The following is a 114,866-nucleotide window of genomic DNA, read 5'->3' on the forward strand; positions in this document are numbered from 1 at the left end:
CCTAGGATGAAGCTCGTGCCTGCGAACGCTTCTGCGAAGAACCCGCCCGAGGAGCGGCTGGTGAACCTCGTGGTCGCACTCGTGGCCACCGAGCAGGGGCTCACGAAAGACACGATCCTTCGATCGGTCTCCGGCTATCGGGAGCAGTCCGACGCGGGTGCGTCCAAGGACGCGCTCGAGAAGATGTTCGAGCGCGACAAGGAGAACCTGCGTCGCCTCGGCGTGCCGATCGAGACGATCGGAGATTGGGCCGATCCCGACGATCTGCGCGAGGCGCGCTACCGCATCCCCACGGCCGAGTACGAACTGCCCGAGGACATCGCCTTCACCCCCGCAGAGCTCGCGCTGCTCAATCTCGCCGGGGGAGTGTGGAGCGAGGGCTCGATGTCGGCGGACGCGCGCAGCGGGCTGCGCAAGATCCGCGCGCTCGGCATCTCGGTCGACGAACCGATCATCGGATACTCGCCGCGCATCAGCCTTCGCGAGCCGGCCTTCGCGCCCCTGCAGCAGGCGATCGAGTCCGGTCGGATCGTGACGTTCTCCTATCTGAAGCCCGGGGAGGATGCGCCGCGCACGCGCCGCGTGCAGCCGCTCGCGCTGGTGGAGTACGAGGGCCGCTGGCACGTCTTCGGCAACGATCTGGGTGTCGGTGCGGAGCGGACGTTCCTGCTCACGCGCATCGTGGACGGCGTCACGATCACCCGCGAGACCTTCGATCCCGCCCTGCGTGACGGGGCAGGCGATCGCGCTCTCGCGGGTCTGGCCGAGGTCGCAGCCCGCAACATCGCCCTGCTGGAGGTGAATCCCGGAACCGAGGCGGCGCTGCGCCTGAGCCGACGGGCCGAGACCGCCGAGCAGGGCATCCGCGTACCGTACGTCGACGCGCATGTGTTCGCGGACGAGCTCGCCTCCTACGGTCCCGAGGTGCGTGTGGTCGGGCCCGACGACCTGCGTGACCAGGTGATCGCGCGGCTGCGCGCGACGCGCGACCTGCACGAGGGGGCAGCGTGAGCGCGCGGAAGCCGTTGGTGGCCACCGACCGCGCCGCCCTCATGCTGCAGCTCGTGCCGTACCTGATCGGCAAGGGCGAGGTGTCGATCGCCGAGGCCGCAGACGAATTCGACGTCACCGCGGACCAGATGCGCGCGATGGTGGAGAGCCTGACCGTCATCGGACTGCCGGGGGAGGCGGGCTACTGGCAGATGGCGAACGATCTGTTCGACATCGACTGGGACCTGCTGGATCAGCGGGACATCATCGTGATCACGAATTCCGTCGCTCTGGAGCGGGCACCCCGCCTCACCGCGCGGGAAGCGGCAGCGCTTCTGACCGGACTCCAGCTGGCCAGGGCGATCCCCGGCGTCGGCGACACTGAGCTGTACGCGGGGCTCATGGCCAAACTCGCCCGCGGCGCCTCCAGCGCACCCGCCGACGTCATCCTCGCCCCCGGGCCGGTGGACGCCGTCCGTGACGCGGTCGCGGCTGCCCTCACGCAGGGCGTCGCGGTGTCGTTCACCTACAAGGCTCCGGACGCGGCTCCGACCCCGCGCACGGTCGACCCGGTCAAGGTGCTGATCGCGACCGGAGAGTGGTACCTGCAGGGCTGGTGCCACCTGCGTCAGGCGATGCGCACGTTCCACCTCGATCGGGTGAGCGAGCTCAGCCTGACGGACATCCCCATCGCTCACGGGCAGGATGCCGTGCCGGACTGGTTCGAGACGGGAACGGGTGACATCCTCGCCCGTATCCGCTTCCCCTCCTCCCTCGCCCCACTGCTCGGGGAGTACCTCGACCGCGCGCAGGTGGAGGTGCACGGCGACACGTCGATCGCGACGATGCGCATCGCCGACGAGAACAGCCTGCGCCGCCTCGCGGCTCGCCGGGCGGGTGCGCTGGAGATCCTCGAACCGGAGGCGGCACGCAGCGCGGCGGCCGAGTGGGCCGACGCGGGTCTTGTGCAGTACCGTTGAGGTGACTTGACGATCGCGGGCCGGGCGGCTATGTCGCCGTTCGCGGGATACACTTGACGGACGAACCCGGAAGGACCCGACATGTTCCAAGGTCTCACAGGATGGCATTTCCTGATCATCCTCGCGGTCATCCTCCTGCTGTTCGGCGCCGCGAAGCTCCCTGCGCTCGCCAAGAGCATGGGCCAGTCGGCTCGCGTCTTCAAGGGCGAGATGAAGGCCATGAAGGAAGAGGACTCGACCGAGGGCAAGACGGACTCGGTGGTGGCACCCGCGAGCGAGGCATCGGTCACTCAGACCAGCGCCGACGCGAGCAGGGCCCCCGACACCAAGTCCTGACGCGCGCGTGGCCACAGCAGAGTCGCCACGCGTCGCCGATCCCGGCGAGCCTCAGCGCGACAAGCGCATGTCGCTCGGCCAGCACCTGGTCGAGCTCCGCAAGAGGCTCATGTTCGCCGCGCTCGCGCTCGTCGTGGGCATGGTCGTCGCGTTCTTCATCACCGACTGGGTCATCTACCTGATCACCGAACCGCTCCGCCAGATCGCGGCGACGGAAGGCGAGACGGCCAAGGTCGAGCTGATGTTCAGCACGGTCACGGGCGCCTTCGACCTGCGCTTGCGCATGTCCTTCGCGATCGGCATCCTGATCTCCGCGCCCATCTGGCTGTGGCAGATCTGGGCGTTCATCATGCCGGGACTCACGCGCAAGGAGATCAAGTACACCGTCGGCTTCATCGGAGCCGCCGTACCGCTGTTCTTCGCCGGATGCTGGGTCGGCCTGCTCGTCATGCCCCATATCGTCGAGCTGATGGCCGGCTTCGTCCCCGACGGGGGCGCATCCTTCTTCGAGGCCGGCTACTACTACGACTTCGTCTTCAAACTGCTGATCGTCGTCGGCATCTCGTTCGTCCTGCCGGTGTTCCTGGTCGCGTTGAACCTCGCCGGAGTCATGAGCGGCAAGGCGATCCTGAAGGGCTGGCGGGTCGCGGTCCTGATCGCCGTCGTCTTCTCCGCTCTGGCGACGCCGGCCGCCGACGTCGTCAGCATGCTCATGCTCGCCGGCATGCTCGTGGTTCTGTTCTTCGCCGCGGCTGCCCTGTCGATGCTGTTCGACCGTCGCCGTGCCAAGCAGAGCGCGGCGATCCTCGCCTCCGAGGGCATCCAGTGACGGAACCTCGGTGACGGTGACGGTGCCGAGTCCGGCCGAGCGTTACGCACGGGCGGAGCAGAGCCGCAGTCATCCGCTTACGGCCGCGTTCGCCGCCGCGCAGCGCTTCGAACTCGACGACTTCCAGATCGCCGGCTGTCACGCGCTCGAAGACGGGCGCAGCGTCCTGGTGGCCGCGCCGACCGGAGCGGGCAAGACGATCGTGGGGGAGTTCGCGATCCACCTCGCGATGAACGCGCCACGTGACGCCGATCGGGATGCCGCGCCCCGGCATCCGGACAAGGCGTTCTACACGACCCCCATCAAGGCGCTCTCGAACCAGAAGTTCCGCGAGCTGCAGGAGGTGTACGGCGCAGACCAGGTCGGCCTCCTCACCGGCGACACGAACATCAACGGCTCCGCACGCATCGTCGTGATGACCACCGAGGTCCTGCGCAACATGCTGTACGCCGACTCGGCGGCGCTGCGGGGGCTCCGGTACGTCGTGATGGACGAGGTCCACTACCTCGCCGACCGCTTCCGCGGTGCGGTGTGGGAGGAGATCATCATCCACCTGCCGCCGGCGGTCCGGCTCGTCTCGCTCAGCGCCACGGTGTCCAACGCCGAGGAGTTCGGCGACTGGCTCGACACCGTTCGCGGCGACACCGAGGTGATCGTCTCTGAGGTGCGCCCCGTGCCGCTCGAACAGCACGTGCTGGTTCGCGGCGATCTGCTGCCGCTGTTCGACGACCGTGCCGGGGTGGCCACCGCACAGGTCAACCAAGAGCTCATGCGCATCCGCTCGTTCAAGGGCGCGACGTTCGAGAACAACAGGCGGGTGCAGGCTCTGCGCAGCGATGCCGGGCGCGGCGGAGGTCGACAGCAGGGATCGGGTCGACGGCCCCACAAGGGCGGTCAGCGACCGGTGCGCTCGGCGAACGTCCAGCGCATCGAGCGGCTCGACCGACCCGAGGTCGTCACCCTGCTGCAGCGGGCCAATCTGCTGCCGGCGATCTTCTTCATCTTCAGTCGCGTCGGCTGCGATGCCGCCGTGCAGCAGGTCCGCCGCTCCGGCGTGCGCCTCACGACTCCGCAAGAGCGCGCCGAGATCCGCGCGCTGGTCACGGAGCGGACGCAGGCGCTCCGCGACGAGGACCTCGCGGTCCTCGGGTACTACGAGTGGCTCGACAACCTCGAGCGCGGTGTGGCGTCGCACCACGCCGGCCTTCTGCCGGCTTTCAAGGAGGTCGTCGAAGACCTCTTCAAGCGCAAGCTGGTGAAGGTGGTCTTCGCGACCGAGACCCTCGCGCTCGGCATCAACATGCCCGCGCGCACGGTCGTGCTCGAGAAGCTCGAGAAGTTCAACGGCGAGGCGCGCGTGGCGATCACCTCGGGGGAGTACACCCAGCTGACCGGGCGGGCAGGCCGCCGCGGCATCGACGTCGAGGGTCATGCGGTCATCCAGTGGACGGAGGGCGTGGACCCGCAGCAGGTCGCGGCGCTCGCTTCGCGGCGCACGTATCCGCTCAATTCGAGCTTCCGCCCGACCTACAACATGGCGGTGAACCTCATCGACCAGTTCGGCAGGTCGCGCGCCCGCGAGATCCTCGAGTCCTCGTTCGCGCAATTCCAGGCCGACCGTGCTGTCGTAGGGCTCGCCCGCCAGGTGAAAGAGCAGGAAGTCTCGCTCGCCGGATATGCGAAGGCCATGACCTGCGATCGCGGGGACTTCGCCGAGTACTCGGGCATCCGTCGGGAGCTGAGCGACCTGGAGCGCCAGAACCGCAAAGACGCCGGCGCCTCGCGGTCGACGCGCGACGCGCGCCAGAAGCAGATCGCGCGTCTGCGCACGCGGATGCTCCGCCACGCGTGCCACGGGTGCCCCGACCGCGAAGATCACGCGCGGTGGGCCGAGCGCTACTGGAAGCTCAAGCGGACGGTCGACAAGACCCGTCGGGAGATCGACAGCCGCACCGGCACCGTGGCCCGCATCTTCGACCGGGTCGTGGACGTGCTCCGCGATCTCGACTACGTCTCCGTCTCCCCGGACGGTCGCGCCGAACTGACGCCCGCCGGCCGCACCATGAAGCGGATCTACGGCGACCGGGACCTGCTCGTGAGCGAGTCGTTGCGCACCGGGATCTGGAACGATCTGGATGCGCCGTCGCTCGCCACACTCGCGTGCTGTCTCGTTTACGAACCGCGGCGCGACGAGGCCGGAGTGGGTGAGCGCGGACTGCCCCGCGGCGCGTTCCGGGGCGCCCTGTCGGCGACGGAGGCCCTCTGGCAGCGGCTCGACGACCTGGAGCAGGAGCATCGCCTGCCGGGGACCGAGGCTGTCTCCACGGGCCTCGCTCAGGCGATGTACTCGTGGGCGCGCGGCCTTCCTCTGGACCGTGTGCTGATCGAGGCCGACATGGCCGCGGGTGACTTCGTCCGGTGGTCCAAGCAGACGATCGACCTGCTCGACCAGCTCTCGATCGTCGCCGACGCGTCGCTGGGCGCCACCGCGCGGATGGCGCTGGACGCCGTCCGTCGCGGCATCGTCGCGTACAGCTCGGTCTGAGCGCGCGCGTCTAGGCTTCTCCCGTGTCCCTCGCCGCGCCCGTGCGCCCCGTCCTGCCACTGTGGGCCGCCGGTCCGGTTGCGGCGACCGGCGGGCTCGTGCTCACCCTGGCCTTCCCGGCGCTCAGCTGGTGGCCGATGGCGTTCGTCGGCGTCACGCTGGCACTGATCGCCCTCATCGGCCGGCGATTCTGGTCGTCGGCTCTGGTCGGCTTCGCGTTCGGCGCCGCGTTCTTCTTCGTGAACCTCCTGTTCACGGCGCGCTATCTGGGACCGGTCCCGTGGATCGCGCTGTCGATGCTCGAGTCGGTGCTCACGGCGGCGGGCGCGACGCTCATCGCGCTCGCGTATCGCTGGCTCCCGCGGGTCGCCGCAGGCCCGTGGGCCCGCCTCGTCGCGCTCCCGGCACTCGTCGCAGGATTGTGGACGCTGCAGGAGCAGGTCGTGGGCTCCTGGCCGTACGGCGGCTTCCCCTGGGGCCGGATCGGCGTCAGCCAGGTCGCGGGCCCGTTCGCCGACCTCGCGTCCTGGGTGGGGATGTCGGGACTGACGTTCCTCGTCGTCCTGTTCTGCGCAGCGGCGATCGAATACGTCCGCTGGGGGCGCCTGCGTCGCCCCCCGACCGCGGCGCCGGCGGTCGTGACGCTTCTCATCCTCGTGCTCGTCCCGCAGTTCCCGACGACGGATGCCGGGACCTTGCGGGTCGGCGCGGTACAGGGCAACGGTCCCGCCGGGTACTTCGACCAGCGCGCGGCCGGTGACGTCACGCGTGCGCAGCTCGAGGCCACGGCTCCGCTGTTCGGCGAGGACATGGACGTGCTGCTGTGGCCGGAGGGCGGGGTGGATTCCGACCCGACGCAGGTGGCATCGACCGCCGAGCTGTTGGATGCGCTGTCGGATCGGGTCGCGGCGCCCCTGATCGTGGCGGCGGTCACCCAGCGCGGCGACGAGTACTTCAACTCCTCGCTCCTGTGGGAGGCCGGGAGCGGTGCCGTGCAGACTTATGACAAGCGGCATCCCGTGCCCTTCGGCGAGTACGTCCCCGACCGGGCCTTCTTCGAGCCGTTCGCTCCGGATCTCATCGGTCTGATCCAGCGCGAGTACACACCGGGCACGGCCGCCCCGATCTTCGACCTCGACGGGATCGGTGTCGGACTCGCGATCTGCTTCGACGTGATCTACGACGACGTGGTGTGGGACGGCGCACGCGACGGCGCCGAGATCTACATGTTCCAGACCAACAACGCCGATTTCCGGGGGACGGACGAGAACCTCCAACAGCTCGCGTTCGCGCGGATGCGCGCGATCGAGACCGGTCGGTCGGTCGTGAACCTGTCCACGGTCGGCACGAGCCAGGTCATCGCCGCCGACGGATCGACGATCGACGGACTCCCGGCGGATGTCGCCGGACACCTGATCACCGACGTGCCGCTGCACACCGGACTCACTCCCGCAGTGGTCGCCGGCGAGGTGGTGAAGGCGATCATCGGCTGGGGGAGCCTGACCGCCCTGGGCGTGGTCGGCCTGATCCTGTCGGCCCGCAGCCGGTCCGCACGCGAAAAGAAAGCGCCGGCCCACGACGGGGCCGGCGCTCTCGAGAGATGAGACTCAGGCGCTGAGCTTGCTCGCGGTGACGTCCTCGCCGGCGCCGCGACGGGCGCGCACGTACGCGAGGCGCTCCTCCAGGAGCTCTTCCAGCTCGGGGAGCGTACGCCGCTCGAGCAGCATGTCCCAGTGCGTGCGCGCGACCTTGTCGTCGCTGTGATCGACGGTCGCCGTTCCCTCACCGATGCGCAGGAGCGCCTCGGCGCCGCACGTGCGGCATTCCCAGGCCTCGGGAACCTCCGCGTCGGCGGCGAACGTCATCGTCGTGTCACGTCCGCAGGACGTGCAGTTGTAGGTGTGCTGTGCGCGTTCATGGAACACGACGCCCTCTTCGCTCTGTAGGCTCTGGGCGCCGAGTCGAATGCCGCGCAGGCTGCGGTCTGCCATTGTGTGGTCCTCTCGTCGCTGTACAGGTATAACGCGACGACCTGGACGGATCATCCGAACGACAGCTGTGGGGGAGTCATTCACAGACGATGCTCAGGGCGAGATCGACGCGATCGGTGACGATCCCGTCGACCCCCATCGCGAGCAGGCGCCGGATGTCGTCGGCCTCGTTCACCGTCCACACGTGCACCTCGACTCCATTCCGCTGAGCGGCAGCGATCAGGCGCGGGGTGACGACGCGGACGCGGCCGTTGCGCTCGGGAACCTGCAGGGCGTCGATGCCCGAGAGCGCTCGGCTGAGGCGTCGATCCGACCGCAGAGCAAGCGCCGCCAGAACACGGACGAGCGTGCCGCGACCGGCGGAAGTGGCGGGACGCATGCCGGTGTCCCCGGCATCCGCCGCGGCGAGCGCCGCGCGCCGGCGCTCGTCCGAGAAGCTCGTGACCAGGACCCGGTCCGCGTGCGTCCTCACGATCCGGCCGACCGGGGCGGCGGCATCCGCTGCCTTGACGTCGAGATTGAACCGCAGCGTCGGGAAGGACTCGAGCGCCTGCGCGAGGGTGATGAGCCCGCCCCGCGGCGCCATGAGCGACTCGAGTTCGCGGACCGTCACGTCGGCGATCTTCCGCGGGTCGCCGGTCACGCGGGAAAGGTCGTCGTCGTGGAACAGCACGACGGTTCCGTCGGCGGTGAGATGACAATCCGACTCGACGTACACGGCGCCGGCGGAGTGCGCCGCTGCGACGGCGGCGAAGGAGTTCTCGACCACTCCGGCCGCGGCATCCCCCGGCAGGACGAGGCCACGGTGAGCGAGCACGCGCGGGCGCGTCGCACCCTCGAACCACGGGTGGCTCATGTCGCGCTGACCGTCAGGGAAGGGGAGGTGCGGCCGGCTTGTCCACCGTGCCTCCGGTGCGCTGCGCCACGTCGACGACGGAGCCCGCGAACGCGGTGCTCATGCCCTTGAGCGCCTCGGTGAACTCGCTCGGGATGATCCAGAGCTTGCTCGAGGCGCTGTCGGCGATCTTCGGCAGGGTCTGCAGGTACTGGTACGCCAGGAGCTTGTCATCCGGGTTGCCGACGTGGATGGCGTCGAACACCGTCTGGATGGCTTCCGCCTCGCCCTGCGCGCGCAGCACGGCAGCCGCCTTGTCACCTTCGGCGCGGAGGATCTCGGCCTGCCGAGCACCTTCGGCCGTGAGGATCGCGGACTGCTTCGTACCCTCCGCGGTCAGGATGAGGGCACGGCGATCGCGCTCGGCGCGCATCTGCTTCTCCATCGAGTCCTGGATGCTCACCGGCGGGTCGATCGCCTTGAGCTCCACGCGTCCGACGCGGATTCCCCACTTGCCGGTCGCTTCGTCCAGAACGATCCGCAGCTGGCCGTTGATCTCGTCGCGGCTCGTGAGCGCCTCTTCCAGGTTGAGCCCGCCGACGACGTTGCGGAGCGTCGTCGTCGTCAGCTGCTCGACCGCGCCGAGGTAGTTGGCGATCTCGTAGGTGGCGGCACGGGCGTCGGTCACCTGGAAGTAGACGACGGTGTCGATGGAGACCACCAGGTTGTCCTCGGTGATCACGGGCTGCGGCGGGAAGGACACGACCTGCTCGCGCATGTCGATGAGGGGTCGCACCCGATCGATGAACGGGACGAGGATGTTCAGTCCGGGCATGAGCGTCTTGTGGTACCGGCCGAGACGCTCGACGACCCCGGCAGTGGCCTGCGGGATGATCCGGATCGACCGGATGATCACCACCAGGACGAAGATGAAGACCGCTGCGGCGAGCAGCCAGCCGATGGCCGTCGGGATGAAGCTCTCGGGGGTCATGCGGTCGATTCCTCTTCTTCGCGGTGGACGTAGGCGGTCGCCCCGTCGATCCGCCCCACGCGGATGACGGTGCCGGGTTCGAGTTCGCCGCGCTGTTCGGGTCGCGCCGTCCACGTGTCGCCGTTGGACAGCTTCACCTGGCCGCCGTGCGCGCTCACGGTGGACAGGACGCGGCCGGACAGTCCGACGAGGGCGGCGACGTTCGTCGGCGTCGGGTCCTCGCCACGGCGCAGCCGCGCCAGCAGCGGGGGGCGCAGAACCAGCAGGAGCACGGCGGCGACCGCGGCGGCGATGATCACTTGCAGCCAGACCGGGGCGCCGAGCAGATCCGAGCCGAGTCCGGCGACCCCGCCGATGCTCAGCATCAGGAAGGTGAAATCGAGCGTGAGCATCTCGATCACCAGGAAGGCGAGGATCAGGACCAACCACCCGATCCACGCGAATTGTTCGATGGTCTGGATGAGATCCACGATGTTCCTCCCCTTTGACCCAACCTAACACGGGCGTTTTCGCAGGGCTCGGGACCCGATGCGTGCGGGGTGCCGGTTGGTAGGGTCGTGGGGTGACCGAGCCCACTCCCACCGCAGAGCAGAATTCCCCGTCCCCCCTCGCGCCCGGATCCCTCCGCGGCAAGACCGCACTCGTGACCGGGTCCTCGCGCGGCATCGGCGCGGACACGGTCCGCTACTTCGCCGAGGCCGGAGCGAACGTCGTCATCAACTTCCGCAACAAGGCGCCGCGGGCCGAGAAGCTCGCGGCCCAGTTGCGCGAGCTCGGCGTGCAGGTGCTCGTCGTCGGCGCCGACCTGACCGATCCGGAGTCCGTGCAGGCGATGTTCGCCGAGGTGCAGCGCACGTTCGGATCGCTGGATGTGCTCGTGCTCAATGCCTCGGGCGGCATGGAATCCGGCATGGGCGAGGAATACGCCCTGAAGCTCAACCGCGATGCGCAGGTGAACGTCCTGGAGAGCGCCCTGCCGCTCCTCGGTGACCGATCCCGCGTCGTGTTCGTGACCAGCCACCAGGCGCACTTCATCCGGACGACCCCGACGATGCCCGAGTACGTCCCGGTCGCGCTGTCAAAGCGCGCCGGCGAGGACGCGCTGCGTGAGCAGATCCCCGCGCTCGCGGAGCGTGGCGTCGGCTTCGTGGTCGTCTCCGGCGACATGATCGAGGGCACGATCACCGCGACGCTCCTCGAGCGCGCGAACCCCGGCGCGATCGCCTCACGACGCGAGTCGGCCGGCAAGCTGTACAACGTGAGCGAGTTCGCCGCCGAGGTCGCCCGCGCGGCTGTGGATCCCGTCCCTGCGGACAACACGCGTCTCATCGGCGACACGAGTTCGTTCGCGGGGGAGTGACGGTGCGCCCCACCGATATCGAGCGCCTCGTCTCGGTCGGCCGGCCCGACATCGCCCCCGACGGCTCGTTCGCGGTCTTCGCCACCTCGCGTCCGGACCTGGCGGCGAATCGCGCGGTGGGACAGCTCTGGCGCGTCGACCTGCCGACCGGCATCCCGCGTCGCCTCACGCGGGGGACCGCCGACGCCAGTCCTCGACTCTCTCCCGACGGAACCGTGCTGGCATTCCTGCGCGGCGACACGAAGGGCCGCGCGCAGCTCCACGTCGTCGCCCCCGGGGGCGGCGAACCGGTACAGATCACAGACGCTCCCCTCGGAGTGGGAGAGTTCGCCTGGGCGCCCGACGGCGCGACGATCGCCTTCACCGCCCGTGTGCCGGAGCGCGGTCGTTACGGACAGGTCGAGGGCTTGGATGCCGCCGCCGAAGCGCCTCGGCACATCACCGGCATCCGCTGGCAGTCCAACGGCGTGGGCTATATCGCCGATCGTCCCGCGCAGCTCTTCGTCGTCGATGTCCCCGCCACCGACCTGGAGCCGTACTACGAGCCGGCGCCGGCCGTCGTCGCGGAGGGGACGACTCCCGCAGAGAAGACTGTCGTGCCCGCTCCGGCACGACAGCTGACCGACGGGCCGCACTCCATCTCGGGCGTGGCATTCCGCGGCGCCGAGATCCTCACGGTCGTCGACGTGATCGAGCACGAGCGCCGCGACCTCAGCTCGCGCCTCGTGGCGATCCGTGCCGACGGTCAGGGCCGACGCGACGTGATCACCCCGGAGGCTCGCCTCTCGATCGGCGAGATCGCGGTCGCCGGCGACGAAGCCGTGGCCGTCCTCGCGTCCGAGACCGGGTCGACCGGCGTCGACTTCGTGGCACCCGGGGTCGCGCTCTGGATCATCGAAGACGACGGCCCGCGGCGACTCACCGACGCTGAGACGATCGATCTCGGCGAAGTGGGCAGCCACGTCACCGCTCAGGGCGACCGCTTCCTCGTGCAGGACCGCACGCGTGGTCGGGTGCGGCTGCTGCGGGTGGCGCGCGACGGTGCCGTGGAGGACGTGGTCGGCGGCGATCTCGAGGTCGGCGGCCACGCGGCGGCCGGAGACCGCATCGTCGTCTCGGTGGCGACACCGGAGTCCTTCGGCGAGCTCCTCCTGGTCGATGTGGACGGAAGCCGCGCTCTGACCTCATTCGGCGCGGACGTCGGTGCGGTTATCCCGGAAGAGATCACGATCGCGGGCCGCGACGGCTACCCCGTCCACGGTTGGGTTGCCAAACCCGCGGGGGAGGGGCGGCATCCGGTCATCCTCCAGATCCACGGCGGCCCGTATGCCTCGTACGGCATACACCTTTTCGATGAGACGCAGGTGCTCGTGGACGCCGGGTACGCCGTTGTCTACTGCAACCCCCGCGGCTCCGCAGGCTACGGACGCGCGCACGGTCGCAGCATCCGTGGCGCGATGGGCACGCTCGACTTCGATGACGTGATCGACTTCCTCGACGGCGTGCTCGCGCGAGACGGCGCCCTCGACGCGACGCGGGTCGGCATCATGGGCGGGTCCTACGGCGGCTACCTCACCGCGTGGATCATCGCCCACGATCACCGGTTCGCCGGCGCGATCGTCGAGCGGGGATTCCTGGACCCGGTCTCCTTCCAGGGGACGAGCGACATCGGATCGTTCTTCGGCGATGAGTACGTCGGAACCGACCCCGCGCAGATCGCGCGGCAGAGTCCGATGGCGGTCGTCCACGAGGTGCGCACGCCGACGTTGGTGATCCACTCCGAGCTCGACTTCCGGTGCCCGCTCGAACAGGCCACGCGGTACTACTCGGCGCTCAAGCGGCAGGGGACCGAGGCGGAGATGCTCATCTTCCCCGGCGAGAACCACGAGCTCACGCGGTCCGGTTCGCCCCGCCATCGGGTGCAGCGCTTCGACGCGATCCTGGACTGGTGGAGCCGGAGGCTGCCGGTGCAGGACTGAGGCTCGCACGACGAAGCGCCCCGGACGGATCCGGGGCGCTTCGTCGTGCGAGCGAGGTATCAGACGAGATCCTTCTTGCCGAACGTGAACGCGCGGACGATCTGGATGATGCCGAGGACCACGAGCGCGATGCCCAGCAGCCACCACAGTGCCGCGATGTACAGCGGCGAGAACAGCAGGACGATTCCCGCCACGATGCTGATGATCGCGAAGAAGACCGTCCAGCCCTTCGACGAGGCGTCGCCCAGCGTCGACAGCGCCACGACGCCCTCGATGATCCAGAGGATACCGACGAGGATGCCGATGAAGATCGCGAGCCACGCGGTCGCGGCGCCGAGGTTCACGAACGCGACGATGCCGGCGATGATGAACAGGATGCCGAGCACGATGTGCCCGATGCGCGACCAGCCGCCGCGCGTCTTGGAGAAGATGCCGAGACCGGCGTAGACCAGACCGGCGGCGATGACGTAGATCGCGATGATCGCGGTGACGACCATCGCCGTCTTGCCGGGCCAGGCCAGGATCAGGATGCCGACGATGACGGACAGGACGCCGCCGATGCCCAGTGCGGTGCGGATGCCGTTGACGGCTGATTTCTCCGCTGCGGATTCGGTAGTCATGAGTATTTCCCTTCCTGGGAGTTACCTGCGAGGTGCGCTCACAGCATAGACCCAGCTGTGACGGGCCCGAGTGACGAAGGTCCCGTGTGTCGTGGCATGACGGGAGCGCTCCCGTCTTGCCGTCGAGTCGTCAGCCGAGGAGGAGGGTTGCGGCGAGCAGCACCGGCACGCACCCGATCGTGGTGAGGAACACCGTGTCGCGCGAGATCGTCTCGCCCACGCCGTACCGCTGCGAGTAGTTGAAGACGTTCTGCGCCGTGGGGAGCGCCGCGAGGACGACGACGATCAGGACATCGGCGGGGGAGAGGGCGAAGACGAATCGGGCCACGACCCACGCGACCACGGGCATGATGACGAGCTTCAGGCCGGTGGCCAGGACGATGTCGCGACGCCGCCCCGACGGTCCGAGCACGCGCTGGCCGTGCAGCGAGATCCCGTAGCTGATCAGCAGCACGGGAACGCAGGCGTTCGCGAGCAGGGTCGCCGGTTCGAAGATGATAGGCGGCAGGTCGATTCCGCTCACCGACACGATCGTTCCCAGCGCCGAGCCGATCACGATCGGATTCGTCAGCGCGCGACCGATCGAGCGGCGCAGCGAACCGCCGCCGGAGGTCGCGGCCTCGAGGATCGCCATCGAGATCGGGGTGAAGACGAGCAGCTGCAGGAGGATCACGGGCGCGGGGAAGGCGGCGCTGCCGAGCAGATACAGCGAGAGCGGAATGCCGATGTTGTTCGAGTTGACCTGCCCCGCCGACAGTGCACCGATCACCACTTCGCCTGCCGAGCGCCGCCAGGCGAACCGGGCGATGAGTGCGTACACGGCGATCACGGTCACGGCGGCGATCGCCGAAACGGGCAGCAGTGCGGAGAAGAGTGTGCGGACGTCTGCTTCGGCGAGCACGACGAACAGGAGGAACGGCGAGAGGACGAAGAACGTGAGTCGGGCCAGCACCGGGCGGGCATGCTCGCCGAGGAGGTCGATGCGTCCGATCACATAGCCCACCGCGATCGCGAGGCCGACGACGACGAATCCCGTCAGGCTCTCGATCATGCCTTCGAGCCTATGGGCTCTCACCCTGCCCGAATGATGCGGCCGCATCCGGCGGCCTCATACGATCCGAGCACGGGGGAGAGGGGAGCGGATGTCCGTTCTGACTGCAATCGTGCCGGCGTGGATGCGGCAGTACAAGCCGTCCTGGCTCGGGGTGGATGTCCTGGCGGGCGTGACGCTCGCCGCCGTGGCGATCCCGGAGGTGATGGGCTACACGTCGATCGCACAGACGCCGGTGATCACCGGCCTCTACACGATCATCCTTCCGACGCTCGTCTTCGCGCTGCTCGGGTCTTCACGATTGCTCGTCGTCGGTGCCGACTCGGCCACGGCGGCGATCCTCGCCGCGGGCCTGGCCGGGCTCGGCATCTCGGGGCTGTCGCCGAATTCGACCGAATGGGTCGCGTGGACGAGCCTCGTCGCCCTCGTGTGCGGCGCGCTCCTCGTCCTCGCCCGGCTGCTCCGGCTCGGGTTCCTCGGCGACTTCCTCAGTGCGTCGGTGCTCATCGGCTTCCTCACCGGCGTCGGGATCTCGGTGCTGACCGGTCAGCTGCCGGACATGCTCGGCATCCCGAAAGGCACGGGGAACTGGTTCGAGCAGCAGTGGAGCACGCTCACCCATCTGGGCGATGCGAACGGCTGGACGATGGCGTTCGCGGGCGGGACGCTCGTGATCATCGTCGGCTGCAAGCTCATCAACCGGAAGATCCCGGGCGCCGTGATCGCGGTCATCCTGTCGATCGTGCTCTCCAACGTGCTGGACGCGTCCAGCCAGGGCGTCGCGGTCATCGGGCCGGTCCAGGGGGGACTTCCGCCGTTCGGGCTGCCGCAGGGGCTCGATCTCTCCGACATCCCCGCCGTGATGGGTGTCGCGCTGTCGTGCTTCTTCCTGATCATCGCCCAGAGCGCGGCGACCTCGCGGAGCTTCGCGATGAAGCACAGTGAGCGGGTCGACATCAACCGCGACATCCTCGGGCTCGCCGGGGCGAACGTCGCGGCGGGACTCACCGGCACTTTCGTCGTGAACGGCAGCCCGACGAAGACGGAGATCCTCGACGAGCAGCGCGGACGCAGTCAGATGGCGAACATCACGATGGTCGCCGTCGTGATCGTCGTGGTCCTGTTCCTGACGCGGTACCTCACGAACATGCCGGTCGCGGTGTTGGCTGCCATCGTCTTCATGATCGGGCTCGGGCTCGTGGACTTCCGGGGCCTGCGTCGGATCCGTGCCGCACGGGTGAGCGAGTTCGTCATCGCGCTGCTCACCGCGATCGTCGTGTTCGCGTGGGGCGTGGAAGAGGGCATCATCCTTGCGATCGTCCTCTCTGTCCTGGAGCTGGTTCGTCGCGCCTACACGCCCCGGGACTTCCTCGTCGGTGTCTCGAAGGACGGCGAGCCGACCTACACGGCCGCGGAGCCGGGAACGGAGAGCCTTCCGGGCCTCGTGGTCTTCCGGTTCGACTCGCGACTCTTCTATGCGAACGCCAGTCTGTTCGTGGACCGCATCCAGCAGCTCATCGCCGCGGCGCCGTCGCGTGTGCGCTGGCTCATCCTGGACTGCTCGTCGATCGGCGACATCGACTACTCGGCGAGTCTGAACCTCGAAGGACTCATCGCCTCGCTGCACGCCGAAGGCCGGGTGTTCGCGATCGCCCAGGCCGATCCACGGCTGCTCGAAGTCCTCGCGAAGCTCGACACGCTCAAGAAGTTCGACAACGCGCACATCTACGCCACCGTCGAAGACGCCGTGGCGGCGTTCAGGGCGGATGCCGCGGCGCCGGCATCCTGAACGTCGTCGGCATCCGGTCTCCGCGCGTACATCCTGGAGTTTGCAGGTTATTGCCGATAATGCACATTATGTCAACTCGTTTTGACGAGCGCTCTCCCGCGAAGCGTGAGCGCGCCTCTTGACATGACACTTGCATTTTGCAAGTGTGTGACCCATGAGCCTCTTCATCACCTGCCCGGTCGAGAGCGTCGACCGCGCGACCACGTTCTACACCGCGCTCGGCTGGACGCTGAACGCCGACATGTCCGACCACAACGTCTCCTGCTTCGCGATCGCCCCCGATCAGTACGTCATGCTCGGCAGTCGTGAGATGTACGCCGCCGTCGGTGGTGTCGAGGACCTGGTGGGTGGGCCGGACACACCGTCCAAGGTGACGGTGTCGTTCGACCTCGGGAGCCGCGAGGCGGTCGATGATCTCGTGGCGCGCGCCGGGGCTGCGGGCGGCAGGATCGGCGACACCGATGACTACCCGTTCATGTATCAGCGGCAGTTCGACGACCCGGACGGGTATCACTACTCCCCGTTCTGGATGAAGCCGGACGCCGAATCGGACGTGTGAGCGATCTCTCCGCCGCACTCGAGATCGTCGGATCCCGGTGGGCCCTGCTGATCGTCGCGCGGCTGATGGACGGCCCCCAGCGATACGGCGACCTCCAGCGGGATCTCGGGGTGCCGACGAACATGCTCGCCACGCGCCTGCGTGAGCTGGAGTCCGCGGGCGTACTCCGTCGGCTCCCCCTCCGTCACAACACGCGCGCCTACGCCCTGACCGAGCGGGGGCAGGGCCTGCGCCCGGCGATCGACGCCCTCGGGCGGTGGGGTGCGGCGAACGGAGCGGGCACGAACGAGCGCCCGGAGCCGTGAGGGCCCCGGGCGCTGGTCGTCCTCGACGGTTCAGACGACGGGGTCGTCATTCGTCGTGGACGTGCTCCGCCGCGTGACCTGCTCCCCCGCAGCGGGATCGATCGACGTGCGCGACACGGTGTCGGTCTGCCGACGCCGCGCCAGCAGGACCAATCCCAGGAGGAAGACGAGCGCACCCGCACCCATCAGGATGTACCCGATCAGCTGCAGGTTCACCCAGTCCACCTGCACGTTCACCGCGAACGCGAGGATGGCTCCGATGACGAACAGAACGATTCCGGCTCCGATGCTCATGGCACTCCCTTTCCGTCCGGACCCAAGTATGCGGACGATCCCACGCTGGCGGATGTCGCTTCCGCCCGGCAAGGGCTTGACACGCGGTGTCCGCACCCGGCGCTAACGTGAGCGGATGCCGCGCGTCATCTTCCACACCGCCACCACCCTCAATGGCTTCCTGGCCGATGAGGACGACTCCCTCGACTGGCTGTTCGCGGTCGATGGCGCCGCCGAAGCCGAAGCAGCCTTCTCAGCCTTCCTCGCCGGGATCGGCGCTCTGGTGATGGGCTCGACCACATACGAGTGGCTGCTCGATCACGAAGACCTTGCCGTGCACCCCGAGCGCTGGCCCTACCCTGAGCTCCCTGCCTTCGTCCTCAGCTCACGCGAGCTCCCCCGCGTCCCGGACGCCGACATCCGGTTCCGGCGGGGCGATGTCCCGACCCTATGGGCAGAGATCGCAGAGAGCGCCGGTGGCCGCGACGTCTGGCTCGTCGGCGGCGGCGACCTCGTCGGCCAGTTCGACGACGCGGGACTGCTCGACGAGGTCCGCGTGTCGATCGCGCCCGCTACGCTCCCGTCCGGGCGTCCGCTCCTCCCCCGGCGCATCGGGCCGGACCGTCTCCGCCTGACGTCGGCGAGGCAGGCGGGACAGTTCGCCGAACTCACGTATTCCGTGGCCCGCGAGGTCAGCTGAGCCGGTATCGATGTTCGGGCCTGCCGGTCGCACCGTAGCGCAGGCCCACCTCCACCGCACCCCGCGCCGCGAGGTTCGCGAGGTGCCGCTGGGCGGTGGCGCGGGAGACGCCGATCCGCTCGGCGATCGCGGTCGCCGATGCCTCTCCGTCGCGCAGGTGTTCCAGGATCACGCGTTCTGTCGCCGTCTGTGACGCGGTCGCCGGCACTGCATCCCGCCCGTGCAGAGCGCGCTGGGCGCGCTCGATCGTCTCCTGGTCCACGTCGCCGGCGGTCAGCAGATTGCGATAGCGGCGGTATCCATCCAGGCGATCGCGTAGGAGGCGAGGGTCGAACGGCTTCCGCAGGTAGCCGAGCGCTCCCGCGCGTAGGGCCCGGCGCACGGTGTCCGCGTCGGAGGCGGCGCTGATCACGAGCGCGTCGACGTCGATCTCCGAGACGAAGGCGATGCCGTCTCCGTCAGGCAGGTAGACGTCGCACAGGACGAGATCCGGATGCCGGTCCCGCACCGCCGCACGCGCCTCGCGCACGCCGCGCACCGGCTCGAGCGCTTCGAATCCCGCCTGGTCGGCGACGGCATCGCGGTGCAGACCACCCACCCGGAAGTCATCGTCGACGATCAGTACACGCAGATCCGGTGTCATTCGTCCTCCACGTCGCTCGTCGTGCATACCTTCATCGTTCGTGGGAGCCGGGCGCTGAAGACGGCACCGCTGCCGGTTCCGCCGGCATCCACGAGTCGGACGTCACCGCCGAGGCGATCGGCGATCTCGTGCACGAGCGGCAGACCGATCCCCCGGCCGTGCACGGCGTCCGGGGCGAGATCGGTTCGCTCGGCATTCCGCTCGAACAGGCGCGACGGATCGGCGATGCCTCCACCCGAATCGGCGACGGTGATCACGAGCGTGTCGGCGTCGTCGAGCAGTTCGACCTCGACCCATCGCGGCTCCGGGGATGCCACGGCCGCCCGGACCGCGTTGTCCACCAGGTTGCCCAGCACGGAGGCGATGTCTTCCGCGGCGGCGACCTCGCCGAGGACAAGTGAGGCTTCCGACATCGTCAGCCGCACTCCGCGCTCGTCGGCCTCGATGCTCTTCGCCTCGATCAGTGAGCGCAGGAACGGTTCGTCGATCGGGATCGAGGTGTCTGCAGCATCCCGCGTCGTCGACCCATCGCTCAGGTAGTCACGCGCCTCGGCGATGCGCTGTGCGTCGATCAGGCCCGCGGCGACGTGCAGGCGGTTCGAGAACTCGTGCCGCTGCGCGCGCAGCGCGCCGGTCATCGTGCTCACGGTGTCGAGCCGATCGCTCAGACGCACGATGTCGGTGCGGTCGCGGATCACCGCGACGCGGCCGAGATCGCGATCCGACCGGGTGACCGGCCGAGTGTCCACGAAAACCACGCGATCGCCGACGATCAGCGGTTCCTGTCCGCGGACCTTCGCGGAGTCGACACCTGAGATCGCGGCCCGCAGCTCGGCGGGCAGCGGCAGGTCGTCGATGTGCAGGCCGACCGGCTCCGGGATGCCGAGCAGGCGGGCGGCGGAGGCGTTGGCGACCGTCACGATGCGGTCCGGGGTGTATGCGAGGACACCCTCGCCCACGCCGTCCAGCACCGCCGCCTGGTTCTGCACCAGCGCGGCGAGCTCTTCAGGCTGGACTCCGAGCGTGAGGGCCTCGAGTCGCCGACGGATGAGTGCAGAGACCAGCGCTCCGATCAGCAGCGCTGCGGCGGCAGCCACCCCGACGCCGATCAGGAGGGGTGGGAGGTCGTCGAAGACGCTCGCCCGCGCGAAGCCGACGCTCACCTCGCCGACGGGGACGCGCGTCCCCGGGGCGAAAACCGGCACTTTGGCTCGAGCGGACTCCCCCAGCGTTCCCGCCTCCCACGAGACCGTCTCGCGCCCGGCGAGCGCCTCGGCGAAGCTCGTGCTGACCACCTCGCCGAGGCGCTGCGGGTCCGGGTGGGCCAGACGGATCCCGCGGTCATCCGTGATCACGACGAACAAGGCCCCTGTGGTGTCCTCCACCTCGCCGGCCAGTTCGGCCAGTGGTCCCCCGCGCAGCGCGGCGGCGGTCGGTGCGGCGCTCTGCGCCGAGATCTGCTCGACGGCCCGTCGCACGTCGCCGTCGGTCGCGACGGTTCGCGCGATCCCCAGCGCCGACGACTCCGCTTCGGCGCGCAGCTGCTGCACGCCGAGCCACGTGAACACGGCGGTGCACACGCCCACGACGGCGATCACGCACGCGAGCTGCCAGAGGAGCAGGTGCGTCGCGAATCGCATTCCCGCCTCCGTCCTGTGCGCCCGCAGAGTGAGCGAAATGCGCAGAACTCACGATAAGCGCAATACGCGACAGAAAGCGAGATACCGGATGCCGCGCGCGGCGCACGGCTACGTTCGGGCGCAGCGCGAAGGCAGCTCAGCCCCCGCACCGCCCAGACGAAGGAGTCGACGTGCTCGTCCTGCTCGGATTCGCCATGATCCTCACATTCATGGTCCTCATCATGACCAAGCGGCTCACGCCCATGGTCGCCCTCATCGTCGTCCCCACGATCTTCGGACTCTTCGCCGGCGCCGGCCTCGGTCTCGGCGACATGGTGATCGACGCGATCAAGGACCTCGCGCCGACCGCGGCTTTGTTGATGTTCGCGATCATGTTCTTCGGGATCATGATCGACGTGGGCCTGTTCGATCCGCTCATCCGCCTGATCACCCGCTTCCTCGGGGAAGATCCGGCGAAGGTCGTGCTCGGCACGGCGATCCTCGCCGGGGCGGTGTCGCTGGACGGCGACGGATCCACGACGTTCATCATCACGACGTCCGCGATGCTCCCGATCTACCTTCGGCTCGGCATGAGCCCGGTGGTCCTCACGTGCGTCGCCGGGCTCATGAACGGCACGCTGAACATCGTGCCGTGGGGCGGACCGACCGTTCGCGCCTCGGCCGCCCTCGGGGTGTCGGCGACCGACATCTTCGTGCCGATGCTCCCCTCGCTTGCGGCAGGACTCGTCGTCGCGCTCACCTTCGCGTGGTTCCTCGGGCTCGCCGAGCGCAAGCGCCTCGGGTCGCTCGCCTACTCCCCCGCAGCCGCGTCCGCGCCGGCCGCGCCCACGACGGGTGGATGGCGTCGGCGTCTGTTCGCCCCGAACGTCGTGAGCGGGGCCGAGGTCAAGCCCGGTGCTCCCGCGACGCTCTCCACCACCGGCATCCCGACCCTCCGCCGCGGCGGACGCACGCCGGTGGGCGCCGCCGTTGCGGAGCAGGCGGTGCTGGAAGCCGAGGACGTCGACACGATGATGGCCGACACGATGCTCGACCCCAACCGCGCGACCCTGCGGCCGAAGCTGATCTGGGTGAATCTGGCCCTCACGCTCGCCGTCATGGTCCTCCTGGTGCTCGACCTGATGCCGCTCCCGTACGTCTTCATGGTCGGCTCCGCGATCGCCCTGATCGTCAACTTCCCGAAGCTGCGCTCGCAGGCGGACGAGATCGTCGCCCACGCGCCGAGCATCGTCGGCGTGGTCTCGATGGTGCTCGCCGCCGGCGTCCTGGTGGGGGTCCTGAATGGTACGGGCATGGTCACCGCGATGGCCGAGTGGGTCGTGGACATCGTTCCGCCGTCGATGGGTCAGTTCCTGGCGGTGATCACCGGTGTGCTGTCGATCCCGATGACGTTCTTCATGTCCAACGATGCGTTCTACTTCGGCATCCTTCCGGTGCTCGCCGAGAGCGCCGCGACCTACGGCATCGCGCCGGTCGAGATGGCGCGTGCGTCGATCATCGGCCAGCCGGTGCACCTGCAGAGCCCGCTCGTCCCCGCGATTCTGCTGCTCGTGTCACTCGCGGGCGTGAACCTCGGCGATCACCACAAGAAGGTGCTGTGGCGCGCGACCGTCGTCTCGCTCGTCATGCTCGCGGTCGGCATCCTCGTCGGGGTGATCCCGTTCCTGTGATCGCGTGAGAGTGTGAACGCCGGGTGGGCTCAGGTCGCGGGTGCGATCGGGGCCCATTCCGGATGTTTGGGCTCGCGTCCGTCGCCGGAGGAGGTGCCGCTCAGCCGGCGCTGCACCCACGGGCCGAGGTGCTCGCGGTAGTACTCGGACGCGCGCATGCGGGCGGAGGCGGGCAGCGGCGGCAGCGACCACCAGGCAGCGGGCGGCTCCATCCCGAGGGCGGTGAGCACGCGCGCGGCGACGCGGTGATGCCCTCGGGAGTTCATGTGCAGGCGATCCTCCGCCCAGTAGGCGGGTGCGGACAGCTCGCGATCGGGCCAGTTGAAGGCCCGGATGATGTCCGGCCTGTCCTCGATGCGCGCGCCGACCGCGAGGGAGAGGATGTCTCCGCGACGCTGGATGAGTCTGCTGAGGGGCAGCTGCGCGGACGGGTTCGCGCCGGAGAGCAGAATGAGCTGCACGCCCTCTTCGTCGCACCGCTCGATCACTCGCGTGAACGCGTCGATCACCCGGGAGATCGAGGTGCGCGGTCGGATCATGTCATTGCCGCCGCCGTTGAACGACAGATGCGTGGGCTTCAGCGCGAGGGCGGGTTCGAGCTGCTCATCGACGATGGGCCATGCGAGCTTGCCGCGGATCGCGAGGTTCGCGTACTCGATCGTCTGTCCCGACGCATCGGCCCAGCCCTGGGCGACGAGGTCCGCCCAGCCCCGTACCCGGCCGTCCGGAAGGTCATCGCCGACGCCCTCGGTGAAGGAATCGCCGATCGCGACGTATCTGACGGTGTTCACTTCCTCAGCCTACGGTCACCGATCATCCAGAGCCCGCCCGCGCCGGTCGGCGAGACCCCACGCCGCGGCCGCCGCGACCGCGAAGAAGACCGCGAAGACGACGAAGAGCAGAGGCGCCCCACCGGCCACGAGCATCACCGGCACGAGCAGCGGGGCGATGATCGAGGCGAGACGGCCGACGCCCGCGGCCCAGCCTGAACCCGTCGCCCGAAGCGACGTGGGGTACATCTCCGGCGTCACCGCGTACAGCGCGCCCCACGCACCGAGGTTGAAGAACGACAGGGCCATCCCCGCGGCGATCACGACTCCCTCCGCGGATGCCGTGCCGAACGCGATCGCCGACAGTGCGGAGCCGGCGAGGAAGACCGACAGGGTCAGGCGCCTCCCCCACACCTCGATCAGCCAGGCCGCGACGACGTAGCCGGGCAGCTGAGCGAGCGTGATCACGAGTGTGAAGCCGAACGAGCGGACCAGGTCGTAGCCCTGCGCGACCAGGATCGACGGGATCCAGATGAACGCGCCGTAGTAGGAGAAGTTGACGCAGAACCAGACGAGCCAGAGCGCGGCTGTCCGGCGGCGGAATTCTCGCGTCCACAGGCCCGCGAGTCGCTCGCGCGCCGACGGCGCTGCGGCGGCGGTATCGGCGGTCGGCGTGGCCGTGCTCGGCGCCGGTGTCACCCCCGCGGACTGCTCGAATGCGCGCACGACGGCGTCGGCCTCGGCGTGCCGACCGCGCCGCGCGAGCCATCGCGCCGACTCGGGCAGTCCCCACCGCACGATCAGCGCGTAGGCGGCGGGGATCGCGCCCAGGGCGAAGGCCCAGCGCCAGCCGTCCGCCGACGTCGGGATGACGAAGAAGCCGATGAGGGCGGCGGCGGTCCAGCCGACCGCCCAGAAGGCCTCGAGGATCACGATGAGGCGACCGCGGATCCGTGCAGGCGCGAACTCGCTGACGTACGTGGAGGCGACCGGAAGCTCGGCCCCGAGACCCAGGCCGACGAGGAATCGAAGCACGAGGAGCACCGCGAGTCCGCCGACGAGCGCGCTGGCTCCCGTTGCGGCGCCGTAGATCAGCAGCGTCACCGCGAAGATCTGGCGCCTCCCGAAGCGGTCCGCCAGGAGCCCGCCGAGCGTGGCGCCGATCGCCATGCCGATGAACCCGATCGAGGCGATCCATGCCGTCTGACCGGGCTCGAGCTGCCACTGCACCGCGAGAGCGGCGATGATGAAGGAGATCAGGCCGACATCCATCGCATCGAGCGCCCAGCCGAGCCCGGAGCCGGTCAGGACTTTGAGGTGGCGCCGCGTGAACGGCAGCCGGTCCAGGCGCTCCGACACCGCAGACGCGTCGAGCGCCTGCGGCGCAGCATCCGTCATGAAGACAGGATGTCACGCACCAGCGGCTGCACCTGCGCGCCGTACAGCTCGATCGAGCGCATGAGCTTGTCGTGCGACAGCGTCCCCGTGGAGAACTTCATGTCGAAGCGCGTGCTCCCGAGCGTCTTCACCGTCGTGGCGATCTTGCGTGCGACGGTCTCCGGCGAGCCGACGTAGAGCGCACCCTCGGGTCCGACGTCGTGCTGGAAGCGGGCGCGGCTGTACGGCGGCCAGCCGCGCTCGCGTCCGATCGTGTTGTTCATCGCCTCGAAGCCCTCGTAGGCCTCGTCCCATGCCTGCTGGTCCGTCTCGGCGATGTGACCGGGCGAGTGGATGCCGACGGGCCGCGCACCGATCCCGAACGAGTCGAGCGAACGGTGGTAGAGGTCCACGAACGGGCGGAACCGGTGCGCCGGTCCGCCGATGATCGCAAGCATGAGGCCGTAGCCGTACCGGGCCGCCCTGACGACGGACTCCGGCGACCCGCCCACCCCGACCCAGGCGGTCAGCCCGTTCTCGGTCTTCGGGTACACGTCGGCGGCATCCAGCGCGGCGCGCTTCGTGCCCTGCCACGTCACCGGCTTCTCGGTCATGAGCTGCGAGAACAGGTCGAGCTTCTCTTCGAAGAGGGTCTCGTAGTCGCGCAGGTCGTAGCCGAACAGAGGGAAGGACTCGATGAACGAGCCGCGTCCGAGGATCACCTCGGCGCGACCGTTGGAGACCGCGTCCAGGGTGGCGAAGCGCTCGTAGACGCGAACCGGATCATCCGACGACAGCACGGTGACGGCGGTCCCGAGGTGGATGTCGCGCGTCCGCGCGGCCGCGGCCGCCAGCACGATCTCCGGGCTCGAGATCGCGAACTCGGGGCGGTGGTGCTCCCCCACGCCGAAGAAGGCCAGTCCGACCTCATCGGCCAGCACCGCCTGGTCCACGACGTTGCGGATCGTCTGCGCGTCCGAGAGACGCGCACCGGCGGCATCCTTCGTGACGTCGCCGAAAGTGTCGAGGCCGAGCTGGATCTCATTCATGTGAATGCAAACTCCGCTCGGCCCCGACCTATTCCGTCACGCGGTGAGTGCGGAGCGCAGCGTGTCCAAACCGACGCCGCCCAGGTCCAGCGCACGCTTGTGGAAGCGCTTGATGTCGAACGCGTCGCCCTCCGCCGCTTTCGCGTCGTCGCGGATCTGCTCCCAGATGCGCTGTCCGACTTTGTACGACGGCGCCTGTCCCGGCCAGCCGAGGTAGCGGTTCACCTCGAACTGCACGAACTCGTCGGACATGTTCACGTTCCGGCGCATGAATGCCAGCGCGTAGTCGGCGTCCCACGTCCCCTCGCCGTCGAGCCGGGGCTTCTGGAGGTGCACGCCGATGTCCAGAACGACGCGCGCGGCGCGCATGCGCTGACCGTCGAGCATCCCGAGGCGGTCGGCGGGCTCTTCGAGGTAGCCGAGCTGCTCCATGAGGCGCTCGGCGTACAGCGCCCACCCTTCCGCGTGGCCGGACGTGCCGGCCAGGAGGCGCCGCCACGAGTTCAGCTCGGCGCGGTTGTAGACCGCCTGCGCGATCTGCAGGTGATGCCCGGGCACGCCTTCGTGATAGACCGTGGTGAGCTCGCGCCACGTGTCGAAGTCCTCGACGCCCTCGGGAACGGACCACCACATACGGCCCGGACGCGAGAAGTCGTCCGTCGGGCCGGTGTAGTAGATGCCACCTTCCTTCGTGGGCGCGATCATGCACTCGAGCCGGCGGATCGGTTCGGGGATGTCGAAGTGCGTGCGGCCGAGCTCGGCGATCGCCCGGTCGCTCGTCTCCTGCATCCACCGCTGCAGGGCGTCGGTGCCGTGCAGCTTGTGCGACGCGTCCTCCTCGAGGAACGCGATCGCCTCCTCCACGCTCGCGCCGGCCTTGATCTGGTCCGCGATCGACTCCTGCTCGGCGACCATGCGCGCGAGCTCCTCCACGCCCCAGTCGTACGTCTCGTCAAGGTCGATGCTCGCCCCGAGGAAGCGCCGGGACTGCAGCGCGTAGAGCTCGCGGCCGACCGCGTCCTGCTCACCGGCGGCCGGTGCGAGTTCGGTGCCCAGGAACGCGGCGAGCTCGTCGTACGCGACGCGGGCGGCGTTGGCGTTGTCGGCGAGTTCGCGGGCGAGGGATGCCGGCAGCTGGCCGTCCGCGGGGGCGGCGTCACCGGCGAACGTCGCGAAGAAGCCCTGATCGCTCGTGTAGCGCGCGATCTGGGTCACGACTTCGCGCACCTGCCGACGCGCGGGGACGACACCCTCGGCGATCCCCTGCCGGAGAGTCTGCACGTAGCCTTCCAGGGCGGTGGGGATCGCGCCGAGGCGGGTCGAGATGACGGCCCAGTCCTCCGCGGTGTCGGTGGGCATGAGGTCCAGCACGGACCGGATGTCCTGCGACGGCGACGCGATCACGTTGAGGTCGCGCAGGTGCCACTTCGCGTCGTGCAGATCGATCTCGAGCCGGATCTCGCGGCTGAGGTCCTCTTTCGTGACCTCGTCGATCGCATCGACCGGCGTCGCGGCCTCGAGGTCGGCGAGGGTGCGCCGCCCGGCCTCGATCAGCCGCTCGGTGCCCTCCGGCGAGTAGTCGCCGTAGCGGTCGTTGTACTCGAAGCGGCCGATGTACGTCGCAAGCGTCGGAAGCTGCTCAGCGAGCGTGTCGACCCACGCGTCAGCGATCGTGTCGATCGGCGTGGGCGTACGTGTGGAATCTGTCATGCATCGAGCCTAGGCAACGACTCCGGCGCCGCCAACACGGTCAGTGCGCGGCTTCGTTCCAGTCGCGGCCCCGCCCGATCTGCACGTCCAGCGGCACAGCCAGGTCGGCGGCATCACCCATCCGCGTGCGGACGATCTGCTCCGCGGCATCCCACTCCCCCGCGGCCACCTCGACGACGAGTTCGTCGTGGATCTGCATGAGCACCCGGGAGTGCAGCTGCGCGGCGGCGAAGTCGTCGTGGATGTGGAACAGCGCGATCTTCATGATGTCGGCGGCGCTGCCCTGGATGGGAGCGTTCAGAGCCGCCCGCTCGGCGTTCTCCCGCAACACGCGGTTCGGGCTCGCGAGGTCCGGGAACGGGCGCCGCCTTCCGAAGATCGTCTCGGTATAGCCGTCGATCCGGGCCTGCTCCACCGAAGACCGCAGATAGTCGCGGACCGCCCCGAACCGGTGGAAGTACTCCATCATGAGCTGCTTCGCCTCGGACTGCTCGATACGCAGCTGCTTGGACAGGCCGAACGCGGACAGGCCGTAGACCAGGCCGTACGACATCGCCTTGACTTTCGTCCGCATCGGCGCGGTGACGTCGGCCGGCTCGACCCCGAACACCCGCGCGCCGACGAAGCGGTGCAGGTCCTCGCCCGAGTTGAACGCCTCGATCAGTCCCGGGTCCTCGGACAGATGCGCCATGATGCGCATCTCGATCTGCGAGTAGTCCGCGGTCAGCAGCGTCTCATAGCCCTCGCCGACTTCGAATGCGGCGCGGATACGACGGCTCTCGTCGGTGCGGACGGGGATGTTCTGCAGATTCGGGTCGGTGCTGGACAGGCGGCCGGTCTGGCTTCCGGTCTGCACGTACGTCGTGCGGATTCGCCCGTCGGGAGCGATCGCGGTGTCGAGCGACTCGATGATCTGCCGCAGCTTCGTCGCCTCGCGGTGCTGCAGCAGCAAGTCGAGGAAAGGGTGCGGGTGGGAGTCCTGCAGATCGGCCAGGACCGCGGCATCCGTCGAGTACCCCGTCTTCGTCTTGCGCGTCTTCGGCAGGTCGAGCTGATCGAACAGAACCTCCTGCAGCTGCTTCGGCGACCCCAGATTCACTTCGCGTCCGATTGCCGCGTACGCGTCCTGCGCGATCGCATCCGCGCGGCTGCCGAGCTCTGCGGAGAACTCCGACAGCTTGGCGTGCGAGACCGAGACGCCGGCGAGCTCCATGTCGGCGAGCGTCCGCAGCGTCGGCAGTTCGATGTCGGTGAGCACGGCGGCAACGCTCTCGGCGAGCTCGCCGCGCAACGCCTCCGCGACCCGCAGCGTGTACCAGGAGAGCTGTCCCGGTGTGGCACCCTCGGTCTCGGGGACGAGCTGGGTCGGGTCGGCCTCGGGGAGCTTCTCATCGAGGCACCGGTCCACGAGGTGCGCGAGCGTCTTGTCGGGGAAGCTGGGCCGCAGCAGCCACCCGGCCACGATCGTGTCGAAGACGAGCCCGCCGAGCGCGAATCCGGCACGGCGCAGAGCTTTCAGCTGCGGCTTCGCGTCGCTGAAGACCTTCGGCGCGTCCGAGGCGAGCCACGGACCGATGGATGCCGCCACCTCGCTGCTCCAGGTCGCTTCGGCGACGGCATCCGCGCCTTTCCCGCCGCGCACGGCGAAACCGACGCGGACCGGCAGCGCGCCCTCGACGAGAACGGTGACGCCCACCTCGCCGGTCGCCGCTGCGAGCCACGTCGCCAGATCGCCCGGTGACGGCTCGAGCGGCACGGGAGCGGCGACCGCGGCGGCCGCGGACAGCGAGGCCATCTGCTGCTCGATGCCGGCGAGTTCGGCGACGCGCGGAATGAGCGTCTTGAACTCGAGCCGCGCGAAGATGTCGCGGACGCCCTGTGCGTCCATCGGCTGCACCTCGAGGTCGGCGATCGTGACGGGCAGCTCGACGTCGCGCAGCAGCCGGTTCAGCGTCCGGTTGCGGCGGACGGCGTCGATGTGCTCGCGGAGATTGTTGCCGACCACGCCGGTGACCTTATCGGCGTTCGCGAGCAGGTCATCGAGCGAGCCGTACTGCGTGATCCACTTCACCGCCGTCTTCTCGCCCACCTTCGGCACGCCGGGCAGGTTGTCGCTGGTCTCGCCGACGAGCGCCGCGATGTCCGGGTACTGCTCGGGGCGCACGCCGTAGCGCTCGATCACCGCCGCGGTGTCGTAACGCTTGAGCTGGGACACCCCCTGCACGTTCGGGTAGAGCAGCGTGATGTCGTCGTTCACGAGCTGGATCGTGTCGCGGTCGCCGGAGCAGACGAGCACGTCGTAGCCCTGCTCGGCGCCCTGGGTCGCGAGGGTCGCGAGGATGTCATCGGCCTCGAAGTCCTCTTTGGCGAGCACGGTGATGCTCATCGCCGCCAGGCACTCCTGGAGCAGAGGGATCTGACCCTTGAACTCACTCGGTGACTCGGACCTGTTGGCTTTGTACTCGGTGTACTCGCGGGTACGGAACGACTGCCGGGACGTGTCGAACGCGACGGCGAGGTGCGTCGGCTTCTCGGCCTTGATCAGGTTGATCAGCATCGACAGGAACCCGTAGATGCCGTTCGTGTGCTGCCCGTCCTTCGTCGAGAAATTCTCGACCGGGAGGGCGAAGAATGCCCGGTATGCCAGCGAATGGCCGTCCACGACGAGAAGGGTAGGCTTTGCGGAGTCCGTCACCCTGCAAGTTTAGTGAGGGGTCCGGACGCCGCTCCCGACGACGAAGGCTGACGATGACCGACACCGCCCCCACCGACGAGAACGGACTGGTCTGGGCCGCACGCCGCGGAATGGGCGCCCTCGCCGAGAAGATGGGCATGGAGTTCGTGGAGTTCTCCGTCGACCGTGCCGTCGCCACGATGCCCGTCGAAGGCAACACCCAGCCGGTCGGGCTGATGCACGGCGGCGCGTACGTCGTGCTCGGCGAGTCGCTCGGGTCGATGGCGGCGAACCTCCACGCGGGACCAGGGCGCCTCGCCGTGGGCATCGACATCAACGCCACGCACACGCGCTCGGCGACCTCGGGGGTCGTGACGGGCGTGTGCACGCCCGTTCATCTGGGCCGCAGCATGACCGTGCACGAGATCGCGGTCTCCGACGAGCAGGGCAGGCGCCTGTCGACGATCCGGATCACGAACATGATCAAGGACCTGCCGCGGGACTGAGCCGCGGTGGAGGTCGCTACGCCTTCTTGGGGGCGAGCTGCTCGATGATCGCCTTTGCGACGTCCTGCATCGTCAGCCGGCGGTCCATGGAGGCCTTCTGGATCCAGCGGAAGGCCTCGGGCTCGCTGAGCCCCATCTTCTCGTTGAGGAGGCCCTTCGCGCGGTCGACGAGCTTGCGGGTCTCGAAGCGCTCGACCATGTCGGCGACCTCGGCCTCGAGCGTGATGATCTGCTCGTAGCGCGCGAGGGCGATCTCGATCGCCGGCAGCAGGTCGTTGGGGGTGAACGGCTTCACGACGTACGCGAGCGCACCGGCCTCGCTCGCCCGCTCGACGAGCTCCTTCTGGCTGAAGGCGGTGAGCAGGACGACGGGGGCGATGTGGTTCTTGCTGAGCTTCTCGGCGGCGGAGATGCCGTCCAGCTGCGGCATCTTCACGTCCATGATGACCAGGTCGGGTCGCAGCTCCGTGGCCAGCTGGACCGCGGTCTCGCCGTCGCCGGCCTCGCCGACGACGTCGAATCCGTTGTCCCGGAGGATCTCGACGATGTCGAGACGGATGAGCGACTCGTCCTCCGCGACGACGACTCGTCGCGGCGTGGGGGCCGTGCTTGCGCTGGACTGCTCTTGCTCTGTCACAAATGAATCCTACGGTATGGTCAATCGCGGAAGTCTCCGGGCCGGTGTGGCGGAATGGCAGACGCGGAGCACTCAAAATGCTTTGTCCGAAAGGGCATGTGGGTTCGAGTCCCACCACCGGTACGCGAAAAGAGGGCCGATCCCGCACGGGATCGGCCCTCGACCCGTCTTTGGGACGGGTCAGGCGCCGAAGTACTGGTTCCCGAGAGCCTTGCTCTTGAGCGCTTCGTACTCGCCCTGGCTGATCGTGCCGGCATCCAGCAGCGCCTTCGCCTGAGCGATGTCCGCCGCGGGCGTCGCGGACGCAGACGGCCGATAGTCGTCCGTTTCGGGCACGCCGCCGCCACGGGCCGCCGCATTGCGCTCGGCCATGCCGCGCCCTCGCGCGATGACGTAGACGAGGGCGGTGAGGAAGGGCAGGAAGATGAGCGCGATGATCCACGCGGCCTTCGCCCAGCCGTTCAACGCGTGGTCGCGGAACAGATCCATGATGATCAGGAACACCATGAAGATGTAGGCCGTGAAGTAGAAGATCCACAGCAGGAACCAGAAGAGATCGCCGAAGCCGATCATGTGAAATCCCCCGTCAGACGCGAATGGTCGCGCTCAGCATAGCGAGCGCGACCATTCGTGCGATACCGCGGAGCGTCAGTCCTTGGACTGGTAGATCGGGGCCTTGCCGTGCACGGCGTCGCCGATCTTGTGGATGCGGATGTCGTTCGTGGAGCCCACGATTCCGGGAGGGGAACCGGAGATCACCACGACCTTGTCGCCGACTTTGGCCAGGTCGTTGCTGAGGAAGAAGTCATCGACCTGGATGAACATCCGGTCGGTGTGCGCGACGTGCTCCACGAGCGCGGACTGCACGCCCCACGTGAGGGCCATCCGGCGACGGATCGCCGGCTCCGTCGCGAAGCCGATCATGGGGATCCGCGGACGCAGACGCGACATGCGGCGGGCGGTGTCGCCGGACTCCGTGAAGATGCACAGATACTTCGCCTCGACGAAGTCCGCGACCTCCATGGCCGCCAGCGTGATCGCGCCACCCTGCGTGCGGGGCTTCGTGGTCAGCGGAGCGATGCGCTCGAGGCCGTGGTCCTCGGTGGAGGCGATGATGCGGGCCATGGTCTCCACGACAACGACGGGGTACTTGCCGACGCTCGTCTCGCCGGACAGCATGACCGCGTCCGCGCCGTCGAGCACCGCGTTGGCGACGTCGCTCGTCTCGGCGCGCGTGGGCACGGGGTTCTCGATCATCGACTCGAGCATCTGCGTCGCGACGATCACGGGCTTGGCCATGCGGCGGCAGAGCTCGACCGCGCGCTTCTGCACGATCGGCACGGCCTCCAACGGCAGCTCGACGCCGAGGTCGCCGCGGGCGACCATGATGCCGTCGAACGCGTCGATGATCTCCTCGAGGTTCTCCACGGCCTGCGGCTTCTCGATCTTCGCGATCACCGGGACGTGGCGGCCCTCTTCGGCCATGATGACGTGCACGCGCTGGACGTCCTTCGCGCTGCGCACGAACGACAGGGCGATCAGGTCGGCGCCGATGCGCAGGCCCCAGCGGAGATCCGCCTCGTCCTTCTCGGACAGCGCCGGGACGTTCACGGCGACGCCGGGCAGGTTGATGCCCTTGTTGTTCGAGACGGCGCCGGCGACGATGACCTTCGTCGTGACGACGGGGCCCTCGACCTCGGTGACCTGGACGCGGACCTTGCCGTCGTCGATCAGGAGGAAGTCTCCGGCCTTCACGTCGGCGGGCAGGCCCTTGAAGGTCGTCGAGACGATCTCCTTCGTTCCGGCGATGTCCTCCGTGGTGATCTTGAAGATGTCCCCGACGGCGAGGTCGTGCGGGCCGTCGGCGAACTTGCCGAGGCGGATCTTCGGACCCTGCAGGTCCACGAGGACCGCGACCGGACGACCGGCGTCGTCTGCGGCCTTGCGGACGTTGGCGAAGTTGGCTTCGTGGACGGTGTAGTCGCCGTGGCTCAGGTTCATCCGGGCGACGTCGACACCCGCCTCGATGATCGCGCGGACCTGCTCATAAGTCGAGGTGGCGGGTCCCAGCGTGGCGACGATCTTGGCACGTCTCATCGTGTGTGTACTCCGTGAGGGGTCGGGATTTCTTGGCAGAGGAGCCGCGGCCAGCCTACGCGGGCTGCAGACCGATCGCGACATCGGTGGGCGCGACGGGCGCGGGCAGCGCCGTCTCGCCCATCAGGTAGCGGTCCACGTGCGCGGCGGCCGCGCGGCCCTCCGCGATCGCCCAGACGATGAGCGACTGACCGCGACCGGCGTCGCCGGCGACGAACACGCCGGGCGTGGTCGTCTGGTAGTCCTCCGCGCGCTCGAGATTCCCGCGCGACGTGAACTGCGCACTCAGCTGGTCCTCGAGGTGCGCGCGCTCGGGACCGGTGAAGCCCATCGCGATCAGCACGAGGTCGGCCGGGATCTCGCGCTCGGTCCCGCTCTTGGGGACGCGGCGTCCGTCGACGAACTCGGTCTCGGCCACACGCAGGGCGCGCACCTCGCCCGCGTCGTTGCCGAGGAACTCGACGGTCGAGGCCAGGTATGCGCGCTCGCCGCCCTCTTCGTGGGCGGAGCTCACTTCGAACAGCAGCGGGGCCATCGGCCACGGCTGGTTGTCGGGGCGGGTGCCGGGAGGCTGCTTTCCGATCGCCAGGTTCGTCACGCTCAGGGCGCCGTGGCGATGCGCGGTCCCGATGCAGTCCGCACCGGTGTCGCCGCCGCCGATCACGACGACGTGCTTGCCCTCGGCGGTGATCTGACTCGGCACCGCGTCGCCCGCCGTGGCCTTGTTCGACTCCACGAGGTACTCCATCGCGAAGTGCACGCCGTCGAGATCCCGGCCGGGGATCGGGAGCTCCCGCGGCACGGTCGCACCGGTCGCGACGACGACAGCGTCGTACCGGGCGCGCAGGTCGCTCCAGGAGATGTCCTTGCCGATCTCGACCCCCGCGCGGAAGCGGGTGCCTTCGTCCTGCATCTGACGCAGGCGCGACTCGAGGTGGCGCTTCTCCATCTTGAAGTCCGGGATGCCGTACCGGAGGAGTCCGCCGATGCGATCGTCCCGCTCGAAGACGGCGACGGTGTGACCCGCGCGCGTGAGCTGCTGGGCGGCGGCGAGTCCCGCGGGACCCGAGCCGACGACCGCGACGGTCTTGCCGGTGAGGCGTCCCGGCGGCTCGGGCTCGACCCAGCCGTTCGCGAAGGCCTCGTCGATGATCGAGACCTCGATCTGCTTGATCGTGACCGCCGGCTGGTTGATCCCGAGCACGCACGAGCTCTCGCAGGGCGCGGGGCACAGGCGCCCGGTGAACTCCGGGAAGTTGTTCGTCGCGTGCAGTCGCTCGATCGCGGAGCGACCCTCGCCGCGCCACGTCAGGTCGTTCCACTCGGGGATGAGGTTGCCCAGCGGACACCCCTTGTGGCAGAACGGGATGCCGCAGTCCATGCAGCGGCCGGCCTGGCGCCGCAGCACGGCGGAATCGCCCGGCTCGTACACCTCTTTCCAGTCCATGATGCGGACGGGAACGGGACGACGGGGCGGCAGCTCGCGGTCCGTCACCTTCAGAAAGCCCTTGGGGTCAGCCACCGGTCACCTCCAGGATGCGGGTCCAGACGACGTCGCCGTCGGGGTCCAGCCCCTCGGCCAGCGCCTCCTGGCGGGTCTGCAGAACGGCCGCGTAGTCGCGCGGCAGGACGCGCACGAAGTTCTCGAGCTCGTCGTCGAAGTCCTCGAGCAGGCGCGCGGCCAGCGTCGAGTCGGTCTCGGTCCGGTGCTGCTCGAGCAGGTCGCGGAGGATCTCCGCGTCGCCGGCGCCGAGCGGCCCGAGCTCCAGCTCGCCCGACGCGAGCGCCTCGCGGTTGACCAGCTGCGGGTCGAGCTTGTACACGTAGGCGGTGCCGCCGGACATGCCGGCGCCGAGGTTGCGCCCCGTCGCCCCGAGGATCACGGCCAGACCGCCCGTCATGTACTCCAGGGCGTGATCGCCGACGCCTTCGACGACCGCGGTCGCACCGGAGTTGCGCACGAAGAAGCGCTCCCCCACGACTCCGCGCAGGAACATCGTCCCCTGCGTCGCGCCGTAGCCGATCACGTTTCCGGCGATCACGTTCTGAGACGCATCGAAGGTCGCGTCCCGCGGCGGTCGGACGACGATCTGCCCACCGGACAGGCCCTTGCCGACGTAGTCGTTCGAATCGCCTTCCAGGCGCAGGGTGATCCCAGCGGGCATGAACGCGCCGAAGGACTGGCCGGCGGACCCGGTGAGGTTGACCACGATCGACCCCGCCGGCATCCCGTTCTCGCCGTGTACGCGGGTGACGTGGTGTCCGAGCATCGTGCCCACCGCCCGCTCGGTGTTGCGGATCGGCAGGTCGAAGGACATCGTGCCGTTGTGGGCGATCACATCGCGCGCCGCCTCGATGAGCGGCACGTCGAAGTGCTCCTCGAGCTCGTGCTCCTGCGCGCGCGTGTTGCGCCGCGCCTGGTCGTCGCCGAAAGCGGGTCCGGTGAGGATCGGCGCGAGGTCGAGTCCACTCGCCTTCCAGTGCTCCACCGCGCCGTTGATGTCGAGGAGCTCGTGGTGTCCGATCGCCTCGTCGAGGGACCGGAAACCGAGCTCGGCCAGATACTCGCGCACTTCTTCGGCGATGAACTCCATGAAGTTCACGACGAACTCGGGCTTTCCGTTGAAGCGCTCGCGCAGAACCGGGTTCTGGGTGGCGACGCCCACGGGACACGTGTCCAGGTGGCACACGCGCATCATGATGCAGCCGGAGACCACGAGCGGGGCGGTCGCGAAACCGAACTCCTCCGCTCCCAGGAGCGCGCCGATCACGACGTCGCGACCGGTCTTCAGCTGGCCGTCGACCTGGACGACGACGCGATCCCGCATCCCGTTCAGCATGAGGGTCTGCTGGGTCTCGGCCAGGCCGAGCTCCCACGGCGTGCCCGCATGCTTCAGCGAGTTCAGCGGGCTCGCGCCCGTGCCGCCGTCGTGCCCCGAGACGAGGATCACATCGGCGAGGGCCTTGGCCGTACCCGCCGCGACGGCGCCGATCCCGGACTGGCTCACGAGCTTGACGTGCACACGCGCGCCGGGGTTCGCCCGCTTCAGGTCGAAGATCAGCTGCTTGAGGTCCTCGATCGAGTAGATGTCGTGGTGCGGCGGCGGCGAGATGAGTCCCACGCCCGCCGTGGCGTGCCGCGTCCGGGCGACCCACGGGTACACCTTCGTCGGCGGCAGCTGACCTCCCTCGCCGGGTTTGGCGCCCTGCGCGAGCTTGATCTGGATGTCGTCGGCCTCGGTGAGGTACAGGCTCGTGACGCCGAAGCGACCGGAAGCGACCTGCTTGATCGCGCTGCGGCGCTCGGGGTCCAGGAGCCGGTCGACGTCCTCACCGCCCTCCCCCGTGTTGGACTTCGCGCCGATGCGGTTCATCGCGATCGCCAGCGTCTCGTGGGCCTCTTTCGAGATCGAGCCGTAGCTCATCGCCCCGGTGGAGAAGCGCTTCACGATCGAGGACACCGGCTCGACCTCGTCGAGCGGGACGGGGGTGCGCACGCCCGTGCGCAGCGCGAAGAGGCCGCGCAGCGTCTTGAGTTCGGACGCCTGGTCGTCCACGAGCTTGGTGTACTCGCGGAAGATGTCGTAGCGCCGCGTGCGGGTCGCGTGCTGCAGACGGAAGACCGTGTCGGGATTGAACAGGTGCGGCGAACCGTCCCGTCGCCACTGGTACTCGCCACCGGTCCACAGCCGCTCGTGCGCACGCACGGCGGCGTCCTCCGGATACGCGTACGCGTGCCGGGCGGCGTTCTCGGCCGCGATCACGTCGAGGGAGACCCCGCCGAGCTTCGTCTCTGTGCCGGTGAAGTACGCGTCGACGAACTCCTGCGAGAGACCCACGGCTTCGAAGACCTGGGCACCTGCATAGGAGGACACGGTGGAGATGCCCATCTTCGACATGATCTTCAGCACGCCCTTGCCGAGGGCGTAGATGAGGTTCTTGACGGCCTTCTGCGGGGTGATCCCGGTGATGTAGCCGGCGCGGACCAGGTACTCCACCGTCTCCATCGCCAGGTACGGGTTCACTGCGGACGCGCCGTAGCCGATGAGGGTCGCGACGTGGTGAACCTCGCGGACGTCGCCGGCCTCCACGACCAGTCCGCACTTCATGCGCGTCTGCTTGCGGATGAGGTGGTGGTGGACGGCGGCGAGCATGAGCAGCGACGGGATGGGCGCGAGGTCCTTGTTCGAGTCGCGGTCGCTGAGGACGATGAACTCCGCGCCGTCCTCGATCGCCTCGTCAACCTCGGCGCACATCTGCGCGATGCGCTTCTGCATGCCCTTGTGGCCGGCCTCGACGCGGTACAGGCCGCGGATCGTCACGGAGGAGCGACCCGAGAGCGCGGTGTCGATGTGCTGGATCTTCGCGAGCTCATCGTTGTCGATCACGGGGAAGTCCAGCGTCACCGAACGCGCGTGGTCGGCGCCCCAGGTGAGGAGATTGCGCTCCGGCCCGAGACCGAGGGCGAGGGAGGTGACGACTTCTTCGCGGATGGAATCCAGCGGCGGGTTCGTGACCTGCGCGAACTGCTGCGTGAAGTAGTCGAACAGCAGGCGCGGACGCTCGCTGAGAACGGCGACCGGCGTGTCCGAGCCCATTGCGCCGAGCGGCTCGGCGCCGTTCTGCCCCATCGGGGTCAGCAGGATACGCACTTCCTCCTCGGTGTACCCGAACGTGCGCTGACGCCGGGTGATCGAGGCGATCGGGTGCACGATGTGCTCGCGCTCCGGCAGGTCGGCCAGGCGCACGCGGCCGGCGTCCAGCCATTCCTGCCACGGCTCGAGCGCGGCGAGCTCGGCCTTGATCTCCTCGTCCTCGACGATGCGGCGCTGCGCGGTGTCGACCAGGAACATCCGGCCGGGCCGCAGGCGCCCGCGGCGCTTGATGCGTTCGGGCGCGAAATCGAGGACGCCGGTCTCGCTGCCGATCACGACGAGTCCGTCGGTCGTCTCCGTCCAGCGGCCCGGGCGCAGCCCGTTGCGGTCCAGCGTCGCGCCGACGAGCGTGCCGTCCGTGAAGATGAGCGCGGCGGGGCCGTCCCACGGCTCCATCTGCATGGAGTGGAACTCGTAGAACGCACGCAGCTGCGGATCGATGTCCGCCTGCTTCTCGTACGCCTCGGGCACCATCATCATGATCGCGTGCGGCAGGCTCCGACCCGTGAGGGTCAGCAGTTCCAGGACCTCGTCGAACGATGCCGAGTCGCTCGCGCCCTCCGTGCAGATCGGCAGGAGAGGCTCGATGTCGCCCAGGAGCTCCGACTCCAGCTGCGACTGACGCGCCCGCATCCAGTTGCGGTTCCCGTTGACGGTGTTGATCTCGCCGTTGTGGGCCAGCATCCGCAGCGGCTGCGCGAGCGGCCAGGACGGGAACGTGTTCGTGGAGTAGCGCGAGTGCACGACGGCGAGCTCCGAGGCGAAGCGCTCGTCCTGCAGATCGGGGTAGAACGGCTCGAGCTGGAGGGTCGTGACCATGCCCTTGTAGCCGAGCGTGCGTGAGGACAGCGAGACGAAGTACGCACCGAGCTCGGTGCGGGCGCGCTTGCGCAGCCGGAACGCGCGGCGGTCCAGTTCGATGCCCGACAGAGCGGGCGCGTCGCCGACGGCGGGCCGCGAGACGAACAGCTGCTCGAAGACGGGGCGCGCGTCGTACGCCAGCTTGCCGAGGTTCTCCTCCGCGGTCGGCACGTCACGCCACCCGAGGATCTGCAGGTTCTCGCTCGCGGCGATCTTCTCGATCCCTGCCTTTTCGGCCGCGCGCTTGTCGTCGTCGCGCGGCAGGAAGATCATGCCGGCGGCGTACTCCCCCACGGGTGGCAGGTCGAAGCCGGTCACCGCGCGCAGGAATGCGTCGGGCATCTGGGTGAGGATCCCCGCACCGTCGCCCGTGCCGGCGTCGGAGCCGATCGCGCCGCGGTGCTCGAGGTTGCGGAGCGCCGTGAGCGCCAGATCGATGATGTCGTGCCCCGCCTCGCCGCGGAGCGTGGCAACCATCGCCAGACCGCACGCGTCCTTCTCGAACGCGGGGTTGTACATGCCCTGTCGGGGCGGAAGCGCGCCGAACGCGTGCGCGTCCGGACCGTGCGTGGGAAGACCAGGGCTCGAAGCCATGCCAACCGTCCTCACATTGATGCTCACAACGGGACGACGTCGGCCCTGAACTGCGGAAGCTGAAGAGCCACCGAAAGAGTGGACTACTTCGCGGCGGGTGTGCTTTCAGCCGGGCTTGTGGCCTGGCCCGGGGCGGTTCCCGAGGTGACTTCGATCGTCTGAGGTTCGCTGACGTCGACGTAGTCGCCGGATTCCTGCGATTGTACCGTGCCTGCGGGGGACCATTCGCGGCCCGGCACGTACGGGGAGGGTTCGCGGCCCGGGTGGCGCCGCTTCTGGACGAAGAAGATGATCACGCCGATCACGACGCCGAAGATCGCCGCCCACACATTGCTGCGCAGCCCCAGGATGATCTCGCTGGGGTCGATGCGGATCGACTCCCAGACGATGCGACCGGCGCTGTACCAGATGAGGTACACGGCGAAAAGGCGACCCCACTGCAGGCCGAAGCGGCGGCCGACCCACAGCAGGACCAGCACGCCGAGACCGTTCCAGATCACTTCGTAGAGGAACGTGGGGTGGAACAGCGTGTCCGGAGCGAGTCCCTTCGGGAACGCCGAGTTGTCGGGGTCGATCTGCAGACCCCACGGCAGGTCGGTCGGCAGGCCGAACAGCTCCTGGTTGAACCAGTTGCCGAAGCGGCCCATCGCCTGGGCGAGGAGCAGGCCCGGCGCGAGCGCGTCGGCGAACGACCAGAAGCGGATGCCGGTCCATCGGCACCCGAGCCACGCGCCGATCGCGCCCCCGATCAGGGCGCCGTAGATCGCGATGCCGCCCTCCCAGATGCGGAAGATCGCCCAGATGTCGGTTCCGGGCCCGAAGTAGAACCCGGGGTGGGTGAGGACGTGGAAGATGCGGGCGCCGACGATCGCGAGCGGGACCGCGATGAGCGAGATGTCGATCACGACCCAGGGCTCGGCGCCGCGCTTGGTGAGCCGGTGGTTGGTCAGGAGCGTCGCGGCGATGATGCCGGCGATGATGCACAGCGCGTAGAAGTGGATGCGCAGCGGGCCGAGGTCGATGTAGCTGACGGAAGGGCTCGGGATGCTGGCCAGCACGCCGTGGAGCGCGCTCGAGGGGACGAACGTCATGCGTCGAGTCTAAGCGGGCAGGCCCGTGCCCGCGGAAAGCGCTCGGGCGGTCTCGCCGAGCCCGTCGAGGCCGCCGTCGCGCAGCGCCCGCACGAGCGCGGTGCCCACGATCGCGCCGTCCGCGTAGTCGAGCACACCGGCGACCTGGTCGGGAGTCGAGATGCCGATGCCCACGCACGCGCGCAGCGGACCGGTGGCGCGGGCGCGCATGCGTTCGACGAGGCGACGGGCGGCGGCATCCAATTCGGTCCGCTCCCCCGTGATCCCCATCGTCGAGACGGTGTAGACGAAGCCCGTGGAGGCGGCGACGATCATGTCCAGCCGCTCGTCGCTGGAGGTCGGCGCAGCGAGGAAGACACGGTCAAGGCCCGTCCGCTCGCTCGCGGCGATCCACTCCGCCGCCGAATCCGGTGTGATGTCCGGGGTGATCAGGCCCGCCCCGCCGGCAGCGGCGAGGTCGTCGGCGAAGCGGTCCACGCCGTACTGGGTGACGGGGTTCCAGTACGTCATGACGAGCACCGGCACGTCGACCCGCCTCGTGATCTCGCGGACGGCGGTGAACGTGTCGCGGAGGCGGAAGCCGCCGGCGAGGGCGACCTGCGTCGCCTCCTGGATCACGGTGCCGTCCATCACGGGATCGGAATACGGTGGACCGAGCTCGAGGATGTCCGCGCCGCTCTCGGCCAGCAGCACCGCGGCGTCGATGCTCGTCTGCAGGTCGGGGAATCCGAGCGGCAGGTAGCCGACGAACGCGCCGCGGCCCGCGGCGTGCGCGGCGTCGATCGCGGCGGCGACCCGGGAGGGTGCGCTCACAGTTCGGTCCCCTCGCCCTTGGCGGCCCCATCGGCGGCCGGTACGGCGACCGGCGAGCCATCCACGACGGTGTCGGCGTCGTACAGCTCGAACCAGCGCGCGGCGGTGTCCATGTCCTTATCCCCCCGACCGGAGAGGTTGATCGCGATGATCGCGTCGGGGCCGAGTTCGCGGCCGATGCGCAGCGCCCCCGCGAGCGCGTGCGCGGACTCGATCGCGGGGATGATGCCCTCTGTGCGCGAGAGGAGGCGCAACGCCTCCATCGCCTCGGTGTCCGTCGCCGGGATGTACTCGGCGCGGCCGATGTCGGCGAGCCACGCGTGCTCGGGTCCGACACCCGGGTAGTCGAGCCCTGCCGAGATCGAGTGCGACTCGACGGTCTGGCCGTCCTCGTCCTGCAGCACGAACGTCTTCGCGCCGTGCAGGATGCCGCGCCGGCCGCGTTCGATCGAAGCCGCGTGCCGCGGGGTGTCCACGCCGTCGCCGGCGGCCTCTACGCCGTAGAGGCGGACGTCCGCGTCGTCCAGGAACGCGTCGAACATCCCGATCGCGTTGGACCCGCCGCCCACGCAGGCGAAGACCGCATCGGGCAGGCGGCCGGCTTCGTCGAGCAGCTGCGCGCGCGCCTCTTCTCCGATGATCTTCTGGAAGTCGCGCACCATCGCCGGGAACGGGTGGGGTCCTGCCGCCGTGCCGAAGATGTAGTTCGTGGTCTCCACGCTCGCGACCCAGTCGCGGTACGCCTCGTTGATCGCGTCCTTGAGGGTGCGGGAGCCGGTCGTGACCGGGATGACTTCGGCGCCGAGGAGTCGCATGCGCGCGACGTTCAGTGCCTGGCGCTCCGTGTCGACCTCGCCCATGTAGATCGTGCACTCGAAGCCGAACAGCGCGGCGGCGGTCGCGGTCGCGACCCCGTGCTGCCCGGCGCCGGTCTCGGCGATCACGCGCGTCTTTCCGAGGCGCTTGGTCAGCAGGGCCTGCCCGAGGACGTTGTTGATCTTGTGGGATCCGGTGTGGTTGAGGTCTTCGCGCTTGAGGAAGACCCGTCCGCCGCCTGCGTGCTCGGCGAAGCGCGGCACTTCGGTGAGCACCGAGGGGCGACCCGCGTACGAGTGCAGCAGGCCGCGCAACTCCGCGTCGAACGCGGGGTCCGCCATCGCGTCCTCGTACACAGCCGTCAGCTCGTCGATCGCCGCGATGAGCGATTCGGGCATGTACCGGCCGCCGAACTCGCCGAAGTACGGTCCGGGTGCTTCGCGCAGACTCATGCTCCGGCCTCCAGGAACGCCGTCAGGGTCGCGACGGGATCCCCCGTCACGAGGGCTTCGCCGATCAGGACCACGTCGGCCCCGTCGGCGCGGTAATGCGTCACGTCCGCGGGGGTCAGCACCGCAGACTCTGCGATCTTGACCGCTCCAGCGGGGATGCGCTCCGCGAGACGGCCGAACAGATCACGGTCCAACTCGAACGTGGACAGGTCGCGGGCGTTCACGCCGATCAGGCGAGCGCCGACATCGGCCGCGCGGTCCACTTCCTCCGCCGAGTGCGTCTCCACGAGCGGCGTCATGCCGAGATCGACCGTGAGGGCGTGCAGGCGCTCCAGGGTCTCCTGCGGCAGCGCGGCCACGATGAGCAGGACGAGGTCGGCGCCGGCAGCGCGCGCTTCGAGGACCTGATACTCGGTGGCGATGAAGTCCTTCCGCAGCACCGGCAGCGAGACGGCACCGCGGACGGCTTCGAGATCGGCGAGGCTGCCCTTGAAGCGGCGCTGCTCGGTGAGCACTGAGATCGTCGATGCCCCACCCTGCTCGTAGAGCCGGGCCTGCAGTGCAGGATCGGGGATCGCAGCGAGGTCACCGCGCGACGGACTGGCGCGCTTGACCTCCGCGATGATCTTCACGCGATCGGCCGGGGCGAGGACCTGCAGGGCGTCGCGTGCCGGCGGTCGGGACAGGGCGTCCTTCTCGACAGCGGCCAGGGGCCGCTCCGAGGCGCGTGCCTCGGCATCCTCCACCGCGCCGGCCGTGAGGTCGGCGAGCATGCTCAATGCTCTTTCGGAGTGTACTTCGCGCCGCCGACGCCGTAGCCGGCCTTGGCCATGCCCCATCCGACCAGTGCGCCGACGACCACGAGACCTGCCGAGGCCCACACGAGCCACGCGAGGTCGAACCAGTACGCGAGCGTGCCGATCGCGATCGCCGCGAGCATGATGATGACGGCGGTCCACGCGGCGGGCGAGTGTCCGTGGCCGGGGTCGCCGATGGGGTTGCTCATTGTTTCCTCCGGAATAGCGCGGGTCTGCCCCAGTCTAGCGGGGTCAGCGGGGTTGCTCGGCGGCGGGACCCTCCGTCGGATCCGACCCGCGCGACAGGTCGTCCCACGAATCGATCGCGTCGAAGGGGCGGGATGCCGCGCGCCGGTCGCTGCCGGGCTGCGGTGCCGCGGCATCCGTGTCGTAGCGTCGCCCCGTGCGGTTCCAGCGGCGCGCGGTGGCGAGGACGAAGAGCCCTGCGGCGAGGAGGACCACGGACAGGACCACGGTGATCGTCGGCCACGGAGTCGGGAGCACCCGGGCGACGAGATCGTCGACGGAATCCAGGCCTGCGATGCCCGTCGCGGCGGTAACGGTCGATGCGGTCGCCGACACCGGGAGGGTGACGGCGATCGGCGCGCTGAGGACTCCGATGAACACGGCGATCGCGACCGTGAGCACGCCGAACACGTACCGCAGCACCGTGCCGACGATCGACAGCGCCCCCCCGAGTGCGAGGACGGCGAGACTGAGGGGTGCCAGGACGGGGATCGCGGCGGCGCCGGAGACGGTCAGTTCGTGACCGGACCCGTCGTCGAGGACGGCGACGAGCCAGGTCTGCGTGGAGGAGATGACGCCCAAGGCGCCGACCGCGAGGACGGTCAGGACCGAGAGGAGCCGGGCGCGGCGGATCACGGGTTCGCGCGGCCCGGGACCGGATCCAGGTCGTCGGCGTCGAAGCACGTGCGGGTGCCGGTGTGACACGCCGGTCCGATCTGGTCCACTTCGAGAAGGATCGCGTCGCCGTCGCAGTCCAGACGCGCCCCGCGGACGATCTGGATGTGGCCGGAGGTGTCGCCCTTGCGCCAGTACTCCTGGCGCGAACGCGACCAGAACGTGACGCGTCCGCTCGTGAGGGTCCGTCGCAGCGCCTCCCGGTCCATCCAGCCGAGCATGAGGACTTCGCGGGAGTCCCACTGCTGGACGATCGCCGCGACGAGTCCGGCTTCGTTGAACGCGACGCGGTCGAGCCGCTCCTGCAGGTCCTCGCCCATCAGCGCACCTCGATGCCTTCTTCGCGCATGGCGTCCTTCACGGCGCCCACCGTGAGCGCTCCGGAGTGGAAGACGCTCGCGGCCAGGACCGCGTCCGCCCCCGCGGCGATCGCCGGGGCGAAGTCCGATGCCTGTCCCGCTCCCCCGGAGGCGATCACCGGGACGCTGGAGACCTCCCGCATGAGGGAGACGAGTTCGAGGTCGAAGCCCGCCTTCGTCCCGTCGGCGTCGATCGAGTTCACCAGGAGTTCGCCCGCCCCGCGCTCGATCGCCTCGCGGGCCCAGTCCAGGGCATCCAGCGAGGTAAGCGTGCGACCGCCGTGGGTCGTGACGACGAAGCCGGAACGGGTGCCGGGCGCACGTGTGACATCGAGCGACAGCACGAGGACCTGCGCCCCGAACCGATCGGCGATCTCGTCGATCAGCTGCGGACGCGCGATCGCGGCGGAGTTCACGCCGACCTTGTCGGCGCCCACACCGAGGAGCCGCGCCACGTCGTCGGTCGAGCGCACGCCGCCGCCCACGGTGAGCGGGATGAAGACCTCTTCGGCGGTGCGCCGGACGACGTCGTACGTCGTGGCACGCTCATCGACCGTCGCGGTGACGTCGAGAAAGGTCAGTTCGTCCGCACCTTGCGCGAAGTACTCGCGCGCGAGCTCGACGGGGTCGCCCATGTCCCGCAGGTTGACGAAGTTCACGCCCTTCATCACGCGGCCCGCCGCGACGTCCAGGCACGGGATGACCCGGCACACGAGGGCCATGTCAGAGCCTCGCGTTGTGGATCGCCGACACCAGGATGGCGCGCGCGCCGATGCCGTAGAGCGCGTCCATGACCTGATTGACGTCCTTGCGGGGGCTCATCACGCGGACGGCCACCCACTCCGGGTCACGCAGCGGCGAGATCGTCGGCGACTCGATGCCGGGAGCGATCGCCACGGCGCTGTCGATGAGGTGCACGGGCAGGTCGTAGTCGATCAGGACGTAGCGTCGCGCGACGAGGACTCCGCGGAGGCGTCGCAGCAGGGTCTCGGTGCCGGGTGCGTCGGTCGGCCCGGCGATCAGGACGCCTTCGGACTGCAGGATCGCCGGCCCGAAGACCTCGAGGCCGGCCTGGCGGAGGGTCGTCCCGGTCTCCACGACGTCGGCGATCGCATCGGCCACCCCGAGGCGTACGGCGCTCTCGACGGCGCCGTCCAGCGGCACGAGGTCCACGGCCACTCCGTGCCGGTCCAGGAACGCGTCCACGAGGCCGGGGTACGACGTCGCGATGCGCACGCCCTCGAGGTCGGTGAGCTCGGCGAACCGCCCGGCGGGCGCCGCGAAGCGGAACGTCGAGCCCGCGAAGCCGAGCGCCTCGATCTCGCGAGCGCCCGGCATCCGCGCGTCCAGGAGGAGATCCCGACCGGTGATCCCGACATCCAGTGCACCGGATCCGACGTAGGTCGCGATGTCCTTCGGACGCAGGTAGAAGAACTCGACCTCGTTGGCCGGGTCGATGACGTGCAGGTCCTTCGGGTCCCGACGGCCGGTGTAGCCGGCCTCCTGGAGCATCTCGGAGGCGGTGTCGGCGAGCGACCCTTTGTTCGGCACGGCGATTCGCAGCATGACGGCGTGGTGGCTTTCAGATCGGTGGGGGTCGACGGGCGGGGTCTCAGAGATGTCGGTAGACGTCCTCGAGTCGCAGACCCTTCGCGATCATCATCACCTGCAGGTGGTACAGCAGCTGCGAGATCTCCTCGGCAGCGGCCTCGGCGGACTCGTACTCGGCCGCCATCCACACCTCGGCGGCCTCCTCGACGATCTTCTTGCCGATCGCGTGCACGCCGGCGTCCAGCTGCGCGACGGTGCCCGAACCCGCGGGCCGCTCATCCGCCTTCGCGGAGAGCTCATCGAACAGGGAGTCGAACGTCTTCACCTCCCCAGGGTAGCGAACCGCCGGGTGCGGTCGGCACCGGGAGCGCGTGCGGACTCAGTGCACGAGGATGCTGAGCAGGATCACGAGCGCGCCGAGGCTGATCGTCGACAGTGCGCCGAGGATCTGCAGCGGCCAGCGCCTGCCGTTGCGCCGGGCGTTGGTCCAGCCGATGAGTCCGAGCACGAGCAGACCGGTCAGGAGCGCCGCCGCATACGCGTCGTCCTCATCCACGAGGCCGACGACACCGAGCAGCAGCAGGAAGGCCGGCGGCAGCATGGCGACGAGCATTCCGACCGAGTGGCGCGCGGAATGCGCCAGGCGGTGCGAGAACGGCTTCGGGCCGAGCTCGGGGTGGGATCCCGCCGCGACGATCCCCGCGTACACGTGCGCGAGCCAGAAGACGATCATCGTGCCGATGACGTAGCCGAGGACTTCGGCGTCGTTGTCGTAATCGTCGCCGATCGCGATGAGCGCCGTGACCAGGACGAGTCCGTACACGCCGTGCTCGCCGGTGTACGTGCTCATGAGCCGGCGGGCGTGGTGGCGCATGCCGCGCGGCTCGGGCACGTCGGTCATGATCTGCTCGCAGCGCGGTGATGGTGCCGCAGCGCCGAGCTGCGCAGCGCGCCGATCGCGGCATCCGGATCGTCGGCGCCGAAGACGGCGGAACCCGCCACGAACGTGTCCGCGCCGGCCTCCGCGGCCTGGGCGATCGTCGATTCGCCGATGCCGCCGTCGACCTGCAGCCACACCGCCGAGCCGCGCTGGCGTGCCTGCTCGGCGAGCAGACGCAGTTTGGGCATCGTCTCGGGCATGAAGGACTGCCCGCCGAATCCGGGTTCGACGGTCATCACGAGGATCTGGTCGAATTCGTCGAGGACGTCGAAGAGCCCCTCCACCGGCGTTCCGGGCTTCACGGCCACGCCGGCCCGCGCGCCGATCGCCCGCAGGCGCCGGGCGAGCGCCACAGGCTCGGTCGCCGCCTCCAGGTGGAACGTGACCGACGCGGCACCCAGCTCGGCGTATTCGGGCGCCCACCGCTCGGGGGCGTCGATCATGAGGTGCACATCCAGGGGAACCGGGCTCGTGGCCTGGATGCGCCCGACCATCTGGGGCCCGAACGTGAGGTTGGGCACGAAGTGGTTGTCCATCACGTCGACGTGCACGAAGTCGGCTCCGGCGATGCGCGCGAGCTCGGCCTGCATGTTGACGAAGTCCGCGGCGAGGATGCTCGGGTTGATGCGCACCTCCGCCTCCACGGCACGGCTGAGGTCGGGGCGGTCGGCTGGGGTGTGCACGCGTCCATTATGGTCGAGCCGTGGACCCCATCACGGCGATGCTCGAGAAGGTGCTGGCCGAGGTGGCGTCAGACGGTTCGGGTGAGACCGCCGCCTACATCCCCGAGTTGGCGGAGGCGGACCCCGATCTGCTCGCCTTCGGGCTGGTGGGGCCGCGCGGGCGGGTGTTCACTGCGGGCGACGAGAGCGCGCCGTTCACGATCCAGTCGATGTCCAAGCCGTTCGTGCTCGCCCTGGCCCTCGAGCTGCACGGCCGCGATGAGGTGTTCCGGCGCGTCGGAGCCGAACCGAGTGGCGAGCCGTTCAACGCGATCAGCCTGGAGGCCCGGACCGGAAGGCCGGCCAACCCGATGATGAACGCCGGGGCGATCGCGACCACCGCACTGATCCCGGGGGCGGACGTCGATGAGCGCACGGGACGCATCGTGGGCATGATGTCGGAGTTCGCAGGACGCTCGCTGTGGATCGACGAGGCCGTTTACGCGAGCGAGTCCGCCACGGGTGACCGCAACCGCGCACTCGCGCATCTGCTGAAGTCCTACGAGATCATCCAGGGGTCGGTCACGGACGCGGTCGAGACCTATTTCCGGCAGTGCTCCGTGCTCGTGACGGTGCGCGATCTCGCCGTCATGGCCGCCACGCTCGCCTTCGGCGGCCGCAACCCCGTCACGCGCGACCAGGTCGTGTCGGAGCGCGTCGCCAGGGACGTGACCTCGATCATGGCGAGCTGCGGGATGTACGACTTCTCCGGCGAGTGGATGCTGCGCGTCGGCCTCCCGGCCAAGAGCGGTGTCAGCGGCGGGGTGATCGCCGTCGCGCCGTCGCAGTTCGGCGTCGCCGCGTTCAGCCCGCGCCTGGACTCGCACGGCAACAGCGTGCGGGCGAGCCGGATCGTCGAGATCCTCTCCGACCGATTCGGAATGCATCTGCTCGAGCCGCACGAGAGCATCGCCGCGCCCGGCATCGGCGTCGAGCAGAGCCCGGGCGGCGTTCTGGTGCGACTCGGCGGCGAGCTGGGTTTCGCCGGGGCGGAGCGGGTGCTCTCGATGCTCCGCGAGGTCGCCGCGGCGGCTCCCGAGTCGACGCTGATCACGGTCGACGTCGGCGAGCTCGCGCGGTCGCATCCCGCGGCGGTGACCGTGCTGCGGACGGAGATCGAGAATCTGGCCCCGCGCTTCCGACTGCAGGAGGAACCTGCGCGCGTCAGTGACGCCGCAGGAGCGTGATCGACATCGCGTCCGTGTTGTGACGGTGCGGCCACAGCTGCGCGCGGCCGGAGCCGTCGCTCTGCGGCGGCAGCAGCGGATCGCTCGCGGACAGCGACGTCACGACCGCGCGGGCATCCAGCTCCTCGAGCGTCCCGTCGAATTCGCGGCGCACCTCGGCGACGACTCCCGCCGTCTCCGCGAGATGCGGTGAGCACGTCACATAGGCGACGACGCCCCCGGGGCGCAGGCCGCGGACGGCAGCGGCGAGGAGTTCGCCCTGCAGCTGCGTGAGCTCGGGCACATCCGCCGGTGACTTCCGCCAACGCGCCTCGGGGCGCCGGCGCAGCGCACCGAGTCCGGTGCACGGAGCATCGACCAGAATGCGGTCGTACGCGTCTTCCCCGGCGCGGGTGCGGCCGTCCTCCTCGGAGACGGGGATGCCTTCCGGAATGCCGGCGACCGCCTGGCGGACGAGACCCGCGCGCGCGGAGGAGACTTCGTTCGCCTCCAACGCCGCGCCGCGGGTGCGCGCTTCCGCTGCCAGCAGCGCCGTCTTGCCTCCGGGGCCGGCGCACAGATCGAGCCAGCGCTCGCCGTCCGCGACCGGCAGCGCGTTCACCAGCGCGAGCGCGGCGAGCTGGGATCCTTCGTCCTGGACGCGCACACGACCTTCGGAGGACCGCACGAGTCCTTCCGGATCCCCGCCGCCGAGCCGGAAGCCGACCGGCGAGTAGGGCGTGCGCCGCGCGGCGTCGGGGATCTCGGCGAGTCCGGGAAGGGCGGCCATCGTGACGCGTGGCGAGGCGTTGTCCGCCGTCAGCAGGGCTTCGAGCTCGTCCGCGCGACCCTCGGCGGCCAGCGCTCGTCGGAAGGCCCGCACGATCCAGACCGGGTGCGAGAACACCAGGCCGAGACGCTCGTCGTCCGAACGGGCGCTCGCCGCCACGCGGTCCATCCACTCCCCCGGCGTGTCGCGCGAGATGCGCCGCAGGACCGCGTTCGCGAACCCCGCCGCTCCCCGGCTCCCTGCGCTGCGGGCGAGCTCGACGGACTCGTTCACCGCCGCGTGCGAGGCCACGCGTGTGGACAGCAGCTGATGCGTCCCCAGGCGCAGCGCATCGAGCACCGCGGGATCGATCTCCTGCACGGGCCGGTCCGCGGCGATGCGGATGACCGCGTCGTAGGTCCCCTGCCTGCGCAGCGTCCCGTACGTGAGCTCCGTCGCGAGACCCGCATCGGCGGTGTCCAGTGCGGCGCGGGCGATCGCCTTCGGCAGCAGCAGATTCGCGTACGCGTCCGATTCGTTCACCGCCCGGATCGTCTCGAAGGCCACCCGCCGTGACGTGTTCGCCGAGCTCACGCGTCGAACCTCGTCGCGGCATCCGCTCGTCGTCCACGCCACCAGTCCGCCGCCGCCATCGCGCTCTTGCCGGCCGGCTGCACGCGGTCGAGCGCGACCGGCGCGCTCGCCGTGCCGACGAGCACCTCGCGGGCGTGCAGAGTGATCGCCCCGGGCTCGAGGGCGACGTCGGCCTCCGCGGGCCGGGCGGCGAGGACCTTCACGCGTGCTCCTTCGATCGTCGTGTGGGCGCCCGGCTCGGGCGTGACGCCGCGCAGCCTCGCCAGCACGGCTGTGCGCGGTTCGTCCCAGCGGATGCGTCCGTCTTCGTCGCCGAGCTTGGGGGCGGGCGTCGGCTCACCGGCCTGCGGGGTCGCCGTGGCCGTTCCCGCGGCGATCGCGTCCACCACGTCGCGGAGCAGGTCGGCACCCGAGCCGGCGAGGGCCTCGAGGACATCGCCGGCGGTCGCGTCCTCCGGGATCGGGTATCGACGCTCGGCGAAGACGTCGCCGGCGTCGAGTGCGGGGACCAGCTGGAAGACCGACGCGCCGGTCACCTCGTCTCCCGCCATGATCGCCCGCTGCACCGGAGCGGCGCCCCGCCAGCGCGGCAGGAGCGAGAAGTGCAGGTTGATCCACCCGTGCGCGGGCGTGGAGAGGAGCGGTTCGCGGACCAGGCCCCCGTAGGCGACGATCACCCCGAGGTCGGGCTCGAGCTCCGCGATCCGCGCCGTCGCACCGGCGTCGAGGCGGTCGGTCTTGATGACCTCGAGCCCGAGCTCGGTCGCGGTCCGCGCGACCGGGGACGGCGTCAGCACGCGCTTGCGGCCGATCGGCGCATCCGTGCGCGTGATGACGGCAGCGATGTCGTGCGGGGATGCCGCGAGGACGCGGAGGGCGGGCACGGCGGCATCCGGCGTGCCGGCGAAGACGAGGCGCATGGCGCTCCTCACAGGTCGAGATCGGGCACGTCGACCCGGATTCTGAGTGTATTGCCGACGACGGGACCCCGCGTCCGGGGGTTCTTCCGCGCGCGGAGGGCGTCCGCGACGATCGAGCTGCGCAGGCTCTCGGCGACGGCAGTGCCGTGCGCGTAGTCGAAGCGCACGAGTGCGCGCGCGGGCCCCCGGCGATCGCCCGCGTCGACCGGGCGGTCCACGGGACCGAGCACGGCGAGGTCGTCCAGCGACGGCACCGCCTGGCGGAGCTCGGTCAGGGCGGTCTCGACAGCGATCCTGCTCCCCTCCAGTGCGGCGACGCGCACGGTGGGGGGCATCCGCAGGGGCGCTCGGTCGGCGAGTTCTGCTCGCGCGTACGCCGGCTGGGTCCATGTCGCGAGGGCGCGCGCGACGGAACCGGTGACCCCGACCAGGTGCACGGGCGCACCGGGGCGGGCCAGCGCTGCGGCGTTGGACCACCAGCGCAGGCACGACTCACCGATCCGCAGATCCTCGGCCTGCAGCATCCGATCGCCGTCCAGGAGGATCACCGCACGATAGCCGCCCCGCGCGATGGGCTCGGCTCCGCGAGTCGCGATCACGAGCGCGGGCCGCTCGTCCACGTCGAGGACGGGGTGCTCGCCGTCGGCGACGATCACCCGGATGCCGGGGAAGGCGCGCCCGAGATCGTCCGCGGTCCGCTCACTGCCCGAAGACGCCATCCGCACGCGCGTCGAGGCGCACTTCGGGCACTCGAAGGCGGTCGCGGAGCGACCACACCACCCGCAGGTCGGCACAGCGCCGCGTCGTGCGGCGTGCAGCGGGCCGGCGCAGTGCGGACACCGCGCGGGCGTGCGGCAGTCGGCGCACACGAGCACCGGCGCGTACCCGGGGCGCGCGACCTGGACCAGGACCGGACCGGCGGTGAGCGCTTCGCGCGCTGCGGCGAACGCCGCCGACGGCACGCGCGCGCCGCGGGATTCGCCCTCCTTCGTCGCGCTCAGCACGACGCGAGGCGAGCGCCGCCGGGCCGACGAGACATCCGTGAGCCAGCCGATCCCGACGAGCCTCTCGATGTCGCTCGTCCGGGTGTGTCCGGCGAACACGAGCGCACCGCCCTCCCGCTCGTGACGGACCAGGGCCGCGTCGCGCGCGTGGACACCGGGGCTGAGGGGCTCGCCCAGAAGCGGGTCGCCGTCGTCCCAGATCGCGACGAGCCCCGGGTCGTGAACCGGCGCGTAGACGGTCGAGCGATTGCCGATCACGATGCACGGCTCGCTCGCGAGCACACGGAGGTAGGCGGCGTAGCGCTCGGGCGAGCTCTGTCGGGCGTCGTTGCGGATGATCGCGTGGGCCGGCGCGCGCCCGGCGAGCGCGGCTTCGAGCTGGGCCTGATCGCGATGATCGGGCACGACGAGGACCGCGCTGCGTCCCGCCGCCAGCGTGCGGACGGCGGCGGCCGCCAGGAGCACGGCCCACGACCCGACCGTCACCTCCGCCGACACCGCGACCGGCTCGGGCGGTGCGTCGAAGGCTGCCCGGCCGGAGCGGTCCAGACAGTCCACCAACGCCGGCTGGTCCGCCAGGACCCCCGCCGCCCAGGTCTGCGCCGCGTCGTCGATGACCGGGGCGACGGCGCCGCCCGCCGCGAGCCAGGCCTTCTCCGCCCTCACCATGCGCTTGGGCACCGCGAGGCGGAGGATGTCCGTCGCCGATCCCGCCGCGCGGTCGGCCACGCGGCGGGCCAGGTCGTAGAGCCGACGCGGAAGCACGGGAACGGGTGAGATCACCGCGTCCACGTCCGAGAGCGGGCGATCCACCGGATCGGCTTCGCCCATCTCGATGACGTACGCGTCCAGCATCCGTCCGGCGCTGCGCAGCGGCACGCGCACCCGGATGCCGGGAGCGACGTCGTCACGCAGCTCGGCGGGGACGGCGTAGTCGAACGGACGGTCCAGCTGGGGCAGCGGCGAGTCGATCAGCACACGCGCGACGAGGCGCGGCGGCGCGTTCAGAGTCCGGCGGCTGCGCGCAGGTCGTCGACGCGATCGGTGCGCTCCCAGGTGAAGTCGGGGAGTTCGCGCCCGAAGTGACCGTACGCCGCCGTCTGGGCGTAGATCGGGCGCAGGAGGTCGAGATCGTCGATGATCGCCTTCGGGCGCAGGTCGAAGACCTCGAGGATCGCCCGCGTGATCGCCTCGTCGGCCACGTGTCCGGTGCCGAACGTCTCGACGTACAGCCCGACCGGGCGCGCACGGCCGATCGCGTAGGCGACCTGCACTTCGAGTCGATCGGCGAGGCCCGCCGCGACGGCGTTCTTGGCCACCCAGCGCATCGCGTACGCCGCCGACCGGTCGACCTTCGACGGATCCTTGCCGCTGAACGCGCCGCCGCCGTGACGGGCGGCGCCGCCGTAGGTGTCGATGATGATCTTGCGTCCCGTCAGACCGGCATCGCCCTTCGGGCCGCCGATCACGAACGGTCCCGCCGGATTGATGATCGACTCCGCGGCTCTCGTGTCCAAGCCGGTCTCGGCGAGGACCGGAGCGATCACTTCGGCGTTCACCGCGGCACGGAGCGCCGTCAGCGAGATGTCGGGGTTGTGCTGCGTGGACAGCACGACGGTCTCGACGGTGCGCGGGATCGTGCCGTCGTATCCGATCGTCACCTGCGTCTTGCCGTCGGGGCGCAGGAACGGCAGAGCACCGCTGCGCCGCGCGGCGGAGAGTCGCTCGGCGATGCGGTGCGCCGTCCAGATCGCGATCGGCATGAGCTGTGGGGTCTCGTTCGTCGCGTAGCCGAACATGATCCCCTGGTCGCCCGCGCCCTGCGCGTCGAGCGGATCGATCGACCCGCCCTCGCGGTGCTCCTGGGCGGTGTCGACTCCCGTGGCGATGTCGGAGGACTGCTCGCCGATGGAGATGCTGACTCCGCACGAGTCGCCGTCGAACCCGGTGTCGCTCGAGGTGTAGCCGATGCGGTTGACGACACCGCGGACGATGCCCGGGATGTCGACGTAGCCGTTCGTGCGCACCTCCCCCGCGACGTGGACCAGACCCGTCGTCACGAGGGTCTCGACCGCGACGCGGCTTCCGGCGTCCTCAGCGAGGAGGGCGTCGAGGATGCTGTCCGAGATCTGGTCGCAGATCTTGTCGGGATGTCCCTCGGTGACGGACTCGGAGGTGAACAGACGCAGCTGTGTCATCGATCTCTTCCGTGGTCGCGCGTGGACCGCGAGATCACTCGGCGGCGCGGAGGCGGAGCTTGTCTTCGTGGATCTCGTGCAGGGCGATCGTGAGGGGCTTGTCCTCGACGGTCGAGTCCACGAGCGGGCCCACGTTGTCGAACAGGTTGCCTTCGTGCAGGTCGGAGTAGTAGTCGTTGATCTGACGCGCGCGCTTGGACGCGTAGATGACCAGCTGGTACTTCGAGTCGACCTTCTCGAGAAGGCTGTCGATGGGGGGATCGATGATCCCCTGGTTCGTTCCGGCCATGGTGAAACCTCCTGGGTTCGAGGGCGACGGATGTCGGTGGAAGAAGGACGGCGCCGCGACTCACGACGACGGGCGTGCGGGCACCTGCGCCAATTCTACGACCTCGCGGGCCGCCGTGGCGACGTCGCCGTTCACGATGCGATAGTCGAACTCCTCTTGGGCGGCCAATTCGCCCTTCGCGGTGCGCAGTCTCCGGGCCCGTTCCTCCGCGTCCTCCGTGCCGCGTCCGACCAGTCGCTGGACGAGTTCGTCCCAGCTGGGGGGCAGCAGGAACACGAGCATCGCGGAGGGCTCTGCCGCCCGCACCTGACGCGCGCCCTGCAGATCGATCTCCAGCAGGACCGTGCGGCCCTCGGCGAGCGCGCGGTCGATCGGCCCGCGGGGGGTGCCGTAGCGGGAGGCGTTGTGCACCGTCGCGTACTCGAGAAGATCGCCGTCGGCGATGAGGCGGTCGAACTCCGCGTCGTCGACGAAGAAGTAGTGCTCACCGTGCACCTCCCCCGGCCGTGGAGAGCGGGTCGTCGCCGAGACCGACAGCAGGATCTCCGGGTGATGCTCCTTGATGTGCGCCGCCACCGTGCCCTTGCCGACCGCGGTGGGTCCGGCGAGCACGACGAGGCGACTGCGGCCGTCGCGCGCCCCGGGCGTCGGCCAGCGGGAGTCGAGGAACTCCTGCAGCGCGCGCCGTTGACGGGCGCCCAGACCGCCGAGGCGCTTGACGGGAGAGATGCTGAGATCGGCGAGGATGCGGTCGCGCTTGCCCTCGCCGATCGCGGGGAGGCTCGTGAGGAACTCCGTCACCCGCATCGTGCCGGCCGGTGAGGTGGGATCCTCCAGCGCGCGGCGGAAGAGCTCCTGCGGGGTGATGACGCGCATCGCGACGTCGCGCTTGAGCGACGCGCGGGCGCGGCGCGCCTCGACCGCGCGCCGGGATGCCGCCACCCGGTCGACCTCGGGCGGGCGGGACTGCGGGCGCGGGGTCGCCGGGGTCTGCGGATCGGTCATCTCAGGCACCTCCGTACAGCGCGGCGCGCTCCTGGATCCGGGCTCCGAGGCCGTCGGGGCCGGCGGAGAGGATGCTGCGGCTCTCGCTGGCCAGCACACCCGCCGAGAAGCCGCCGAACACGCGCGCGAGGTCGCCCGGCTCGGCGCCCTGTGTCCCGAATCCCGGGGCGAGCACGGGGAGGACCCGGCTGCCGACGGGGGCGAGCTGCACCGTGGCGAGGTCGACGGTCGCCCCGATCACGAGCCCGAGTGAGGACCAGTCCTGCCCCGGCTCTGCTTCGGCGCGCTCCGCGACCTGCTCGGCGATCAGAGCGGCGGTGGTCGTGCCACCCGCCCGCGCGATCTGGGTGGTGATCGCCTCGGGATTGCTCGTGGCGGCGAGGACGAAGACGCCCTTTCCATGGGCGAGCGCCAGGTCGAACGTCGAGGCCAAGGCGCCGACTCCCAGGTAGGGGCTGACCGTCATCGCGTCCGCCTCCAGGGGCGACCCGGGCGTGAGCCACGCCGCGGCGTACGCATCCATCGTGGTCCCGATGTCGCCGCGCTTGGCATCCGCGATCACGACGAGGCCCGTCGCGCGCGCGGCCGCGAGCACGTCCTCGAGAGCCGCGTAGCCCGCAGCTCCCCAGCGCTCGAAGAACGAGACCTGCGGCTTGACCGTGCCGACCCGCCCGGCCGCGGCATCCACGACACGCAGGCCGAACTCCCTCGCTCCCTCCGCGGAGGCGGGCAGCCCCCACTCCCGCAGCAGCGATTCGTGCGGGTCGATGCCGACGCACAGGCGTCCCCCCGAGAGGACGGCTTCGCGAAGACGGGTGCCGAACGCCGTCACGCGCTGTCCTTCCGGTCCTGCGCGTACTCCTGCAGGCTCCGCACCGCGAATCCTTCGCGCAGCACGGGCAGCGCGCTCACGGCGGCGCCGAGGACGGCCATCGTGGTGAACAGGGCCTTGTCGGCCGCGACGGCGGCCGCGCGGATCTCGTAGCCGTCCGCACGGGCGAGACCACCCGAGGGCGTGTTCACCACGATGTCCACCTCGCCGGCGTTGATCAGGTCGACGATGTTGGGCTCGCCGGAGTCGTGCGTCGCGGAGTACTTGCCCACGACGTCCACGTGGATGCCGTTGCGCGCGAGGATCTCCGCGGTGCCCTCGGTGGCGATGAGACGGAAGCCGAGCTCCTGCAGCCGGTGAGCGGGCAGGATCACGGCGCGCTTGTCGTCGTCGGCCACCGAGAGGAACACCGTGCCCGAGGTCGGCATCCCGCCGTACGCCGCGGCCTGGCTCTTGGCGAACGCGGTCGGGAAGTCGCGGTCGATCCCCATGACCTCACCGGTGGAGCGCATCTCCGGTCCGAGGACGGAGTCGACGGTGTGTCCGTCGGCGGTGCGGAAGCGCTTGAACGGCAGCACGGCCTCCTTCACGGCGACCGGGGCGTCCAGCGGCACGCGGGAACCGTCCTGCGCGGGGAGGAGCCCCTCGGCCTTCAGTTCCGCGATCGTGGCACCGGCCATGATGCGACTCGCGGCCTTGGCAAGGGGGATGCCCAGCGCCTTGGAGACGAACGGCACGGTCCGCGAGGCCCGCGGGTTCGCCTCGATCACGTAGAGGACGCCGGCGGACACCGCGAACTGCACGTTGAGCAGACCGCGCACCCCCACGCCCTCCGCGATCGCGAGGGTCGCGGTGCGCACGCGGTCGATCTCGGTGCGTCCGAGCGAGATGGGCGGGAGGGTGCACGACGAGTCGCCGGAGTGGATGCCGGCCTCCTCGAGGTGCTCCATCACACCGCCGATGTAGAGCTCGTGCCCGTCGTACAGGGCGTCGACGTCGAGTTCGACGGCGTCGTCGAGGAAGCGATCCACCAGGAGCGGCTTGCCCTCTTCGATCACGACCTCGCCGGCCGTGCGGACGAAGTAGTCCCGCAGGCTCTCGGTGTCGTACACGATCTCCATGCCGCGCCCGCCCAGGACGAAGCTCGGGCGGACGAGCACCGGGTAGCCGATCTCCTCGGCGATCGTGATCGCGCCGGCCTCATCGATCGCGGTCCCGTGACGCGGGGCGACGAGCCCGGCGCGGTCGAGGAGCTGCGAGAACAGCTCGCGCTCCTCCGCGATGTCGATCGCGGCGGGAGACGTGCCCAGGATCGTGTAGCCGGCCTGCTCGATGCCCTTCGCGAGTCCGAGCGGGGTCTGCCCGCCCAGCTGGCAGACGACGCCCAGGATCCGGCCCGACTGCGCTTCCGCGTGCAGGACCTCCAGCACGTCCTCGAGGGTGAGCGGCTCGAAGTAGAGGCGGTCGCTCGTGTCGTAGTCCGTGGAGACCGTCTCGGGGTTGCAGTTGACCATGATCGTCTCGAACCCCGCGTCCGAGAGGGCGAACGAGGCGTGCACGCACGAGTAGTCGAACTCGACGCCCTGCCCGATGCGGTTGGGGCCCGAGCCGATGATGACGACCTTCGTCCGCTCGGACGGCGTGACCTCGGTCTCGACGTCGTAGCTGGAGTAGTGGTACGGCGTGAGCGCGGGGAACTCCCCCGCGCACGTGTCGACGGTCTTGTACACCGGTCGAACGTCCAGGCCCCACCGCACGCCGCGGATCTCGGCCTCGCTCCCGCCGCGCAGCTGGGCGAACTGGGCGTCGCTGAAGCCGTGCTCCTTCGCGAGACGCAGGGTCTGCACGTCCAGTTCCGGCGCGCTCCGCACGAACTCGGCGACCTCGTTGATCAGGGCGATCTGGTCGAGGAACCAGGGGTCGATCTTGGTGGACTCGAAAGCCTGCTCGATCGTGGCGCCCTTGCGCATCGCCTGCTGGAGCACGACGATGCGCCCGTCCGTCGGCCGCTGGGCGATCTCGAGCAGCTCCTCCACCGAGCGCGGCTCTTCGCCCCAGTGGAAGCTCGACCCGCGCTTCTCGAGCGAGCGCAGCGCCTTCTGCAGAGCGGTCGTGTAGTTGCGGCCGATGGCCATCGCCTCGCCGACCGACTTCATGGTCGTCGTCAGCGTCGTGTCCGCGTTCGGGAACTTCTCGAAGTTGAAGCGCGGGACCTTGACCACGACGTAGTCCAGCGTCGGCTCGAAGCTCGCCGGCGTCGCACCGGTGATGTCGTTGGGCACTTCGTCCAGCCGGTAGCCGATCGCGAGCTTCGCGGCGAGTTTCGCGATCGGAAAGCCGGTGGCTTTCGACGCGAGTGCCGACGAGCGCGACACGCGCGGGTTCATCTCGATCACGATGATGCGACCGGATGCCGGATCCACGGCGAACTGGATGTTGCAGCCGCCGGTGTCCACGCCGACGGCGCGGATGATGTCGATGCCGATGTCGCGGAGCTTCTGATACTCGCGGTCGGTGAGGGTGAGCGCGGGTGCGACGGTGATCGAGTCGCCGGTGTGGACGCCGACCGGGTCGACGTTCTCGATCGAGCACACGACGACCGTGTTGTCGGCGGTGTCGCGCATGAGCTCGAGCTCGTACTCCTTCCAGCCGAGGATCGACTCCTCCAGGAGCACCTCGGTCGTGGGCGAGTCGCGCAGGCCTGCGCCGCCGATGCGGCGCAGATCCGTCTCGTCGTACGCGAAGCCCGAACCGAGGCCACCCATCGTGAAGGACGGACGCACGACGAGCGGGTAGCCGAGCTCGGCGGCGCCGGCCAGCAGGTCCTCCATCGAGTGGGCGATCACGCTGCGGGCGACGTCGGCTCCGGCATCCAGCACGAGCTGCTTGAAGATCTGACGGTCTTCGCCCTTGCGGATCGCGTCGACCTTCGCGCCGATGAGCTCGACGCCGTACTTGTCGAGGATGCCCTGCTCGTGCAGTGCCATCGCGGCGTTCAGCGCGGTCTGGCCGCCGAGGGTCGGCAGGATCGCGTCCGGCTTCTCCTTGGCGATGATCGTCTCGATGACCGCGGGGGTGATCGGCTCGATGTAGGTCGCGTCGGCGAAGTCGGGATCGGTCATGATCGTGGCGGGGTTCGAGTTGACGAGGATGACGCGCACGCCCTCCTCGCGCAGGACGCGGCACGCCTGCGTCCCCGAGTAGTCGAACTCGCACGCCTGGCCGATGACGATCGGCCCCGAGCCGATGACCAGAACGCTCGTGATGTCGTCGCGCTTAGGCATTGTTCGTGTTCTCCGTACTGGTCTGCAGGTTCGCGATCACCATGTCGCGGAAGCGGTCGAACAGGTAGTTGGCATCGTGCGGTCCCGCGGCGGCCTCGGGGTGGTACTGCACCGAGAAGGCGGGGATGTCCAGGGCCCGCAGGCCCTCCACGACCCGGTCGTTCAGGCCGATGTGGCTCACCTCGACGCGCCCGTAGCCGTTGGGCGAGTCGAAGGATCCCTCCAGCGGCGCATCGACCGCGAATCCGTGGTTGTGCGCCGTGATCTCCACCCGGCCGGTCTGCTTGTCCAGCACCGGCTGGTTGATCCCCCGGTGGCCGAAGGGCAGCTTGTACGTGCCGAGCCCGAGCGCGCGTCCGAGCAGCTGATTGCCGAAGCAGATGCCGAAGAACGGCAGGCCGTCGTCGAGCACCGCGCGCAGGAGCGCCACGTGATCGCCGGAGGCCGCGGGGTCACCCGGGCCGTTCGAGTAGAAGACCGCGACCGGGTCGATCGCGCGGACCTGTTCGATCGTGACGTCCTGCGGCAGGACGTGCACCTCGAATCCGCGCTCAGCGAGGTTGAGGATCGTGGCCTGCTTGACGCCGAGGTCGAGGACCGCGAGATTGCCGACGCGCTCGCCGACGGCAGGTGTGACCTCGACGGCGCCGACGGACACCTCCGCCGAGAGGTTCTGACCGGACATCACCGGGGCCGCCTGCACGATCGACAGCTGCTCCTGCGCGTCGAGCGCGGCATCCGCGCCGGAGAAGATGCCGCCGCGCATGCTGCCCGCGGAACGGATGTGCCGCGTGATGGCGCGCGTGTCGATTCCGCTGATGCCGACGACCCCGTCGCTGATGAGGGCGTCGTCCAGCGACTCGTCCGCGCGCCAGTTGGACACGACGCGGGAGGGGTCGCGGACGATGTAGCCGGCGACCCAGATGCGCCGGGACTCCGGGTCCTCGCCGTTCATGCCGGTGTTGCCGATGTGCGGCGCGGTCTGCAGCACGATCTGGCCCGCGTACGACGGGTCGGTCAGGGTCTCCTGATACCCGGTCATGCCGGTGGCGAACACCACTTCGCCCAGACTCGTGCCGCGGGCGCCGTACGCCCGGCCGATGTGACGGGTGCCGTCCTCGAGCACGAGGACGGCGGGGTCGTGGGTGAGGAGCGTCATGAGTCGGTTCCTGTCGTTGTCGTGAGGGCGCCCAGCTGTGCGGCGAGCACGCGGGCGGAAGAGTTCTGCGGCCGGAAGTAGGAGTCCACGAGAGTGTCGGGATCGATCTGCCAGGCGACGCGCACGAGGCCGTCCTTCTCGACGACCCGGTCGATCGCGACGGTGGCCTGGTCGACGGTGAGGATGCGCTCGCGTGCGAGGAAGAGTCGCGGCAGGCCGGTCAGATCCAGGGCCACCCCGGCATCGGTCACGGTCAGGTCCGCCCGCGAGCGGAATCCGAGGCCTTCGATCGCGAGGCGCTCGAGCGGCTCGTCGTGGCGGGTCGTCGCGACGTAGAGCACTTCGTGCTCGGCGAGGGTCTTCGCGCCGGACGGCAGTTCGCCGACCGGAGCCGCGAGACCGCTGTCGCGTCGTCGCCGGCGCGACCAGGCCCACACGGCGACGCCGATGAGCGCCAGCGCGACCGCGACGATGACCAGGAGCGCTCCTTCCCGGGTCATGCGCGCTCCCCGGGCCGGTCGAGCACTCCCCCGTCGGCGACGGTGACGACGCCGTCGTAGAAGGTCCAGCGCACGTCCCCCGGCAGTTCGCGTCCGAGGTACGGCGAGTTGCCGCTGCGACCGTGCAGATCGGATGCGGCGAAGACGGCGGACGAGGCCGGGTCGTACAGCGCGAGGGATGCCGGCTCCCCCGCGGTCAGCGGTGTGCCGTGCCCCGCGAGCCGACCGATGCGGGCGGGGGTGCGGGACATGACTCGTGCCACGTCCGCCCAGGTCAGCATCCCCGTGTCGATCATCGCGAGCTGGACGACGCGCACCGCGCTCTCGAGCCCGACCATGCCGTTCGCGGCGGCGGGCCACTCGCAGGCCTTGGCCTCCGCGGGATGCGGCGCGTGGTCGGTCGCGACGATGTCGATCGTGCCGTCGGCGAGCCCTTCGCGGACGGCGCGGACGTCCTCTTCGCGGCGCAGCGGCGGGTTGACCTTGAACCGCGCATCGTATCCACGGGCGAGCTCGTCGGTCAGCAGCAGGTGATGCGGGGTCACCTCCGCCGTGACCTGCACGCCACGGCGCTTGGCCCAGCGGATGATCTCCACGGAGCCTGCGGTGGACAGGTGGCACACGTGCAGGCGCGAGCCGACGTGTTCGGCCAGCAGCACGTCGCGGGCGATGATCGACTCCTCGGCGACCGACGGCCAGCCGGCGAGTCCGAGTTCGGCCGACACCGCGCCCTCGTTCATCTGGGCGCCCTCCGTGAGGCGCGGATCCTGCGCGTGCTGCGCGATCACGCCGTCGAAGGCCTTCACGTACTCCAGCGCGCGGCGCATGATGAGCGGATCCCACACGCAGAAGCCGTCGTCGCTGAACACCCGCACGCGCGCACGCGAATCGGCCATCGCGCCGAGCTCGGCCAGGCGTTCGCCCTTCTGCCCGACCGTCACCGCGCCGATCGGCTGGACCGTCACGAACCCGGCCGCCTCACCGAGGGCGAGCTCCTGCTCGACCACGCCGGCCGTGTCGGCGACAGGCGACGTGTTGGGCATCGCGAAGACCGCGGTGTAGCCACCGGCGGCCGCCGCGCGGGAGCCCGTGAGGATCGTCTCCGATGCCTCGTAGCCGGGCTCGCGCAGATGAGTGTGCAGATCGACGAGCCCCGGCAGGGCGATCAGGCCCTCGGCGTCGATCACCGTGGCGCCGGCGCGGCTGAGTCCGCGACCCGTCTCGGCGATGCGACCGCCCTCGAGGACGAGGTCCACGGCGGCGGCGCCCTCGATCGCGGCGCCGCGGATGAGGATCGTCTCGGTCGTGCCGTCCGGCTGGGTCATCGTGCGTCCTCCCGTGCGTGGTGCTGCGGATCGCGTTCTCCCGCCAGCAGCAGGTACAGCACCGCCATCCGCACCGAGACGCCGTTCGTGACCTGGTCGAGCACCGTCGACCGGGAAGAATCGGCGGCTTCGGCGGAGATCTCGAGCCCGCGGTTCATGGGGCCGGGGTGCATGACCATGCTATCGGGGCGAAGGCTTGTCAGACGCCGCGCGTCCAGTCCCCACCTGCGGGAATACTCCCGTTCAGTGGGGAAATACGCCGCGTTCATGCGCTCGAGCTGGATACGCAGCATCATGAGCGCGTCCGGCTCGTCCGCGATCGCGGCGTCGAGGTCGAACAGCACGCGCGCGGGCCACGCCGTCACGTCGTGCGGGATGAGGGTCGGCGGGGCGACGAGCGTCACGTCCGCTCCGAGCGTGTGCAGGAGCCAGACGTTGGAGCGGGCGACGCGCGAGTGCAGGATGTCCCCCACGATCGTGACCTTCACGCCGTCCAGGTCGCGACCCCGGCTGTCCGCACCGAAGCGGCGCTTGCGGATCGTGAAGGCGTCCAGGAGCGCCTGCGTCGGGTGCTCGTGCGTGCCGTCCCCGGCGTTGACGACCCCGGCCGTGATCCAGCCGCTCGTGGCGAGCGTGCGCGGTGCGCCGGACGCGCCGTGACGGATCACGACGGCATCCGCCCCCATGGCCTGAAGGGTCTGCGCCGTGTCCTGCAGGGACTCGCCCTTCGAGACGCTCGATCCCTTCGCCGAGAAGTTGATCACGTCGGCGCTCAGGCGCTTCGCTGCGGCTTCGAACGAGATCCGGGTGCGGGTGGAGTCCTCGAAGAAGAGATTGACGACGGTCTTGCCGCGCAGCGTGGGCAGCTTCTTGATCTCGCGCTGCTGCGTATCGGCCATGTCCTCGGCGACGTCGAGGATATCCAGGGCCTCCGCCCGGGGCAGATCGTGGGTGTCGAGGAGGTGCCTCATGCCTCGGACCCCTCGATCGTGACGAACTCCTCGCCGTCGACTTCGGCCAGGCGCACGTTCACGCGTTCGTCCGCCGCGCTGGGCAGGTTCTTCCCCACGAAGTCGGGTCGGATCGGCAGCTCGCGATGACCGCGGTCGACGAGGGTCGCGAGGCGCACCGCCGCGGGTCGGCCGATGTCCTGCAGAGCGTCGAGCGCCGAGCGGATGCTGCGCCCCGAGAACAGGACGTCATCCACGAGGACGACGACCCTGCCGTCCACGCCGCCGGCGGGGATCGAGGTCGGCTGGGGCGAGCGCGTCGGATTCCGGTGCAGATCGTCTCGGTACATCGTGATGTCCAGTGCGCCGACCGGGACCGAGGCGCCGCTGAAGTCGCTGATGAGTGACGCGATGCGGCGTGCCAGGGCGACGCCCCGTGTCGGGATGCCGAGGATCACCATGTTGTCGGGGCCGCGATTGGACTCGAGGATCTCGTGCGAGATCCGAGTCAGGGCCCGGGCGATGTCGGCCTCATGCAGCACGGTGCGCGTGCTCATCCGCCGCTCCCTTCTCCGCCTCACAGGACGGGGTTAAAGGTTGCTGTGATGGTTCGAGTCTAGCGGGACCCGCGGTCAGGATGCCGCCGACGACACCGTCTCGATCACCCGGCTCGCGCGGATCGGGTGGCCCTGCGAGGTGAGGCACTTGCCGGAGTCCAGGTCCCACTTCCAGTCGTGCAGGCTGCACGTGAGGACGCCGTCCTCGATCTTGCCGGTCTTGGACAGGTCTGCCCTCAGGTGGGGACACCGGCGCTGCACGACCCAGTCCTCGAGCTGGATGTCCTCCGAGACATCGGACTGCTCGGCGTACCAGTTCTCGACGTACTCGATGCGGTCGCGTGACAGGCACTTCAGGAACGTCGTCAGCAGCTCGTTGAACTTGCCGCTGCGCCCGACCGCGAACTGCATCGACAGGAAGATCGAGTTCGACCAGTCGATCTCATGGTCGCGGATGTTCGTGGACACCAGGTCGGCGGGGATCGTGTACCAGTAGATGCACTCCTCGCCCGCGTACTCGCGCACCTTCGCCTTCGGGAAGTCGACGACCATGTCCAGCTCGCCGATGCGGAAGCGGACGTTGCCGCCCACGCCCTCGCGGAAGATGCGGCCCCGACGCAGGAGCGGCTCCCACCACTCCTTGATCGCGGCGAGCATCTCCGCCGGCGGGATGACGTCCGCGCGGGTGGCCTCCTCGTCGGCGATCTCCGCCTGCCGACTCGCCTGCTGCTCGGCGAAGTAATCCCACCGGTCAGGACCGAACATGCGCTCGATCTCGGCATCCGTGTACAGCGTCTGCTCGACGCTCAGCTCGCCATGCGTCAGCTCGACGACGGTTCCAGAGATGAACAGGTGTCCGGTGTGGGCGGGCGATTCCTGCTGCAGCCGCTCGAGGAACTGCGTCTGGCTCGTGAAGATCGCGTCGCCGTCCTGACCTTCCCAGTTGTAACGGAAGAGCTCGTCACGGAGGAACATCGGCGGGCCCGCCATCGGGAAGACGTGCGGGGCGTCGACGCGGTCGACGTAGTGCATCGCACGCTTGTGCTGCGCCTCGCGCTTGAGGTGGGCGAAGTTGCGCTTGGCGTCCTGCGGAAGGTCGTAGACCATCGGCCACCAGATCGCACCGGACACCTGCGTGAAGTAGGCCTCCGGGCGGGAGAAGGCGAAGAGCCTGTCCATGTCCAGCGGATGCGAGTCGTTCTGGTTGAGGATCGACGCGGTGCCGTCGTCCACCGACAGGCTCGAGTCGCCGATCGGGCCGTCGCTGGGCGCACGCAGCGGGTTGACCATCATCTTGAGGTCGCCGCGCTGGATGATCTCCCCCGCGTGCGTATAGAGGATGTTCTCGAACCCGAGCCGGCGCAGGTCCTGCTCGAGCTCATCGGTCGGATAGTCCGGCAGGAGCACCTCGATGTCCTTCGGCACGTAGGTCTCCAGCAGCCACGGATCGAAGTGGTCGCGGTGCCGGTGACTGATGTAGAGGAAGTCGGCCTTGCCGTACTTCTCCCAGTCCAGCCCGCGGTTGTCCGGGAACGGGAACCACGAGCCGAAGAAGGCCGGCTTCACCCAGGGGTCGCAGAGGATGTTCCCTCCCGCCGTCTCGATGAACATTCCGGCGTGGCCGAGGCCCGTGATGCGCATGCTCGCTCCTTCCCCGGCAAGTCTACGAGGCGCTCTGACGGCGCCCGACGGAACCGGCCGTGCATATCGCCGATCAGTCGGCGAACAGGCCGCGGATGTCGTCGGCGGTCATCGCCTGCCCGAACAGCGCGTCGTCGTCCATGACCGCCTGGAAGAGGCGCGCCTTGCGCTGCTGCAGCGCCATGACCTTCTCCTCGATCGTGCCGTCCGCGATCAGGCGGTAGACCATGACGGTGCGGTCCTGCCCGATGCGGTGCGCGCGATCCACGGCCTGGGCTTCCGCGGCGGGGTTCCACCACGGGTCCAGAAGGAAGACATAGTCGGCTTCGGTGAGGGTGAGGCCGAATCCGCCGGCTTTCAGGCTGATCAGGAACACCGGTGCGTCACCCTCGCGGAAGCCCCTCACGACGCGGTCGCGGTCACGCGTCGACCCGTCCAGCCAGGCGTGACGGATGCCGCGCTCGGTGAGCCGATCGGCGGCCAGCTGCAGGAACGAGGTGAACTGGCTGAACACGAGCGCGCGGTGACCCTCGGCGATCACCGCGTCGAGCTGATCGAAGAGGGCGGAGAGCTTGCTCGGCGCGATGTGGGCGTGCGCGGCATCCACGAGGCTCGGAGCGAGACTCATCATGCGCAGGAGCGTGAGCGAGCGGAACACGATGAACCGGTTGCGGTCGAGGTCCTCAAGGAGCCCCAGTACCTTCTGCCGTTCGCGCTGCAGAACGGTGTCGTACAGTGCCCGGTGTGCGGCGCCGAGCTCGACGTGCACCACCTGCTCCTGTTTGGGCGGCAGCTCGGGAGCGACCGCTTCCTTCGTCCGGCGCAGCAGGAACGGCCTGATCCGCCGGCGCAGGCGCGCGAGGCGTGCCGCGCGATGATCGCCGCCCTCCTGCGTCGTGGGTACCTTGCCCTGTTCGATCGGCCCGATGTACTCGTCGCGGAAGCGCCGCGCGGAGGCGAAGAGTCCGGGGGCCGTCAGCGCCAGGAGCGCCCACAGGTCGGTGAGGCTGTTCTCCAGCGGGGTCCCGGTGATCGCGAACGTGACGTCGGCACGGAGCGCCAGCGCCGCCTGGTAGGCCTTCGTGCGCGGATTCTTCACGAACTGCGCTTCGTCGAGCACGAGCACCGACCAGTCCACGGCGGCGAACTCCGTCTCGTCCAGCCGCAGCAGCGTGTAGGAGGTCACGATCACGTCGGCGGATGCCGCGACGTCGGCGACCGGGAGGCCCCGCACGCCGCGCGTGGTGTCCACGACACCGATCCGCAGGTCCGGCACGAATCGCGCGGCTTCATCGCGCCATGTGGCGAGCACCGAGGTGGGTGCGATCACGAGCACCGGACGCCGCTCGCCCCTCTGGCGACTGTGCGCGATGAGTGCGAGCATCTGCAGGGTCTTTCCGAGCCCCATGTCGTCGGCGAGGATCCCGCCCAGACGGTGCGCCCACAGGAATGCCAGCCAATCGAATCCCGCCCGCTGGTAGGGGCGCAACTCCGCGCGCAGCCCCTGCGGCAGCGCGGTGTGCCCGATGTGCTCCACGTCGCGCAGGCCCTCCAGCGTCGCGCGCCACGCGACGGCCGGGAGGGCTTCGTCCGCGACGTCCTCGAAGTCGTCCCACAGGTCGATGCTGCGCCGGCTGATCCGCGCGCCCGTCTCCCATTCCGCAAGCTCTCCGGCCTCGGCGATCAGGTCCTTCAAACGCTGCAGGGCGGGATGGGCGAGGCTGAAGTAACCGCCGTCGCTCAGCAGGAGCGTGCGGCGCCCCCGGGTGAGCGCCGTGAACAGTGGCGAAAACGGGATCGTGCGCCCGTCGATCTTCACGATCACCCCGAGGTCGAACCAGTCGGGGTCCGTGCTCTCCACGGTGGACACGGTCACGTGCGGGTCGCCGGTGAGCTCGCGGTACCGGGGCCGGGTGCCGAGGATCGTGACGGCGACGTCGGCGAGCCCTTCGACCTCGGGCAGCAACCGTGAGGCGAACTCGGCGGCCTCCACACCGGCGAGGGACCCGCGCGTCGCGACCGGCTCAGCGCGATGCGAGCGCCACACCCCCTCGACGCGCGCTCGGATCTCGGCTTCGGCGTCCGCGTCGTCCTGGGCCCCGGGCGGGGCGTCCAGGCCGCGCTCCTCGCGACCGGGGTATGCCCAGCCGAGCGCGTAGTCCAGTCGGTGCGCGGGTGAGAAGCGCACCGTGACGTGCAGGTGCGGGCGGTCCGGCCGGGGCAGATCGATGCCCGGAGCCTCGACACGGACGCTCCGCAGCATCGGGGGCAGGTGCTCGCGGACGAACTCCTCGGCGTCATCGGGTGGCACGATGACGCTCTCCGTCGCGCGCAGCAGCGCCGGAAGCGGGTCCGCGAGCGGTGCCTCGGCGAGGGTCAGCGCGATGCGCTCCCGGCGAACCGTGAACCGGTAGACGCCGGAATGTCCGATGGGTCGCACTGCGGACGGCTCGATCGGGTCACCGTCGATCTCGCCGTTCGCCGACAGGCGCAGACCGTCGTCCTGGCGATCCAACCGGATGCCGACTTCCGCGCTCCGGGCGATGTCCAGGTCGAGGTGGCGGACCGTCGGCACGATCGCGATGTGCAGCGACGATGCCGCGGCGAGGTGGCCCCACAGCAGGGCGGATTCGATGTCGTCGAGGGTGAGCCAGTCGCCGGCATCCGCGAAGCCGCCGATCATGCGCATGTCGCGACCGATGCTGTGCAGCTCGACGAACCATCGCGCCTGCTCCGCCGCGAACCGGCGTCCGGGGCGCCGCAGGGTGTCCCAGGACACCGTGCCCTTGATCCAGGAGAGAGAGCGGGAGCTGCGCTCGAGCGGACGGAGGCCGACCATCACGTCCGTGCCGTGTCGGTCCAGGCTGCGCGCCGTGGCGGTCTCGAGGCGGATCGGCGCCCAGGGCGAGCTGCCCCGTCGGACGCGTTGACGCAGCTCGATGCCGAGCGCGAGCGGGACGCCGGGCTCCGCCGACGGCGCGGCGAGAAGGGACCGCCAGGGGGCGGCTGGGGTGGACGGCGCGTCCGCGCCGCGCGCGAGCCGGTTGGCGGCCAGGAGCGCCGCCACGACGTGCTTGCATCCGCCCGAGACCGGACACGTGCACATCGTCGAGACGATCGCGTGATCCGGCCGGCGAGCGTCCAGGACGACCGTGCAGCGGTACGGGCGCGCGGCGGAGCCGTCCACGAGGGCGGTCAGAACGGAGGATGCGGCATCCCATGTCACGCTTCGCACGGCGCCGCCGTGGAAGTAGCCCGTACCGCGCTCGAACGATCCTGCGTCCGTCGACGCCCGGATCTGGGCGGGCTCGACGAGCGGGGGGATCATGGGATCCATCCTGTCCGAGGGCCCGGACGTCCGTCCGCCCGGCTCAGGACGAGCGCGCGATGCGGGCGAGCACGCCGTGCACGAACGCGCCGGAGTCGTCGGTGGAGAACTCCTTCGCGAGCTCGACCGCCTCATCGATCACGACCGCGGTGGGCACCTCGTCGTTGTAGAGGATCTCCCACACGGCCATGCGCAGCAGCGCACGGTCGACGGCGGGCATGCGCGCGAGCGACCAGTCCTTCGCGAACGTCGTGATCTGCTCGTCGATCTCGTCCTGGTTGTCGATCACGCCGTCGACGATCTCGCGCGCGTACAGCCACGAGGCCTCGCGGGAGGGCTCGCTCGCGGCGCGCTTGGCCTCGGCGGCGAGCGTGACGCCCAGGGCATCGCCGCGGATGTCGGACTGGAAGAGGATGTCGAGGGCGCGCTTGCGCGCCTTGGTGCGCGCGCTCACCTCAGTTGACGCGGCCGAGGTAGTCACCCGTGCGGGTGTCGACCTTGACCTTCGTGCCGGTCTCCAGGAACAGCGGCACCTGGATCTCGTAGCCCGTCTCGACCGTCGCGGGCTTCGTACCCGCCGAGGAGCGGTCGCCCTGCAGGCCCGGCTCCGTGTACGTGATCTCGAGCACGACGGACGCCGGCAGCTCGACGTACAGCGGGTTGCCGTTGTTCAGCGCGATCTGCACCTGCTGGTTCTCCAGGAGGAAGTTCGCGGCGTCGCCCACGACCGTGGCGGGCACCGTGAGCTGGTCGTAGTCGGCGACGTCCATGAAGACGAAGCCCTCGCCGTCGTTGTACAGGTAGGTGAAGTCGCGCCGGTCGACGTTCTCGATCTCGATCTTCGCGCCCGCGTTGTAGGTGCGGTCCACGGTCTTGCCCGAGACGACGTTCTTGAGCTTCGTGCGCACGAACGCCCCGCCCTTGCCCGGCTTGACGTGCTGGAACTCGATGACGTTCCACAGCTGGCCGTCGATGGAGAGGACGACGCCGTTGCGGATGTCTGCGGTGGATGCCATGGCTGAGAGAGTCCGTTTCGTGAGGGAATCCTGTGGCCGCGATGCGGCCCGACGTTCGATTCTACGGGATGCCGCGCATCGCCGCCGGGAAGAGCGATGGCACCGACCGCGGACTCAGCCGTCGGCGCGGCCGGTGATGACCTCGATGAGCCGGTCGACGGCCGTCGCGTATCCGGCGACACCCTCGCCCACGACGTGCACCACGGCGACGTCGGCGACATACGAGTGGTGGCGGAACGGCTCGCGCTCGAGGACGTTGCTGATGTGCACTTCGGCGACGGGGAGGTCGACGGCAGCGAGGGCGTCGCGCAGCACGACGGACGTGTGGGTCAGTCCGCCCGGGTTGATCACGATTCCGGCGCACTCCTCGCGCGCCGCGTGGATCGCGTCCAGCAGCACGCCCTCGTGATTGCTCTGGACCGCGTCGACGTCGAAGCCGTGTTTGCGCGCGGTCTCCGCGACGAGCGCCTCGACGTCCACGAGCGTCTGCGCTCCGTAGATGCCCGGTTCGCGCGTGCCCAGCAGGTTGAGATTCGGGCCGTTGACGAGCAGGAGGCGGCGAGGAGCGGTCACGCCTCCACCCTAGGCCTGGCCGCCGAGCGGTATTGCGGAGATGTGCAGGATTGCCGATGCCGGGCCCGGGAGACCTCCGTCATCGTGCACATCTCCGTCATCCTGCGCGCGGTGCGATCAGCCCGCGACCTCCTGGTAGGCAGCGAACAGCAGCGACTCATCGGGCGCCTGCAGCACAGTGGGCTTCGCGATGTCGTCCAGAACGATGAAGCGCAGCATCCCGCCGCGGCTCTTCTTGTCCCGCTGCATGCTGGCCAGCAGCTGGGGCCAGGCGCCCGAGCGGTACGTGGTCGGCAGACCCAGCAGCTCGAGGATGTCGCGGTGACGCTGCGCGGCGGCATCCGGCAAGCGCCCCGCGAGGCGCGACAGCTCGGCGGCGTACATCATGCCGACCGAGATCGCCGCGCCGTGGCGCCAGCGGTACCGCTCGGCGTGCTCGATCGCGTGACCGAGGGTGTGCCCGTAGTTCAGGACCTCCCGCAAGCCCGCCTCGCGGAAGTCCTCTCCCACGACACGGGCCTTCATCGAGATCGCGAGCTCCACGCACCGGCGGAAGGACGCCGTGGAGGGGTCGACCGCCGCCTCGTGATCCGCCTCGATGAGGTCGAGGATCTCCGGGTGCCAGATGAAGCCCGCCTTGACCACCTCGGCGAAGCCGGCGACCGTCTCGTTCGGCGACAGGGTCATCAGCAGGTCGAGGTCGCAGATGACCGCGCGCGGGGCCCAGAATGCGCCGACGAGATTCTTGCCCTCGGCCGTGTTGATCCCGGTCTTGCCGCCCACCGCCGCGTCCACCATCGCGAGCACGGTCGTCGGGACCTGCACGACCTGCACCCCGCGGAGCCAGGTCGCGGCGACGAAGCCGGCGAGATCGGTCACCGCTCCCCCGCCGAAGCCGACCACGGCATCGGTGCGGGTGAAGTCGGACTGACCCATCACCTGCCAGCAGAACGCGGCGACCTCGACCCGCTTGCCCGCTTCGGCGTCCGGGATCTCCGCGAGGAGCACTTCACGGGTGCTGTCGGCCATGAGTCGCTCGCGCAGCGTCGCCGCCGCCGCGCCGAGTGTCGGCGGATGCACGACGAGCACTTTTCGCACGCTCGGTGCGAGCGCGTCCGCGACCAGATCGAGGATGCCGTGCCCGACCGAGATGTCGTACCCGCTTTCGCCCGGCACGGAGATGGTGGTCGTGTCGTTCATGTCTGCTCCTGTGCTTCGGGCGTCTCGGAACGCCGCACCCATTCCACGACCTCGTCCACGACCGCCGACAGCGGTCCGGTGGAGGTGTCGAAGGCGACGTCGGCGCACTGCTCGTACAGATCCCGGCGCTGCGCGTAGATCCGCTTCCAGCGGGCGACCGGGTCGGCGTCCGTCAGCAGCGGCCGGTCTCCGCCGTGGATCCGCCCCGCCACGATCTGCGGCGAGACGGTCAGCAGGACCACACGGTGCGCGGCGAGGTCGGCTCGTGTCGCGGGGTCCAGGACGGCTCCGCCGCCGAGCGCGACGACCCCGCCGTCCCGCAGGGCCTCGGACACGGCGACGCGCTCGAGCTCGCGGAAGCGCGCTTCACCGTCGCGTTCGAACAGCTCCGGGATCGGCCCGTGCTCGCGCACGATCGCCTTGTCCGTATCGACGAACCCACGACCGAGCGCCCGCGCGACGCGCTTGCCGATGCTCGTCTTGCCCGCACCCATCGGTCCGATCAGGACGACGGCACCGCCGGGAGCGGCACCGGGCGTCCTACCGGCGGACATCGTGTTCGAGCAGCTCCGCATCGCTCGCGGACGCAGTCCGCAGCGTCTCGGGGATCGCCGCGAGGTAGGCCTCGAGGTTGCGGCGGGTCTCTCCCACGCTGTCGCCGCCGAACTTCTCCAGGACGACATCGGTCAGCACGATCGCGACCATCGCCTCCGCGACGACTCCCGCGGCGGGCACCGCGCACACGTCCGAACGCTGGTGGTGGGCCGACGCGGTCTCGCCCGTCGCGACGTCGATCGTGCGCAGCGCATGCGGCACGGTCGCGATGGGCTTCATCCCGGCGCGCACGCGCAGCACGGTTCCGGTGGACATGCCGCCCTCGGTGCCGCCCGCACGGTCGGTCGAGCGCGCGATGCCGTCGTCGGTCACGAAGAGCTCGTCGTGCGCGGCCGAACCACGGCGGCGGGTCGTCTCGAAACCGTCGCCGACCTCTACGCCCTTGATCGCCTGGATGCTCATGATCGCCTGCGCGAGCTTGGAGTCCAGGCGTCGGTCCCAGTGCACGTGCGAACCGAGGCCCGGGGGCAGGCCGTAGGCGAGGACTTCGACGATGCCGCCGAGGGTGTCGCCGTCCTTGCGCGCGGCATCCACCTCCTCGACCATGCGTGCCGACGTGTCCGCGTCGAAGCAACGCAACGGGTCGGCATCCAGTGCGTCCACGTCGTCGGGCGTGGGCAGCGCCGAGTCGTCCGGGACGCGGACGGGGCCGATCGAGAGGGTGTGGCTGACCAGACGGATGCCGAGCTCGGCGAGGAAGCCGCGTGCGATCGCCCCGAGGGCGACGCGGGCCGCCGTCTCACGCGCGCTCGCGCGTTCGAGGATCGGGCGCGCCTCGTCGAAGTCGTACTTCTGCATGCCCACGAGGTCCGCGTGCCCCGGGCGTGGGCGGGTCAGGGCGGCGCCGCGGCCGCGGGAGCGTTCGGTGAGCTCGACGGGCTCCGCGCTCATCACCTCGACCCACTTGGGCCATTCGGTGTTGCCGATGCGCACGGCGATGGGGCTGCCCAGGCTCGTGCCGTGCACGACGCCGGACGAGATCGTCAACTCGTCCTCTTCGAACTTCATGCGGGAGCCGCGTCCGTATCCGAGCTTGCGGCGGGCGAGATCGGCCTGGATCGCGGCGCGCGAAACCGGGACGCCGGAGGGCAGACCCTCCATGATGGCGATGAGTTCGGGACCGTGGGATTCGCCGGCAGTGAGCACGCGGAGCATTGCTCTAGTCTCCCATGACCGCCAGGCGCATTTCGGCGAGCACGGCGGCTTCGTCGGGGAGCTCCCGGTCCGGATCGCCGAGCACGAAAACCCGCACCTGCAGCAGGGCCTGGTGCAGCAGCATCCCGAGTCCCGACCGGGCCGGGGCGCCGGCGCGCTCCCATGCCTCGGACAGGGGCGTCGGCCAGTGTCCGTAGACGACGTCCATGAGCGGTCCGCCACCGGCCGCGAGGGCGTCGGCGGCGTCGGACGATACGGCGGCATCACCTGGGAGTGTGGCGATCGTGAGGTCGACCGGTGACCGGGCGGCGATGAACGCCGCCGAGGACACCGGGAGCCCCAGTTCGTCGCCGAGCACGATGAGCGGGTCGACCGCCTCGGGTCGGCGGGCGACGACCTCGACGCGGTCGACGCCGAGCGCGGCGAGCGCGACGAGCGCGGAGGTCGCCGTGGCACCCGCGCCGATGATGCGCGCGGTTCCGGCGGCGTCCCACCGCTCTTCCCGGAGCGCCCGCACGAGGCCCCCGACGTCGGTGTTGAATCCGACCGGTCCGCCGGGCTCGAGCAGGAGCGTGTTGACGGCGCCCGTGAGGTCGGCGCGTCGATCGCGGGTCCGCGCGGCAGCGAAGGCCGCACCCTTGAGCGGCATCGTCAGTGACAGACCGCGGAACTCCGGCGAGAGTCCGCCCAGTTCACGGGTGAATCGCTCCTCGGTGACCTGCCGGCGTTCATAGGTCCAGTCGAGCCCGAGCACGCGGTAGGCGGCCGAGTGCAGTTGCGGCGAGCGGCTGTGCGCGACCGGATCCCCCCAGACTTCGAGGCGTCGGGGCTCGGCGTTCAGCATCCCGCGTCGGGATTGGCCGCGCACCACTGGATCCACTGCTGGGTCGCCTGGTTGTGGTCGGCGAGGTTGTTCGTGAACACCGTCTCTCCGGTGTTGAGGTTCACCGTGACGAAGTAGAGCCAGTCGCCGTCGGCCGGATGCATCGCGGCATCGATCGCGACGTCGCCCGGGTTCGCGATCGGACCCACCGGGAGACCCTGGATGACGTAGGTGTTCCACGGGTTGTCGTCGTACTGCGCCTCCGCGGAGGTGCTGACGGTGCCGTCCGCCTCGTTGAAGCCGTACTGCGCGGTGGAGTCCATCTGCAGCAGGCCGAACGTCTCCTGGTTGCTCGGGTTCAGACGGTTCTCGATCACCCGCGAGACTTTGTAGAAGTCCGTTCCCGCCCGTGCTTCGCGCTGGATGATCGAGGCGATCGTGAGGATGCGTTCCCGGTCCTCCGCCGGCACCCCGGCGCTGTCGAGCGACGCGATCGTGCGGTTCACGAGCGTGGCGATCACGTCGGTCGCGGTGACACCGGGGTCGAACGTGTAGGTCGCCGGGAAGAGCCAGCCCTCGAGCGGCTGTCCGCCCGCCGCCACGATCGCCGGATCGGCGGCGACGCCGTACACGGTCGGGTCGGCCACGGCGGCCTGCAGCTCTTCCAGCGGGATGCCGGTCCCCTCAGCCAGCAGCGGCAGGGACTGCTCGACCGTGAGCCCCTCACGCAGCTGTGCGCTGTTCTCCATCTTGTTGGCGGGGTCCAGCAGCGCCGCGAGAGCGGCCTCGGAGGTCATCTGCTTCTGGAGCTTGAACACCCCGGGGACGAACGGAGGGTTCTGCCCGGTGTCGATCAAGTACGCGTAGAACGCATCCGGTGTCTTGGTCACACCCGCCTCGAACAGGCTCTCCGAGATCGGCGAGCCGGTGTCCCCCGAGGCGATCGTGACGAATGCCTCGCCGTTGGCCAGGCCGTCCGCATAGTCCTTGGGCTCCTCCCAGCCCATCACTTCGCGGATCTTGTCCTCGTAGGTGGTCCAGACGTAGAAGCCCGTACCCGCGATGCCGCCGATCAGCAGCAGGACGACACCCAGCGCGATCCAGCCGCCGATGCGGCGCCGGCGCTTGTTCTTGGGCGGCGGGACGTCGCCGAGGCTGTCCGTCGTGTGCTCGCCGGTGAAGAGGTCCTCGAGCGTCGCGGTCGCGACCGACCGTGAGGGACGCGCCTCCTCCGCCGGCGCCGTCTCGCGGAGGGGCGCCGAGGTGGCGGGGGGCGCTGCCGCGGGAGCCGCGTGTTCAGACGGCGCGTGTGATGCCGGCGCCTCCTGCCGTGTCGCCGCCGCCCGTGCCTCGCGCCGCGAGAGCGGAGCGGAAGACCCGGTCGCGTTCTGCGTCGTCACCTGTTCCGACGCGCCGCGCTCGGCATCCGCTCCGGCGGATCGGCGTTCGCGGGGGTCCGGCAGCTTGCCGAACAGGTCGGCGAACGGGTCGTCGAACGGCGAGGGGGCATCGGGCATGTCAGACGGGCTCCTCGGCCGGGGGGACGGGTGATCCGGCAGGTCGCCCCATGCTCTTCTCGACATCGAGAGCCTGCTGCAGCAGGACGACGGCCGCGACCTGGTCAACAATGCTACGAGAAGAACGCTGTGATCTGCCCGATTCCCGCAGAACCGCATGCGCGGAGACCGTGCTGAGTCGCTCGTCCACGAGCCGGACGGGCCGATCGGATGCCGCCGCGAGCGCGCGCGCGAAGTCGCGGGCGTCCGTCGTGGAGGCGGTGTCCTCCCCGCGCATGTTCAGCGGCAGCCCGACGAGCAGCTCCATCGCGTCATGCTCCCCCGCGAGGTCGAGGATCCGCGCCAAGGAGGCATCCGTGCGCGGGACGGTTTCGACCGGAGTGGCCAGAAGCCCGTCGGGATCGCAACGGGCGACCCCGACGCGCGCCTTGCCGACGTCGATCCCGAGTCGGACGCCGCGGCGGAACCCGCTCACGCGTCCTCGAGCGCGGCCTTCACGGCGCCGAGCGCCGTCGGCAGCGCCGCCGCGTCGGTGCCGCCGCCCTGGGCGACATCGTCCCGTCCGCCTCCGCCGCCGCCGAGCGTGACGGCGGCGATCTTGGCGAGCGCACCGGCGCGCGCACCGGCCGAACGCGCGGCGTCGTTCGTCGCGACGATCACGACGGCCCGACCGCCGACATCGGCACCGACGGCGACCACGGCCGCGTCCGTGCCGAGGCGGTCGCGGATGCCGAGCGCCAGGGCGCGCACGTCGTCGGCCGACCCCGCGGATCCGATCGATTCGGCGACCACGCGATACCGGCCCACGGTCGCGGCGTTCGCGGCGAGAGCCGGGACACGATCGGCCAGGGCGCGCGCTTCGAACGCGGCGATCTTCTTCTCCGCGGCCTTCAGGCTCGCCGCGAGCTCGGCGATGCGCGTGGGCAGCTGATCGCGCGGGGTCTTCAGGCTCGACGTGAGCTGCGACACGATCGCGCGCTCGGCGGCCAGCTCACGGAACGCATCCTGGCCGACGAGGGCTTCGACACGACGGTTGGACGCGCCGACGGAGGACTCGCCGACGAGGTTCACGAGACCGATCTCGGCGCTCGAGGACACGTGGGTTCCCGCGCAGAGCTCGCGCGACCACGGGCCGCCGATGTCGACCATGCGCACGGTGTCGCCGTACTTCTCGCCGAAGAGCGCCATCGCGCCGAGCGCCTTCGCCTCGTCGAGCGACAGGACACGCGTGGTGACCTCGAGGTTGTCGCGCACGGCGGTGTTGGCGATCTCCTCGATCTCGGTGCGCGTCTCGGGTGAGAGCGCCTGCCCCCACGTGAAGTCCAGGCGCATGTAGCCCGCGCGGTTCAGCGACCCGGCCTGGGTCGCGCTCTTGCCGAGCGTGTCCCGCAGCGCGGCGTGCACGAGGTGCGTGGCCGAGTGCGCCTGCCGCGCGGCGCGCCGGTTGACGGCATCCACGACGGAAGTCGCCGGCTGCCCGACACCCACTTCGCCCACCGAGACCTCGACCGTGTGGCTGATCAGGCCCGGCACGGGCTTCTGCACATCGAGGACCTCGAGCTCGTACCCGGGGCCGACGATCGCGCCCTTGTCGGCGACCTGACCGCCGGACTCCGCGTACAGGGCGGTGTCGGCGAGGATCACCTCGGCGATCTGGCCCGTGGTGGCGCGGTCGACCGACACGCCGTCGACGAGGATGCCGAGCACGCGCGACTCCGTTTCGAGTTCGGTGTAGCCGGTGAACACCGTCTCGCCCTGGGCGCGGTACTCGCGGTACACGCTCGTGTCGGCGAGCGCCCGCTTGCGGGAGCGCGCGTCGGCCTTCGCGCGGGTGCGCTGCTCGAGCATGAGCGCGTCGAATGCGGCGCGGTCGACGGAGAGCCCGGCCTCTTCGGCGATCTCGAGAGTCAGGTCGATCGGGAAGCCGTACGTGTCGTGCAGCAGGAAGGCCTCAGAGCCGGCGATCGTGGTGCCGCCGCTCTTCTTCGTCTGCGCGACCGAGAGGTCGAGCGTGGTCGTCCCGGCCGCGAGGGTGCGCAGGAACGTCTCCTCCTCGGCGAACGCGTACGCCGACAGGCGTCCGTACTCGGTCTCCAGTTCCGGGTAGACGGCTTTCATCGCGTCGCGCGAGGCGGCGAACAGCTCGGGGAACGTGGGGCCGTCCACCCCGAGCAGGCGCATCGAGCGGATGCCGCGCCGCATGAGCCGGCGGAGGATGTACCCGCGTCCTTCGTTCGACGGAGTCACGCCGTCGGAGAGCAGCATGAGGGACGAGCGGACGTGGTCGGCGATGATGCGCATGCGCACGTCGTCGGTGTGGTCAGCCCCGTAGCGACGACCGCTCAACTGCGCGGCGAGATCCAGCACCGGGCGCACCTGGTCGGTCTCGTACATGTTCTGCACGCCCTGCTTGATGAACGCGATGCGCTCCAGGCCCATGCCGGTGTCGATGTTCTTCTGGGGCAGCTCGCCCACGATGCGGAAGTCGTACTTCGAGGTGACGTCGTCGATCGCGTACTGCATGAAGACGAGGTTCCAGATCTCGACGTACCGGTCGTCATCCGTCGCCGGTCCCCCGTCGACGCCGTACGCGGGACCCTGGTCGAAGAAGATCTCCGAGCACGGGCCGGCGGGTCCCGGCAGACCGGTGCTCCAGTAGTTCGTGTCCTTGTCCAGGCGCTGGATGCGCTCCTCGGGAAGGCCGGCGATCCGTCGCCACAGGTCGAACGCCTCGTCGTCGTCCTTGTAGACGGTGACCCAGAGGTCCTTGGGATCGAACCCGAGACCGCCGTCGGCTTCGGACGTGGTCAGCAGCTCCCACGCATACGTGATCGCGCCCTCTTTGAAATAGTCGCCGAACGACCAGTTGCCGAGCATCTGGAAGAACGTGCCGTGGCGCGGCGTCTTGCCGACCTCTTCGATGTCGTTCGTGCGGATGCACTTCTGCACATCGGCCGCGCGAGCGTACGGCGCCGGCACGTCGCCGCTCAGGTACGGGATGAACGGCACCATGCCCGCGACCGTGAACAGCAGCGCGGGATCGTCCGTGACCAGCGAGGCGGAGGGGACGATGGTGTGGTCGCGCTTCTCGAAGTAGCGCAGGAATCGATCGGCCAGCTCTGCGGTCTGCATGGGGAGTCCTCGAAAAAGGGCGGCGTCCGTCGTGGACACCGCCTGATGGGTGGGGTGTCAGTCGGTGAGCTTGGTGGCGGCGGCGTCCGCGGCATCGCCGGCGGTGTTCGCGGCGGCGTCGACGAGACCGCCGATGCGCGCTTCCTGCTCACGGTAGGCGTCGCCGATGCGATCGGTGAACTCGGTGATGCGAGCGTCGACTTCGGCCAGCACCTCGTGCCCGCGGGGATCCTTGTTCATGAGGTGGGCCGCCACGAAGCCGCCGATCACACCCAACAGGAACCACAGCAGGTTTCTCATGACACCACTTCCTTCGCCGCGGGGCGCGGCAACCCCCATCGTAAGCGAGAACAGCAGAGGGCGCCGGGTGACCCCGGCGCCCTCTGCTGTCGTATGCGTCGTCCTTATCGGGCGGCGTAGTACTCGACGACGAGCTGCACGTCACCCGTCACGGGGACCTCTGCGCGCTTCGGGCGACGGACGAGCCGCGCCTGAAGGGTCGAGAGGTCGACCTCGAGGTAGCCCGGAACCGGGGGAAGCACGTCGGCGTGACCGCCGGCAGCCGCGACCTGGAAGGGCTCGGTGCCCTGGCTCTTGGTCTTGACGTGGATGAGCTGACCCGGCTTCACGCGGAAGGAGGGGCGGTCGACCGTCTGACCGTCGACCAGGATGTGGCGGTGCACGACCAGCTGGCGTGCCTGCGCGGTGGTGCGGGCGAAGCCGGCGCGCAGGACGAGTGCGTCCAGACGCATCTCGAGGAGCTCGACGAGGTTCTCACCCGTCAGGCCCTGGGTGCGGCGGGCTTCGTTGAACGTGTTGCGCATCTGCTTCTCGCGGATGCCGTACTGCTCGCGCAGACGCTGCTTCTCGCGGAGGCGGACGGCGTAGTCGCTGTCCTGCTTGCGCTTGGTGCGGCCGTGCTCACCCGGAGCGTACGGACGCTTCTCGAGGTACTTGGCGGCCTTGGGCGTCAGCGGGATGCCGAGCGCGCGGGAGAGGCGGACCTTGCGGCGGTCCTGGGACTTCGTGGGCACGGATGTGTCCTTCCAAAACGACATGGCCGCGTCTTTCGCGGACTCATGGACGTATCCCCGCCCCACCCTGCTCGGTGCGCACGTCGGGGCGCAACGAAGGTGTGATGTGAGGAGGAGATACCCGAAAACGACGTTTCGAGCCGGTCAAGCTTACCAGATCGGGATCAGCCGCCGATGATGCGCCGGATCTTCTCGAGCCGCGCCTGTACATCGCGCTCCTGACCGTGGGCGGTCGGCTCGTAGTAGCGGCGTCCGCGCAGATCGTCGGGCAGGTACTGCTGAGCCACGACGCCGACGTCGGAGTCGTGGGGGTAGCGGTACCCCTTGCCGTGTCCGAGCCGCTTCGCTCCCGGATAGTGGGCATCACGCAGATGGGGCGGGACACGACCGAAGCCGCCCGCCCGCACGTCGGCGATCGCCTTGTCGATCGCGAGGTAGGCGGCGTTGGACTTCGCCGTCGTGGCCAGGTACGCGGTGGCCTCTGCGAGCGGGATGCGGCCTTCCGGCATCCCGATGAAGGCGACGGCGTCGGCGGCGGCGACCGCGATCAGCAGCGCCTGCGGATCGGCGAGGCCGATGTCTTCGGATGCCGAGATCACCAGCCTCCGGGCGATGAAGCGCGCATCCTCCCCCGCCTCGATCATGCGGGCGAGGTAGTGCATGGCCGCGTCGACGTCGGAGCCGCGGATCGACTTGATGAAGGCGCTGATCACGTCGTAGTGCTCGTCGCCCTGGCGGTCGTAGCGCAGCAGCGCTCGGTCCACGGCGCTCGCGACGTGATCGGCGGTCACGGTCGGCTTCTCGTCCGACGCGTCATCGGGCTCCGCGAGCGCCGCGGCGGCCTCGAGCGCCGTCAGTGCGCGACGCGCATCGCCGGAGGCCAGGCGCACCAGGGCGTCCCGCGCCTCGGGCGCAACGCTCACCCGAGCCGACAGACCGCGCGGATCGGCGACCGCGCGGTCCAGCAGCATTGCGAGATCGTCGTCCGTGAGCGGCTGGAGCGTGAGCAGCAGCGAGCGGGACAGCAGGGGCGAGATCACCGAGAACGAGGGGTTCTCGGTCGTGGCGGCGATCAGCACGACCCAGCCGTTCTCCACACCCGGAAGCAGCGCGTCCTGCTGGGCCTTGGTGAAACGGTGGATCTCGTCGAGGAACAGGATGGTGGACTGCCCGTAGAGATCGCGCTGCGTGAGGGCCTCCTGCATGACCTCCCGCACGTCCTTGACGCCCGCCGTGACCGCGGAGAGCTCGACGAAACGGCGCCCGGACGAGCGGGCGATCGCTTGCGCGAGGGTCGTCTTGCCCGTGCCGGGCGGTCCCCAGAGGATCACCGAGCTCGCGGCGCCGGTCGAGACGTCGGCGCGCGCGAGCTGCACGAGGGGTGAGCCGGGCTTGAGCAGATGGGATTGACCCGCGACCTCGTCCAGCGATGTCGGGCGCATCCGCACGGCGAGGGGAGTCTGGCCCTGGAAGAGCGCGGCGGAGGACACCGCTCAAGGCTAACGTCCGCGTCGGACGCGCGCGTTTGGCGGCCACCCCGGCGGACCGTAGGATCATCCCGCCCGGGAAGCCCGGGGTATGAAGGAGGTCCCGTGGCCACGGGTGGCAAGCAGCGCGACACGCGAGCCGAGCGCGAGCGGGCGCGGGTGTATCAGGCTCGGCAGAGCTTCCACGATTCGCTGGCGCGGCGGCGCCGCCGCGACGATCTGATCGCGGGCATCGCCGGAGGGGCACTGATCGTCGCGATCCTCATCGGTCAGACCCTGTACTTCACCGCCGGACCCGGCGCCCCGTCCCCCGCGCCCACTGCGACACCGTCCACCAGCCCGTCGAGCACGCCGGTGCCCAGCGACACCGCGTCCCCGGAGCCCTCGCCGACCGTCACGGAGTGACCCGGAGCACCGGCGACCCGACGTCCGTCACGGATCGGTGTCGGAGCGCGCGGAGCCCGCGGCGCCGGGGGCGGCCCGTACTAGGCTGAGGAGCCATCCATACTCCCCCAGGCGGCGCGAGCCGCGATGAGGTGCATTCCGTGACTGCTGCAGCAGAGTCCACTCCCGAGAACCCGACCGGATCCGCTCCGACCGCCGACGCCGGCGAGGCGGTCCGGCCCACTCCCCGGCCGGGTCCCGCGCGTCCCGTTCCCCGGGCCCCGCGAGCGGCATCCGCCCCGGCGGCGCCCGCGGGCGCCACCGACGCCGCGCCCGCGGACCAGGAGCCGTGGGGTCGCGTGGACGAGCACGGCGTCGTCTCGGTGCGCGAGGCCGAAGGCTGGCGCGTCGTCGGGGAGTACCCGGATGGGACGCCCGAAGAGGCGCTCGCCTACTACCAGCGGAAGTTCACCGATCTCGCGGGCGAGGTGTCCCTCCTGGAGGTGCGTCACCGCAGCGGCGGCGCCCCCGCCTCCGACCTGCGCGCCACCGCCGACGCCCTGCACGCCAAGATCGACGGCGCGGCTGCGGTCGGAAACCTCGCTGCACTCGATGCCCGCGTCCGTGCGTTGACCGAGGAGCTCACCGCGGCGTCCGCCACTGAGGCTGCGGCATCCCGCCAGGCCGTCGACGACGCCGTCGCGGCACGCGTCGTCCTGGTGGAGAGGGCCGAGGCCCTCGCCGCGCGCGACCCCAAGACCGTGCAGTGGAAGCAGGCCTCCGCGGAGCTCGCGTCGCTGTTCGATCAGTGGCAGGCGCAGCAGCAGTCCGGTCCCCGACTGCCGAAGTCCACCGGGCAGCAGCTGTGGAAGCGATTCCGCGACGCCCGCGCGATCGTCGACAAGCATCGCCGTGAGTTCTACGCCGAGCTCGACGAGGCGCACAAGACGGTGCGCGATCAGAAGGCGCGGCTCGTCGAGAAGGCCGAGGCACTCGCTCCGAAGGGCGAGGACGGCATCGGGGCCTACCGCGAGCTCCTGGACCAGTGGAAGACCGCCGGCCGCGCCGGCAAGAAGGCCGATGACGCACTCTGGGCGCGCTTCAAGGCCGCCGGTGACGCGCTCTACGGCGCTCGCGGAGAGCGTGAGGCGGCCGACGCCGAAGCGTCCCGCGAGAAGATCGATGCCAAACGCGCGCTCCTCGTGGAGGCCCGCACGATCGCCGATGAGCCGGATCTTGCGAAGGCCCGTGCCGCGCTGACGGCGATCCAGCGTCAGTGGGATGAGATCGGGCGGATCTTCCCGCGCGACAAGGAGCGGGTCCTCGACGACGATCTGCGTCGCATCGAGACCTCTCTCCGCACGCGCGAGGAGACGGACTGGAAGCGCAACAACCCCGAGACCAAGGCGCGCGCGAACGACATGACGCGTCAGCTCACCGAGGCGATCGAGAAGCTCGAGTCCGAGCTCGCGGCCGCGACGGCGAGCGGCGACAAGCGGGCGATCGCGAAGGCCACCGAGGCGCTGGAGGCACGCAAGAACTGGCTGAGCGCGCTGGGCGGCTGACCTCACTCGCTCGGTTTGTCCACAGGGCGCCGGGAACGCCGGTCCCGGGCGACGCGCTCGGGCACAGTTGCTGTCATGGCTTCCCCGTTCTTGTACTTCCCGGGCGATGCCCTCTCGCTCGCCGAGTTGACGGCCGCGCGGCTGGACGGCCACACGGTGGATCTCGGCGACGCCTTCATCCCCGCCGATGCCGTCGAGACCCCGGCGCTCCGGGCGGGCTCGCTCGCCGCCCTGCTGGGTGACGTGCTCGCCGCGACGCATCTCAGCGCAGCGTGGGTGCACGGCGGTCTTCACGATCCGCCCGCCCGCCACACGGTGCAGCGTGCCGTGCCGCGGCGGCTGCACCGCACGTTCGGCCGACGTCTGGTCTACCGCGACTTGTGCGTCGAACGGGACGACCTGTGGCTCCTCGGCGGCGTATGGGTGACCCACCCGGTGCGCACGCTCGCCGATCTCGTGCGCACCGGCGACGACGAGAACGTGCGGGCCGCCCGCATGCTCGTGCGGGCGCACCCGGATCTGATCGAGCCCGCCCGGGCGCACTTGCGGGAGCGCCGCTCGCTGCCGAACAAGAAGGCCGCGATCGCGCTCCTGGAGGGCTGGGCGGCCGTCGGTGGCGAAGTGCTCAGGAGGACGTGACCCGGTACACGTCGTAGACCGCGTCGATGCGACGCACCGCGTTCAGCACCCGCTCGAGGTGCACGATGTCACCCATTTCGAACACGAACCGGCTGAGCGCGAGACGGTCGTTCGTGGTGGACACGGTCGCCGAGAGGATGTTGACGTGGTGTTCGCTGAGCACACGGGTGACATCGCTCAGCAGGCCGGAGCGGTCGAGCGCCTCGATCTGGATCTGCACGAGGAAGATGCTCTTCGTCGTCGGCGCCCACTCCACCTCGATCAGGCGTTCGGCGTCGTCCATGAGGGACTTGACGTTCGTGCAGTCCGCGCGGTGCACCGATACGCCGCTGCCGCGTGTGACGAACCCGACGACGTCGTCGCCCGGGACCGGAGTGCAGCACTTCGCGAGCTTCACGAGGATGTCCGGAGCACCGCGCACGAGAATCCCGGAATCGCCGCCGCGCGGCTGACGGGAACGCCCGACGTGCGGGATGTCGATCGGCCCGGTCGACGTGTCATCCGCGGTGACGGCCGCCGTGACCTTCTCGATGACCGACTGGGTCGACACGTGCCCTTCGCCGACGGCGGCATACAGTGCCGTGACGTCCTCGTAGTTCAAGGACCGGGCCACCTCGGAGAACGAGTCCTGATTCATCAGACGCTGCAGCGGCAGGTTCTGCCGGCGCATCGCGCGTGCGATCGATTCCTTGCCCTGCTCGATCGCCTCTTCGCGGCGCTCCTTCGTGAACCAGCCGCGGATCTTGCTTCGGGCCCTCGTGCTCTTGACGAATCCGAGCCAGTCTTGACTGGGGCCGGCATCCGGATTCTTCGAAGTGAAGACTTCGACGACGTCGCCGCTCTGCAGTTCGGACTCCAGCGGCACGAGGCGGCCGTTGACCTTCGCGCCCATCGTCCGGTGGCCCACCTCGGTGTGCACGGCGTAGGCGAAATCGACCGGGCTGGCGCCGGTGGGCAAACCGATCACGCGGCCCTTCGGGGTGAAGACGTAGACCTCTTTGGCTCCGATCTCGAAGCGCAGCGAGTCCAGGAACTCCCCGGGATCAGCGGTCTCGGCCTGCCAGTCCGAAATGTGCGCGAGCCAGGCCATGTCCGCATCGACGGATTTCGCATCCGCCTTGCCGCCGGTCATCCGCTCCTTGTACTTCCAATGTGCGGCAACGCCGTACTCGGCCTGCTGATGCATCTCGTTCGTACGGATCTGGATCTCGACCGTGCGCCCGCCCGGACCGATCACCGTCGTGTGCAGCGACTGGTACAGGTTGAACTTCGGCGTCGCGATGTAGTCCTTGAACCGGCCCGGCAGCGGCGTCCAGCGCGCGTGGATCGCCCCGAGGACCGCGTAGCAGTCGCGCACGCTGCCGACGAGGATGCGGATGCCGATCAGATCGTAGATGTCGTCGAACTCGCGACCGCGCACCACCATCTTCTGGTACACCGAGTACAGCTGCTTCGGCCGCCCCATCACCCGCCCGCGGATCCGCAGATCGCGCAGGTCGCTGTCGACCGCGTCGATCACGTTGTGCACGTACTGCTCGCGCTGCGGAGTGCGCTGTTTGACGAGGCTCTCGATCTCGGCGTACAGCTTCGGGTGCAGTACGGCGAAGGACAGATCCTCGAGCTCGGACTTCACCGTCTGGATGCCGAGTCGATGAGCGAGCGGCGCGTAGATCTCGAGGGTCTCGGTCGCCTTCTTCCGCGCCTTCTCGGGCGGGACGAACCCCCACGTGCGCGCGTTGTGCAGCCGGTCGGCGAGCTTGATCAGGAGCACGCGGATGTCGCGCGACATCGCCACGATCATCTTGCGGACGGTTTCGGCCTGCGCGCTCTCGCCGTACTTGACCTTGTCGAGCTTCGTCACGCCGTCCACGAGCATCGCGACTTCGTCGCCGAACTCGGCGCTCAGCGCATCGAGCGAGTACTCCGTGTCTTCCACCGTGTCGTGCAGAAGTGCGGCGGCGATCGCCTTCGGACCGAGTCCGAGGTCGGCGAGGATCTGCGCGACGGCGAGCGGATGGGTGATGTACGGCTCGCCGCTCTGACGCGTCTGGCCCGTGTGGGCCTCATCGGCGACCGCGTACGCCCGTTCGATGATGGACAGGTCGCCCTTGGGGTGATGCGTTCGGACGGTGCGCAGAAGCTGCTCGACATCGTCGCGGCGCGCGGAACGCGAGAAGATCCGCGGGACGAGGCGGCGCAGCGACGAGGACTGGGCGGCGGGAACGGTCTCGGTCATCCGATCCCTCCCCTCCGCGAGGTGTCAATCCTATGCCCGTGCGGCGCGGCCATCCGCCGGTCGATCAGGCGGGCGTCCCGGCGAGCTCGCGGGCGGCGAGGATGCGCGCGTCCCGCTCCTTGAAGCGTTCCTCGCCCTCGCGCAGCAGCGAGTACAGGGGTGCCGCGACGAAGAGCGTCGAGTAGGCCGCGACGATCGTGCCGACGAAGATCGAGAGGGACAGATCGGTGAGCGTCTGCGCACCCAGCCACACCACACCGACGATCAGGATCGCACCGGTGGGCAGAACTGCGACGACGGTCGTGTTGATCGAGCGGATCAGGGTCTGATTGACGGCCAGGTTCACCGACTCGCCGAAGGTGCGCCCGGACACTTCGCCGTCCTCGCTCGTATTCTCCCTGATCTTGTCGAACACGACGGTTGTGTCGTACAGGGCGTACGAGAGGATCGTCAGGAAGCCGATCACCGCGGCGGGCGAGATCTCGAAGCCGAAGAGGGCGTACACGCCGACGGTGATGATGAGCACATCCAGCAGGCCGATGATCGCCGACACCGACATCTTCCAGGTGCGGAAGTACAGCGCGAGGATCAGGAAGGTCAGCGCGAGGAAGATCGCGAGGCCCCACAGCGACTGCCGGGTGACGTCCTGCCCCCAGCTGGGCCCGATGAACGATGCGCTCACCTCGGCCGGATCGACCTGGTACGCGTCCGCGAGCGCGGCGCTCACGTCGCGCGTCTGGGCGTCGGTGAGCTGATCGGTCTGGACCCGGATCCCGTCGTCGCCCACCGTCACGACTTTGGTCGTGGCGTCCGGCACGACCGACTGCACGGCATCCGTCGCCACCTGCTGGTCGGTGGTCGTGACACCGTTAACGGTGAACTGGGAGCCGCCGGTGAACTCGATCGAGAACTGGATGGGGCGGAACAGCGGCACGAGGGCCGCGCCGATCACGAGGATCGCCGCGATCAGGAACCACAGACGACGACGACCGACGAACGGGAATGAAGTCTTGCCCGTGTAGAGGTCGTTTCCGAGCTGGCTCATGGAGCGCATCAGGATTGTCCCCCCGTGTCGTTCTTGGTCGGTCTGCCGCTCTCGCCGGCGGCGGCGAGCTCGGCCTGCTTGCGCTCCGCGATCGTCTGGCGGCGCTCGGCTTCGCCGCGCGAGCGCGAGGCGCGCTTCTCGGCCTGCGTCTTGGGCGCCGCAGCCACCGGCGCGCGGAACTGCGCGCGCCCACGGTAGACCGCACCGAGGGCGGTGGGGTCCATGCCCGAAAGAGGGTGACCGGATCCGAAGAACTTCGTGCGGGCCAGCAGCTGCATCACCGGGTGGGTGAACAGGATGAAGATCAGGACGTCGATCGCCGTCGTGAGCCCCAGCGTGAACGCGAAGCCCTTCACGGTGGCGTCCGCGAGGATGTAGAGGACCACCGCGGCGAGGATGTTGATCGACTTCGAGATGTAGATCGTGCGCTTCGCGCGGCCCCAGCCGTCCTCGACGGCGCCGGTGATCGACTTGCCGTCGCGCAGCTCGTCGCGGATGCGCTCGAAGTAGACGATGAACGAGTCGGCCGTGAAGCCGATCGTCACGATCAGGCCCGCGACGCCGGCGAGCGACAGGCGGAAGCCCATGCGCCACGCCAGGATGCACAGCGTGATGTAGGTGAGGACCGCCATGACCGCGAGCGAGGCGATGATCACGAAGCCGAGCGCGCGGTAGACGATGAGCGAGTAGATCGCGACCAGGAGGAGGCCCACGAGGCCGGCGATCAGACCGACCTGCAGCTGCTGCGATCCCAGCGTGGCGGAGATGGACGCCGAGCTCTCGACGGTGAAGCTGAGCGGCAGAGCGCCGTACTTCAGCTGGTCGGCGAGCACTTTCGCGGTGTCCTGCGTGAAGCTTCCCGTGATGCTCGGGTTGCCCCCGAGGATCACGGCGTTCATCGACGGGGCGGAGAGCACCGTGCCGTCGAGGACGAAGGCGAACTGGTTCAGCGGGGGGTTCGCGCCGTACAGGCGCTGGCTGATCTCGCCGAAGGTCTTCGTACCGGCGTCGTCGAACTTGAGGTTGACCGCCCACTGGCCGCTGGTCTGTTCGAGCCCGAACGTCGCGTCGCTGATCGACGTGCCGTCGAGTTCGACCGGTCCGAGGATGTACTTGACCGAACCGTCCGTCTCGCACGTGATGAGCGGCTGATCCTTCGGCGCACTGGCCGGGTCGTTGCTCGGGTTCGCGCAGTCGTACGCGAGGTACTCGGCCTGCAGCGCCGGGGTCACCCAGGAGATGTCGCTCCCGTTCGTCGGCTCCGCGGTCGGCGTGCTCGGCAGGGACGGATCCGGCGTCGGATACGGCGTCTCCTTGCCGTCATCGCCGACGAACGTCGTGGCCGGGGCGCCGGCCACCAGCACCGCACGCAGCTGGAGCTGAGCGGAGGCCTCGATGCGGTTCCGGGTCTCCTCGTCCGCCTGACCGGGGATCTGGACGACGATCTGGTCGGCACCCTGACGTGCGACGTCGGCCTCGCCGACGCCCGAGGCGTCCACGCGCTGGCGGATGATCGTGACGGCCTGGTCCATCTGCTCGTCCGACGGTGTCACGCCGTCGGCCGTCTCGGCCTGGAGGACGATCTGCGTGCCGCCCTGGAGATCCAACGCGAGCTCAGGCGTCCACGAACTCGCCTTGAAGACGTATACGCCGAGCGCGTTGATTCCGAAGAGCACCGCGGTGATGATCAGGAGGCCGGTCAGCGCACGCCAGGCATGCCGGACAGGAGTGGATGTCGCCACGAGGGGTCAGCTTTCTGGGAGCCCGGGAGGGCGAGCGGTCAGGCCTTGGGCTTGGAGTCCGTGTCGGCGTCGGGCTCAGCGGTCTTGCCCGCCTCCGCGGCGCGGGCGTGGTCATCGCTGATGGAGCTGATCGCTCCGCTGGCCACGCCGTCGATGTAGCCGGCCTCATTGACCTCGGCCTCGATGAACTCGTCCTCGGTGACCGTGCCCTCGGCGGGATCGACGACGCGGAGGATCGCCTGGCTGTGGACCTTGATCTCGACGCCGGGCGCGATCTCGACGAGTGCGGGCTGGTCGAGGTTCTCGGGGTCGAACGCGACGATCGTGCCGTAGAGGCCACCCTGCAGGAGCACCTCCGCGCCTGGGACGGTCTGGCGAGCCTTCTGCTCCTGCTCGAGCTTCTGCTTCTGCATGCGCCGACGCGAGCTCCAGAACATGAAGCCGAGCAGGACGACCAGCAGGATGATCAGGCCGTAATTGGAGAGGAATTCCATGGAGGCGAGAGCCTTTCGAATCAGGCGTGCGCCGCGGCGGCACTGCCTTGCAGGAGATGGTGAGGCGAGAGCCTCCAGCGATTATAGATCATCGAATCTGAGCGCCGAATCGAGGTGGGATACGCCCAGGTGCGCGAAGGCGGGCGGCATCGCGATGCGTCCCCGCGGTGTCCGGCCGACGAATCCGATGCGCACCAGATAGGGCTCGACGACGGATTCGATCGTCTCCGCCTCTTCGCCGACCGCGACCGCCAGGGTGCTCAGCCCCACCGGGCCACCGCGGAATCTGCGCACGAGGGCGTCGAGGACAGCGCGGTCCAGACGGTCCAGGCCGATTCCGTCCACATCGTACAGATCGAGAGCCGCGTCGACGGTGGTCGTATCGCCCCCTCCCCCGCGGACGACGATGAAGTCGCGCACGCGCCGGAGCAGGCGATTGGCGATGCGCGGCGTTCCGCGGGAGCGCCGGGCGATCTCGGCGCGCGATGCGGCAGGCAGGTCGACGCCGAGCATTGCGGCGGAGCGCTCGATGACGCGCTCGAGCTCTTCCGGCTCGTAGTACTCGAGGTGCGCGGTGAAGCCGAACCGATCGCGGAGCGGGTTCGGCAGCAGGCCCGAGCGCGTCGTCGCGCCGACGAGTGTGAACGGCGAGAGATCCAGCGGGATGCTGGTGGCACCGGCGCCCTTGCCGACCATGATGTCGATGCGGAAGTCCTCCATCGCCAGGTACAGCATCTCCTCCGCCGAGCGCGCCATGCGGTGCACTTCGTCGATGAAGAGCACTTCGCCCGGCGTGAGGCTGGACAGCAGTGCAGCCAGGTCGCCGGCGTGCTGGATCGCGGGCCCGCTGGACAGGCGCAGCGCCCGCCCGCTCTCGTGGGCCACGATCATCGCGAGCGTCGTCTTGCCGAGGCCCGGGGGCCCGGAGAGCAGGATGTGGTCGGCCGGCCGCTGCTGGATGCGCGCGGCATCGAGCAGGAGCTGAAGCTGGCCGCGGACCTTCTGCTGACCGACGAACTCAGCGAGCGACGCCGGGCGCAGTGCCCCTTCGATCGCGAGCTCGGTCTCATCCAGGGGCTCGTCCGCGTCGAGGACGTCAGCCACCGGCATGCTCCTTGCGTGCGGGGCCGAGTGCGGCCAGGGCTCGGCGCAGGAGAGACGGCACGGAGTCGCGCTCGGCGTCCGTCGCGTCCTCCATCACGACCGACACGGCCTCGGCGGCCGCACGCTCGTTCCAGCCGAGGCCCATGAGCGCCTGGGTCACCGAAGCGGCGACGTCCGGTGTCGCGGCCGCCCGTGCGGCGCCGGACGCGCGCGGGGCGATGATCTTGCCGGCCAGCTGCACGACGATGAGTTTCGCCGTCTTGGGTCCGATCCCCGAGACGCGCCGGAAGGGCGCGTCGTCGTCCTGCGCGACGGCGTCGGCGATCTGCGTGACGCTGAGAGCGGCGAGAACACCGAGCGCAGACTTGGGGCCGACGCCGGTCACGCCGAGCAGCTGCGTGAAGACGACGAGCTCTTCACGGCTCTCGAAGCCGAAGAGCGACAGGGCGTCCTCGCGCACGATCAGGTTCGTGTGCAGGTGCACGTCGTCGCCGACGTTCGTCGCGGCGGCGACGGGGGGTGTCACCGCGACGCTGAGTCCCACTCCCCCGACCTCGACGACGATCGAGTCCGTGTCCACGTGCGCCGCGCGCCCGCGCAGAGAAGAGATCATGCGGGCATCCTATGCCGCGCATTCGCAGTTTTGTTCGACCGACACACAGAAGTCAGCGGCGCGCCAGCCGCTCGGCATCCGCCCACGCCCTCTGCGCGGGTGTGAGCTGCGCACCGGTCGTCGCCGCCTGCCCCCCGCCGCGCCACGCATGACACAACGCGAGGGCGAGGGCGTCCGCGGCGTCCGCGGGCTGCGGGATCTCGTCCAGCCGCAGGATCCGGGCAACCATGAGCTGGACCTGTCGCTTGTCAGCCGCCCCGTAGCCGGTGACCGCCGCCTTGACCTCGGTGGGCGTGTGGGTCGCAGCGGCGAGTCCGCGCTCGCCTGCGATCAGGAGCGCGATGCCGCTGGCCTGGGCGGTGCCCATGACCGACTGGCGGTTGTGCTGCGAGAACACCCGCTCGACGGCCACGACCGCCGGCGCATGCTCGTCGATCACGGCGCGGATGCCCGCTGCGATCGTCGCGAGCCGGCGCTCGATGGGTTCGCCCGGATCGGAGCGGACGACACCCACATGGACGAGCCGCGCTGATCGGTCGCTTGCGACGTCGACGACGCCGACCCCGCACCGGGTCAGGCCGGGGTCGATGCCGAGCACACGAAGAGCTGCCACCGTCCCACGCTATGCGCGGGGCGGTGGCAAGCGGACGCGGCGCGCCCTACTCGTCGTTCTCGAGCTCGGCCTGAACCTCGGCAGACAGATCGAAGTTGCTGTAGACGTTCTGGACGTCGTCGCTGTCCTCGAGCGCGTCGATCAGGCGGAAGACCTTCCGGGCCGTCTCGGCGTCGACCTCGACCTTGAGAGACGGGACGAACTCGACATCGGCCGACTCGTAGTCCAGTCCCGCGTCCTGCAGCGCCTGGCGCACCGTGACCAGGTCGGAGGCCTCCGTGATGACCTCGAATCCCTGGGCATGCTCTTCGACGTTCTCGGCGCCGGCCTCCAGCGCCGCCAGCATCACGTCGTCCTCCTCGGCGCCCTCGCCGGAGACGACGATCACACCTTTGCGGTGGAAGTTGTACGCAACCGACCCGGGGTCGGCGAGCGTGCCGCCGTTCCGGCTGAGTGCGGTGCGAACCTCGGCTGCCGCACGGTTCTTGTTGTCGGTGAGGCACTCGATCATGAGGGCCACACCGTTGGGTCCGTAGCCTTCGTAGAGGATCGTCGTGTACTCGACGGCCTCGCCGCCGATGCCCGCACCGCGCTTGACGGCGCGGTCGATGTTGTCATTCGGGACCGAGGTCTTCTTCGCCTTCTGGATGGCGTCGTAGAGCGTCGGGTTGCCCGAGACGTCTGCGCCGCCCATCTTGGCGGCGACTTCGATGTTCTTGATGAGCTTGGCGAACGACTTGGCACGGCGCGAATCGATGATCGCCTTCTTGTGCTTCGTGGTCGCCCACTTGGAGTGGCCGGACATTCCTCCAGTTTACGCGGCGACGGCGCTCCTCACGGCGCGAGGATCCTTCCCAGCGTCCGAAGGTTCCGGTTCGTCGTCGAGGTGCGGTACGCCGCACGAGCGAGCAGCTTCGCGAACGGTGTGTCCGTCGTCGTGCCTTTCACCGGATTCCAATAGAGGACGCCACGCCCCCGAGCGACCGGATCCACGTCCGCGTCGAGGGATGCCGCCGCGGTCGCGAGTTCGTCCAGCACGGCGTCGTCGCTGCCGAACACCACCCACGGCTGCCGGGTCTCATCCGAAGCGTCGAACGGGAATCCGGTCCGGGCCTCCTCGACCTCGTCGCGGGTCTTCAGAACGATCCAGGCGTCGTAGCCGAACCGCTCGCGCAGGCCGGCTTCGATCCGACGCTTCAGATCGCCGCGCGCCCCGGGGGCGGCATCCGCGGTGAAGGCGGCATTGCCGCTCGCGAGGAACGTGCGGACATCCTCCAGGCCGAGGTCGAGCTGCATGAGCGAAACGAGGTCCGCATTGCGGATCGTCACTCCCCCGACGTTGACTCCGCGCAGCAGCGCCACCCAGGCGGTCATCCGCGCCTACAGCGCGAACTCGAAGCCGAAGCGGGAGGACAGCAGCGCCACGAGGTCGCGGGGCACTTTGGTGACGTACGCGGGTGCGGGCACGAGCGTGTCCGCCGAGCCGATGAACGGGAAGTAGACCGGCCCGTCCGTGAGGGCCTCTATCGAGTCGCGGATCGCGACGATGTCGGAGCCGATGCGTCGCAGGGCGGTCAGGGTGATCGGAGAGGCGAGGCGGAGCGTGTCGCTCACCGGCATGCGCCAGTGGGGCAGCTCTTCGCCGTGCCTGGCCGTCGTCTCCTCGCCGAGCGGCCCGAGCACGCGACCCCACGCGGCGATGCCGGGAACGGGGAGGGTCCGATCCCACACGAACAGGGTGTCGCCCGGCTCGGTGCAGCCGACGAGCTCGTGCGACCACTCGAAGCGCCGGTCGGGTGAGGCCTTCGGAGCACGCAGCGCGTCGCCGACGACGCCGCGGGACGGCGCGATCATCCAGTACCGCTCCTCGGGGCGGTCGTGCCACCACTTGTTCACGGTCATGCCAGAAACCTAGCCGGTGTGCGCCCGCCGGTCAGGCGGCACGCACGGTCTGCAGGAACAGCTCGTGGAACCGGTGCTCGCCGGTGACCTCCGGGTGAAAGCTCGTGCCCAGCAGCGCGTCGCGACGCACAGCGACGATCCGTCCGTCGTCCAGCCGCGCGAGCGTCTGCACCGACGGTCCCGCCGACTCCACCACCGGCGCCCTGATGAACACGGCGTGCACGGGCGGGTCTCCGAGTTCCGGCACCGCGAGATCCGTCTCGAAGGAGTCCAGCTGGCTTCCGAAGGCGTTGCGGCGGACCGCGATGTCCAGGCCGCCGAAGCTCTCCTGACCCGCGATGCCGTCGATGATCCGGTCGGCGAGCAGGATGAGTCCGGCGCACGTGCCGTACACCGGCATCCCCGCGGCGATCGCGGTGCGGATCGGGTCCTGCATTCCGAACGCGCGCGAGAGCTTGTCGATCACGCTGGACTCGCCGCCCGGGATGACCAGCCCGCGCACCGACGCCAGCTCCTCCGGTCGTCGGACCAGACCGACGTCGGCGCCGAGGCCCTCCAGCACGCGGACGTGCTCGCGCACGTCTCCCTGGAGGGCGAGGACGCCGACGCGCGGCCTGTTACCAGCCACGCTCGGCGAGCCGGTGCGGCGCCGGAAGGTCCGAAACGTTGATGCCGACCATCGCCTCGCCGAGTCCGCGCGACACGTCGGCGATGACCTTGGCGTCGTCGAAGAACGTCGTCGCCTTCACGATCGCCGCAGCGCGCTGCGCGGGGTTGCCCGACTTGAAGATGCCGGAGCCGACGAAGACCCCGTCCGCACCGAGCTGCATCATCATCGCGGCGTCGGCGGGGGTCGCGACGCCGCCGGCCACGAAGAGCACCACGGGAAGCGATCCGGTCTCGGCGACCTCGGCCACGAGTTCATACGGCGCCTGCAGCTCCTTGGCGGCGACGTAGAGCTCGTCCTTCGTCATCGAGCGGAGGACGTTGATCTCGCTGGAGATCTTGCGGATGTGCTTCGTGGCCTCCGACACGTCGCCCGTGCCTGCCTCGCCCTTCGACCGGATCATCGCGGCGCCCTCGTTGATGCGGCGAAGCGCCTCACCCAGATTCGTCGCTCCGCACACGAACGGCACCGTGAAGCCCCACTTGTCGATGTGGTTGACGTAGTCGGCGGGCGAGAGGACCTCGGATTCGTCGATGTAGTCCACGCCGAGCTCCTGGAGCACCTGCGCCTCGACGAAGTGGCCGATACGGGCCTTGGCCATCACCGGGATCGACACGGACGAGATGATGCTCTCGATCATGTCGGGGTCGCTCATGCGGGACACCCCGCCCTCGGCGCGGATGTCGGCGGGGACCCGCTCGAGGGCCATGACGGCGACGGCTCCGGCGTCCTCGGCGATCTTGGCCTGCTCGGCGGTCACGACGTCCATGATCACGCCGCCCTTCAGCATCTCGGCGAGACCGCGCTTGACGCGGCTGGTTCCGGACTGGGGTGTGCTCACGAGGGATCCTTTCGGCGGACGCGCAGAGGCGCGGGCGGCGCGGTCGAGTTTTGGCCTAGGCCAAAAGATATCATGTACCGCGACGTAGAATCGGGCCGATGGATGCCGAACTGATGGACCTGATCCGCGGGCGTTCCGCCGCCGACATCGCCGATGCGGTGCGGGCGCTGGTCGAGCGCGGCGCGCTGCGTGCCGGAGACGCTCTGCCGCCGGTGCGCACCCTCGCGGAGGGGCTCGGCGTCAACCGCAACACCGTCGCATCGGCCTACCGCCAGCTCGCGCAGGCCGGCCTTGTGGTGACCAAGGGACGAGGCGGAACGACGGTCGCAGATCCTCGGCCCGTCCCGCAGGAGGGTTTCGCCGGCGACAGTGTTCTGCGGGATGTTGCGACGGGCAATCCCGATCCGGAGTTCGTGCCCGACCCGGCGCGCGCGCTCGCGGCGATGGCGGGGCGTCCCGTGCTGTACGGCGAGCCGGTGATCGATCCCGACCTGGAGCGCTGGGCGGCGAAGTGGATGAGCGACGCCACTCCCCCGGGCGCCCCCGCGCGCCTGACGATCACGAGCGGCGCCGCGGACGCGATCGAGCGCCTGCTCGCACAGGCGCTCACGCGCGATGACGCGGTCGGTCTGGAGGATCCCTGCTTCCTCGCCGCGATCCACACCGTGCGGGTCGGCGGCTACCGGCCGGTCGGCATCCCCGTGGACGACGAGGGCATGACCGTCGAAGGGTTGCGCGCGGCGCTCGAACGCGGGGTCCGGGCGATCATCTGCACGCCGCGCGCGCAGAACCCGACCGGGGCGAGCCTCACGGCCGCGCGGGCCGCGGCCCTCCGTGACGAGCTGCGCGCCCATCCCTACGTCCTCGTGATCGAGGACGATCACTTCTCGATGCTCTCTCAGCGACCCCTGCATTCTCTGATCGGTCCGCATCAGCGGCGGTGGGCGGTGATCCGCTCGGTCTCGAAGTTCCTGGGGCCCGACATGTGCCTGGCCGTGACGGCGTCCGACCCCGACACCGCGGCCGGGCTGGCGACCCGTCTGACCCCCGGGACGACGTGGGTGAGCCACTTGCTGCAGCGGCTCGTGCTCGCCCTCATGACGGACGCCGACGTGCGCGGGAAGATCGCTTCGGCCGCTGCGCACTACGCCGCCCGCAACGTCGCGTTCGCCGCCCGGCTCACCGCACACGGCGTTCCCACGATCGCGCGCGACGGTCTGAATCTGTGGGTGGAGCTGCCGGTCGCGGCCGATGACGTCGTCCAGCGGCTCATGCGCCGCGGGTGGCTCGCCCGCAGCGGTGAGGAGTTCCGGCTGTCGCCGGGAGCGGCATCCGATCGGCTTCGTCTCACCGTTCACGACCTCGACGACGCGGATGCCGAGCACTTGGCGACCGACATCGCCGCCGCGGTCCGCGCGTCGGCTCAGCGACCCGGCACGCGCGAAGTGGCATGATCGAGCGGTGAAGATCCTCTCCATCCAGTCCGCGGTCGCGTACGGCCATGTCGGCAACTCCGCCGCAGTGTTCCCGCTTCAGCGCATCGGCGTCGAGGTCCTGCCGGTGTACACGGTGAACTTCTCCAATCACACGGGGTACGGCGCGTGGCGCGGCCCGCTCATCGCGCCCGAGGACGTGCGCGAGGTCATCGCCGGAATCGAGGACCGCGGCGTCTTCCCGCAGATCGACGTGATCCTCTCGGGCTACCAGGGCGGCGAGGGAATCGCCGACGTGATCCTGGATGCCGTGACCCGCGTGAAGGCTGCGAACCCGTCTGCGGTCTACGCGTGCGACCCCGTCATGGGGAATGCGAAGTCCGGCTGCTTCGTCGCACCCGCCATCCCGATCCTGCTGCGCGACCGGGTCGTGCCGGCCGCGGACATCCTGACGCCGAACCAGTTCGAACTCGGCTTCCTCACCGGGACGGAGCCGCGCACCCTCGCGGAGACCCTCGCGTCGGTCGACCTGATCCGCGCCACGGGCCCGCGTACGGTGCTCGTCACGAGCGTCGAGCAGCCGGACCGCCCCGACGGCACGATCGAGATGCTCGCGGTGACCGACGACGGCGCGTGGATCGTGCAGACGCCGCTCATCCCGATGAAGGCCAACGGATCGGGCGACGTCACGGCGGCCCTGTTCACCGCGCACCTGCGTGCCGGCGGGGACGCCGCGGATGCGCTGGCGCGGACGACCTCGAGCGTGTTCGACCTGCTGCAGCTCACGTACGAGTCGGGCGAGCGCGAACTCCAGCTCGTCGAGGCGCAGGAGTCCTACGCCCGCCCGCGCCTGCAGTTCGCGGTCCGCCAGGTCCGCTGAGCAGGTTCAGACTGTCGGCCAGGCCTCGGCGACCGCCCGGCGGACTTCGCCCAGCAACTGCGGCAGTGCCTTGGTCCTGGCGATGATCGGGAAGAAGTTCGCATCCGCGCTCCAGCGCGGCACGATGTGCTGATGCAGGTGCTCGTCCACGCCCGCGCCGGCGACGGCGCCCTGGTTCATGCCGATGTTGAACCCGTCGCAGCGGGAGACCTCGCGCAGCACCCGCATCCCGGTCTGCGTCAGCGCGCCGATCTCCGCGACCTCTTCGGCAGAGGCCTCGTCGTACTGGCCGATGTGCCGGTACGGGCAGACGAGAAGGTGGCCTGAGTTGTACGGGAACAGGTTCAGCAACACGTAGGCGGAGCGCCCACGGTGCACGATCAGCCCGTCCTCGTCCGATTTCTCGGGCGCCGCGCAGAAGGGACATGCATCGCGCAGAGGCTGCGGACCCGCCTGGATGTAAGCCATCCGGTGCGGGGTCCACAGTCGCTGGAACTGGTCGGGGACTCCGGCGAGCCGGGCCGCCTCAACGAGTCCCTCGTCGCTCATGCCAGATCCTCGGCCGTGTCCACCAGCGTGCGGTCCTCGATCGCCCGTAGGATGCGCTGCACGGCATCCGCCACGGGAATGCCGTTCTGCTGCGTTCCGTCGCGGAACCGGAAGGACACGGTACCGCCGGCACGATCCTGCTCACCCGCGATCAGCTGCAGCGGGACCTTCTGGGTCGTGTGCGTGCGGATCTTCTTCTGCATGCGGTCATCGCTGTGGTCGACGTCGGCGCGCACGCCCTCGGCGACCAGACGCGCGATGATCTCGTCGAGGTACTCGCCGTACTGCTCGGCGACGGGGATGCCGACCACCTGCACCGGCGAGAGCCACACCGGGAACGCGCCGGCGTAGTGCTCGAGGAGGATCGCGAAGAAGCGCTCGATCGAACCCATCAGCGCCCGGTGGATCATGACCGGCCGCTTCTTCAGGCCGTCACGGTCGGTGAACTCCAGATCGAACCGCTCGGGAAGGTTGAAGTCCAGCTGGACGGTCGACAGCTGCCAGGTGCGCCCGATGGCATCCTTGACCTTCAGGTCGATCTTCGGTCCGTAGAAGGCCGCTTCGCCGGGGACTTCGGTGAGCTTCAGCCCGCTGGCCAGCGCGACGCGTCGCAGCGCATCCGTCGCCTCCGCCCAGTGCGCCTCGTCACCGATCCACTTGGCCTTCTCGTCGTCGCGCATCGACAGCTCGAGCTCGAAGTCGCTCAGCCCGAAGTCGCGCAGAAGCGACAGCACGAACTCGAGGACCTTCGACACCTCACCCTCGAGCTGCTCCGGAGTCACGAACAGGTGCGCGTCGTCCTGGGTGAACCCGCGGACGCGAGTGAGGCCGTGCAGTGCGCCGGAGAGCTCGTTGCGGTACACCGTGCCGTTCTCGGCGAGGCGCATCGGCAGATCCCGGTAGCTGCGCGCCCGCTCGCGGTAGATGAGGATGTGCATCGGGCAGTTCATGGGCTTGAGGTAGTAGTCCACGCCCTGCTTCGTGATCTCGCCGTTCTCGTCGCGCTCCTCGTCCATGCGGATCGGCGGGAACATTCCCTCCGCGTACGTGACGAGGTGATTGGACTCGATGAAGAGGTCCCGCTTGGTGATGTGCGGCGTGTACACGTACGTGTAGCCCGCCGCGCGGTGGCGGCGGAGCGCATGCTGCTCCATCTCCTGACGGACGATGCCGCCGCGCGGGTGCCAGACGGAGAGGCCCGAGCCGATCTCCTCCGGGAACGAGAACAGGTCCAGCTCCTTGCCGAGGCGCCGGTGGTCGCGCTTCGCGGCCTCCTCGAGACGCTGCTGGTACGCGCGCAGGTCATCTTTCGTGGGCCAAGCGGTGCCGTAGATGCGCTGCAGCTGGGGGTTCTTCTCGCTCCCGCGCCAGTAGGCCGCGGCGATGCGGGTGAGCGCCCACCCGTTGCCGATGAGCCGTGTGCTCGGCAGGTGGGGTCCGCGGCAGAGGTCCTTCCAGACGACCTCGCCGTCCCGGTCGACGTTGTCGTAGATCGTGAGCTCGCCGGCGCCCACCTCGACGGAGGCCCCCTCGGTCTTGTCCGCGCCGCCGCCCTTGAGCCCGATCAGTTCGAGCTTGAACGGCTCGGCGGCGAGCTCGGCACGCGCTTCGTCGTCGCTGACCACACGGCGGACGAAGCGCTGTCCCTCGCGGACGATGCGCTGCATCTCTTTCTCGATCGCCTTGAGAGCTTCGGGCGTGAACGGCTCGGCGACGCCGAAGTCATAGTAGAAGCCGTCGGTGATGGGCGGACCGATGCCGAGGTTCGCCTGCGGGTCGATGCGCTGAACGGCCTGGGCGAGCACGTGCGCCGTGGAGTGTCGGAGGATCGAAAGCCCGTCCGCGCTGTCGATCGAGACCGGTTCGACGTCATCGCCGGGCTGGACGGTCGTGGCGAGGTCTTTCAGCTCGCCGTTGACGCGCAGAGCCACGACCGAGCGATCGGGGAAGAGGGCGAAGCCGTCGGCGGGCAGCGACACGTTCGACGGGAGGGTGACATCGGTCAAGGGAATTCTCCAGAGGTGACTCGGATGAAGGATGGCTCAGCTTCGGGCGCGGCGCGCCCTGCCCGCTCAGGCGCCGCGCGTTCGCGCGCCGAGGAGGGCGACAGTCGTCGCGGTCCCGTGGTGGCGCAGTCCCATCCCTCCAGTCTAGGGCCCGCGCTCCCGCGGACGCGGTGGGCCGATCGGTGCCGGTCGGGTCCGCCCGCGCCGCGCGCGGACGCGATGATGGATGCTGTGAAACTCGCCCTGGTCGGTGCCGGCCTTCTGCTGCTCGGTGGTGCGGCGGTGATCACCGGAGTGCTTCCGGCGGCTGACGCGCTCGCGATCGCCGACCGGGTCTGGCCGATCCTCGCGTTCGTCGTCGCGGTGACGATCGTGGCCGAGCTCGCCGCCGCGGCAGGCGTCTTCGACGTGGCGGCATTCGCCTTGGCCCGATGGGCGCGTGGACGCACGTGGGTGCTGTGGGCGCTGGTCGTCGTGCTGGCGATCCTCGCCACCGCCTTCCTGTCGCTGGACACGACCGCCGTCCTGTTGACACCCGTCGTCGTGGCCGTGGCCCGGGCCCACCGTCTGGACCCCCTGCCGTTCGCCTTCACGACCGTCGTGCTCGCCAACACCGCGTCGCTCGTGCTTCCGGTGTCGAACCTCACGAACCTGCTCGCCGTCGAGCGCCTCGGCATCGCCGGGCCGCTGGAGTTCCTCGCCCTCACGGGTCCGTCCGCGTTCGTCGCGATCGCCGTGTCGGTTCTCATCCTCTTGCTCGCGCAACGCCGCAGTCTGCGCGGACGCTATCTGCTGGCGACGCCTCCGCACGTCGAGGACCGCGTCCTCCTCATCACGGCCGCGGTCGTGGTGATCGCTCTGCTCCCGCTCCTCGTCTCGGGCATGCCCCCGTGGATACCGGCGACCGCCGCCGCGATCGCGCTGTCGATCGTCTTCGCGGTGCGCTCGCGTCGGACTCTCCGCCTCGGACTCGTGCCCTGGCAGCTTCTGGTCTTCGCGTCCGGCCTGTTCCTGGCGGTCGGGGCGATCGAGGCGCTCGGCTCTCAGCGGGTCCTGGAGGCGATCGTGGGGACGGGGACGTCGCCATCGGACCTCCTGCAGGTCGCCGCAGCGGGCCTGTTCGGCGCGAATGCGATCAACAACCTCCCCGCGTACCTCGCACTGGAGGCGGCTGCGGGAGCTCCGGAGCGGTTGGCGGCACTCCTGGTCGGGGTGAATGCCGGCCCGCTCATCGCCCCGTGGGCGTCGCTGGCGACGCTGTTGTGGCATCAGCGGCTGCACGCTGTCGGCGTCGATGTGCCGTGGCGGCGCTATGTCCTGCTCGGCCTCGCGATCGCTCCGGTGACCGTCCTGCTGGCCACTCTCCCGCTCGCTGTGCGCTGAGGGCTCTCGCATCCGGGGTGGAAAAGCGAAAACCCCCGGCTGTCCGGGGGTTCTCATGTGTGCGCGATACTGGGATCGAACCAGTGACCTCTTCCGTGTCAGGGAAGCGCGCTACCGCTGCGCCAATCGCGCCCGTACGGGCATATTCAGTTGTCGGCGAGGTGGCGACGGGATTCGAACCCGTGTAAACGGCTTTGCAGGCCGGTGCCTAGCCGCTCGGCCACGCCACCGTGTGGATTGACCCCACGTGCGGTGGTCTTCCGTGAAGAAGACTCCTGCACTCGAGCGGATGACGAGACTCGAACTCGCGACCCCAACCTTGGCAAGGTTGTGCGCTACCAACTGCGCTACATCCGCGTGGCCCGGATTGCTCCGGGCGCTTGAACGACTTTAGCCGATGAATTCACACTCGCCAAACCAGGCGCGACCCGCGCGTGTCACCGGTCACCGACGGTTCGGGCAACCCTCCGGCATCGGGTAGGATCGAGTCTCGGCCCCGCAGGGCCACGGGCGATTGGCGCAGTTGGTAGCGCGCTTCCTTCACACGGAAGAGGTCATCAGTTCGAGTCTGGTATCGCCCACCACAGCCGCTCAGCCGGCGAACTCCCATCCGTACCGACGGCGCAGAGCCTCGGCCACGATCCGGAATCGGGCGGAATCCAGTGCGGCGGCCTCGCGGCGCATGCCGTCCGCGTGCACGCTGTAGAGCTGATCGATGTCCACCCACGACGGACGCCCTTGGGAATCCCACGCGCCGGGTCCGATCGGGAGGAAGTCACGCTCCCCGTCGTGAGCCTTGCTCGTGAGCTTCACGGCGAAGGCGCGATCGGTGCCATGCCGCCCGATGATCAGCACCGGCCGGTCCTTCCCGCGCCCGTCGTTCTCCGCGTACGGCACCCAGGTCCACACGACCTCTCCCGCGTCGGGCGCGCCGTCGCGTCGCGGCGCATAGCCGATGGCCACCGGTTCCACACGGCGGGGATCCAGCTCGACGGTGCCCGTCGCGCCGCCGGCCGTCGGTCGTAATGCCGCGGGCGTCCGCGCCCGCGCGGGGCGGAACAGTCGCACGAGTGCACTCCGGAGGGTGTTTCGCGAGGCCATCCTCAGACGATAGCCCCGACACACGGAACACCCCGCGACCGAGGTCGCGGGGTGTTCTGCGTGGTGAGCTTGTCGATCAGGCCTTCGTGTCGGCGAGGACGTAGCCCTCTTCGCCGTGGACGATCGTGTCGATGCCGGCGATCTCGTCCTCGTTCTTCACGCGGAAGCCGATCGTCTTCTGGATCGCGAAGCCGATGATCCAGGCCAGCACGAACGAGTACGCCATGACCGCGAAGGCGGCGATCGCCTGCACGAGGAGCTGCGTTCCGCTGCCGCTGTAGATCAGGCCCGTCCCGTTCGCGAAGAAGCCGAGGTACAGGGTTCCGATGAGGCCACCGACCAGGTGGATGCCGACCACATCGAGCGAGTCGTCGAAGCCGAGCTTGAACTTCAGCTCGATCGCCAGGGCGCAGACCGCTCCGGCGACGAGGCCGAGGACGATCGCCCAGATCGGAGTGAGCGAGGCACACGCCGGGGTGATGGCGACGAGGCCCGCGACGGCGCCGGAGGCGGCGCCGACCGAGGTGGGCTTGCCGTCCTTGATCTTCTCGACGATCAGCCAGGCCAGCAGTGCCGCAGCGGGTGCGGCGATCGTGTTGACGAAGGCGATCGCCGCGGTGTTGTCGGCGGCGAGCTCGGATCCGGCATTGAAGCCGAACCAACCGAACCACAGCAGGCCCGCCCCGAGGAGGACGAACGGCGGGTTGTGCGGGACGTGCACGCCCTTCTGGAAGCCGACGCGCTTGCCGAGGACGAGTGCCAGCGCGAGGGCAGCGGCACCGGCATTGATGTGCACGGCGGTACCACCCGCGAAGTCGATCGCACCGACCCCGAACACGTTCTGCATGCCGTACGTGATCCAGCCGCCGTAGGCGAAGCTGCCGTCATCGGCCAGGCCGAAGTTGAACACCCAGCTGGCCACGGGGAAGTAGACCACCGTGGCCCAGATCGCCGCGAAGATCATCCACGCGCCGAACTTGGCACGGTCGGCGATCGCGCCGGACACGAGCGCCACCGTGATGATCGCGAACGTCGCCTGGAAGGCGACGAAGGCCAGCGGCGGGAAAGCCGCACCGTCGGGCGTCTCGAGGAGGTTCGCCAGCCCGAACTCTGCGGGGTCGATCGCCCACGGGAACTGAACGGTGCCCTCCGCGGTTGCCGGGAACGCGATCGCGTAGCCGTACAGGACCCACAGGACGCCGATGAGTCCCATTGCGCCGAAGCTGAGCATCATCATGCTGATGACGCTCTTGGCCTTGACGAGGCCGCCGTAGAAGAAAGCGAGTCCTGGAGTCATCAACAGGACCAGCGCTGCCGATATCAGGATGAATGCCGTGTTGCCTTGATCCATCTCGAAGTGAACCTCTCTGCAGGGACGCAGGGTAGAAAGCGTCGGGTGGTCCCAGTGTCGAGGCGCCGGGTTTCCTGCGGCCGGAGAGTGTGTTTCGCGTCTGTTACGTCGGGCGCGGTCAGGTAAACATCAGGTTTCCTCGGGCCGCGAGACCCGCATGAATCGCCGCGATTGCGTCTGGACTCAGTCCAGCGTCGAGGCGATCAGGCGCGAGATGGCCCGAAGGTACTTCTTGCGGTACCCGCCGGCGAGCATCTCCTCGGGGAAGACGAGATCCAGGCTCGCACCCGTGGCGCGGATCGGCAGCTGCGCGTCGTAGACGCGGTCGATGAACGCGACGAACCGCAGCGCCGCGGACTGATCGTTCAGTGGAGCCACGTCGCGCATCCCGACCAGGGACAGACCCTCGATGAGCCGGATGTAGCGGGACGGGTGCACGGTGGCCAGATGGGCGACCAGGTCGGCGAAGGCGTCGTCGGAGACGGCACCGGAGGTTGCGGCATCCGCGATCTTCTCGGCGTACTCGGCCTCGGTGAGCACGTCGGCGTGCCCGTCGAGAGCCCGGTGGCGGTAGTCGGTCCCGTCGATGCGGATCGTCTCGAAGCTCGCCGCCATCGCGTGGATCTCGCGCAGGAAGTCCTGGGCGGCGAACCGGCCCTCGCCGAGGGCGTTCGGCGGCGTGTTGGAAGTCGCCGCCAGTCGCGTGCCCGAGGCGACGAGTTCGCCGAGGAGCCGCGTCATCACCATCGTGTCGCCGGGGTCGTCGAGCTCGAACTCGTCGATGCAGAGGAGGTCGGAACCGCGGAACAGATCGACGGTGTTCTTGTAGCCGAGGGCTCCCACGAGGGCGGTGTATTCGATGAACGAGCCGAAGTACTTCCGGCGCACGGGCATCGCGTGGTAGATCGCCGCCAGCAGGTGCGTCTTGCCGACGCCGAATCCGCCGTCCAGATACACTCCCGGCTTCGGATCCGGCGTCTTCTTCGCGCGACGGAACAGTCCCCCGCGCTCTTGCGCCGCGCCGAGACCGGCGAAAGTCATCAGCGTCGCCTTCGCCTCCTGTTGCGAGGGGAAGGCGGCATCCGCCCGGTACGACTCGAAGCTCGCCTGGGCGAACTGCGGAGGCGGCACGAGTGAGGCGACCATGTCGGCGCCCGAGATCTGCGGTGTCCGCTCGGTGAGATGGACGATTCCCGTGATGGCCGTGGAGGGTGTCATCCTGCTGATCCTGTGTCGCCTTCTTACGCGGGTGGGTGCACGTCTCCACCCGGGAATCTAGGCTCGAAGACGCGGTGCCAGCCTACGCCCGACCGCACCCGTCCCGATCCGAGGAGCCCCGATGACCGTCGCGTTCGACACGTCCTCCCCCAAGTTCGCCGAGTACGCCGAGCCCGGACGGCTCGTCACCGGAGCGTGGCTCGAGGAGAACCTCGGCACCCCCGGTCTCGTGGTCGTCGAATCGGACGAGGACGTCCTGCTCTACGAGACGGGACACATCCCCGGTGCCGTCAAGGTGGACTGGCACACCGAGCTGAACGACCCGGTCGTACGCGACTACGTCGACGGCGCGGGTTTCTCGCGGCTGCTGAGCGCGAAGGGCATCTCCCGCGAGGACACGATCGTGATCTACGGCGACAAGAACAACTGGTGGGCCGCATATGCGCTCTGGGTCTTCTCGCTGTTCGGTCACGAGGATGTGCGCCTGCTCGACCGGGGTCGAGACGGATGGATCGCCGACGGCCGTCCGCTCACGACCGAGCCCACCGTCCGCGAGAAGACCGACTATCCGGTGATCGAGCGCGACGACAGCTCACTGCGGTCCTACAAGGAGGACGTGCTCGCCCACCTCGGCAAGCCGCTGATCGACGTGCGCTCGCCGGAGGAGTACGACGGTTCCCGGACATCCGCGCCCGCGTACCCGGAAGAGGGCGCGCTGCGCGCAGGCCACATCCCGACGGCGGCGAGCGTGCCGTGGGCGCGGGCGGTCGCCCCGGACGGCGGCTTCAAGCCGCGCGCCGAACTCGACGCGATCTACCGTGACGAGGTCGGCCTGGCCGACGGGGACAGCGTGGTGGCCTACTGCCGCATCGGCGAGCGATCCAGTCACACCTGGTTCGTCCTGAAGCACCTCCTCGGCTTCGAGGATGTGCGCAACTACGACGGCTCCTGGACCGAGTGGGGCAGCGCGGTGCGCGTACCGATCGCGGTGGGCGCCGAGCCGGGGTCCGTGCCCGCCTGAATCGACCGTGGAAGGATGTCAGGGATGACTTCCGACCTTCTTCCCGCGCCGCTGGCCGAGATCCGCGACGACTTCCTCGAGCTGCCCGAGCCTGAACGCCTCCAGTTGCTCCTGGAATTCGCGAACGAGCTCCCCGAGGTTCCCGCGCGTTTGGAGGGTCATCCCGAGCTGCGTGAGCGCGTCGCGGAGTGCCAGTCCCCCGTCTACATCATCGTCGAGGTCTCCTCGGACGACGTCGTGACGATGCACGCGACGGCTCCGGCGGAAGCACCGACGACTCGCGGGTTCGCGAGCATCCTCGCGCAGGGCATCTCGGGTCTCACCGCCGATGAGGTGCTTGCGGTGCCGGACGACTTCCCGCAGAGCATCGGACTCACGCGTGCCGTCTCCCCTCTGCGCATCGCCGGGATGACCGGGATGCTGATGCGCGTCAAGCGTCAGGTCCGCACGAAGCGCGCGTGAGCGACCACACTCACTCCGGTAGGAGCGCCCGTTCCTCCAGCCACGAGCGGATGCTCCCGCTCCAGCGCTCCTGGTCGTAGTTCCACAGCTTCGTGTGGCGGGCGGTGTCGAAGACCTGCATCTGCACGAGGTCGGGCCGCGCCACGACCAGATCGTGCGACGCGTCGGAGGGCACGAAGCCGTCGTCGTCGCTGTGCAGGATGAGGATCGGATGCCGCAGCTCGGGTGCGCGCGCGATCACGTCGAGCCGGTCGAACGGGATCGCCGCCCCGGCCCCGGCCATGTGCGCGGACCACTCCGTGCGCAGCGCGCCGATCGCGAGCCCGGTGACGGCGGTCGGGATGTGCTGCTGGCGGGCCTGATAGCCCAGCACCACGCGCCAGTCCACGACCGGGGACTCGAGGATCACGCCCGCGAGCACATCGCGGTGTGCGGAGTTCAGCTCGAGCTGCAACGCGATCGCGCCGCCCATCGACCAGCCCATCAGCACGATGCGCTTCGCTCCCCGACGCCGCGCGAACCCGATGGCGGCGTCGACGTCGCGCCACTCGGTCGCGCCGAGGGAGTACGTGCCCGCACGGCTCCGGGGTGCCTCGCCGTCGTTGCGGTACGACACCAGGAGCGACGTGATGCCGAGACCGTGGAAGAGGGGCACCGCGCGCAGGCACTCGGCGCGGGTCGTCCCGCGCCCGTGGATCTGGATGACCCAGACCTCTCCCGTTCCCGCGGGGAACAGCCACGCCGGGCAGGGGCCGACCGCCGACCCGATCAGCTCGGACGTGTACGGGAGGTGCAGTTCCGCCGGGGTGTCGTAGTACCAGCCGCTGAACGCGGCGTCCGCGGAGATCCGCGCCTGGGGACCGATCTCGGTCAGGAGCTTCCGCTTGACGCTCGTGGCGTCTTCCGCGAGGACGGATCCGAGCTTCACGTACGACTCCGTGCCGCTGGTGAACAGTCCGTAGCGACCCGGCAGCTCAGTGTCCGGCGTGCGCGCCAACGTGATCGTCTGCGCGGACGTGTCCAGGCTGAGGATCCGCGTATCCGGCACGCGTGCGGCGGGGGTCACCACCCGCCGGGCGAGGTGCAAGGACGTCAGCGCCAGGGCCGACACCGTGAGTCCGAGCGCTCCGCCGAGCAGCACGAGGGCGGCCCGGACACCGGCCTGGAGTGCGGGAGGGGCCATCGCGGCGCGCCTGGAGTCGACCATCGAGGCCCCACTCTAGTCTTTCGGCGTGGCTGAGCTTCGTCCTCCGAGCGCGTCGCCGTCGTTCGAGAGTGCGGCGGCGAGCGTGCGTGCGACCGTCTTCCGCCCCGATCTGTCGGTGCGGGAGATCCCCGCTCCCGGCGGCCTGGCGCCCGAGTGCATCGCCCTGGCCGGCGACGTGCGACCCGACGCGGAGGGCGAGGATTCCCGGTACGGCACGGGCCGTTTCCTCCTCCTGCATGATCCCGGCGAGCCGTCTCCGTGGAACGGACCGTGGCGCATCGTCTGCTTCGCCCAGGCCCCGCTCGAACCCGACATCGGCATCGATCCGATGCTCGCCGACGTCGCCTGGTCGTGGCTGATGGATGCCCTGGGCTCGCGACGGGCGGGATTCCATTCCGCGTCCGGGACGGCGACGAAGACCCTGTCGACGGGCTTCGGCTCGCTCGCGGCCGAGGGTGACGGGGCGCAGATCGAGCTGCGCGCGTCGTGGTCGCCGGATGGCGAGATCGCCCCGCACGTCGAAGCATGGGCGGAACTGGTCTGCATGTTGGCGGGGCTCCCGCCGGGTTCGGAGGACATCGCGGTGCTCGGATCGCACAGGGGGCCGCGTGACTGACTACACCGTGATCACGGATGCCGCAGGGCTCGGGGAGGCGGCCGCCGCGCTTGTCGGCGGCACCGGCCCCGTGGCGGTCGACGTCGAGCGTGCCTCGGGATTCCGCTATTCCCAGCGCGCCTATCTGATCCAGGTCTTCCGCCGGGGAAGCGGCGTGTTCCTGTTCGATCCGCCGGCGGTGGGTGACTTCGGCGCGCTGCAGGAAGCGATCGGCCGCGAGGAGTGGGTGCTGCACGCCGCGAGCCAGGACCTCCCGTCCCTGCGCGAGCTCGATCTGCGTCCCTATCGCATCTTCGACACCGAGCTCGCTGCCCGGATGCTCGGACACGCGCGGGTCGGACTCGGTGCGGTCGTGGAGGACACGCTCGGGATCGTACTGGCCAAGGCCCATTCGGCCTCCGATTGGTCCACTCGTCCCCTGCCGCAGTCCTGGCTGGAATACGCCGCCCTCGATGTCGAGCACCTGGTCGACGTGCGGGACGTCCTCGTCGCCGAGCTCGAGGAGCAGCGGAAGACCGCGTTCGCCGCAGAGGAGTTCCAGGCCGTGCTCGAGCGTGAGCCGAAGCCGCCGCGCGAGGACCCGTGGCGGCGCCTCAGCGGTCTGCACACCGTCCGTGGTCGCCGCGCCCTCGCCGTGGCCAGGGCGCTGTGGACGGCGCGCGAGGAGTACGCGCGCGAGCAGGACATCGCCCCCGGGCGTCTGGTGCCCGATCGATCGCTCGTGGCCGCGCTGATCGCGGATCCGAAGACGAAGCAGGAACTCGCCCAGGTGAAGGAGTTCACCGGGCGCGCGAGTCGGAGCCAGCTCGACCGCTGGTGGGCGGCCTTCGAGGCCGGCCGGGCCGCGACCGACCTCCCCCTCGAGCGGGCGCCCGGCGGCGATTCGATCCCACCGGCGCGCGCGTGGGCTGATCGCAATCCGCCCGCGGACCTGCGCCTGAAGGCTGCGCGTCCCGCTGTCGAGGGGCTCGCCGAGCAGCTCGGGATGCCGACCGAGAACCTGCTGTCCCCAGAGCTGCTCCGGCGTCTCGCATGGAGCCCGCCCGAGCCCCTCAGCGCGGCAGCGATCGGCGACGCGCTCGCGGAATGGGGCGCCCGGCCCTGGCAGATTGCGCAGACCGCACAGCTGATCGCGGATGCCTTTGTGCAATCCGTGCAAACCCCTCCGCCGGCCCCCGAGACCGGTTCGTAGGTTCCTCCAACCGATTCCGGACCGATTCGGGCGGCTCCTAGGCTGATCGCATCCCAACTTACGGAGGCAGAGTGGCCGAGATCTCGGACGTCTATTTCGTCGATGGAATGCGCACCCCTTTCGGGCGCGCCGGCGAAAAGGGCATGTACTGGAACACCCGCGCAGATGACCTGGCGGTCAAGGCGACCATCGGTCTCATGGAGCGCAATCCCGGCGTTCCCGCCGACCGCATCGACGACGTCGCGCTGGCCGCGACTTCGCAGACCGGAGATCAGGGGCTGACCCTCGGGCGCTCTGTCGCCCTTCTCGCGGGGCTCCCGCAGACGGTGCCGGGGTTCGCGATCGACCGCATGTGCGCGGGTGCGATGACGAGTGTCACGACGATGGCAGGCTCGATCGGCATGGGCATGTACGACCTCGCCCTCGCCGGCGGCGTGGAGCACATGGGCCGCCACCCGCTCGACGGCAGCAACGTCGACCCGAACCCCCGGTTCGTGGCCGAGAAGCTCGTGAGCGCGGACGCCCTGAACATGGGCCTGACCGCCGAGCGGCTGCACGACCGGTTCCCGAACCTGACAAAGGAGCGCGCCGACCGCTACGGCATGCTGAGCCAGCACAAGGCACAGGCGGCATACGAGGCGGGCAGGTTCCAGCCGGATCTCGTCCCGGTCGCCATCAAGGATGCCGAGGGGGCATGGGGCCTGGCGACCCAGGACGAGGGGCGACGCCCCGAGACGACGATGGAGGGTCTCGCGGCCCTGAAGACCCCGTTCCGTCCGCACGGGCGCGTCACCGCGGGCACATCCTCCCCTCTCACCGACGGTGCGACGATGAGTCTCCTCGCGGGGGGCGGCGCCGTGAAGGAACTGGGCCTGGCTCCGAAGATGCGGCTCGTCTCGTTCGCGTTCGCAGGCGTGCAGCCCGAGGTGATGGGGGTCGGCCCGATCCCCTCGACCGAGAAGGCGCTCAAGAAGGCCGGCCTGTCGATCGACGACATCGGTCTGTTCGAGCTCAACGAGGCCTTCGCGATCCAGGTCATCTCGCTGCTGGACCACTTCGGCATCGCCGACGACGATCCCCGGGTCAACCAGTGGGGCGGGGCGATCGCGCTCGGCCACCCGCTCGCGGCATCCGGCGTGCGTCTCATGATCCAGCTCGCCGCCCAGTTCGCCGAGCGACCCGACGTCCGTTACGGTCTCACCGCGATGTGCGTGGGCCTCGGACAGGGCGGATCGGTCATCTGGGAGAACCCGCACTTCGACGGAAAGAAGAAGAAGTAATGGCAAAGACCGTCGCCGAGCAGTACGCGGACGTCGACTTCTCCCCCATCCAGGCGCTCACGGAGGGCGAGGTCATCACCCGCTCGACCGTGCGCGACGTGCGTCTGCCTTCCGGGAAGGTGCTCGCGCTCATCACGCTCGACAACGGGCGCGACCACACGCGGCCGAACACCTTGGGTCCTGCGACGATGATGCAGCTCGGTCAGACGCTCGACGCTCTGAAGGTCCGCGCCGGGGCCGGTGAGATCCAGGCGGTCGGCATCACCGGCAAGCAGTACATCCTCGCCGCCGGAGCCGACCTGTCCGACATCTCCCGGGTCGGCTCGAAGGCGAACGCGAAGCTCATCGCCCAGCTCGGCCACAAGGTGTTCGGCCAGCTCGACGAGCTCGGCGTCCCCACCTTCGCTTTCGTGAACGGGCTCGCCCTCGGCGGGGGGCTGGAGATCGCCCTGAACTCCACCTACCGCACCGTCGACGCGTCCGCCGCGGCGATCGCGCTGCCCGAGGTCTTCCTCGGGATCATCCCCGGCTGGGGCGGCGCGTACCTGCTGCCCAACCTGATCGGGATCGAGAACGCCCTCGAGGTCGTGATCTCCAACCCGCTGAAGCAGAACCGGATGCTGAAGCCGCAGCAGGCCTTCGACTACGGCATCGTGGACGCGATCTTCCCCGCGGCGAACTACTTGGAGAACTCGCTCGCGTGGGCGGACGGCGTCCTTTCCGGCACCGTGAAGGTGCACCGGAAGAACGAGCCGGGGAAGATCGAGCGCCTGACGAAGTGGCCCATCGCGATCAAGATGGCGCGCGGGATGCTCGAATCGCGGATCGGATCCGTCCCGAAGTCGCCCTACGCCGCCCTCGAGCTGCTCGACAAGGCCAAGGGGGGCACGAAGGCCGAAGGGTTCGCGCGCGAGGACGAGGCTCTCGCCGAGCTCGTGACCGGCGATCAGTTCGCCGCCTCGATGTATGCGTTCGACCTCGTCCAGAAGCGGGCCAAGCGTCCGGTCGGTGCGCCCGACCGGCAGCTCGCCAAGAAGGTCACGAAAGTCGGCATCATCGGCGCGGGTCTGATGGCCAGTCAGTTCGCCCTGCTGTTCGTCCGCAAGTTCCAGGTTCCGGTGCTCATCACCGACCTCGACCAGGCGCGCGTCGACAAGGGCGTCGCATACATCCACGACGAGATCGGCAAGCTCGAGGCGAAGGGGCGACTCGACGCGGATGCCGCGAACAAGCTGCGCGCCCTCGTGACGGGCACGACCGACAAGAGTCTGTACGCGGACTGCGACTTCGTGATCGAGGCCGTGTTCGAAGAGGTCGGCGTGAAGCAGGCCGTCTTCGGCGAGATCGAGAAGATCATCGCCGAGGACGCGATCCTCGCCACGAACACGTCGTCGCTCTCCGTGGCTCGGATCGGCGAGAAGCTCGAACACCCCGAGCGGCTCGTCGGCTTCCACTTCTTCAACCCGGTGGCCGTCATGCCGCTCATCGAGATCGTGAAGACGCCGCAGACGTCGGATGCCGCTCTGTCGACGGCTTTCGTCGTCGCGAAGGGGCTCGGCAAGAACGCGGTCCTCACCGCCGATGCTCCCGGATTCGTGGTGAACCGCCTCCTGGCGAAGGTCATGGGCGAGGCGGCGCGTGCCGTCTACGAGGGAACGCCTCTGCTGACCGTCGAGAAGGCGTTCGCGCCGATCGGTCTGCCGATGACGCCGTTCGCGCTCATCGACCTCGTCGGCTGGAAGGTGGCGGCGCACGTGCAGGACACGATGTCTCTCGCCTTCCCCGACCGTTTCTACGCGAACGCCAACTTCCACGAGCTCGCTGAGCTCGAGGAAATCGTCGAGAAGGACAAGTCCGGGCGCGTCAGCGGATGGTCCAAAGCCGCCGAGAAGGTGCTCAAGGGCGCCGTCGGCTCCACCCCGGCATCCGAGGAGGAGATCCTCCGTCGTGTGCAGGACGGACTGGCGCAGGAGATCCGGATCATGCTGGACGAGGGCGTCGTCCCCGAGGTCGAGGACATCGATCTGTGCCTCATCCTCGGTGCGGGGTGGCCGTTCATCGACGGTGGAGCCTCCCCCTACCTGGACCGTGAGGGAGCGTCCGAACGCGTCTTCGGCGGAACGTTCCACGACCCGAAGATCGTCGGCATCGAGGGCTGACCCGCCGAACGCACAGCGCCCGGTCTTATCGAGAGACCGGGCGCTGTCGCGTGGCGGAAGACTCAGATGTCGCGCACCTCGTCGTGTCGCTGCTGCGCGTCCACGTCCGTCAGCCACTCCGGGCGCTGCTCGGTCGGCCGGGCGACGGGGATGCGCGTACCCAGGACCTGGGAGACGACATCCTGCGCGATCTTGGCCGCCGTGAGGCCGGCATCCTCGAGGATCTGCTCCCGACTGGCATGGTCGATGAACTCGTCGGGGATGCCGAGCTCATCCACCGCCGTGTCGACGTTGGCCTCGCGCAGCACCTGACGCACCCGCGTGCCGATGCCGCCCACGCGGATGCCGTCCTCGATCGTGATGACGAGGCGGTGGGCCGCCGCGAGCTCGATGATCGACGGCTGCACGGGCACGACCCAGCGCGGATCGACGACCGTCGCACCGATGCCCTGCGCGCGGAGGCGGTCCGCGACGTCGACCGCGATATGCGCCATCGGACCGATGCCGATCAGGAGCACGTCCTGCGCGTCTGAGCGCGCGAGGACGTCCACGCCGTCCGGCAGGCGCTCGAGCGCGGGCAGCGTCGGACTCACGGAGCCCTTCGGGAAGCGGATGACGGTCGGCGCGTCCTCGACCGCGACGGCTTCGCGCAGCTCCTCCTGGAGCCGCTCCGCGTCGCGCGGGACGGCGATGCGGATGTGCGGGACGATCTGCAGCATCGCCAGGTCCCAGATGCCGTGGTGGCTCGGACCATCCGGCCCGGTGACCCCGGCGCGGTCAAGGACGAACGTGACGCCGGCACGGTGCAGAGCGACATCCATCATCACCTGGTCGAAGGCGCGGTTCATGAACGTGGCGTAGATCGCCACGACGGGGTGCAGACCGCCAAAGGCGAGGCCGGCCGCGGAGGCGACGGCATGCTGCTCGGCGATGCCGACGTCGTACACGCGGTCGGGGAATCGCTGGGCGAACGGCAGCAGACCCGTCGGGCGCAGCATCGCCGCGGTGATGCCGATGATGTCCTCGCGCTCCTCCCCGACGGCGACGAGTTCGTCGGCGAAGACGTCCGTCCACGCCGTGGCGGAGGATCCTCCGACGGGGGCGCCGGAGAGCGGGTCGATCTTGCCGACCGCGTGGAACTGGTCGGCTTCGTCGTTGCGTGCAGGCTCGTAGCCGCGGCCCTTCTCGGTGATCGCGTGGACGATGACGGGGGCGCCGAAGTCCTTCGCCAGCTCGAGGGTCTCGATGAGCGCCGGAAGGTCGTGGCCGTCGACGGGACCCAGGTACTTGATGTCGAGGTTCGAATACAGCGCCGCGTTGTTCACGAAGCGCGACAGGAAGCCGTGCGTGCCGCCGCGGACGCCGCGGTAGAACGCGCGCGCGGCGGGTCCGAGCTTGCCGAAGAACGAGTCCGAACCGCGGTGAAGGGTCTGGTACGTGTCCGCCGTGCGGACGCGGTTCAGGTATCGCGCCATACCGCCGATCGTCGGGGCGTACGAGCGGCCGTTGTCGTTGACGATGATCACGAGATTGCGGTCGTTGTCGTCGGAGATGTTGTTCAGTGCCTCCCACGTCATCCCGCCCGTGAGGGAACCGTCTCCGACGACGGCGA

General features: G+C 69.6%; 105 protein-coding genes and 5 tRNA genes (1 of these 110 running past the window's edge). 29 read left to right on the forward strand and 81 right to left on the reverse strand.

The window, feature by feature from the left end; genetic code table 11:
- The first annotated feature begins 6 nt into the window (after positions 1-6).
- From AB0P18_RS06430 to lnt, 6 genes are all read left to right on the forward strand, one after another.
- Entirely contained in the window at positions 7-1,011 is a 1,005-nt protein-coding gene (locus AB0P18_RS06430; protein ID WP_344053455.1) for a WYL domain-containing protein, read from the forward strand.
- The gene (locus AB0P18_RS06435) at positions 1,008-1,970 is read left to right on the forward strand and encodes a WYL domain-containing protein (protein WP_363359415.1); all 963 of its coding nucleotides are present in this window, start codon (positions 1,008-1,010) and stop codon (positions 1,968-1,970) included. The genes AB0P18_RS06430 and AB0P18_RS06435 overlap by 4 nt, the downstream gene beginning before the upstream one ends.
- An 81-nt stretch (positions 1,971-2,051) precedes the next feature.
- Positions 2,052-2,306: a twin-arginine translocase TatA/TatE family subunit gene (gene tatA / locus AB0P18_RS06440; protein ID WP_344053459.1), complete on the forward strand. Its 255-nt coding sequence runs from the start codon at positions 2,052-2,054 to the stop codon at positions 2,304-2,306.
- A 67-nt stretch (positions 2,307-2,373) separates the two neighbouring features.
- A complete protein-coding gene (gene tatC, locus AB0P18_RS06445; RefSeq protein WP_344055822.1) occupies positions 2,374-3,135 on the forward strand; it encodes a twin-arginine translocase subunit TatC in 762 nt (253 codons plus the stop codon).
- A gap of 22 nt (positions 3,136-3,157) precedes the next feature.
- Positions 3,158-5,680, forward strand: a complete 2,523-nt coding sequence (locus tag AB0P18_RS06450) for a DEAD/DEAH box helicase (RefSeq protein WP_363359533.1) — start codon at positions 3,158-3,160, stop codon at positions 5,678-5,680.
- A 23-nt stretch (positions 5,681-5,703) separates the two neighbouring features.
- On the forward strand, positions 5,704-7,284 hold the full coding sequence (gene lnt, locus AB0P18_RS06455; RefSeq protein WP_363359416.1) for an apolipoprotein N-acyltransferase: 1,581 nt from the start codon (positions 5,704-5,706) through the stop codon (positions 7,282-7,284).
- 3 nt (positions 7,285-7,287) lie between these two features.
- On the opposite strand, the gene AB0P18_RS06460 is transcribed toward lnt, so the two are convergent.
- The 4 genes from AB0P18_RS06460 to AB0P18_RS06475 all read right to left on the reverse strand — a co-directional run bounded on the left by AB0P18_RS06460 (position 7,288) and on the right by AB0P18_RS06475 (position 9,967).
- A complete protein-coding gene (locus AB0P18_RS06460) occupies positions 7,288-7,671 on the reverse strand; it encodes an RNA polymerase-binding protein RbpA (RefSeq protein WP_344053463.1) in 384 nt (127 codons plus the stop codon).
- 76 nt (positions 7,672-7,747) lie between these two features.
- Entirely contained in the window at positions 7,748-8,527 is a 780-nt protein-coding gene (locus tag AB0P18_RS06465) for a glycerophosphodiester phosphodiesterase family protein (RefSeq protein ID WP_363359417.1), read from the reverse strand.
- A 13-nt stretch (positions 8,528-8,540) separates the two neighbouring features.
- Positions 8,541-9,497, reverse strand: coding sequence for an SPFH domain-containing protein (locus AB0P18_RS06470; protein ID WP_344053467.1), 957 nt, complete (start codon positions 9,495-9,497; stop codon positions 8,541-8,543).
- Positions 9,494-9,967 (reverse strand): NfeD family protein, encoded by a 474-nt coding sequence (locus AB0P18_RS06475; RefSeq protein ID WP_363359418.1) that lies wholly within the window; start codon positions 9,965-9,967, stop codon positions 9,494-9,496. The genes AB0P18_RS06470 and AB0P18_RS06475 overlap by 4 nt, the downstream gene beginning before the upstream one ends.
- Positions 9,968-10,059: 92 nt before the next feature.
- Between AB0P18_RS06475 and AB0P18_RS06480 the strand changes: the two genes are divergently transcribed.
- Both AB0P18_RS06480 and AB0P18_RS06485 read left to right on the forward strand, forming a co-directional pair.
- The gene (locus AB0P18_RS06480; RefSeq protein WP_363359419.1) at positions 10,060-10,857 is read left to right on the forward strand and encodes an SDR family oxidoreductase; all 798 of its coding nucleotides are present in this window, start codon (positions 10,060-10,062) and stop codon (positions 10,855-10,857) included.
- Between the two features lie 2 nt (positions 10,858-10,859).
- Positions 10,860-12,836, forward strand: a complete 1,977-nt coding sequence (locus tag AB0P18_RS06485; protein ID WP_363359420.1) for a S9 family peptidase — start codon at positions 10,860-10,862, stop codon at positions 12,834-12,836.
- Between the two features lie 59 nt (positions 12,837-12,895).
- Here the strand turns inward: AB0P18_RS06485 and AB0P18_RS06490 are convergent, their stop codons facing one another.
- Together AB0P18_RS06490 and AB0P18_RS06495 are read right to left on the reverse strand one after the other, a co-directional pair.
- On the reverse strand, positions 12,896-13,456 hold the full coding sequence (locus tag AB0P18_RS06490; RefSeq protein ID WP_344053475.1) for a DUF308 domain-containing protein: 561 nt from the start codon (positions 13,454-13,456) through the stop codon (positions 12,896-12,898).
- Between the two features lie 130 nt (positions 13,457-13,586).
- Positions 13,587-14,507 (reverse strand): AEC family transporter, encoded by a 921-nt coding sequence (locus AB0P18_RS06495; protein WP_363359421.1) that lies wholly within the window; start codon positions 14,505-14,507, stop codon positions 13,587-13,589.
- Between the two features lie 91 nt (positions 14,508-14,598).
- On the opposite strand from AB0P18_RS06495, the gene AB0P18_RS06500 reads away from it, so the two are divergent.
- From AB0P18_RS06500 to AB0P18_RS06510, 3 genes are all read left to right on the forward strand, one after another.
- Positions 14,599-16,296 (forward strand): SulP family inorganic anion transporter, encoded by a 1,698-nt coding sequence (locus tag AB0P18_RS06500; protein ID WP_363359422.1) that lies wholly within the window; start codon positions 14,599-14,601, stop codon positions 16,294-16,296.
- Between the two features lie 154 nt (positions 16,297-16,450).
- Entirely contained in the window at positions 16,451-16,855 is a 405-nt protein-coding gene (locus tag AB0P18_RS06505) for a VOC family protein (protein ID WP_344053480.1), read from the forward strand.
- Complete coding sequence (locus AB0P18_RS06510) at positions 16,852-17,160, forward strand: helix-turn-helix domain-containing protein (protein WP_344053482.1); 309 nt, start codon at positions 16,852-16,854, stop codon at positions 17,158-17,160. The genes AB0P18_RS06505 and AB0P18_RS06510 overlap by 4 nt, the downstream gene beginning before the upstream one ends.
- Positions 17,161-17,190: 30 nt before the next feature.
- On the opposite strand, the gene AB0P18_RS06515 is transcribed toward AB0P18_RS06510, so the two are convergent.
- Positions 17,191-17,454 carry a DUF6458 family protein gene (locus AB0P18_RS06515; RefSeq protein ID WP_344053484.1) on the reverse strand — a complete coding sequence of 88 codons (264 nt, stop codon included), beginning with the start codon at positions 17,452-17,454 and terminating at the stop codon, positions 17,191-17,193.
- A gap of 115 nt (positions 17,455-17,569) precedes the next feature.
- Here AB0P18_RS06515 and AB0P18_RS06520 point away from each other — a divergent pair, with 115 nt between their 5' ends.
- Positions 17,570-18,133: a dihydrofolate reductase family protein gene (locus AB0P18_RS06520; protein ID WP_363359423.1), complete on the forward strand. Its 564-nt coding sequence runs from the start codon at positions 17,570-17,572 to the stop codon at positions 18,131-18,133.
- Here the strand turns inward: AB0P18_RS06520 and AB0P18_RS06525 are convergent.
- Together AB0P18_RS06525 and AB0P18_RS06530 are read right to left on the reverse strand one after the other, a co-directional pair.
- A complete protein-coding gene (locus tag AB0P18_RS06525; RefSeq protein ID WP_344053488.1) occupies positions 18,126-18,776 on the reverse strand; it encodes a response regulator in 651 nt (216 codons plus the stop codon). The genes AB0P18_RS06520 and AB0P18_RS06525 overlap by 8 nt on opposite strands.
- Positions 18,773-20,416 (reverse strand): sensor histidine kinase, encoded by a 1,644-nt coding sequence (locus tag AB0P18_RS06530; RefSeq protein ID WP_363359424.1) that lies wholly within the window; start codon positions 20,414-20,416, stop codon positions 18,773-18,775. Before AB0P18_RS06530 ends, AB0P18_RS06525 begins: the two co-directional genes overlap by 4 nt.
- A 170-nt stretch (positions 20,417-20,586) precedes the next feature.
- Between AB0P18_RS06530 and AB0P18_RS06535 the strand changes: the two genes are divergently transcribed.
- Positions 20,587-22,086, forward strand: a complete 1,500-nt coding sequence (locus AB0P18_RS06535) for a CitMHS family transporter (protein ID WP_344053492.1) — start codon at positions 20,587-20,589, stop codon at positions 22,084-22,086.
- A 29-nt stretch (positions 22,087-22,115) separates the two neighbouring features.
- On the opposite strand, the gene AB0P18_RS06540 is transcribed toward AB0P18_RS06535, so the two are convergent.
- Genes AB0P18_RS06540 through polA form a run of 5 tightly spaced genes read right to left on the reverse strand, consistent with a single transcriptional unit; the run spans position 22,116 to position 29,687 of the window.
- Positions 22,116-22,877, reverse strand: a complete 762-nt coding sequence (locus AB0P18_RS06540; protein WP_344053493.1) for an SGNH/GDSL hydrolase family protein — start codon at positions 22,875-22,877, stop codon at positions 22,116-22,118.
- Between the two features lie 15 nt (positions 22,878-22,892).
- The gene (locus tag AB0P18_RS06545; protein WP_363359425.1) at positions 22,893-24,254 is read right to left on the reverse strand and encodes an MFS transporter; all 1,362 of its coding nucleotides are present in this window, start codon (positions 24,252-24,254) and stop codon (positions 22,893-22,895) included.
- Positions 24,251-25,282, reverse strand: coding sequence for an LLM class flavin-dependent oxidoreductase (locus AB0P18_RS06550; RefSeq protein ID WP_363359426.1), 1,032 nt, complete (start codon positions 25,280-25,282; stop codon positions 24,251-24,253). The genes AB0P18_RS06545 and AB0P18_RS06550 overlap by 4 nt, the downstream gene beginning before the upstream one ends.
- 36 nt (positions 25,283-25,318) lie before the next feature.
- The gene (locus tag AB0P18_RS06555) at positions 25,319-26,992 is read right to left on the reverse strand and encodes a DUF885 domain-containing protein (RefSeq protein WP_363359427.1); all 1,674 of its coding nucleotides are present in this window, start codon (positions 26,990-26,992) and stop codon (positions 25,319-25,321) included.
- A 40-nt stretch (positions 26,993-27,032) separates the two neighbouring features.
- The gene (polA, locus tag AB0P18_RS06560) at positions 27,033-29,687 is read right to left on the reverse strand and encodes a DNA polymerase I (protein ID WP_363359428.1); all 2,655 of its coding nucleotides are present in this window, start codon (positions 29,685-29,687) and stop codon (positions 27,033-27,035) included.
- 53 nt (positions 29,688-29,740) lie between these two features.
- Between polA and AB0P18_RS06565 the strand changes: the two genes are divergently transcribed.
- Entirely contained in the window at positions 29,741-30,172 is a 432-nt protein-coding gene (locus AB0P18_RS06565) for a hotdog fold thioesterase (RefSeq protein ID WP_344053505.1), read from the forward strand.
- Positions 30,173-30,188: 16 nt separating this feature from the next.
- On the opposite strand, the gene AB0P18_RS06570 is transcribed toward AB0P18_RS06565, so the two are convergent.
- Entirely contained in the window at positions 30,189-30,809 is a 621-nt protein-coding gene (locus tag AB0P18_RS06570; RefSeq protein ID WP_344053507.1) for a response regulator, read from the reverse strand.
- A 40-nt stretch (positions 30,810-30,849) separates the two neighbouring features.
- Here AB0P18_RS06570 and AB0P18_RS06575 point away from each other — a divergent pair.
- Positions 30,850-30,932: transfer RNA gene (locus tag AB0P18_RS06575), tRNA-Leu, on the forward strand.
- A gap of 57 nt (positions 30,933-30,989) precedes the next feature.
- On the opposite strand, the gene AB0P18_RS06580 is transcribed toward AB0P18_RS06575, so the two are convergent.
- The 16 genes from AB0P18_RS06580 to rpe all read right to left on the reverse strand — a co-directional run bounded on the left by AB0P18_RS06580 (position 30,990) and on the right by rpe (position 47,439).
- Complete coding sequence (locus AB0P18_RS06580; protein WP_344053510.1) at positions 30,990-31,382, reverse strand: SHOCT domain-containing protein; 393 nt, start codon at positions 31,380-31,382, stop codon at positions 30,990-30,992.
- A 75-nt stretch (positions 31,383-31,457) separates the two neighbouring features.
- Positions 31,458-32,906, reverse strand: coding sequence for a pyruvate kinase (pyk, locus tag AB0P18_RS06585; RefSeq protein ID WP_363359429.1), 1,449 nt, complete (start codon positions 32,904-32,906; stop codon positions 31,458-31,460).
- Between the two features lie 55 nt (positions 32,907-32,961).
- The gene (locus AB0P18_RS06590; protein ID WP_363359430.1) at positions 32,962-34,428 is read right to left on the reverse strand and encodes a glutamate synthase subunit beta; all 1,467 of its coding nucleotides are present in this window, start codon (positions 34,426-34,428) and stop codon (positions 32,962-32,964) included.
- Positions 34,421-38,941, reverse strand: coding sequence for a glutamate synthase large subunit (gene gltB / locus AB0P18_RS06595; protein WP_363359534.1), 4,521 nt, complete (start codon positions 38,939-38,941; stop codon positions 34,421-34,423). The genes AB0P18_RS06590 and gltB overlap by 8 nt, the downstream gene beginning before the upstream one ends.
- Before the next feature lie 158 nt (positions 38,942-39,099).
- Entirely contained in the window at positions 39,100-40,107 is a 1,008-nt protein-coding gene (gene lgt / locus AB0P18_RS06600; protein WP_344053515.1) for a prolipoprotein diacylglyceryl transferase, read from the reverse strand.
- 9 nt (positions 40,108-40,116) lie between these two features.
- Positions 40,117-40,920 (reverse strand): tryptophan synthase subunit alpha, encoded by an 804-nt coding sequence (gene trpA / locus AB0P18_RS06605; protein ID WP_344053517.1) that lies wholly within the window; start codon positions 40,918-40,920, stop codon positions 40,117-40,119.
- Positions 40,917-42,188, reverse strand: coding sequence for a tryptophan synthase subunit beta (trpB, locus tag AB0P18_RS06610; RefSeq protein ID WP_363359431.1), 1,272 nt, complete (start codon positions 42,186-42,188; stop codon positions 40,917-40,919). Before trpB ends, trpA begins: the two co-directional genes overlap by 4 nt.
- Positions 42,185-42,961, reverse strand: coding sequence for an indole-3-glycerol phosphate synthase TrpC (gene trpC / locus AB0P18_RS06615; RefSeq protein ID WP_363359432.1), 777 nt, complete (start codon positions 42,959-42,961; stop codon positions 42,185-42,187). Before trpC ends, trpB begins: the two co-directional genes overlap by 4 nt.
- A gap of 2 nt (positions 42,962-42,963) precedes the next feature.
- On the reverse strand, positions 42,964-43,194 hold the full coding sequence (locus tag AB0P18_RS06620) for a DUF6704 family protein (protein WP_344053524.1): 231 nt from the start codon (positions 43,192-43,194) through the stop codon (positions 42,964-42,966).
- 43 nt (positions 43,195-43,237) lie between these two features.
- On the reverse strand, positions 43,238-43,867 hold the full coding sequence (locus AB0P18_RS06625) for a Trp biosynthesis-associated membrane protein (RefSeq protein WP_363359433.1): 630 nt from the start codon (positions 43,865-43,867) through the stop codon (positions 43,238-43,240).
- On the reverse strand, positions 43,864-44,226 hold the full coding sequence (gene hisI / locus AB0P18_RS06630) for a phosphoribosyl-AMP cyclohydrolase (RefSeq protein ID WP_363359434.1): 363 nt from the start codon (positions 44,224-44,226) through the stop codon (positions 43,864-43,866). Before hisI ends, AB0P18_RS06625 begins: the two co-directional genes overlap by 4 nt.
- Positions 44,226-44,987 (reverse strand): imidazole glycerol phosphate synthase subunit HisF, encoded by a 762-nt coding sequence (hisF, locus tag AB0P18_RS06635; protein ID WP_363359435.1) that lies wholly within the window; start codon positions 44,985-44,987, stop codon positions 44,226-44,228. Before hisF ends, hisI begins: the two co-directional genes overlap by 1 nt.
- A gap of 1 nt (position 44,988) precedes the next feature.
- Positions 44,989-45,831, reverse strand: a complete 843-nt coding sequence (hisG, locus tag AB0P18_RS06640) for an ATP phosphoribosyltransferase (RefSeq protein WP_344053532.1) — start codon at positions 45,829-45,831, stop codon at positions 44,989-44,991.
- Positions 45,832-45,877: 46 nt separating this feature from the next.
- Entirely contained in the window at positions 45,878-46,141 is a 264-nt protein-coding gene (locus AB0P18_RS06645) for a phosphoribosyl-ATP diphosphatase (RefSeq protein ID WP_344053534.1), read from the reverse strand.
- A gap of 54 nt (positions 46,142-46,195) precedes the next feature.
- Positions 46,196-46,717, reverse strand: coding sequence for a hypothetical protein (locus tag AB0P18_RS06650; protein WP_363359436.1), 522 nt, complete (start codon positions 46,715-46,717; stop codon positions 46,196-46,198).
- Complete coding sequence (gene rpe / locus AB0P18_RS06655) at positions 46,714-47,439, reverse strand: ribulose-phosphate 3-epimerase (RefSeq protein WP_363359437.1); 726 nt, start codon at positions 47,437-47,439, stop codon at positions 46,714-46,716. Before rpe ends, AB0P18_RS06650 begins: the two co-directional genes overlap by 4 nt.
- Positions 47,440-47,459: 20 nt before the next feature.
- Between rpe and glsA the strand changes: the two genes are divergently transcribed.
- Positions 47,460-48,665, forward strand: coding sequence for a glutaminase A (gene glsA, locus AB0P18_RS06660; RefSeq protein WP_363359438.1), 1,206 nt, complete (start codon positions 47,460-47,462; stop codon positions 48,663-48,665).
- Here the strand turns inward: glsA and AB0P18_RS06665 are convergent.
- The 28 genes from AB0P18_RS06665 to AB0P18_RS06800 form a co-directional block, all read right to left on the reverse strand.
- Positions 48,643-50,007 (reverse strand): transcription antitermination factor NusB, encoded by a 1,365-nt coding sequence (locus AB0P18_RS06665; protein ID WP_363359439.1) that lies wholly within the window; start codon positions 50,005-50,007, stop codon positions 48,643-48,645. The genes glsA and AB0P18_RS06665 overlap by 23 nt on opposite strands.
- Positions 50,004-50,927, reverse strand: coding sequence for a methionyl-tRNA formyltransferase (fmt, locus tag AB0P18_RS06670; protein WP_363359440.1), 924 nt, complete (start codon positions 50,925-50,927; stop codon positions 50,004-50,006). The genes AB0P18_RS06665 and fmt overlap by 4 nt, the downstream gene beginning before the upstream one ends.
- An 8-nt stretch (positions 50,928-50,935) precedes the next feature.
- Positions 50,936-52,909, reverse strand: coding sequence for a primosomal protein N' (locus tag AB0P18_RS06675; protein WP_363359441.1), 1,974 nt, complete (start codon positions 52,907-52,909; stop codon positions 50,936-50,938).
- Between the two features lie 26 nt (positions 52,910-52,935).
- The gene (gene metK / locus AB0P18_RS06680; RefSeq protein ID WP_344053547.1) at positions 52,936-54,129 is read right to left on the reverse strand and encodes a methionine adenosyltransferase; all 1,194 of its coding nucleotides are present in this window, start codon (positions 54,127-54,129) and stop codon (positions 52,936-52,938) included.
- Positions 54,130-54,163: 34 nt separating this feature from the next.
- Positions 54,164-54,418, reverse strand: coding sequence for a DNA-directed RNA polymerase subunit omega (rpoZ, locus tag AB0P18_RS06685; protein WP_344053549.1), 255 nt, complete (start codon positions 54,416-54,418; stop codon positions 54,164-54,166).
- 60 nt (positions 54,419-54,478) lie between these two features.
- A complete protein-coding gene (gmk, locus tag AB0P18_RS06690) occupies positions 54,479-55,423 on the reverse strand; it encodes a guanylate kinase (protein ID WP_363359442.1) in 945 nt (314 codons plus the stop codon).
- Between the two features lies 1 nt (position 55,424).
- Positions 55,425-56,255, reverse strand: a complete 831-nt coding sequence (gene pyrF / locus AB0P18_RS06695; protein ID WP_363359443.1) for an orotidine-5'-phosphate decarboxylase — start codon at positions 56,253-56,255, stop codon at positions 55,425-55,427.
- Positions 56,252-59,539: a carbamoyl-phosphate synthase large subunit gene (gene carB / locus AB0P18_RS06700; protein WP_363359444.1), complete on the reverse strand. Its 3,288-nt coding sequence runs from the start codon at positions 59,537-59,539 to the stop codon at positions 56,252-56,254. Before carB ends, pyrF begins: the two co-directional genes overlap by 4 nt.
- A complete protein-coding gene (gene carA / locus AB0P18_RS06705) occupies positions 59,532-60,698 on the reverse strand; it encodes a glutamine-hydrolyzing carbamoyl-phosphate synthase small subunit (protein ID WP_363359445.1) in 1,167 nt (388 codons plus the stop codon). The genes carB and carA overlap by 8 nt, the downstream gene beginning before the upstream one ends.
- Entirely contained in the window at positions 60,695-61,198 is a 504-nt protein-coding gene (locus AB0P18_RS06710; RefSeq protein WP_363359446.1) for a hypothetical protein, read from the reverse strand. The genes carA and AB0P18_RS06710 overlap by 4 nt, the downstream gene beginning before the upstream one ends.
- Positions 61,195-62,523: a dihydroorotase gene (locus AB0P18_RS06715; protein ID WP_363359447.1), complete on the reverse strand. Its 1,329-nt coding sequence runs from the start codon at positions 62,521-62,523 to the stop codon at positions 61,195-61,197. Before AB0P18_RS06715 ends, AB0P18_RS06710 begins: the two co-directional genes overlap by 4 nt.
- Positions 62,520-63,494 carry an aspartate carbamoyltransferase catalytic subunit gene (locus tag AB0P18_RS06720; protein WP_363359448.1) on the reverse strand — a complete coding sequence of 325 codons (975 nt, stop codon included), beginning with the start codon at positions 63,492-63,494 and terminating at the stop codon, positions 62,520-62,522. Before AB0P18_RS06720 ends, AB0P18_RS06715 begins: the two co-directional genes overlap by 4 nt.
- Entirely contained in the window at positions 63,491-64,030 is a 540-nt protein-coding gene (gene pyrR / locus AB0P18_RS06725) for a bifunctional pyr operon transcriptional regulator/uracil phosphoribosyltransferase PyrR (protein ID WP_363359449.1), read from the reverse strand. The genes AB0P18_RS06720 and pyrR overlap by 4 nt, the downstream gene beginning before the upstream one ends.
- Before the next feature lie 75 nt (positions 64,031-64,105).
- Positions 64,106-65,671 (reverse strand): Rieske 2Fe-2S domain-containing protein, encoded by a 1,566-nt coding sequence (locus tag AB0P18_RS06730; RefSeq protein ID WP_363359450.1) that lies wholly within the window; start codon positions 65,669-65,671, stop codon positions 64,106-64,108.
- 73 nt (positions 65,672-65,744) lie between these two features.
- Entirely contained in the window at positions 65,745-68,999 is a 3,255-nt protein-coding gene (locus AB0P18_RS06735) for a DEAD/DEAH box helicase (protein WP_363359451.1), read from the reverse strand.
- A gap of 43 nt (positions 69,000-69,042) precedes the next feature.
- Positions 69,043-69,453 (reverse strand): transcription antitermination factor NusB, encoded by a 411-nt coding sequence (gene nusB, locus AB0P18_RS06740; protein WP_344053570.1) that lies wholly within the window; start codon positions 69,451-69,453, stop codon positions 69,043-69,045.
- A gap of 1 nt (position 69,454) precedes the next feature.
- Positions 69,455-70,015 (reverse strand): elongation factor P, encoded by a 561-nt coding sequence (efp, locus tag AB0P18_RS06745; protein WP_344053572.1) that lies wholly within the window; start codon positions 70,013-70,015, stop codon positions 69,455-69,457.
- A 114-nt stretch (positions 70,016-70,129) separates the two neighbouring features.
- A complete protein-coding gene (aroQ, locus tag AB0P18_RS06750; protein WP_344053574.1) occupies positions 70,130-70,588 on the reverse strand; it encodes a type II 3-dehydroquinate dehydratase in 459 nt (152 codons plus the stop codon).
- Positions 70,589-70,705: 117 nt separating this feature from the next.
- Positions 70,706-71,788, reverse strand: coding sequence for a 3-dehydroquinate synthase (gene aroB, locus AB0P18_RS06755; protein ID WP_344053575.1), 1,083 nt, complete (start codon positions 71,786-71,788; stop codon positions 70,706-70,708).
- The gene (locus AB0P18_RS06760; protein WP_363359452.1) at positions 71,785-72,342 is read right to left on the reverse strand and encodes a shikimate kinase; all 558 of its coding nucleotides are present in this window, start codon (positions 72,340-72,342) and stop codon (positions 71,785-71,787) included. Before AB0P18_RS06760 ends, aroB begins: the two co-directional genes overlap by 4 nt.
- Positions 72,329-73,558 carry a chorismate synthase gene (gene aroC, locus AB0P18_RS06765; RefSeq protein ID WP_344053578.1) on the reverse strand — a complete coding sequence of 410 codons (1,230 nt, stop codon included), beginning with the start codon at positions 73,556-73,558 and terminating at the stop codon, positions 72,329-72,331. Before aroC ends, AB0P18_RS06760 begins: the two co-directional genes overlap by 14 nt.
- A 4-nt stretch (positions 73,559-73,562) precedes the next feature.
- A complete protein-coding gene (locus AB0P18_RS06770; RefSeq protein WP_363359535.1) occupies positions 73,563-74,402 on the reverse strand; it encodes a shikimate dehydrogenase in 840 nt (279 codons plus the stop codon).
- Entirely contained in the window at positions 74,396-75,898 is a 1,503-nt protein-coding gene (gene mltG / locus AB0P18_RS06775; protein ID WP_363359453.1) for an endolytic transglycosylase MltG, read from the reverse strand. Before mltG ends, AB0P18_RS06770 begins: the two co-directional genes overlap by 7 nt.
- Position 75,899: 1 nt before the next feature.
- Positions 75,900-76,373 carry a Holliday junction resolvase RuvX gene (gene ruvX / locus AB0P18_RS06780; protein WP_363359454.1) on the reverse strand — a complete coding sequence of 158 codons (474 nt, stop codon included), beginning with the start codon at positions 76,371-76,373 and terminating at the stop codon, positions 75,900-75,902.
- Entirely contained in the window at positions 76,370-79,030 is a 2,661-nt protein-coding gene (gene alaS, locus AB0P18_RS06785; protein ID WP_363359455.1) for an alanine--tRNA ligase, read from the reverse strand. Before alaS ends, ruvX begins: the two co-directional genes overlap by 4 nt.
- Before the next feature lie 57 nt (positions 79,031-79,087).
- The gene (locus AB0P18_RS06790; RefSeq protein WP_344053586.1) at positions 79,088-79,330 is read right to left on the reverse strand and encodes an ATPase; all 243 of its coding nucleotides are present in this window, start codon (positions 79,328-79,330) and stop codon (positions 79,088-79,090) included.
- A gap of 104 nt (positions 79,331-79,434) precedes the next feature.
- Positions 79,435-80,064: a 30S ribosomal protein S4 gene (gene rpsD / locus AB0P18_RS06795; protein WP_344053588.1), complete on the reverse strand. Its 630-nt coding sequence runs from the start codon at positions 80,062-80,064 to the stop codon at positions 79,435-79,437.
- A 164-nt stretch (positions 80,065-80,228) separates the two neighbouring features.
- The gene (locus AB0P18_RS06800; RefSeq protein WP_363359536.1) at positions 80,229-81,506 is read right to left on the reverse strand and encodes a replication-associated recombination protein A; all 1,278 of its coding nucleotides are present in this window, start codon (positions 81,504-81,506) and stop codon (positions 80,229-80,231) included.
- Positions 81,507-81,656: 150 nt separating this feature from the next.
- On the opposite strand from AB0P18_RS06800, the gene AB0P18_RS06805 reads away from it, so the two are divergent.
- The 3 genes from AB0P18_RS06805 to AB0P18_RS06815 all read left to right on the forward strand — a co-directional run bounded on the left by AB0P18_RS06805 (position 81,657) and on the right by AB0P18_RS06815 (position 84,139).
- Complete coding sequence (locus AB0P18_RS06805) at positions 81,657-81,956, forward strand: dioxygenase (protein ID WP_363359456.1); 300 nt, start codon at positions 81,657-81,659, stop codon at positions 81,954-81,956.
- A 140-nt stretch (positions 81,957-82,096) separates the two neighbouring features.
- Positions 82,097-83,500, forward strand: coding sequence for a DUF349 domain-containing protein (locus AB0P18_RS06810; protein WP_363359457.1), 1,404 nt, complete (start codon positions 82,097-82,099; stop codon positions 83,498-83,500).
- 75 nt (positions 83,501-83,575) lie between these two features.
- Entirely contained in the window at positions 83,576-84,139 is a 564-nt protein-coding gene (locus AB0P18_RS06815) for a hypothetical protein (protein WP_363359458.1), read from the forward strand.
- On the opposite strand, the gene AB0P18_RS06820 is transcribed toward AB0P18_RS06815, so the two are convergent.
- The 12 genes from AB0P18_RS06820 to pdxS form a co-directional block, all read right to left on the reverse strand.
- A complete protein-coding gene (locus AB0P18_RS06820) occupies positions 84,126-86,375 on the reverse strand; it encodes a bifunctional (p)ppGpp synthetase/guanosine-3',5'-bis(diphosphate) 3'-pyrophosphohydrolase (protein WP_344053594.1) in 2,250 nt (749 codons plus the stop codon). The two genes, AB0P18_RS06815 and AB0P18_RS06820, sit on opposite strands and share 14 nt — an antisense overlap.
- A 64-nt stretch (positions 86,376-86,439) precedes the next feature.
- The gene (secF, locus tag AB0P18_RS06825; RefSeq protein ID WP_363359459.1) at positions 86,440-87,429 is read right to left on the reverse strand and encodes a protein translocase subunit SecF; all 990 of its coding nucleotides are present in this window, start codon (positions 87,427-87,429) and stop codon (positions 86,440-86,442) included.
- Positions 87,429-89,162, reverse strand: a complete 1,734-nt coding sequence (secD, locus tag AB0P18_RS06830) for a protein translocase subunit SecD (RefSeq protein ID WP_344053598.1) — start codon at positions 89,160-89,162, stop codon at positions 87,429-87,431. Before secD ends, secF begins: the two co-directional genes overlap by 1 nt.
- 38 nt (positions 89,163-89,200) lie before the next feature.
- Positions 89,201-89,656: a preprotein translocase subunit YajC gene (locus AB0P18_RS06835; protein ID WP_344053600.1), complete on the reverse strand. Its 456-nt coding sequence runs from the start codon at positions 89,654-89,656 to the stop codon at positions 89,201-89,203.
- 81 nt (positions 89,657-89,737) lie between these two features.
- Positions 89,738-90,760, reverse strand: coding sequence for a Holliday junction branch migration DNA helicase RuvB (ruvB, locus tag AB0P18_RS06840; RefSeq protein WP_344053602.1), 1,023 nt, complete (start codon positions 90,758-90,760; stop codon positions 89,738-89,740).
- A complete protein-coding gene (ruvA, locus tag AB0P18_RS06845) occupies positions 90,753-91,373 on the reverse strand; it encodes a Holliday junction branch migration protein RuvA (RefSeq protein WP_344053604.1) in 621 nt (206 codons plus the stop codon). Before ruvA ends, ruvB begins: the two co-directional genes overlap by 8 nt.
- Positions 91,374-91,425: 52 nt before the next feature.
- Positions 91,426-91,986 carry a crossover junction endodeoxyribonuclease RuvC gene (ruvC, locus tag AB0P18_RS06850; protein ID WP_344053606.1) on the reverse strand — a complete coding sequence of 187 codons (561 nt, stop codon included), beginning with the start codon at positions 91,984-91,986 and terminating at the stop codon, positions 91,426-91,428.
- A 46-nt stretch (positions 91,987-92,032) separates the two neighbouring features.
- Positions 92,033-92,791 carry a YebC/PmpR family DNA-binding transcriptional regulator gene (locus AB0P18_RS06855; protein ID WP_344053608.1) on the reverse strand — a complete coding sequence of 253 codons (759 nt, stop codon included), beginning with the start codon at positions 92,789-92,791 and terminating at the stop codon, positions 92,033-92,035.
- Between the two features lie 29 nt (positions 92,792-92,820).
- Positions 92,821-93,360 carry a DUF1697 domain-containing protein gene (locus AB0P18_RS06860; protein ID WP_363359460.1) on the reverse strand — a complete coding sequence of 180 codons (540 nt, stop codon included), beginning with the start codon at positions 93,358-93,360 and terminating at the stop codon, positions 92,821-92,823.
- A gap of 6 nt (positions 93,361-93,366) precedes the next feature.
- Positions 93,367-93,888, reverse strand: coding sequence for a hypothetical protein (locus AB0P18_RS06865; RefSeq protein WP_344053612.1), 522 nt, complete (start codon positions 93,886-93,888; stop codon positions 93,367-93,369).
- 31 nt (positions 93,889-93,919) lie between these two features.
- Positions 93,920-94,516, reverse strand: a complete 597-nt coding sequence (gene pdxT, locus AB0P18_RS06870; protein WP_344053614.1) for a pyridoxal 5'-phosphate synthase glutaminase subunit PdxT — start codon at positions 94,514-94,516, stop codon at positions 93,920-93,922.
- The gene (pdxS, locus tag AB0P18_RS06875; protein ID WP_344053616.1) at positions 94,506-95,396 is read right to left on the reverse strand and encodes a pyridoxal 5'-phosphate synthase lyase subunit PdxS; all 891 of its coding nucleotides are present in this window, start codon (positions 95,394-95,396) and stop codon (positions 94,506-94,508) included. Before pdxS ends, pdxT begins: the two co-directional genes overlap by 11 nt.
- 98 nt (positions 95,397-95,494) lie before the next feature.
- On the opposite strand from pdxS, the gene AB0P18_RS06880 reads away from it, so the two are divergent.
- Both AB0P18_RS06880 and pdxY read left to right on the forward strand, forming a co-directional pair.
- Positions 95,495-96,850 (forward strand): aminotransferase class I/II-fold pyridoxal phosphate-dependent enzyme, encoded by a 1,356-nt coding sequence (locus AB0P18_RS06880; RefSeq protein WP_363359461.1) that lies wholly within the window; start codon positions 95,495-95,497, stop codon positions 96,848-96,850.
- A gap of 7 nt (positions 96,851-96,857) precedes the next feature.
- Positions 96,858-97,709, forward strand: coding sequence for a pyridoxal kinase PdxY (pdxY, locus tag AB0P18_RS06885; protein ID WP_363359462.1), 852 nt, complete (start codon positions 96,858-96,860; stop codon positions 97,707-97,709).
- 6 nt (positions 97,710-97,715) lie between these two features.
- On the opposite strand, the gene AB0P18_RS06890 is transcribed toward pdxY, so the two are convergent.
- A complete protein-coding gene (locus tag AB0P18_RS06890) occupies positions 97,716-98,258 on the reverse strand; it encodes an HIT domain-containing protein (RefSeq protein ID WP_363359463.1) in 543 nt (180 codons plus the stop codon).
- Positions 98,255-100,264: a threonine--tRNA ligase gene (thrS, locus tag AB0P18_RS06895; protein ID WP_363359464.1), complete on the reverse strand. Its 2,010-nt coding sequence runs from the start codon at positions 100,262-100,264 to the stop codon at positions 98,255-98,257. Before thrS ends, AB0P18_RS06890 begins: the two co-directional genes overlap by 4 nt.
- Before the next feature lie 222 nt (positions 100,265-100,486).
- Between thrS and AB0P18_RS06900 the strand changes: the two genes are divergently transcribed.
- Positions 100,487-101,647, forward strand: a complete 1,161-nt coding sequence (locus AB0P18_RS06900) for an SLC13 family permease (protein ID WP_344053626.1) — start codon at positions 100,487-100,489, stop codon at positions 101,645-101,647.
- Positions 101,648-101,707: 60 nt separating this feature from the next.
- Here the strand turns inward: AB0P18_RS06900 and AB0P18_RS06905 are convergent.
- The 3 genes from AB0P18_RS06905 to AB0P18_RS06915 all read right to left on the reverse strand — a co-directional run bounded on the left by AB0P18_RS06905 (position 101,708) and on the right by AB0P18_RS06915 (position 102,004).
- Positions 101,708-101,779: transfer RNA gene (locus AB0P18_RS06905), tRNA-Val, on the reverse strand.
- 27 nt (positions 101,780-101,806) lie between these two features.
- Positions 101,807-101,877 (reverse strand) — tRNA-Cys (locus tag AB0P18_RS06910).
- Positions 101,878-101,931: 54 nt separating this feature from the next.
- Positions 101,932-102,004, reverse strand: a tRNA-Gly gene (locus AB0P18_RS06915).
- A gap of 151 nt (positions 102,005-102,155) precedes the next feature.
- On the opposite strand from AB0P18_RS06915, the gene AB0P18_RS06920 reads away from it, so the two are divergent.
- Positions 102,156-102,231: transfer RNA gene (locus tag AB0P18_RS06920), tRNA-Val, on the forward strand.
- A 7-nt stretch (positions 102,232-102,238) separates the two neighbouring features.
- Here the strand turns inward: AB0P18_RS06920 and AB0P18_RS06925 are convergent.
- The 3 genes from AB0P18_RS06925 to zapE all read right to left on the reverse strand — a co-directional run bounded on the left by AB0P18_RS06925 (position 102,239) and on the right by zapE (position 105,317).
- Positions 102,239-102,748 carry a type II toxin-antitoxin system PemK/MazF family toxin gene (locus tag AB0P18_RS06925; RefSeq protein ID WP_363359465.1) on the reverse strand — a complete coding sequence of 170 codons (510 nt, stop codon included), beginning with the start codon at positions 102,746-102,748 and terminating at the stop codon, positions 102,239-102,241.
- 76 nt (positions 102,749-102,824) lie between these two features.
- On the reverse strand, positions 102,825-104,099 hold the full coding sequence (locus tag AB0P18_RS06930) for an ammonium transporter (protein WP_344053630.1): 1,275 nt from the start codon (positions 104,097-104,099) through the stop codon (positions 102,825-102,827).
- A gap of 183 nt (positions 104,100-104,282) precedes the next feature.
- On the reverse strand, positions 104,283-105,317 hold the full coding sequence (gene zapE / locus AB0P18_RS06935; protein ID WP_344053633.1) for a cell division protein ZapE: 1,035 nt from the start codon (positions 105,315-105,317) through the stop codon (positions 104,283-104,285).
- Positions 105,318-105,438: 121 nt separating this feature from the next.
- On the opposite strand from zapE, the gene AB0P18_RS06940 reads away from it, so the two are divergent.
- Both AB0P18_RS06940 and AB0P18_RS06945 read left to right on the forward strand, forming a co-directional pair.
- Entirely contained in the window at positions 105,439-106,338 is a 900-nt protein-coding gene (locus AB0P18_RS06940) for a sulfurtransferase (RefSeq protein WP_363359466.1), read from the forward strand.
- 24 nt (positions 106,339-106,362) lie between these two features.
- Complete coding sequence (locus AB0P18_RS06945) at positions 106,363-106,800, forward strand: SufE family protein (protein WP_344053637.1); 438 nt, start codon at positions 106,363-106,365, stop codon at positions 106,798-106,800.
- Positions 106,801-106,810: 10 nt separating this feature from the next.
- Here AB0P18_RS06945 and AB0P18_RS06950 read toward each other — a convergent pair whose 3' ends face one another.
- Entirely contained in the window at positions 106,811-108,007 is a 1,197-nt protein-coding gene (locus AB0P18_RS06950) for an alpha/beta fold hydrolase (RefSeq protein WP_344053639.1), read from the reverse strand.
- A 25-nt stretch (positions 108,008-108,032) separates the two neighbouring features.
- Here AB0P18_RS06950 and AB0P18_RS06955 point away from each other — a divergent pair, with 25 nt between their 5' ends.
- The 4 genes from AB0P18_RS06955 (at position 108,033) to AB0P18_RS06970 (ending at position 113,254) form a co-directional block, all read left to right on the forward strand.
- The gene (locus tag AB0P18_RS06955) at positions 108,033-108,623 is read left to right on the forward strand and encodes a DUF3000 domain-containing protein (RefSeq protein WP_344053640.1); all 591 of its coding nucleotides are present in this window, start codon (positions 108,033-108,035) and stop codon (positions 108,621-108,623) included.
- Entirely contained in the window at positions 108,616-109,815 is a 1,200-nt protein-coding gene (locus tag AB0P18_RS06960; RefSeq protein WP_363359467.1) for an HRDC domain-containing protein, read from the forward strand. The genes AB0P18_RS06955 and AB0P18_RS06960 overlap by 8 nt, the downstream gene beginning before the upstream one ends.
- 71 nt (positions 109,816-109,886) lie before the next feature.
- Positions 109,887-111,095, forward strand: coding sequence for a thiolase family protein (locus tag AB0P18_RS06965; protein WP_344053643.1), 1,209 nt, complete (start codon positions 109,887-109,889; stop codon positions 111,093-111,095).
- The gene (locus AB0P18_RS06970) at positions 111,095-113,254 is read left to right on the forward strand and encodes a 3-hydroxyacyl-CoA dehydrogenase NAD-binding domain-containing protein (RefSeq protein WP_363359468.1); all 2,160 of its coding nucleotides are present in this window, start codon (positions 111,095-111,097) and stop codon (positions 113,252-113,254) included. Before AB0P18_RS06965 ends, AB0P18_RS06970 begins: the two co-directional genes overlap by 1 nt.
- A gap of 62 nt (positions 113,255-113,316) precedes the next feature.
- Here AB0P18_RS06970 and dxs read toward each other — a convergent pair whose 3' ends face one another.
- Positions 113,317-114,866 carry the 3' portion of a 1-deoxy-D-xylulose-5-phosphate synthase gene (dxs, locus tag AB0P18_RS06975; protein ID WP_344053647.1) on the reverse strand. 418 nt of this gene lie beyond the right edge of the window, so 1,550 of the gene's 1,968 nt are visible here — the last part of the coding sequence; its start codon lies off the right edge, out of view — the gene reads right to left on this strand; it ends in the stop codon at positions 113,317-113,319.

The organism is Microbacterium sp. NPDC064584 (assembly GCF_040687315.1).
In the GTDB taxonomy this organism is placed as follows: domain Bacteria; phylum Actinomycetota; class Actinomycetes; order Actinomycetales; family Microbacteriaceae; genus Microbacterium; species Microbacterium lacus.

Bases quoted from the DNA above. Each gene is read 5' to 3' on its own strand.
- AB0P18_RS06430 (WP_344053455.1), top strand. From the start codon at position 7: ATGAAGCTCGTGCCTGCGAACGCTTCTGCGAAGAACCCGCCCGAGGAG.
- tatA (WP_344053459.1), top strand. From the start codon at position 2,052: ATGTTCCAAGGTCTCACAGGATGGCATTTCCTGATCATCCTCGCGGTC.
- tatC (WP_344055822.1), top strand. From the start codon at position 2,374: ATGTCGCTCGGCCAGCACCTGGTCGAGCTCCGCAAGAGGCTCATGTTC.
- AB0P18_RS06460 (WP_344053463.1), bottom strand. From the start codon at position 7,671: ATGGCAGACCGCAGCCTGCGCGGCATTCGACTCGGCGCCCAGAGCCTA.
- AB0P18_RS06465 (WP_363359417.1), bottom strand. From the start codon at position 8,527: ATGAGCCACCCGTGGTTCGAGGGTGCGACGCGCCCGCGCGTGCTCGCT.
- AB0P18_RS06470 (WP_344053467.1), bottom strand. From the start codon at position 9,497: ATGACCCCCGAGAGCTTCATCCCGACGGCCATCGGCTGGCTGCTCGCC.
- AB0P18_RS06490 (WP_344053475.1), bottom strand. From the start codon at position 13,456: ATGACTACCGAATCCGCAGCGGAGAAATCAGCCGTCAACGGCATCCGC.
- AB0P18_RS06495 (WP_363359421.1), bottom strand. From the start codon at position 14,507: ATGATCGAGAGCCTGACGGGATTCGTCGTCGTCGGCCTCGCGATCGCG.
- AB0P18_RS06500 (WP_363359422.1), top strand. From the start codon at position 14,599: ATGTCCGTTCTGACTGCAATCGTGCCGGCGTGGATGCGGCAGTACAAG.
- AB0P18_RS06505 (WP_344053480.1), top strand. From the start codon at position 16,451: ATGAGCCTCTTCATCACCTGCCCGGTCGAGAGCGTCGACCGCGCGACC.
- AB0P18_RS06515 (WP_344053484.1), bottom strand. From the start codon at position 17,454: ATGAGCATCGGAGCCGGAATCGTTCTGTTCGTCATCGGAGCCATCCTC.
- AB0P18_RS06520 (WP_363359423.1), top strand. From the start codon at position 17,570: ATGCCGCGCGTCATCTTCCACACCGCCACCACCCTCAATGGCTTCCTG.
- AB0P18_RS06525 (WP_344053488.1), bottom strand. From the start codon at position 18,776: ATGACACCGGATCTGCGTGTACTGATCGTCGACGATGACTTCCGGGTG.
- AB0P18_RS06530 (WP_363359424.1), bottom strand. From the start codon at position 20,416: ATGCGATTCGCGACGCACCTGCTCCTCTGGCAGCTCGCGTGCGTGATC.
- AB0P18_RS06545 (WP_363359425.1), bottom strand. From the start codon at position 24,254: ATGACGGATGCTGCGCCGCAGGCGCTCGACGCGTCTGCGGTGTCGGAG.
- AB0P18_RS06550 (WP_363359426.1), bottom strand. From the start codon at position 25,282: ATGAATGAGATCCAGCTCGGCCTCGACACTTTCGGCGACGTCACGAAG.
- AB0P18_RS06555 (WP_363359427.1), bottom strand. From the start codon at position 26,992: ATGACAGATTCCACACGTACGCCCACGCCGATCGACACGATCGCTGAC.
- AB0P18_RS06565 (WP_344053505.1), top strand. From the start codon at position 29,741: ATGACCGACACCGCCCCCACCGACGAGAACGGACTGGTCTGGGCCGCA.
- AB0P18_RS06580 (WP_344053510.1), bottom strand. From the start codon at position 31,382: ATGATCGGCTTCGGCGATCTCTTCTGGTTCCTGCTGTGGATCTTCTAC.
- pyk (WP_363359429.1), bottom strand. From the start codon at position 32,906: ATGAGACGTGCCAAGATCGTCGCCACGCTGGGACCCGCCACCTCGACT.
- gltB (WP_363359534.1), bottom strand. From the start codon at position 38,941: ATGTACAACCCCGCGTTCGAGAAGGACGCGTGCGGTCTGGCGATGGTT.
- lgt (WP_344053515.1), bottom strand. From the start codon at position 40,107: ATGACGTTCGTCCCCTCGAGCGCGCTCCACGGCGTGCTGGCCAGCATC.
- trpB (WP_363359431.1), bottom strand. From the start codon at position 42,188: ATGAGTCTGCGCGAAGCACCCGGACCGTACTTCGGCGAGTTCGGCGGC.
- trpC (WP_363359432.1), bottom strand. From the start codon at position 42,961: ATGCTCGCCGACCTCACGGCCGGCGCGGTGGAGGATGCCGAGGCACGC.
- AB0P18_RS06620 (WP_344053524.1), bottom strand. From the start codon at position 43,194: ATGAGCAACCCCATCGGCGACCCCGGCCACGGACACTCGCCCGCCGCG.
- hisI (WP_363359434.1), bottom strand. From the start codon at position 44,226: ATGGGCGAGGACCTGCAGGAGCGGCTCGACCGCGTCGCGTTCAACGAA.
- hisF (WP_363359435.1), bottom strand. From the start codon at position 44,987: ATGGCCCTCGTGTGCCGGGTCATCCCGTGCCTGGACGTCGCGGCGGGC.
- hisG (WP_344053532.1), bottom strand. From the start codon at position 45,831: ATGCTGCGAATCGCCGTGCCGAACAAAGGGTCGCTCGCCGACACCGCC.
- AB0P18_RS06650 (WP_363359436.1), bottom strand. From the start codon at position 46,717: ATGACCGACGTGCCCGAGCCGCGCGGCATGCGCCACCACGCCCGCCGG.
- fmt (WP_363359440.1), bottom strand. From the start codon at position 50,927: ATGCGCCTCGTCTTCGCCGGCACGCCGGATGCCGCCGTGCCCGCCCTC.
- metK (WP_344053547.1), bottom strand. From the start codon at position 54,129: ATGACACAGCTGCGTCTGTTCACCTCCGAGTCCGTCACCGAGGGACAT.
- rpoZ (WP_344053549.1), bottom strand. From the start codon at position 54,418: ATGGCCGGAACGAACCAGGGGATCATCGATCCCCCCATCGACAGCCTT.
- gmk (WP_363359442.1), bottom strand. From the start codon at position 55,423: ATGACCGATCCGCAGACCCCGGCGACCCCGCGCCCGCAGTCCCGCCCG.
- carB (WP_363359444.1), bottom strand. From the start codon at position 59,539: ATGCCTAAGCGCGACGACATCACGAGCGTTCTGGTCATCGGCTCGGGG.
- carA (WP_363359445.1), bottom strand. From the start codon at position 60,698: ATGACGCTCCTCACCCACGACCCCGCCGTCCTCGTGCTCGAGGACGGC.
- AB0P18_RS06710 (WP_363359446.1), bottom strand. From the start codon at position 61,198: ATGACCCGGGAAGGAGCGCTCCTGGTCATCGTCGCGGTCGCGCTGGCG.
- AB0P18_RS06715 (WP_363359447.1), bottom strand. From the start codon at position 62,523: ATGACCCAGCCGGACGGCACGACCGAGACGATCCTCATCCGCGGCGCC.
- AB0P18_RS06720 (WP_363359448.1), bottom strand. From the start codon at position 63,494: ATGAGGCACCTCCTCGACACCCACGATCTGCCCCGGGCGGAGGCCCTG.
- pyrR (WP_363359449.1), bottom strand. From the start codon at position 64,030: ATGAGCACGCGCACCGTGCTGCATGAGGCCGACATCGCCCGGGCCCTG.
- AB0P18_RS06730 (WP_363359450.1), bottom strand. From the start codon at position 65,671: ATGCGCATCACGGGCCTCGGCCACGCCGGAATGTTCATCGAGACGGCG.
- AB0P18_RS06735 (WP_363359451.1), bottom strand. From the start codon at position 68,999: ATGATCCCCCCGCTCGTCGAGCCCGCCCAGATCCGGGCGTCGACGGAC.
- efp (WP_344053572.1), bottom strand. From the start codon at position 70,015: ATGGCATCCACCGCAGACATCCGCAACGGCGTCGTCCTCTCCATCGAC.
- aroB (WP_344053575.1), bottom strand. From the start codon at position 71,788: ATGAACGACACGACCACCATCTCCGTGCCGGGCGAAAGCGGGTACGAC.
- AB0P18_RS06760 (WP_363359452.1), bottom strand. From the start codon at position 72,342: ATGTCCGCCGGTAGGACGCCCGGTGCCGCTCCCGGCGGTGCCGTCGTC.
- aroC (WP_344053578.1), bottom strand. From the start codon at position 73,558: ATGCTCCGCGTGCTCACTGCCGGCGAATCCCACGGTCCCGAACTCATC.
- AB0P18_RS06770 (WP_363359535.1), bottom strand. From the start codon at position 74,402: ATGCTGAACGCCGAGCCCCGACGCCTCGAAGTCTGGGGGGATCCGGTC.
- mltG (WP_363359453.1), bottom strand. From the start codon at position 75,898: ATGCCCGATGCCCCCTCGCCGTTCGACGACCCGTTCGCCGACCTGTTC.
- alaS (WP_363359455.1), bottom strand. From the start codon at position 79,030: ATGCAGACCGCAGAGCTGGCCGATCGATTCCTGCGCTACTTCGAGAAG.
- AB0P18_RS06790 (WP_344053586.1), bottom strand. From the start codon at position 79,330: ATGAGAAACCTGCTGTGGTTCCTGTTGGGTGTGATCGGCGGCTTCGTG.
- AB0P18_RS06800 (WP_363359536.1), bottom strand. From the start codon at position 81,506: ATGCGCCCGACATCGCTGGACGAGGTCGCGGGTCAATCCCATCTGCTC.
- AB0P18_RS06815 (WP_363359458.1), top strand. From the start codon at position 83,576: ATGGCTTCCCCGTTCTTGTACTTCCCGGGCGATGCCCTCTCGCTCGCC.
- AB0P18_RS06820 (WP_344053594.1), bottom strand. From the start codon at position 86,375: ATGACCGAGACCGTTCCCGCCGCCCAGTCCTCGTCGCTGCGCCGCCTC.
- secF (WP_363359459.1), bottom strand. From the start codon at position 87,429: ATGCGCTCCATGAGCCAGCTCGGAAACGACCTCTACACGGGCAAGACT.
- AB0P18_RS06835 (WP_344053600.1), bottom strand. From the start codon at position 89,656: ATGGAATTCCTCTCCAATTACGGCCTGATCATCCTGCTGGTCGTCCTG.
- ruvA (WP_344053604.1), bottom strand. From the start codon at position 91,373: ATGATCTCTTCTCTGCGCGGGCGCGCGGCGCACGTGGACACGGACTCG.
- AB0P18_RS06855 (WP_344053608.1), bottom strand. From the start codon at position 92,791: ATGTCCGGCCACTCCAAGTGGGCGACCACGAAGCACAAGAAGGCGATC.
- AB0P18_RS06860 (WP_363359460.1), bottom strand. From the start codon at position 93,360: ATGACCGCCTGGGTGGCGCTGCTGCGCGGAGTCAACGTCGGGGGAGTG.
- AB0P18_RS06865 (WP_344053612.1), bottom strand. From the start codon at position 93,888: ATGACCGTGAACAAGTGGTGGCACGACCGCCCCGAGGAGCGGTACTGG.
- AB0P18_RS06880 (WP_363359461.1), top strand. From the start codon at position 95,495: ATGGATGCCGAACTGATGGACCTGATCCGCGGGCGTTCCGCCGCCGAC.
- AB0P18_RS06890 (WP_363359463.1), bottom strand. From the start codon at position 98,258: ATGAGCGACGAGGGACTCGTTGAGGCGGCCCGGCTCGCCGGAGTCCCC.
- AB0P18_RS06900 (WP_344053626.1), top strand. From the start codon at position 100,487: ATGGATGCTGTGAAACTCGCCCTGGTCGGTGCCGGCCTTCTGCTGCTC.
- AB0P18_RS06925 (WP_363359465.1), bottom strand. From the start codon at position 102,748: ATGGCCTCGCGAAACACCCTCCGGAGTGCACTCGTGCGACTGTTCCGC.
- AB0P18_RS06930 (WP_344053630.1), bottom strand. From the start codon at position 104,099: ATGGATCAAGGCAACACGGCATTCATCCTGATATCGGCAGCGCTGGTC.
- zapE (WP_344053633.1), bottom strand. From the start codon at position 105,317: ATGACACCCTCCACGGCCATCACGGGAATCGTCCATCTCACCGAGCGG.
- AB0P18_RS06940 (WP_363359466.1), top strand. From the start codon at position 105,439: ATGACCGTCGCGTTCGACACGTCCTCCCCCAAGTTCGCCGAGTACGCC.
- AB0P18_RS06945 (WP_344053637.1), top strand. From the start codon at position 106,363: ATGACTTCCGACCTTCTTCCCGCGCCGCTGGCCGAGATCCGCGACGAC.
- AB0P18_RS06950 (WP_344053639.1), bottom strand. From the start codon at position 108,007: ATGGTCGACTCCAGGCGCGCCGCGATGGCCCCTCCCGCACTCCAGGCC.
- AB0P18_RS06970 (WP_363359468.1), top strand. From the start codon at position 111,095: ATGGCAAAGACCGTCGCCGAGCAGTACGCGGACGTCGACTTCTCCCCC.